At 72.3% G+C, this 113,791-nt stretch carries 102 protein-coding genes (2 of these 102 running past the window's edge); 46 read left to right on the top strand and 56 right to left on the bottom strand.

The annotated features are described in order from the left end of the window. Positions 1–193 carry the beginning of a helix-turn-helix transcriptional regulator gene (locus OG439_RS09615; protein WP_326949022.1) on the bottom strand. 647 nt of this gene lie to the left of the window's left edge, so only the first 193 of its 840 coding nucleotides appear in the window; its start codon is at positions 191–193; the stop codon falls past the left edge of the window. 101 nt (positions 194–294) lie between these two features. Between OG439_RS09615 and OG439_RS09610 the strand changes: the two genes are divergently transcribed. Beyond that, the gene (locus OG439_RS09610; RefSeq protein WP_326949021.1) at positions 295–972 is read left to right on the top strand and encodes an SDR family NAD(P)-dependent oxidoreductase; all 678 of its coding nucleotides are present in this window, start codon (positions 295–297) and stop codon (positions 970–972) included. A gap of 1 nt (position 973) precedes the next feature. On the opposite strand, the gene OG439_RS09605 is transcribed toward OG439_RS09610, so the two are convergent. From OG439_RS09605 to OG439_RS09595, 3 genes are all read right to left on the bottom strand, one after another. Beyond that, positions 974–1,141, bottom strand: a complete 168-nt coding sequence (locus OG439_RS09605; protein WP_326949020.1) for a hypothetical protein — start codon at positions 1,139–1,141, stop codon at positions 974–976. Between the two features lie 255 nt (positions 1,142–1,396). After that, positions 1,397–3,796 (bottom strand): glycoside hydrolase family 32 protein, encoded by a 2,400-nt coding sequence (locus tag OG439_RS09600; RefSeq protein ID WP_326949019.1) that lies wholly within the window; start codon positions 3,794–3,796, stop codon positions 1,397–1,399. A gap of 115 nt (positions 3,797–3,911) precedes the next feature. Next, entirely contained in the window at positions 3,912–4,343 is a 432-nt protein-coding gene (locus OG439_RS09595; protein ID WP_326949018.1) for a DUF6292 family protein, read from the bottom strand. 119 nt (positions 4,344–4,462) lie between these two features. On the opposite strand from OG439_RS09595, the gene OG439_RS09590 reads away from it, so the two are divergent. The 3 genes from OG439_RS09590 (at position 4,463) to OG439_RS09580 (ending at position 6,562) form a co-directional block, all read left to right on the top strand. Further along, positions 4,463–4,918: an SRPBCC family protein gene (locus tag OG439_RS09590; protein WP_247051204.1), complete on the top strand. Its 456-nt coding sequence runs from the start codon at positions 4,463–4,465 to the stop codon at positions 4,916–4,918. Positions 4,919–5,053: 135 nt separating this feature from the next. Next, positions 5,054–5,527 (top strand): SRPBCC family protein, encoded by a 474-nt coding sequence (locus OG439_RS09585; RefSeq protein WP_326949017.1) that lies wholly within the window; start codon positions 5,054–5,056, stop codon positions 5,525–5,527. A 621-nt stretch (positions 5,528–6,148) separates the two neighbouring features. Further along, positions 6,149–6,562, top strand: coding sequence for an ATP-binding protein (locus OG439_RS09580; RefSeq protein ID WP_326949016.1), 414 nt, complete (start codon positions 6,149–6,151; stop codon positions 6,560–6,562). Positions 6,563–6,577: 15 nt separating this feature from the next. Here the strand turns inward: OG439_RS09580 and OG439_RS09575 are convergent, their stop codons facing one another. Then, positions 6,578–7,225, bottom strand: coding sequence for a TetR family transcriptional regulator (locus OG439_RS09575; protein ID WP_326949015.1), 648 nt, complete (start codon positions 7,223–7,225; stop codon positions 6,578–6,580). Between the two features lie 97 nt (positions 7,226–7,322). On the opposite strand from OG439_RS09575, the gene OG439_RS09570 reads away from it, so the two are divergent. Both OG439_RS09570 and OG439_RS09565 read left to right on the top strand, forming a co-directional pair. Next, a complete protein-coding gene (locus tag OG439_RS09570) occupies positions 7,323–8,252 on the top strand; it encodes an SDR family NAD(P)-dependent oxidoreductase (protein WP_326949014.1) in 930 nt (309 codons plus the stop codon). Between the two features lies 1 nt (position 8,253). Continuing rightward, positions 8,254–9,084, top strand: coding sequence for an adenylate/guanylate cyclase domain-containing protein (locus OG439_RS09565; RefSeq protein WP_442792295.1), 831 nt, complete (start codon positions 8,254–8,256; stop codon positions 9,082–9,084). Positions 9,085–9,141: 57 nt separating this feature from the next. Here OG439_RS09565 and OG439_RS09560 read toward each other — a convergent pair whose 3' ends face one another. Continuing rightward, on the bottom strand, positions 9,142–12,831 hold the full coding sequence (locus OG439_RS09560; protein ID WP_442792327.1) for a CARDB domain-containing protein: 3,690 nt from the start codon (positions 12,829–12,831) through the stop codon (positions 9,142–9,144). A gap of 341 nt (positions 12,832–13,172) precedes the next feature. Next, on the bottom strand, positions 13,173–14,945 hold the full coding sequence (locus OG439_RS09555) for a sigma-70 family RNA polymerase sigma factor (protein ID WP_326949011.1): 1,773 nt from the start codon (positions 14,943–14,945) through the stop codon (positions 13,173–13,175). Positions 14,946–15,094: 149 nt separating this feature from the next. Here OG439_RS09555 and OG439_RS09550 point away from each other — a divergent pair, with 149 nt between their 5' ends. Next, positions 15,095–15,631, top strand: a complete 537-nt coding sequence (locus tag OG439_RS09550; protein ID WP_326949010.1) for a GbsR/MarR family transcriptional regulator — start codon at positions 15,095–15,097, stop codon at positions 15,629–15,631. Beyond that, a complete protein-coding gene (locus OG439_RS09545) occupies positions 15,531–16,349 on the top strand; it encodes a class I SAM-dependent methyltransferase (protein WP_326949009.1) in 819 nt (272 codons plus the stop codon). Before OG439_RS09550 ends, OG439_RS09545 begins: the two co-directional genes overlap by 101 nt. Here OG439_RS09545 and OG439_RS09540 read toward each other — a convergent pair. From OG439_RS09540 to OG439_RS09520, 5 genes are all read right to left on the bottom strand, one after another. Beyond that, the gene (locus tag OG439_RS09540) at positions 16,339–19,752 is read right to left on the bottom strand and encodes a glycoside hydrolase family 3 C-terminal domain-containing protein (RefSeq protein ID WP_326949008.1); all 3,414 of its coding nucleotides are present in this window, start codon (positions 19,750–19,752) and stop codon (positions 16,339–16,341) included. The genes OG439_RS09545 and OG439_RS09540 overlap by 11 nt on opposite strands. Then, positions 19,749–23,660: a family 78 glycoside hydrolase catalytic domain gene (locus tag OG439_RS09535; protein ID WP_326949007.1), complete on the bottom strand. Its 3,912-nt coding sequence runs from the start codon at positions 23,658–23,660 to the stop codon at positions 19,749–19,751. Before OG439_RS09535 ends, OG439_RS09540 begins: the two co-directional genes overlap by 4 nt. Positions 23,661–23,806: 146 nt before the next feature. Then, entirely contained in the window at positions 23,807–24,157 is a 351-nt protein-coding gene (locus OG439_RS09530) for a TraR/DksA C4-type zinc finger protein (RefSeq protein WP_247051193.1), read from the bottom strand. After that, on the bottom strand, positions 24,150–24,764 hold the full coding sequence (locus OG439_RS09525; RefSeq protein WP_326949006.1) for a class I SAM-dependent methyltransferase: 615 nt from the start codon (positions 24,762–24,764) through the stop codon (positions 24,150–24,152). The genes OG439_RS09530 and OG439_RS09525 overlap by 8 nt, the downstream gene beginning before the upstream one ends. A gap of 28 nt (positions 24,765–24,792) precedes the next feature. Next, positions 24,793–25,611 carry an SDR family NAD(P)-dependent oxidoreductase gene (locus tag OG439_RS09520; RefSeq protein ID WP_326949005.1) on the bottom strand — a complete coding sequence of 273 codons (819 nt, stop codon included), beginning with the start codon at positions 25,609–25,611 and terminating at the stop codon, positions 24,793–24,795. A gap of 52 nt (positions 25,612–25,663) precedes the next feature. On the opposite strand from OG439_RS09520, the gene OG439_RS09515 reads away from it, so the two are divergent. After that, positions 25,664–26,305, top strand: a complete 642-nt coding sequence (locus OG439_RS09515) for a TetR/AcrR family transcriptional regulator (RefSeq protein WP_326949004.1) — start codon at positions 25,664–25,666, stop codon at positions 26,303–26,305. A gap of 60 nt (positions 26,306–26,365) precedes the next feature. On the opposite strand, the gene OG439_RS09510 is transcribed toward OG439_RS09515, so the two are convergent. Next, positions 26,366–29,749: a TM0106 family RecB-like putative nuclease gene (locus OG439_RS09510; protein WP_326951516.1), complete on the bottom strand. Its 3,384-nt coding sequence runs from the start codon at positions 29,747–29,749 to the stop codon at positions 26,366–26,368. Between the two features lie 169 nt (positions 29,750–29,918). Here OG439_RS09510 and OG439_RS09505 point away from each other — a divergent pair, with 169 nt between their 5' ends. Further along, the gene (locus OG439_RS09505) at positions 29,919–30,569 is read left to right on the top strand and encodes a GOLPH3/VPS74 family protein (RefSeq protein WP_326949003.1); all 651 of its coding nucleotides are present in this window, start codon (positions 29,919–29,921) and stop codon (positions 30,567–30,569) included. Between the two features lie 5 nt (positions 30,570–30,574). Here OG439_RS09505 and surE read toward each other — a convergent pair whose 3' ends face one another. Together surE and OG439_RS09495 are read right to left on the bottom strand one after the other, a co-directional pair. Next, entirely contained in the window at positions 30,575–31,318 is a 744-nt protein-coding gene (gene surE, locus OG439_RS09500; protein WP_326949002.1) for a 5'/3'-nucleotidase SurE, read from the bottom strand. A gap of 23 nt (positions 31,319–31,341) precedes the next feature. Continuing rightward, positions 31,342–31,764 (bottom strand): MarR family winged helix-turn-helix transcriptional regulator, encoded by a 423-nt coding sequence (locus OG439_RS09495; RefSeq protein ID WP_326949001.1) that lies wholly within the window; start codon positions 31,762–31,764, stop codon positions 31,342–31,344. A 94-nt stretch (positions 31,765–31,858) separates the two neighbouring features. On the opposite strand from OG439_RS09495, the gene OG439_RS09490 reads away from it, so the two are divergent. The 4 genes from OG439_RS09490 to OG439_RS09475 all read left to right on the top strand — a co-directional run bounded on the left by OG439_RS09490 (position 31,859) and on the right by OG439_RS09475 (position 35,006). Continuing rightward, complete coding sequence (locus OG439_RS09490; RefSeq protein ID WP_326949000.1) at positions 31,859–32,644, top strand: alpha/beta fold hydrolase; 786 nt, start codon at positions 31,859–31,861, stop codon at positions 32,642–32,644. Positions 32,645–32,660: 16 nt separating this feature from the next. Then, the gene (locus OG439_RS09485; RefSeq protein WP_326948999.1) at positions 32,661–33,416 is read left to right on the top strand and encodes an MBL fold metallo-hydrolase; all 756 of its coding nucleotides are present in this window, start codon (positions 32,661–32,663) and stop codon (positions 33,414–33,416) included. After that, positions 33,413–33,769, top strand: a complete 357-nt coding sequence (locus tag OG439_RS09480) for a putative quinol monooxygenase (protein WP_326948998.1) — start codon at positions 33,413–33,415, stop codon at positions 33,767–33,769. The genes OG439_RS09485 and OG439_RS09480 overlap by 4 nt, the downstream gene beginning before the upstream one ends. Before the next feature lie 73 nt (positions 33,770–33,842). After that, positions 33,843–35,006: a serine hydrolase domain-containing protein gene (locus OG439_RS09475; protein WP_326948997.1), complete on the top strand. Its 1,164-nt coding sequence runs from the start codon at positions 33,843–33,845 to the stop codon at positions 35,004–35,006. Here OG439_RS09475 and OG439_RS09470 read toward each other — a convergent pair whose 3' ends face one another. Further along, the gene (locus OG439_RS09470) at positions 35,007–35,624 is read right to left on the bottom strand and encodes a YdcF family protein (RefSeq protein ID WP_326948996.1); all 618 of its coding nucleotides are present in this window, start codon (positions 35,622–35,624) and stop codon (positions 35,007–35,009) included. Between the two features lie 9 nt (positions 35,625–35,633). Continuing rightward, complete coding sequence (locus tag OG439_RS09465; RefSeq protein WP_326948995.1) at positions 35,634–36,104, bottom strand: YdeI/OmpD-associated family protein; 471 nt, start codon at positions 36,102–36,104, stop codon at positions 35,634–35,636. 145 nt (positions 36,105–36,249) lie between these two features. Here OG439_RS09465 and OG439_RS09460 point away from each other — a divergent pair, with 145 nt between their 5' ends. Then, positions 36,250–37,500 carry a helix-turn-helix domain-containing protein gene (locus tag OG439_RS09460; RefSeq protein ID WP_326948994.1) on the top strand — a complete coding sequence of 417 codons (1,251 nt, stop codon included), beginning with the start codon at positions 36,250–36,252 and terminating at the stop codon, positions 37,498–37,500. A 54-nt stretch (positions 37,501–37,554) separates the two neighbouring features. Here OG439_RS09460 and OG439_RS09455 read toward each other — a convergent pair whose 3' ends face one another. The 11 genes from OG439_RS09455 to OG439_RS09405 all read right to left on the bottom strand — a co-directional run bounded on the left by OG439_RS09455 (position 37,555) and on the right by OG439_RS09405 (position 56,853). Then, positions 37,555–38,181 carry a cyclase gene (locus OG439_RS09455; RefSeq protein WP_326948993.1) on the bottom strand — a complete coding sequence of 209 codons (627 nt, stop codon included), beginning with the start codon at positions 38,179–38,181 and terminating at the stop codon, positions 37,555–37,557. A 32-nt stretch (positions 38,182–38,213) separates the two neighbouring features. Further along, on the bottom strand, positions 38,214–38,561 hold the full coding sequence (locus tag OG439_RS09450) for a helix-turn-helix domain-containing protein (protein ID WP_326948992.1): 348 nt from the start codon (positions 38,559–38,561) through the stop codon (positions 38,214–38,216). A gap of 36 nt (positions 38,562–38,597) precedes the next feature. Next, the gene (locus OG439_RS09445) at positions 38,598–39,830 is read right to left on the bottom strand and encodes a lipase family protein (RefSeq protein ID WP_326948991.1); all 1,233 of its coding nucleotides are present in this window, start codon (positions 39,828–39,830) and stop codon (positions 38,598–38,600) included. A gap of 14 nt (positions 39,831–39,844) precedes the next feature. After that, the gene (locus OG439_RS09440) at positions 39,845–40,849 is read right to left on the bottom strand and encodes an alpha/beta hydrolase (protein ID WP_442792294.1); all 1,005 of its coding nucleotides are present in this window, start codon (positions 40,847–40,849) and stop codon (positions 39,845–39,847) included. A gap of 13 nt (positions 40,850–40,862) precedes the next feature. After that, positions 40,863–42,458 carry an acyl-CoA carboxylase subunit beta gene (locus OG439_RS09435; RefSeq protein ID WP_442792293.1) on the bottom strand — a complete coding sequence of 532 codons (1,596 nt, stop codon included), beginning with the start codon at positions 42,456–42,458 and terminating at the stop codon, positions 40,863–40,865. Then, positions 42,455–48,877 (bottom strand): polyketide synthase, encoded by a 6,423-nt coding sequence (locus OG439_RS09430; protein ID WP_326948989.1) that lies wholly within the window; start codon positions 48,875–48,877, stop codon positions 42,455–42,457. The genes OG439_RS09435 and OG439_RS09430 overlap by 4 nt, the downstream gene beginning before the upstream one ends. Beyond that, positions 48,874–50,568: a fatty acyl-AMP ligase gene (locus OG439_RS09425; protein ID WP_326948988.1), complete on the bottom strand. Its 1,695-nt coding sequence runs from the start codon at positions 50,566–50,568 to the stop codon at positions 48,874–48,876. The genes OG439_RS09430 and OG439_RS09425 overlap by 4 nt, the downstream gene beginning before the upstream one ends. A gap of 98 nt (positions 50,569–50,666) precedes the next feature. After that, a complete protein-coding gene (locus OG439_RS09420; protein ID WP_326948987.1) occupies positions 50,667–52,115 on the bottom strand; it encodes an MFS transporter in 1,449 nt (482 codons plus the stop codon). A 148-nt stretch (positions 52,116–52,263) separates the two neighbouring features. Then, the gene (locus OG439_RS09415) at positions 52,264–53,214 is read right to left on the bottom strand and encodes a R2-like ligand-binding oxidase (protein ID WP_326948986.1); all 951 of its coding nucleotides are present in this window, start codon (positions 53,212–53,214) and stop codon (positions 52,264–52,266) included. Continuing rightward, a complete protein-coding gene (locus OG439_RS09410; RefSeq protein ID WP_326948985.1) occupies positions 53,211–54,791 on the bottom strand; it encodes a CocE/NonD family hydrolase in 1,581 nt (526 codons plus the stop codon). The genes OG439_RS09415 and OG439_RS09410 overlap by 4 nt, the downstream gene beginning before the upstream one ends. A gap of 58 nt (positions 54,792–54,849) precedes the next feature. Beyond that, positions 54,850–56,853: an MMPL family transporter gene (locus OG439_RS09405; protein WP_326948984.1), complete on the bottom strand. Its 2,004-nt coding sequence runs from the start codon at positions 56,851–56,853 to the stop codon at positions 54,850–54,852. A 368-nt stretch (positions 56,854–57,221) separates the two neighbouring features. On the opposite strand from OG439_RS09405, the gene OG439_RS09400 reads away from it, so the two are divergent. After that, a complete protein-coding gene (locus tag OG439_RS09400; RefSeq protein ID WP_326951514.1) occupies positions 57,222–58,478 on the top strand; it encodes a helix-turn-helix domain-containing protein in 1,257 nt (418 codons plus the stop codon). A 30-nt stretch (positions 58,479–58,508) separates the two neighbouring features. Here the strand turns inward: OG439_RS09400 and OG439_RS09395 are convergent, their stop codons facing one another. After that, the gene (locus OG439_RS09395) at positions 58,509–60,491 is read right to left on the bottom strand and encodes an amino acid transporter (RefSeq protein ID WP_326948983.1); all 1,983 of its coding nucleotides are present in this window, start codon (positions 60,489–60,491) and stop codon (positions 58,509–58,511) included. 109 nt (positions 60,492–60,600) lie between these two features. After that, a complete protein-coding gene (locus tag OG439_RS09390) occupies positions 60,601–61,227 on the bottom strand; it encodes a hypothetical protein (RefSeq protein WP_326948982.1) in 627 nt (208 codons plus the stop codon). A 171-nt stretch (positions 61,228–61,398) separates the two neighbouring features. Here OG439_RS09390 and OG439_RS09385 point away from each other — a divergent pair, with 171 nt between their 5' ends. Then, on the top strand, positions 61,399–62,148 hold the full coding sequence (locus OG439_RS09385; RefSeq protein ID WP_326948981.1) for a short-chain dehydrogenase/reductase: 750 nt from the start codon (positions 61,399–61,401) through the stop codon (positions 62,146–62,148). Here OG439_RS09385 and OG439_RS09380 read toward each other — a convergent pair. Beyond that, positions 62,094–62,495 (bottom strand): hypothetical protein, encoded by a 402-nt coding sequence (locus OG439_RS09380; protein ID WP_326948980.1) that lies wholly within the window; start codon positions 62,493–62,495, stop codon positions 62,094–62,096. The genes OG439_RS09385 and OG439_RS09380 overlap by 55 nt on opposite strands. A gap of 4 nt (positions 62,496–62,499) precedes the next feature. Then, a complete protein-coding gene (locus OG439_RS09375; RefSeq protein ID WP_326948979.1) occupies positions 62,500–63,099 on the bottom strand; it encodes a TetR/AcrR family transcriptional regulator in 600 nt (199 codons plus the stop codon). Between the two features lie 94 nt (positions 63,100–63,193). Here OG439_RS09375 and OG439_RS09370 point away from each other — a divergent pair, with 94 nt between their 5' ends. Next, the gene (locus tag OG439_RS09370; RefSeq protein ID WP_326948978.1) at positions 63,194–63,610 is read left to right on the top strand and encodes a VOC family protein; all 417 of its coding nucleotides are present in this window, start codon (positions 63,194–63,196) and stop codon (positions 63,608–63,610) included. A gap of 4 nt (positions 63,611–63,614) precedes the next feature. Here OG439_RS09370 and OG439_RS09365 read toward each other — a convergent pair whose 3' ends face one another. Both OG439_RS09365 and OG439_RS09360 read right to left on the bottom strand, forming a co-directional pair. After that, positions 63,615–63,998, bottom strand: coding sequence for a VOC family protein (locus tag OG439_RS09365; protein WP_326948977.1), 384 nt, complete (start codon positions 63,996–63,998; stop codon positions 63,615–63,617). A gap of 20 nt (positions 63,999–64,018) precedes the next feature. After that, complete coding sequence (locus tag OG439_RS09360) at positions 64,019–64,579, bottom strand: TetR/AcrR family transcriptional regulator (RefSeq protein ID WP_326948976.1); 561 nt, start codon at positions 64,577–64,579, stop codon at positions 64,019–64,021. Between the two features lie 94 nt (positions 64,580–64,673). Between OG439_RS09360 and OG439_RS09355 the strand changes: the two genes are divergently transcribed. Together OG439_RS09355 and OG439_RS09350 are read left to right on the top strand one after the other, a co-directional pair. Beyond that, positions 64,674–66,233: an FAD-dependent oxidoreductase gene (locus OG439_RS09355; protein WP_326948975.1), complete on the top strand. Its 1,560-nt coding sequence runs from the start codon at positions 64,674–64,676 to the stop codon at positions 66,231–66,233. Then, positions 66,230–66,583 carry a putative quinol monooxygenase gene (locus OG439_RS09350; RefSeq protein WP_326948974.1) on the top strand — a complete coding sequence of 118 codons (354 nt, stop codon included), beginning with the start codon at positions 66,230–66,232 and terminating at the stop codon, positions 66,581–66,583. The genes OG439_RS09355 and OG439_RS09350 overlap by 4 nt, the downstream gene beginning before the upstream one ends. On the opposite strand, the gene OG439_RS09345 is transcribed toward OG439_RS09350, so the two are convergent. Continuing rightward, complete coding sequence (locus OG439_RS09345) at positions 66,561–67,163, bottom strand: TetR/AcrR family transcriptional regulator (protein ID WP_326948973.1); 603 nt, start codon at positions 67,161–67,163, stop codon at positions 66,561–66,563. The genes OG439_RS09350 and OG439_RS09345 overlap by 23 nt on opposite strands. Before the next feature lie 113 nt (positions 67,164–67,276). Between OG439_RS09345 and OG439_RS09340 the strand changes: the two genes are divergently transcribed. Next, a complete protein-coding gene (locus tag OG439_RS09340) occupies positions 67,277–68,038 on the top strand; it encodes a class I SAM-dependent methyltransferase (protein ID WP_326951513.1) in 762 nt (253 codons plus the stop codon). Position 68,039: 1 nt separating this feature from the next. Here the strand turns inward: OG439_RS09340 and OG439_RS09335 are convergent, their stop codons facing one another. Further along, the gene (locus OG439_RS09335; protein WP_326948972.1) at positions 68,040–68,777 is read right to left on the bottom strand and encodes an ABC transporter permease; all 738 of its coding nucleotides are present in this window, start codon (positions 68,775–68,777) and stop codon (positions 68,040–68,042) included. Then, positions 68,770–69,594 (bottom strand): ABC transporter ATP-binding protein, encoded by an 825-nt coding sequence (locus OG439_RS09330; protein WP_326948971.1) that lies wholly within the window; start codon positions 69,592–69,594, stop codon positions 68,770–68,772. The genes OG439_RS09335 and OG439_RS09330 overlap by 8 nt, the downstream gene beginning before the upstream one ends. A gap of 63 nt (positions 69,595–69,657) precedes the next feature. Here OG439_RS09330 and OG439_RS09325 point away from each other — a divergent pair, with 63 nt between their 5' ends. Beyond that, complete coding sequence (locus OG439_RS09325; RefSeq protein ID WP_326951512.1) at positions 69,658–70,281, top strand: TetR/AcrR family transcriptional regulator; 624 nt, start codon at positions 69,658–69,660, stop codon at positions 70,279–70,281. A 3-nt stretch (positions 70,282–70,284) separates the two neighbouring features. On the opposite strand, the gene OG439_RS09320 is transcribed toward OG439_RS09325, so the two are convergent. From OG439_RS09320 to OG439_RS09295, 6 genes are read right to left on the bottom strand one after another with little or no spacing between them, the layout of a single operon-like run. Then, positions 70,285–70,719 (bottom strand): VOC family protein, encoded by a 435-nt coding sequence (locus tag OG439_RS09320; RefSeq protein ID WP_326948970.1) that lies wholly within the window; start codon positions 70,717–70,719, stop codon positions 70,285–70,287. A gap of 41 nt (positions 70,720–70,760) precedes the next feature. After that, positions 70,761–71,438: a haloacid dehalogenase type II gene (locus OG439_RS09315; RefSeq protein ID WP_326948969.1), complete on the bottom strand. Its 678-nt coding sequence runs from the start codon at positions 71,436–71,438 to the stop codon at positions 70,761–70,763. Positions 71,439–71,472: 34 nt separating this feature from the next. Continuing rightward, entirely contained in the window at positions 71,473–72,420 is a 948-nt protein-coding gene (locus tag OG439_RS09310) for an NAD(P)-dependent alcohol dehydrogenase (protein ID WP_326948968.1), read from the bottom strand. 60 nt (positions 72,421–72,480) lie between these two features. Continuing rightward, complete coding sequence (locus OG439_RS09305; protein WP_326948967.1) at positions 72,481–72,861, bottom strand: VOC family protein; 381 nt, start codon at positions 72,859–72,861, stop codon at positions 72,481–72,483. Next, positions 72,858–73,229, bottom strand: a complete 372-nt coding sequence (locus OG439_RS09300) for an SgcJ/EcaC family oxidoreductase (RefSeq protein ID WP_326948966.1) — start codon at positions 73,227–73,229, stop codon at positions 72,858–72,860. Before OG439_RS09300 ends, OG439_RS09305 begins: the two co-directional genes overlap by 4 nt. Beyond that, entirely contained in the window at positions 73,226–73,834 is a 609-nt protein-coding gene (locus OG439_RS09295; protein WP_326948965.1) for a hypothetical protein, read from the bottom strand. Before OG439_RS09295 ends, OG439_RS09300 begins: the two co-directional genes overlap by 4 nt. An 85-nt stretch (positions 73,835–73,919) precedes the next feature. Between OG439_RS09295 and OG439_RS09290 the strand changes: the two genes are divergently transcribed. The 3 genes from OG439_RS09290 to OG439_RS09280 all read left to right on the top strand — a co-directional run bounded on the left by OG439_RS09290 (position 73,920) and on the right by OG439_RS09280 (position 76,207). Beyond that, positions 73,920–74,882: a LysR family transcriptional regulator gene (locus OG439_RS09290; RefSeq protein ID WP_326948964.1), complete on the top strand. Its 963-nt coding sequence runs from the start codon at positions 73,920–73,922 to the stop codon at positions 74,880–74,882. Positions 74,883–74,984: 102 nt separating this feature from the next. After that, entirely contained in the window at positions 74,985–75,116 is a 132-nt protein-coding gene (locus tag OG439_RS09285; RefSeq protein WP_326948963.1) for a hypothetical protein, read from the top strand. Then, positions 75,113–76,207 carry a YeiH family protein gene (locus tag OG439_RS09280; protein ID WP_326948962.1) on the top strand — a complete coding sequence of 365 codons (1,095 nt, stop codon included), beginning with the start codon at positions 75,113–75,115 and terminating at the stop codon, positions 76,205–76,207. The genes OG439_RS09285 and OG439_RS09280 overlap by 4 nt, the downstream gene beginning before the upstream one ends. A gap of 42 nt (positions 76,208–76,249) precedes the next feature. On the opposite strand, the gene OG439_RS50050 is transcribed toward OG439_RS09280, so the two are convergent. After that, entirely contained in the window at positions 76,250–77,614 is a 1,365-nt protein-coding gene (locus tag OG439_RS50050; protein ID WP_442792292.1) for a beta-1,3-glucanase family protein, read from the bottom strand. Between the two features lie 240 nt (positions 77,615–77,854). Next, positions 77,855–78,046: a hypothetical protein gene (locus OG439_RS09265; protein ID WP_326948961.1), complete on the bottom strand. Its 192-nt coding sequence runs from the start codon at positions 78,044–78,046 to the stop codon at positions 77,855–77,857. A gap of 302 nt (positions 78,047–78,348) precedes the next feature. Between OG439_RS09265 and OG439_RS09260 the strand changes: the two genes are divergently transcribed. Beyond that, the gene (locus tag OG439_RS09260; protein WP_326948960.1) at positions 78,349–80,172 is read left to right on the top strand and encodes an arabinofuranosidase catalytic domain-containing protein; all 1,824 of its coding nucleotides are present in this window, start codon (positions 78,349–78,351) and stop codon (positions 80,170–80,172) included. A 226-nt stretch (positions 80,173–80,398) separates the two neighbouring features. After that, positions 80,399–81,196 carry a hypothetical protein gene (locus tag OG439_RS09255; protein WP_326948959.1) on the top strand — a complete coding sequence of 266 codons (798 nt, stop codon included), beginning with the start codon at positions 80,399–80,401 and terminating at the stop codon, positions 81,194–81,196. 25 nt (positions 81,197–81,221) lie between these two features. Here OG439_RS09255 and OG439_RS09250 read toward each other — a convergent pair whose 3' ends face one another. After that, positions 81,222–82,067: a hypothetical protein gene (locus tag OG439_RS09250; protein ID WP_326948958.1), complete on the bottom strand. Its 846-nt coding sequence runs from the start codon at positions 82,065–82,067 to the stop codon at positions 81,222–81,224. Between the two features lie 167 nt (positions 82,068–82,234). Between OG439_RS09250 and OG439_RS09245 the strand changes: the two genes are divergently transcribed. Together OG439_RS09245 and OG439_RS09240 are read left to right on the top strand one after the other, a co-directional pair. Then, positions 82,235–82,948, top strand: a complete 714-nt coding sequence (locus OG439_RS09245) for a TetR/AcrR family transcriptional regulator (RefSeq protein WP_326948957.1) — start codon at positions 82,235–82,237, stop codon at positions 82,946–82,948. Then, positions 82,945–84,084 carry an FAD-dependent oxidoreductase gene (locus OG439_RS09240; protein ID WP_326948956.1) on the top strand — a complete coding sequence of 380 codons (1,140 nt, stop codon included), beginning with the start codon at positions 82,945–82,947 and terminating at the stop codon, positions 84,082–84,084. The genes OG439_RS09245 and OG439_RS09240 overlap by 4 nt, the downstream gene beginning before the upstream one ends. Before the next feature lie 4 nt (positions 84,085–84,088). Here OG439_RS09240 and OG439_RS09235 read toward each other — a convergent pair whose 3' ends face one another. Beyond that, a complete protein-coding gene (locus tag OG439_RS09235) occupies positions 84,089–84,907 on the bottom strand; it encodes an NAD(P)H-binding protein (RefSeq protein ID WP_326948955.1) in 819 nt (272 codons plus the stop codon). 82 nt (positions 84,908–84,989) lie between these two features. On the opposite strand from OG439_RS09235, the gene OG439_RS09230 reads away from it, so the two are divergent. After that, complete coding sequence (locus OG439_RS09230) at positions 84,990–85,928, top strand: AraC family transcriptional regulator (RefSeq protein ID WP_326948954.1); 939 nt, start codon at positions 84,990–84,992, stop codon at positions 85,926–85,928. Here OG439_RS09230 and OG439_RS09225 read toward each other — a convergent pair. Then, positions 85,915–86,439 carry a winged helix-turn-helix transcriptional regulator gene (locus OG439_RS09225; protein ID WP_326948953.1) on the bottom strand — a complete coding sequence of 175 codons (525 nt, stop codon included), beginning with the start codon at positions 86,437–86,439 and terminating at the stop codon, positions 85,915–85,917. The two genes, OG439_RS09230 and OG439_RS09225, sit on opposite strands and share 14 nt — an antisense overlap. A 93-nt stretch (positions 86,440–86,532) precedes the next feature. Here OG439_RS09225 and OG439_RS09220 point away from each other — a divergent pair, with 93 nt between their 5' ends. From OG439_RS09220 to OG439_RS09205, 4 genes are all read left to right on the top strand, one after another. Then, entirely contained in the window at positions 86,533–86,841 is a 309-nt protein-coding gene (locus OG439_RS09220) for a putative quinol monooxygenase (protein ID WP_326948952.1), read from the top strand. 76 nt (positions 86,842–86,917) lie between these two features. Continuing rightward, on the top strand, positions 86,918–87,826 hold the full coding sequence (locus tag OG439_RS09215) for an NmrA family NAD(P)-binding protein (protein WP_326948951.1): 909 nt from the start codon (positions 86,918–86,920) through the stop codon (positions 87,824–87,826). Positions 87,827–87,837: 11 nt separating this feature from the next. Beyond that, on the top strand, positions 87,838–88,605 hold the full coding sequence (locus OG439_RS09210; protein ID WP_326948950.1) for an SDR family oxidoreductase: 768 nt from the start codon (positions 87,838–87,840) through the stop codon (positions 88,603–88,605). Positions 88,606–88,628: 23 nt separating this feature from the next. Continuing rightward, on the top strand, positions 88,629–89,237 hold the full coding sequence (locus tag OG439_RS09205) for a GNAT family N-acetyltransferase (RefSeq protein ID WP_326948949.1): 609 nt from the start codon (positions 88,629–88,631) through the stop codon (positions 89,235–89,237). A 36-nt stretch (positions 89,238–89,273) separates the two neighbouring features. Here OG439_RS09205 and OG439_RS09200 read toward each other — a convergent pair whose 3' ends face one another. Further along, positions 89,274–92,558: a trypsin-like serine protease gene (locus tag OG439_RS09200; protein ID WP_326948948.1), complete on the bottom strand. Its 3,285-nt coding sequence runs from the start codon at positions 92,556–92,558 to the stop codon at positions 89,274–89,276. A 339-nt stretch (positions 92,559–92,897) separates the two neighbouring features. Here OG439_RS09200 and OG439_RS09195 point away from each other — a divergent pair, with 339 nt between their 5' ends. The 6 genes from OG439_RS09195 to OG439_RS09170 all read left to right on the top strand — a co-directional run bounded on the left by OG439_RS09195 (position 92,898) and on the right by OG439_RS09170 (position 99,074). Then, a complete protein-coding gene (locus OG439_RS09195; protein WP_326948947.1) occupies positions 92,898–93,833 on the top strand; it encodes an XRE family transcriptional regulator in 936 nt (311 codons plus the stop codon). A gap of 10 nt (positions 93,834–93,843) precedes the next feature. Beyond that, positions 93,844–94,740 (top strand): XRE family transcriptional regulator, encoded by an 897-nt coding sequence (locus OG439_RS09190; RefSeq protein ID WP_326948946.1) that lies wholly within the window; start codon positions 93,844–93,846, stop codon positions 94,738–94,740. A gap of 175 nt (positions 94,741–94,915) precedes the next feature. After that, a complete protein-coding gene (locus OG439_RS09185) occupies positions 94,916–95,455 on the top strand; it encodes a CHAP domain-containing protein (protein ID WP_326948945.1) in 540 nt (179 codons plus the stop codon). A gap of 159 nt (positions 95,456–95,614) precedes the next feature. Beyond that, complete coding sequence (locus OG439_RS09180) at positions 95,615–96,991, top strand: lamin tail domain-containing protein (RefSeq protein WP_326948944.1); 1,377 nt, start codon at positions 95,615–95,617, stop codon at positions 96,989–96,991. A 141-nt stretch (positions 96,992–97,132) separates the two neighbouring features. Then, the gene (locus OG439_RS09175; RefSeq protein ID WP_326948943.1) at positions 97,133–98,797 is read left to right on the top strand and encodes a discoidin domain-containing protein; all 1,665 of its coding nucleotides are present in this window, start codon (positions 97,133–97,135) and stop codon (positions 98,795–98,797) included. Between the two features lie 130 nt (positions 98,798–98,927). After that, positions 98,928–99,074: a hypothetical protein gene (locus OG439_RS09170; RefSeq protein WP_326948942.1), complete on the top strand. Its 147-nt coding sequence runs from the start codon at positions 98,928–98,930 to the stop codon at positions 99,072–99,074. Positions 99,075–99,095: 21 nt separating this feature from the next. On the opposite strand, the gene OG439_RS09165 is transcribed toward OG439_RS09170, so the two are convergent. Next, positions 99,096–99,860 carry an AfsR/SARP family transcriptional regulator gene (locus OG439_RS09165; RefSeq protein ID WP_326948941.1) on the bottom strand — a complete coding sequence of 255 codons (765 nt, stop codon included), beginning with the start codon at positions 99,858–99,860 and terminating at the stop codon, positions 99,096–99,098. 357 nt (positions 99,861–100,217) lie between these two features. Between OG439_RS09165 and OG439_RS09160 the strand changes: the two genes are divergently transcribed. Both OG439_RS09160 and OG439_RS09155 read left to right on the top strand, forming a co-directional pair. Further along, on the top strand, positions 100,218–101,156 hold the full coding sequence (locus tag OG439_RS09160; protein ID WP_326948940.1) for a hypothetical protein: 939 nt from the start codon (positions 100,218–100,220) through the stop codon (positions 101,154–101,156). Between the two features lie 90 nt (positions 101,157–101,246). Next, a complete protein-coding gene (locus OG439_RS09155; RefSeq protein ID WP_326951511.1) occupies positions 101,247–102,569 on the top strand; it encodes a cytochrome P450 in 1,323 nt (440 codons plus the stop codon). A 350-nt stretch (positions 102,570–102,919) separates the two neighbouring features. On the opposite strand, the gene OG439_RS09150 is transcribed toward OG439_RS09155, so the two are convergent. The 3 genes from OG439_RS09150 to OG439_RS09140 form a co-directional block, all read right to left on the bottom strand. Further along, a complete protein-coding gene (locus tag OG439_RS09150) occupies positions 102,920–103,957 on the bottom strand; it encodes an ion channel (RefSeq protein WP_326948939.1) in 1,038 nt (345 codons plus the stop codon). A 465-nt stretch (positions 103,958–104,422) separates the two neighbouring features. After that, complete coding sequence (locus OG439_RS09145) at positions 104,423–105,751, bottom strand: LLM class flavin-dependent oxidoreductase (RefSeq protein ID WP_326948938.1); 1,329 nt, start codon at positions 105,749–105,751, stop codon at positions 104,423–104,425. Between the two features lie 27 nt (positions 105,752–105,778). Continuing rightward, positions 105,779–106,702, bottom strand: coding sequence for an ABC transporter substrate-binding protein (locus OG439_RS09140; protein WP_326948937.1), 924 nt, complete (start codon positions 106,700–106,702; stop codon positions 105,779–105,781). A gap of 261 nt (positions 106,703–106,963) precedes the next feature. Here OG439_RS09140 and OG439_RS09135 point away from each other — a divergent pair, with 261 nt between their 5' ends. Genes OG439_RS09135 through OG439_RS09125 form a run of 3 tightly spaced genes read left to right on the top strand, consistent with a single transcriptional unit; the run spans position 106,964 to position 110,560 of the window. After that, entirely contained in the window at positions 106,964–108,388 is a 1,425-nt protein-coding gene (locus OG439_RS09135) for a PLP-dependent cysteine synthase family protein (protein WP_326948936.1), read from the top strand. Next, positions 108,385–109,446: an LLM class flavin-dependent oxidoreductase gene (locus tag OG439_RS09130; protein WP_247051127.1), complete on the top strand. Its 1,062-nt coding sequence runs from the start codon at positions 108,385–108,387 to the stop codon at positions 109,444–109,446. Before OG439_RS09135 ends, OG439_RS09130 begins: the two co-directional genes overlap by 4 nt. Continuing rightward, complete coding sequence (locus OG439_RS09125; RefSeq protein WP_326948935.1) at positions 109,439–110,560, top strand: LLM class flavin-dependent oxidoreductase; 1,122 nt, start codon at positions 109,439–109,441, stop codon at positions 110,558–110,560. Before OG439_RS09130 ends, OG439_RS09125 begins: the two co-directional genes overlap by 8 nt. A 10-nt stretch (positions 110,561–110,570) precedes the next feature. On the opposite strand, the gene OG439_RS09120 is transcribed toward OG439_RS09125, so the two are convergent. Beyond that, a complete protein-coding gene (locus OG439_RS09120; protein WP_326948933.1) occupies positions 110,571–111,695 on the bottom strand; it encodes an FAD-dependent oxidoreductase in 1,125 nt (374 codons plus the stop codon). Between the two features lie 88 nt (positions 111,696–111,783). On the opposite strand from OG439_RS09120, the gene OG439_RS09115 reads away from it, so the two are divergent. After that, positions 111,784–112,473, top strand: coding sequence for a TetR/AcrR family transcriptional regulator (locus OG439_RS09115; protein WP_326948932.1), 690 nt, complete (start codon positions 111,784–111,786; stop codon positions 112,471–112,473). A gap of 24 nt (positions 112,474–112,497) precedes the next feature. Here the strand turns inward: OG439_RS09115 and OG439_RS09110 are convergent, their stop codons facing one another. Further along, a complete protein-coding gene (locus OG439_RS09110) occupies positions 112,498–113,625 on the bottom strand; it encodes a mandelate racemase/muconate lactonizing enzyme family protein (protein ID WP_326948931.1) in 1,128 nt (375 codons plus the stop codon). Further along, positions 113,622–113,791, bottom strand: the final stretch of a protein-coding gene (locus OG439_RS09105) for a creatininase family protein (protein WP_326948930.1). The gene runs 574 nt beyond the window's last position; the window shows 170 of its 744 coding nt (coding positions 575–744); its start codon lies off the right edge, out of view; its stop codon occupies positions 113,622–113,624. Before OG439_RS09105 ends, OG439_RS09110 begins: the two co-directional genes overlap by 4 nt.

Genomic DNA, 113,791 nt, shown 5'->3' with positions numbered 1-113,791 from the left:
GCACCGACGGCGACGTCGCGCGCCCCTGTTCGAGCCGGGTCAGGTAGTCGGCGGAGATCCCCGCGAGGCCGGCGAGCTCTTCGCGGCGCAGCCCGGTCGCCCGGCGGCGGCGGCCCACCGGCACCCCGGCCGTCTCGGGCGCGACGCGGTCGCGACAGCGGCGCACCATCCGGCCGAACTCCCACGTCTCCACGCCTCCAGTGTGCGCGACCGCGGCGGCCTTGTCCTGGCCCTGGCAGTCCTACGAAAACGGCACGACTGCCTATCTCGCTGTCGGCGTCGCAAGCTCGGTTCATGACCACGACACTGATCACCGGGGCCAACCGGGGCCTCGGCAAGGAAGCCGCCCGCCAGCTCGTCGCCGCCGGGCACACCGTCTACCTCGGCGCCCGTGACGCCGCTCACGGCCGCGCGGCCGCCGACGAGGTCGGCGCCCGGTTCGTCCGGCTGGACGTCACCGACGACGCGTCCGTCGCCGCGGCCTTCGACCAGCTCGAGGGCGGGCTCGACGTGCTCGTCAACAACGCCGGCATCGCCCTGCTCGCCCTCAACGGCCCGGAGGCGCTGGCGGTGTTCGACACGAACGCGGTCGGGATCGTCCGCGTCACCGAGGCGGCGCTGCCGCTGCTGCGGAAGTCGGCCAACCCGGTCGTCGTCAACATCTCCAGCGCGCTGGGCTCGTTCACGGCCAACCACGACCCCGCGCGGCCCGCGTCGCAGGTGTCGGCGATCGTCTACGGCGCGAGCAAGGCGGCGGTCTCGATGCTCACGGTCCAGTACGCGCGGGCGGTGCCGGAGGTCAAGTTCAACGCCGTCGAGCCGGGCTACACGGCAACCAAGCTCGGCGGCATCGAGAACCCCCACGGCCGCCCGGTCGAGGTCAGCGCCCGGACGATCGTCCGGATGGCCGTCATCGGCGAGGACGGCCCGACGGGCACCTTCCAGGAGGACGACGCCGAACTCGGCTGGTGAGTCAGGTGATCGCCAGGTGCTGCACGAGCGTGTTGCCCGCGTAACCGTTCACCCCGAACCTCCCGGCGGCGTACGCAGTGTCCGTGGCGTCGATGATCGGGGTGGTGCCGTGGTCGAGCCAGACCTGGATGCGGGTGCCCGCTCGCGCGACCGCCATCGGCGAGGACACCCCACACGCACCCTCCAGAAAGGCGATTCCGAGCTCAGCTCACGTAACCACGAGGTGCTGCGCGAGCGTGTTCCCCGCATCGCCCGTCGACGCCGAACCTCCCGGCGGCGTACGCGGTGTCCGTCGCGTCGATGATCGGGGTGGCGCTGTGGTCGAGCCAAACGCGGATGCAGGCGCCGTTGTCCGCGCGGCCGGCGTCAGCGAAAACGGACCACGGGCACCTCCAAGAAGACCACGCCGAACTCGGCTGGTGACTCAGGTGATCGCCAGGTGCTGCGCGAGCGTGTTGCCCGCGTAACCGTTCACGCCGAACCTCCCGGCGGCGTAGGCGGTGTCCGTCGCGTCGATGATCGGGGTGGTGCCGTGGTCGAGCCAGACCTGGATGCGGGTGCCCGTCGTCCGCACCGTCAGGTGGTACGTGCGGCCCTCGGTGATCGGCGTCGCGTACGTCGCGATGTCGCGGCCCGGCCGCCAGAGCTTGACCACTCCGCTGCTGTCGACGTTCGCGGTGTAGCCGGTGCCGTCGGCGGCCGCGCGGAACGTCAGGCCGGCCGCGGTGCCGTTGGTGACCGAGACGTCGCCGTCGTAGGTGAAGTCCGTTCCGGTGCGGTCGCTCAGGTAGAAGCCGTTGTCGGGCGAGCGGCCGCGCAGGCCGTCCGGGGTGGTGGTCCAGGTGCCGCCCCGGGCGGTCCAGGCGCCGGACGTGAACGCGTCGAGGCCACCGGGGCCGGTGTTCAGGTTCTGCACGGTCGCCGTGCCGTGGTAGGCGTTCGCGCCGAAGCGGCCCGACGCGTAGACGTCGTCGGTCGCGTCGATGACCGGTGTGGTGCCGTGGTCGAGCAGGACCTGGATGCGGGCGCCCGTCGTGCGCACCTCCAGGTGGTGGGTGCTGCCGGCCGCGATGGGCGTGGCGTACGTCGCGATGTCGCGGCCGGGACGCCACAGCTTGACCACCCCGCTCGTGTCGATGTTCGCGGTGTAGCCGGCGCCGTCGTTGGCCGCCCGGAACGTCAGTCCGGCCGCCTGCGCGCTGTCCAGCCGGACGTCGCCCTGGTAGACGGCGTCGGCCGCGATGCTCGCGCTGAGGTAGAAGGCGTCGCCGCCGGCCTGGGCCTGCTTGCCGCCGCTGGTGTCGGTCCACGAGCCGCCGGCCGCGTGCCACGGGCCCGCCAGGGTGCTCTCCAACGTCGACTGCGCGGTGCCCCAGCTCGTGCTCAGCCGGGTGAACTTCGCGCTCTTCAGCCGCACCTGTCCCCCGGTCGCGAACAGCCGGATGCCCTGGCTGACCGCGGCGGAGTCGAAGTTCACGTTGTCGGCGACGGAGAACCGTCCGTCGCCGCCGAAGACCTCGAGCTGGCCGCGATCCACGAGCAGCCGCATGGTGACCTCGCCGTTGGTGGGCGCCAGCGGCTTCCCGTAGAGCGTGCCCGCCGCGCGGTCGTAGGCCACGGTCCGGTCGGCGCTGCCGTCGGAGCGGCTGTGCAGCGCGAAGCCGAACTGTGCGGCGGTCGCGCTCGCGACGTCGAAGGTCGCGGTGATCTCGTAGGTGTCGGCGAGGATCCCGCCGAACAGGTTGGTCCCGGGGCTCACCGTCCGGTTCTGCCAGCTCCGGCTGTCGGCGCGCAGCGAGTCCAGCTCGGCGACCGGCGTCCGCGTGATCTGCGGGCCGTCGGGCGAGCCGACGAGCCTCAGCTCCGCCGGGAAGGTGGCGTCGCCGGTCCAGGTGCTGCCGCGGTTTCCGCCCTGCCACGCCATCTGCACGACGCGGCCGTCCGGGGCGTTCGAGAACGTCTCGGCGGCGTAGAACGTGCCGCCGGCGAACGTGGTGCCCTGGTTCATCTTCTTCGGCTGCGGCCGGTCGGTGCGGAACGTCGTGCCGTCGAACGAGCCGACGACGTACTCGCTCGTCCCCGACGTCAGCACCCACTGCTGCACGCCGTCGAGCGTCATCGGGAACAGGTCCGGGCACTCGAAGAGCCAGTCCGCCGCGTACCGGCTGGCGAAACTCCAGTGCAGCAGGTCGGGCGAGGTGTAGAGGTCGACGCCGTAGCCGCCCCGGTTCGACCAGACGACCATGGCCCACCGGTGGCGGGCGGCGTCCCAGACCACCTTCGGGTCCCGGCTCTCCGCCGGGATCTCGATCTGCTTGCGCCCCTGGTCGTACGGCTGGAAGCTGCGGCCGTTGTCGTTGCTGTAGTAGACGCTGACGCCGTCGGTGTTGGTGAACACGACGATCGGGTCGAGCGCGCCGGTCTTCAGCCCCGAGGTGTTGTCCCGGTCGACGACCCCGCCGCCGGAGAACAGGGTGCCGGGGTGCACGCCGGGTTCCAGCGCGATCGGTTTCTGCGTCCAGTGCACCAGGTCCGGGCTGGTGGCGTGGCCCCAGTGCATGGTGTCCCACTCGAGCCCGTGCGGGTTGTGCTGGTAGAAGAAGTGGTAGAGGCCGTTGGCGTAGACCAGCCCGTTGGGGTCGTTCATCCACCCGGCCTGCGAGCTGAAGTGGAACTGCCCCCGGAACGGCTCCTGGTAGGTGGTCGCCGGGTAGGGGAACTCCGGGTAGTCGGCCACGGTGCCCGCGCTCGCGGGAGCCACGGGCACGAAGACCGCCAAGGCGGCGAGCAGGACGACGAGCGACACGCGGGCGATGCGAACCACGAGCCTCACCCTTCGGAGACAACGTTGTCAGCATCGACGGTGGCACAGGCGTGACGCCGGCCACAACGGCGGATCGGGGGGTTTCGCGAGACTTGAGCGGACAGAAATCCCGGGGCTACACCTGGTCGGACTGCAACGGGACGTACTCGTCGAGGCGCTCGGCCAGGGTCCGGCGGGTGACGGGGACCGCCGTGACGCGGTCCTTGCCGGCACTGCGGCCCGCGGCGGCGTCGTCGACGAAGCGCGCCACTTCTTCCGGCGGCGGGACGAGCTCGTCACCCGGCCAGCGCGCGAGCACGACCGGGTCCTCGATGGGCGCGGTCTCCACCGCGACCGTCCAGCCGCGGCGTTCGCTCCACACCAGCATCACGTCGTGCCGCGGGCGGCCCGGCCAGGGGCGTGACAGCCCGAGGTAGGCCGTGGCCGTGTCGCTGATCTCCACCGTCGTGCCCTCCGCGGGGACTCCGATCGCGGCGGCGACGGCCTGGACGTACGCACCGAGCCCGCGCTCCAGCGCCCGGATCAGGTCCGGTTCCGAGGACTCCATGGGCGTCACGGTAGCCGCCGGTCTCCGATCGTGCCGATCGGGTTTCCCGGACGCGGCCGCGTGGGACGGCCCGGTACGGGGTACCCGGCCGGCTTCGCGCAGAACGAACGGAGAGCCCCATGACCGAGGTCAGCCGGGTGGTCGACGCACCACCGCAGACCGTTTTCGCCGTACTCGCCGACGGCTGGTCCTACGGCGGGTGGGTGGTGGGCAGCTCCCACATCCGGGCCGTCGACGCGGGCTGGCCCGCCGTCGGCAGCCGGATCCACCACAGCGTCGGTTCCTGGCCGTTGCAACTGCAGGACGAGACCACGGTCGTCGCGGTGGAGACCGGCGTCTCGCTGTCGCTGGAGGCGAAGGCGTGGCCGACCGGGGCCGCCGCGGTCGGCCTCACGCTCGTCCCGCACGACGGCGGCACGCGGACGCTCGTCCGGATGACCGAGCACGTCGTGCGCGGGCCGGCCAAGGTGCTGCCGGAGGCCGTCCAGGGACTGCTGCTGCGGCCGCGCAACGCCGAGTCGCTGGCGCGGCTGGGCGACCTCGCCGTCGGCCGGCGGGCGCGCGTCCAGCCGTGACCGAGTCCACAGTAGACGGACAAGTGCGATGCATCGAATCTGGATCGGTTTGGGCTCCCGCCGAGCGGGTAGCCGTGGGGTGGCCGTGCACTGCAGGTGCGGTACCCGGAACCACGAGAAGGAGCTGACCGCGGCATGAGCACGATCACCAAGTCCGTCGACGTCGAAGCCGATGTGAGCACCGTCTACAACCAGTGGACGCAGTTCACCGACTTCCCCCGGTTCATGGACGGTGTCGACCGCATCGACCAGGTGGACGACACCCACACCCACTGGACCATCAGCGTCGCCGGCGTCACCAAGCAGTTCGACGCCACGATCACCGAGCAGAACCGCGACGAGCGGGTCGCCTGGAAGTCCGACACCGGCCCGAACCACGCCGGCGTCGTGACCGTGCACCGCCTCGACGACACCCACACCCGGGTCACCGTCCAGATGGACATCGACCCCGAGGGCTTCGTCGAGAACGTCGCCGACAAGACCGGCATCCTCGACCACCGCGTCCAGGGTGACCTCGACCGCTTCAAGAAGTTCATCGAAACCCGCGACGGTCACGAGACCGGCGCCTGGCGCGGCGACGTCGACCGCCCGGGTCAGCACACGAAGTAGGTCCGAAAGCCGCGTAGCAGGACGCGAACCGACCGCGATGGGTCCTGCCGAGGAGCCCATCGCGTCACCGGACGGCCGGCTCCCCACCGTGAGATGTACCCGGGGGCCGGCCGTTCGGGCCCGACGGCTGTAACGCTCATGCAGCGAATCGCGTCTTCTTCAGCAGACGGAGACCACAGGCGCGGTCGTCGTCGACCACCGGTGCCGGTGTCCGCGGCCCGGGACGGCTTCCCCCCGACCGTCCCGGGCCTCGCGGGCACCGGCATCGGCGTGCCGGAAGGCCACCGTCCATTCAGGACACAAGACGCAACGGTCAGAGATCCGCGGCGGGCAGGGGGACTTCGACTCGCGGTCGGGCCGATCTGGCGGTTCACCGGAATGCCAGGTTTCGCACCACGTCCGGTGCGGGAATTCCTTGAGTGCGACCCGCTCGGCTTTCTCCCCTCGCGAGCGGGCCGAGGTCCCGGGTTCCGTCGCGTTCACTCCCCCCTCGACGCGGCGGCACCGGGACCGCACACCGGGTCGTGGGTGCGCCAGTCGCACCCACGGCCCGGCGCCGGACCGGCCGAGGGACGAGCCCCCGCCAGGCGCGGAACGGTGATACAGGAGGACAAGGCCGCGATGCAGCCGACACGCACCCACGACGACCTGCGAGTGGTCGCGCTGGAGGTCGCCGACGACTTCGGCGAGCTGCCCGCGGTCCGGGCGTGGGCCCACCGCGTGCTGCGGGACCTGCCCGAGCACCAGCGCCTCAATGTCGTCCTGGTGCTCGACGAGCTGACCTCGAACGCCCTCCGGCACGGCGAACCCCCGCGTCAGGTCCGGTTGCTGCGCAAACGCGGCTGGATCTGCCTCGAGGTCGACGACGCCTGCCTGGACCCCGCGTGCCGCCGCACCCCGTCGGACAGCGGCGGCCACGGCCTCGAAGTCGTCGACGCGATCACGGTCTCCTGGGGCCAGCGGCAGCGCAGCACGGGCAAGACCGTGTGGGCCGAGATCAACCTCACCCGCCCCGCCAAGGACGACGACGACTGACCGCCGGCCGGTTGATCAGCGGAGCCCGCGCACGACCGCGGTGAGCAGGCCGGTGAGCTGCGCCCGGAACCTGAGCGCGTCGTGCGCCCACCGCGGCTCCTGCGCGTAAAGCTCGCGCAGGGTCGCGGACGGGCGGGACAGCTGGAACAGGTACGCGCCCATGCTCATCGCGGCGGTCAGCAGCGCCCGGGCGGCGTCGTGGTCGAGGCCGGAACCGGTGTCGACCACGGCCTGGGTCATCGCGTCGTAGTCCTCGGTGGCCGAGAGCTTGTAGGCGCGCGCGCGTTCGAGCCGCACGGCGCCTTCCAGGCTGAGCACGACGTGGGTCAGCAGGTCGCAGAAGAGCGGGAGTTCCTCGAGCGAGGCCGCGACGGCGTCGGCGAGCTCGTCCGGCGTCAGGTCGCGCGCGTCCGCGAGCCGGGCCACCAGGTGCGCCCGCCAGTCGGACCAGCCCCGCTCGGCCAGCTCCAGCAGCAGTTCCTCGCGCGATTCGAAGTAGCGGCGGACGGCCGAGGCGTGCAGCCCGACCCGGGCCGTCACCTCGGCGAGCGTCACTTCGCGCGCTCCGCGCTCGACCGCGAGGTCCCGGGCGGCGTCGAGCAGCGCGGTCCGGCGCAGCTCCTTGTCGAGCGGCGATCGGGCGCGTTGCTTGGGCCGGGTCACCCCATCACGTTAACGCACGCGGCTTGACTTAACTCGCCGGCGCGCCTACGTTCGAGTTAACGCAAGGACATTGCGTTAACTGACGGAGTGAGGGTTCATGAGTTCAGTGTTCTTCGTGACGGGATCATCGCGCGGGCTCGGCCGGCGGATCGTCGAGCAGGCGCTCGCCGACGGGCACCGCGTGGTCGCCACCGCCCGCGACCCGCGCACGCTCGACGACCTCGTCGAGCGCTACGGCGACCGCGTCCACCTCGAACCGCTCGACGTCACCGACCCGGCCGCGGCCGAGGCCGCGGTGGCCGGCGGGGTGGCCGCGTTCGGCCGGCTCGACGTCGTCGTCAACAACGCCGGTCAGGGCGACCGGGTCGCCCTCGAGGACACGTCGCTGGAGGTGTTCCGGCGGCAGCTGGAGACCAACTTCTTCGGCACGGTCCACGTCACCAAGGCGGCGGTCCCGGTCCTGCGCCGGCAGGGCGGCGGCCGGATCATCCAGATCTCGTCGGTCGGCGGGCGCATCGGCAGCCCCGGGATGACCGCCTACCAGTCGGCGAAGTGGGCGGTCGGCGGCTTCAGCGAGGCGCTCGCCGCCGAGGTGGCGCCGCTCGGCATCAAGGTGACGGTCGTGGAGCCGGGCGGGATGCGCACCGACTGGGCCGGATCGTCGATGACGACGCCACCGATCAGCGAGCCGTACGCGGCGACGGTCGGCGCGTCCGCCGAAGCCATGGCGGGCTTCGAGAACGTCGCGAACGGCGACCCGGAGAAGGTTGCCCGCCTGGTGCTGACGGTGGCCGGGCTGGCCGAGCCGCCGCTGCGCCTGCTCGCCGGCAGCGACGCCTACGAGTTCGGCCGCGAGACGTGGACCCGCCGCACCGAGATCGACGCGGAGTGGGAACAACTCAGCCGCTCCGCCGACCACGACGAAGCCGGCGACGCCTGGCAGCGGCAGCGACGCGCGCTTTCCCGACATCCGCGCCTGAGCGGAGCCCGTCACGTTCCGGCCGCCGGGGAGGCTACCTCCCGGTAGCATGCGGCTGGTGACGGACAGCCACGACGGACAGCCGGACCGGACGCGGAAAGTCGCCCGGTTCGTCGACCTGCTGCGGGCGGCCGACCGGCGGCCGGGCCTGGTGCGATCCGCCCGCGTCGTGCGGCGGCTGGTGCCCGGCGACCGCGACCTCGGCGACGCGCTGTCGACGACCGCGGGCCACCCGTCCGACCGGGTGGCGCGGCTGCTGGCCGAGGCGAAAGCCGAGCAGCCCAGCGCGATGCGGGAGCTCGGGCTCGCGGCGGTGCAGGTGTGGCAGGCCGTCGCCCAGGGCCGCGAAAGCGACACCGGCGAGACGACGATCGTGTTCACCGACCTGGTCGGCTTCTCCAGCTGGGCCCTCGACGCCGGTGACGCGCGGGCCCTCGAACTCCTGCGCGCGGTGTCGACCGCGAGCGAGGCGACGATCGCCCGTCACCGCGGCCGCGTCGTGAAGGGCCTCGGCGACGGGCTGATGGCCGCCTTCGCCGACCCCGCGGCCGCGGTCGAAGCGGCGTACGAGACGTGCGGCGCGGTCAGCGCGATCGACCTCGACGGCTACCGCCCCCAGCTGCGCGCGGGCCTGCACACCGGCCGCCCGCGCCGCGTCGGCCGCGACTACTTCGGCGTCGACGTCAACATCGCCGCCCGGATCATGGACGCGGCCGGCGGCGGCGAAGTCCTCATCACCGGCGACGTCCTGGCGAATCTCGACCGCGACCGGTTCACCGTCCGCCGTCGCCGCAAGTTCCGCGCGAAGGGTGCGCCCACCGACCTCGAGGTGTTCGCGGTGGTCCCCCGCTACGGCTCCGAAAGCCCGCCCTGGTCGTGAGTGGTTAGGGCGGTTAGAACCGCCCTAACCACTCACGACCAGCTGCGGCAGACCCGGCTACCGCGTCTCGCGGCGGCCTGAAGAGACCACTGCCGGGATCGGCGCGCCGTTGATCACGAACTGCGAACCCGGCTCGACGACGACGTTGCCCGTCGACGAGTTCGTGATCGCCACGTTCGTCAGCGTCGCGCTGCCGCGGGCGCCGCTCATCGCGAGGATGCCCGCGCCGTTGTTCGACTTGTCGATCTTGACGTTCGTGACGGCCGCGGTCACCACGCCGCCGCCCGTCTTGAACTGGATGCCGTCGTAGGTCGAGTCGTGGATCTCGGTGTCCCGCAACGTCACCCCCGGGATGTCCTTGCTCTGCGCGAAGAACGTGATCGCGCCGAACTTCTGCTGCTCGCCCCAGAACACGCCGCCGCAGCGGTAGAGGGCGTTGTTGGCGATCGTCGTCTGCCCGGAGAACGGCAGCGGGTCGTGGTCGGTCGCCAGCATGATGCCCGGGTAGTTCATCGTGTCGTAGACGAGGTTGTTCTCGATCTTGTTGCCGTACCCGCCGTAGATCGCGATCCCGTTGGCACGCCACGGAAGCTGGATCGTGTTGTTGGTGAACACGTTGTCGTGCCCGATGTCCACCGACGGGTCCTTCACGTACTGGCTCGCCCACACCGCGAGCGAGTCGTCACCGGTGGTGCGGAACGACGAGTTGAACACCCGCGAGTTCCGGCTGCCGTTCGTGAGGTTGATGCCGTCGGCGTAGGTGTCGCGAATCCGCATGCCGCTGAACTCGAGGCCGTCGGCCGGCCCCCACAGCGCCGGGATGTTGCCGTAGTCCCGGCCGACCCACACGCCCACGTTCGCGTGCTCGATCCAGACGTTCGCGATCTTCGTGCCGGTGCCGAACCGGCCGTTGAGGCCGACGCCGCCCTCGGCGTTGCCGTCACCGCCGCGGATCCGGCCGGACCCGAAGATGGCGATGTCGGAGAGCTGGACGTTCTTGTCGATGTCGAACCCGAAGTTGCCCTCGTGCGGGTGGTTGATGGTGCCCGCGTCCTGCGGCTGGATCAGCGAGTACAGCTGCGAGCGCCACATGCCGGCACCCTTGATCGTCACGTTGGAGATGCCGATCTGGTTGTACTGGCCGCCGCCGTTGGGCACGTTCGGGTCGTCGGTCAGGATCTTCTTCTCCTGCCGCCACTGCCCTTCGGGGATCCACACGCACGCGATGACGCCGTTCTGGTCGTCGGTCACCGCGCGCTGGATCGCCGTCGAGTCGTCGACGCCGTCGTTCGGCACCGCGCCGTACTCGGTGATCGACGTGCACTCGGCCGGCTTCGCCGTCGCCGGGGCGACCTGCTCCAGGTCGACCAGGTCGAGGACGTAGAACGCCGCGTTGTCGCCGCTGTCCCGCTGCAGCTTGAACTTCGTGCCCGGCGGGTACGACTGCGCGAGCAGCGCGTGGGACTCGTCGAACAGGCGCCGCGCGTCTCCCCCGGGCCGGTTGGTGAGGCCCTCGGGATCGTCGGTGGTGCCGTAGAGCCAGCTGTGCGTCGAGGAGAGCGTCAGCTTCTGGGCGAACGCGCCGTTGACGTACAGGCTGAGCGTGTAGTCCTGCCCGCCGCCGGCCGCGGCGTCGGGCACCGAGTTGCGCACGACGATCGAGTTCGACTGGTTCGTCGACGTGACCTCGACGTACTGGCCCTGGCTCGCCAGCCGCACGGACTGGCGGCCCGAGGACTCGGTCGCGAAGTTCGTGTGCCCGAACGTGCGCAGCGGGTCGGCCGTCAGCAGTTCTCCTTGGTACTGCGCGGCTTCCGCCTCGTACTCGGTGTAGGGCACCGCCGCGCCGCGGCCCACGACGATCGCCCGCGAGAGCGCGTTGTTGGACTCGCTGGTCTCGGCGACGGTGTTCGTCGCGTCGGCGGTCGCCGTCAGGGTGGCGCCGCCGTTGGTGGCGGTCCAGGTGCCCGGCACCGCGACGTTCGCCGTGGCACCGGCCGCGATCGCGGCGGTGGTGGCGTCGAGTGTGGTGCTGCCGACGGTCACCCGGGTGACGGACGCGCCCGCGCTGCTCGTGCCGCGGTTGTGCACCGCGACGGTGAACGACACCGCCGCGCCGACCGCCGGGTTCGGCGGGTTCGACGTGATGCCGGTGACCTCGAGGTCCGGCCCCGGCGCCTGCGCGATGACGAGCTGTGTCGGGGACGTGTAAGTGTTGTTGGTGTCGTTCTGCTCGACGACGGTGTTGGCCGGGTCGACGGTCGCGGACACGCTGTAGGTGCCCTGCGGCCGGGTGCCCGCGTTCACCGTCACCGTGGTGGACGCGCCCGCGGCGAGCGCGGCGACGGCCGCGTTGCCGACGACGGTGCCGCCGAGGCTGACGTTCACGGTGGTCGCGGCCGCGTTCGCGGTCCCCGCGTTCTTCACCGTCGCCGACACCGCGACCTGGCTGGTCTCGGTCGGGTTCGCCGGCGTCCAGGACGTGCCGGTGACGACGAGGTCCGGGTTCGGCGCCGGGGTGCCGAGCACCTGGAACTCGGCGACCTGGCCGCCGGGCGCGCCGGAGTTGGCGGAGAACTGCAGCCGGACGTCCGCGGCCCGCCCGCTGACCGGGATGGTCACCGAGTTCTGGTTGCCGGCCGGGTCGAAGCGGTAGTCGGCGCGGGCCTTCAGCGACGTGAACGCGGTCGCGCCCTGGTCACGGCCGAGGACCTCGAAGTTCTGCGTCCGCGCGCCCCAGGCCGCGTCCGGGTTGAGCTTCACGACGACCGAGTCGAGGTCGGCGTTGGCGCCGAGCTTCACCGTCAGCGTGTTCGGGTAGCCCGCGGCGGACTCCCAGTACGTGGCGGTGTTGCCGTCGTTGGCGTTGGTGGCGACGAAGTCGTTGACCGTCGACGACGCCTCGATCGGCTTTCCGACGGCGAGGTTCTGGCCGGCCTGGGTGCCTTGGCGCACCACGTGGTTGCTGTCGGCGGACTCGTTGCCGGCGGCGTCCTTGGCCCGCACGAAGTACTCGACGCGCGTACCCGCGGGGCGCGTCTCGCCGAACGTGGTGCCGGTGACCGTCGTGACGGGCGCGTTGTCCCGGTAGACGGTGTAGCCGGTGACGCCGACGTTGTCGGTCGAGGCCGACCAGCTCAGCCCGATCTGGCCGGAGCCGGGCTCGGTCAGCGCGAGGTTCGCGGGCGCGGTCGGCGCCTGCGTGTCACCGGTGTCCGCGCCGTAGAGCTCGAACTCCGAGAGCTGCGCGGCGGGCCACTGCGTGTTGGCGGTGATGTTCAGCCGCACGTACCGGGCCGACGCCGTCACCGGGATCGTCACGGTGTTGCCGCCGGGGGTGAACGCGTACCCCTTGGCCGCGACGAGGTCGGTGAACGAGGTGCCGTCGGCGCTGCCGCGCACGGCGAGGGTCTGGGTGCGGGACTCCCAGGCCGCGGGCAGTTTCAGCACAACTCGCGAGAGCGACTTGGCCGACCCGAGGTCGGCTTGGAGCCACTGCGGGAAGGCGTTGTTCGCGGACTCCCAGTAGGTGTCCTGGTTGCCGTCGACGGTGTTGGCGACGGGATAGCCGGGCAGCGCACTACTGGCCGACACGGTGCGGGTCAGCGGCACGTCCGCAAGCGCGGCCGGCCGGACTTGGGCGGTATCCGAGGGTGGTGACGGTGGTGGCGCACCGGCCGCGGAGGCGAGCCCGGTGAGGGTGAGCCCCGCGGCGAGGAGACCTGCGACGAGCCGGGACAGGCGCATACGAGTCATGGCGTCTTCTCTTCTTCGAGACAGCAGGAGGGGAGCCAGAGTCGTACGAGCATGCAACAACCGGGAGACAACATGCAAGAACTTGACATCGATGAGTAAATTTACGACTAAGCTGCGTTGCTCCATCAGGAGGACGCCGTTCGGTCGCGCGCGCTTGCCGGTCTACAAAGGACGGCAGGCGGGGCTTGGCCGGTCGGGTTCGGGTCGCCGGGTCTCCGCGTCGCTGGGTCTCCGCGTCACTGGGTCCGAGTCGCCGGATCGCCGTGTCGTCGGGTCTCGGCTGGCCGAGTTCGCCAGGTTCACCGGACGTCGCCTGTCCGACGGCGCCCGCGTCAGCCGCCGGCGAAGTCCTGGGTCAGCCAGACCGAGCCGCGGGAGTCGCGGGTGACCACGATGCCGATGCGGGTGAACGAGGTGCTCAGGATGTTGCGGCGGTGGCCGTCATTGGGGGGCTTCTCGTCGATCATGCTCTGGGTCAGGCCGAGGGCCATCCGGGCGATCGGGTCGGTCGCGTCGGCGACGGGGCCGCCGGTGCCGATGTTCTCACCGGCCGAGGTCCACTGCGCGCCCGCCGCGTGCTCGCGGTCGCCGAGCGGGGCCTCGCCGGGGCACTGGTGCGACAGTCCGCATCCGCCGGCCATCACCCGGTTGTGCGCCGCGGCGCCGGTGACCAGTGCGGGATCCATCCGCAGCGCGGGCAGCCCCGCGGCGGCGCGCTGGTCGTTGATCAGCGCGAGGACCCGTTCCTCGGGCGTCAGGACACGAGGCTTCGCCGAACTCGGCGGCGGAGGCGCGGCGGCCGTCGGCGTCGAACTCGCTTGCGTGGACGCCGGCGCCGAGGTGCTCGCCACCGGCACGGAGCTCGAGGCGGCGGTCGTGCCGGGTTCGGTCACGGGCGCCGGAGCGGGCTCGGATGTGCCCCCGGACAACGCGGCCGGCGGCTGGACCGGCTGGCCGTGCGGGGAGAGAACCACGGCCCCGGCCACGCCGAGAGCACAGACGATGGCCGCACCGGCGGCCGCGAGGAAGGGTTTCGTGGCAAGGAATCGGGCGAGCGCACCCGCCGCCACGGCACTGCCCGCCGTGGCAGCACCGGCACCCGCCGCCACGCCAGTCCCGGCTGCGGCACTCGCGGCACTCCCGGCGCCGGCACCCGCAGCCACGCCGCTCCCGGCGGCGGCGCCACTAACGGCACCGCCGCCGGCCGCACTACCTCCAGCGGCACCGCCGCCGGCAGCACTACCTCCAGCGGCACCTCCGCCGGCCGCGATTGGGCCGCCTGCCGCCGGTCCCGACACCACGTCCCACAGGTTCGCCAGTAGTTGTGGCAAGTACCCGGCCGGGAGCACCAGCAGGGCCGCGCCCGTGAGGATCCGGTCCACCGGGACCGCGTCGTCCGTCTCGCGGCGGCAACGCGCGCACTCCTCCACGTGGCGCAGGAACCGCTTGCGCCACAACGGTCCCGGGCGGCCCGACCAGCCCGATGATGCCTGGTCCAGGCGGGCGCAGCGCGGCTCGGCCGTCAGGGCGCGCACCAACGGGCGGATCGTCTCCAGGCGGGTCTTCAGCCTGCTCACCCGGACCGTCACCAGGTGGGCGTCCAGGCGCAGGGCCTCCGCCACCTCCGTGCGGGTCAGGTGCCCGGCGCGCTCGAGGGTCCACAGGGCCAGCAGTTCGCGGTCCGCCGGGTCCAGCCAGCGGGCCGCCTCGTCGACCTCGCGGCGTTGCTCCGCTATGTGCAGCCGGGCCAGCGCGATCTCGGCGAACTCGGCGCCGGGATCTGGGCGCTCGTCGTACTCGGCCAGTGGGTCCGGGGCCGCGCTTCGGCGGCGGTGGTGTTCGCGGATCTGGTTGATCGTGACGGCGACCAGCCATGACCGGAACCTGGCCGGCTCGCGCAGGGTCTCGATGCCCCGCAGGACACGCAGCATCGTCTCCTGCACGACGTCGTCGACGTCGGCGTCCGACGAGAGTGCGCGGCCGGCGATGCTGTAGACCAGCGGCAGGTACGCCGCGACCAGCGCGTCGAGTGCCGTGCTGTCCCCGGCTCGCGCGGCGACCACCTGCGACACGTCCACCTGCTCGAGCCGCTTCTGACCGATCACGTCCACACCCTCACTCCGCCGACGAATTCCCGTACGACCAGGAGACCGGGCCCGACCATCCTGGATCACAGAAACTTCGTCCGCGAGTGAGCCGGGTCACATTCGACGCATGTTACAGTCATGACTGTAATGACTGGAGGGAGACGCGGGTGAACGAGGAAGCCTGGATCGAGCAGGTCTCGGCCTTCTTCGCGCGCCAGGAAGGGCTGCCGCCGATCACCGGGCGCATCCTCGGCTGGCTGATGATCTGCGAGCCCGCCGAACAGTCCGCGGCCGACATCGCCGCCGGGATCAAGGCGAGCCGCGCGTCGATGACGGCGAACATCCGCTCCCTGACCGCCACCGGGCTCGTCCGCCGCTACACGCGCGCCGGTGACCGCACCGCCTACTACCGGCTCGACGACCAGGGCTGGGAAACCGCCGTCCGCCGGCGCATCGAAGGCATGAGCGCCTTCGAGGACGTCCTCCACCAGGGCCTCGACCTCGTCGGCCGCGACGCCGAACGCGCGTCCCGGCTGCGCGCCGCGCAATCCGTCTACCACTGGGTCGGCTCGCTCCTGCGGCCGCCGGAGAACGGAGACCCCGATGACCGAACAGGTCCGCTTGAGCCAGGAGAAGGAAACCCTGCTGATGGCGCTGTACCTGCGCGCCCTCGACAACCGCCGCACGACGCCGATCCTCGGTGACCCGTTCGCGCAGGACGTCGTCGACCGGATCGACTACGACTTCGGCCGGCTCGGCAACCTCAAGGGCAACGCGCCCCTGATCGCCACCCGCGCCCGCCAGTTCGACGCCTGGACCCGCGACTTCCTCGCCGGCCACCCCGACGGCCTGGTGCTGCACCTGGCGTGCGGCCTGGACAGCCGCCCGCTGCGCATCGACCGCCCGGCGACCGTGCAATGGATCGACGTCGACTACCCCGACGTCATCGAACTGCGGGAACGCCTCTACGGACCGATCGACGGCGTCCGCACGGTGGGTTCGTCGGTCACCGAAGCCGCGTGGTGGGACGAGATCCCGACCGATCGGCCCGCGCTGGTGCTGGCCGAAGGGCTGCTGATGTACCTCGCCCCGGACGACGTGGACCGGCTGGTCGACCGGGCGCTGCGGCACTTCCCCCGCGGCCGTCTCGTGTTCGACGGCGTCGCGCCGTGGGTCAAGACGGTCGCGGGCCTGCAGCCCTCGATGCGCCGGGCCGACACCGGCTTCCGCTGGGCGATGCCCGCGCCGGACGCCTTCGCCACCGAGCACCCGCCGCTGCGGCTGCTCGACGAGCGGTCCGCCGTCGACCTGATCGGCGGGCACCAGACCGGCGCCGCGGCCCGGACGGTCACGCGGGCGTTCGCCCACGTGCCGCCGGTCCGCGACGCCATGCGGTTCCTGCGCTACGGCTTCACGCGGTGAACGCCGTCGCGAAGACGTGCAGCTGCTTGTTCGACGGCAGCGTCACGTACGCGACCTGCTTCGACGCCGTCAGCGGCACGGAAGCCGCGTAGAGACTCACCTTCTGGTCGTGCGGGTAGGTGCTGCCCGCGGGGCGGTTCCAGTACGGCGTCGTCGCCACGAGCACGCAGCCGGCCACGGCCTGGTTGGCGTACCAGTCCGCGACGGTCAGCGTCGAGGTGGACGTCGTGCCGTCGGTGTAGGTCACGGTGACCGGGCCGCTCTGCGTGCCGTTCGTGCCGGTGGTCAGCAGGTTCAGCGCCGTCCCCGAGCCGGTGAGGCTGACGCTCTGGCCCGCCGTCGTGACCGTGTCCCGCTGCCCCGCCGGGACGTCCGGCCAGGTGAACGTCGCCGCGCCGCTCGTCACCGAGCCGCCGGGGTGGACGCCCACCGAGTCCAGGGCCTGGGCGGAGAAGCTGAAGCCCGCGCCGTCGAGGTTGCCCGGCGCCGGATCCGCGTCGTCGGTGACGCCGACGTCCGTGTACGCCGCCGCCAGGTTCGGGTAGGCGACCTGCGTGGACGCCGTTCCCCGGACGACGCCACCGGAGTACCGGGTGGTGGCGGACAACGAGACCGGGCCGGGCGCCGCCGACGCGCCGGCCGTCACCGCCCACGTCGTCGGCACCGACTCCCCCGGCCGGACCGTCCGGACGACCGCCGGGGTGCGCGGCGTCGCCTTCCAGCCCGCCGGGACGGCCAGCGTCGTCACGGCGTCGTGCACGGCTTCGGTGGCGCCGTTGGTGAAGGTGGTCGTCACCGCGAGGGACTTGCCGGGCGCCGCGATCGCGGGCGCGGCCACCTTCGTGAACCGCGGCCCGGTGGTGTGGTCGACGCGGAAGCCACCCGACAGCGGGAGGTTCCGGGACGAGTCGCCGACGCGGACGGTGTACCGGCCGACGCCGAGTTCCCACGCGTGCGCGTCGGTGCTCCAGTACGACGCGTCCTGCGCGGTCAGCTCGAACCGGACCCGTTGCGTCTGGCGCGGCTGGAGATCCACCTTCTGGAAGCCCTTGAGCTGGTTGACCGGCTCCCCGGTGGACGCCGGATCGCTCAGGTACAGCTGGGCGACCTCGGCGCCGCGCCGCGCGCCCGTGTTGGTGACGTCGGCGCTGACCGAGAGCCGGCCGTTCTCGCGCAGTGTGTCGCCGTCCACCTTCAGGTTCGAGAAGCGGAAGTTCGTGTACGAGAGCCCGAACCCGAAGGGGTACAACGGAGTCAGGTTCTTGCGGTCGTACCAGCGGTAGCCGACGTCGAGGCCCTCGGAGTACCGGACCTTGCCGTCGACACCCGGCCACTGCTCCGCCGTCGACGCGGGCACCTGGCCGAGTGACGTCGGGAACGTCACCGGCAGCTTGCCGGACGGCGCGACGTCGCCGAAGAGCAGCGACGCGATCGCGTGGCCCGCCTCCTGGCCCGGGTACCACGCCTCGAAGACGCCCTTGACCTTCGCCAGCCACGGCATCGTCACGGCGGAGCCGGTGTTGAGCACGACGACGGTGTTCGGGTTGGCCGCCGCGACGGCGTCGATCAGCTTGTTCTGGTCGGCGGGCAGGTCGATGTCGTCGAGGTCGCCGCCTTCGGACTCGTAGTCGTTGGCGTAGACGACCGCGACGTCGGACTTCGCGGCGAGCGCGGCCGCCTGACCGACGAGGTCCTCCCCCGGCGGCAGCCAGCCGAGGCTGACCGAGGCGTCGCCGCCGCCCTGGTAGTAGTCGACCTCGACCTGCACCGGCTGGCCCGCGGTGAGCGGGACCTGCGCGGTCTTGGTCTGCGCGCCGTGGTCACCCCAGTTGTCGATCACCTGCTGCCCGCCGATGAGCAGGCGGCTGCCGTCGTCGCTGGTCAGGCCGAGGGTGTACGTGCCGGTCGCGGGCGCGGTGAGGGTGCCGGTCCATTTGGCCGAGAAGTTCGTCGCGGGCACACCCGGCGCGGGCGCCCCGCTGAAGGTGAACGCCACCTGCGGGTCGGTGCGGGTCACCACCGGCGTCCCGGACGAGTCGGTGTTCGCGTAGTAGTCCCCCTGAAGCCCGCTGCCGGTGCCCGACGGCGGCTTGAGCGCACTGCTCTCGATCGGGGGCAGCGCGCTGCCCGCGCCGAGGTTGCCCTGCGCGTACTCGACGTCGATGCCGGCGCCGGCGCGCGCCTTGATGCCGTCGAACGGCGTGACCGTGCCGGTGCCGGCGATGTGCGCGCTGCCGCCGCCGGAGCTGAGCGTGTTCTTGCCCGCGCCGTCGCCGATCACCGCGACCGAGTGCAGCTTGCGCGCGTCCAGGGGCAGCAAGCCGTCGTTCTTGAGCAGGACCGTGCCGTCTTCGGCGGCCTTCTTGGCCACCGCGAGGTGCGCGGCGGTCGACGCGGCCGCGTCGAGCGTGTCGGGCGACGGGTGGTCGAACAGCCCGAAGCGGAACTCCTCGCGCAGGATGCGGGTGACCATGTCGTCCAGCCGGGACTGCGGCACCTGTCCACTTTGGACGGCCGTCTTCAGCGTGGTGCCGAAGAAGTCCTGGCCGGGCATCTCCATGTCCATCCCGGCGTTCGCCGACGGGGCCGCGCTGTGCGTGGCACCCCAGTCGGACGTGATGAAGCCGTCGAACCCGAAGTCCTGCTTCAGGATGTCGTTGAGGTAAGGGTTTTCGCAGGCGTAGGTGCCGTTGATCGAGGAGTACGAGCACATCGCCGACGACGGCTTGGCCTTCGCGACGACGTTCCCGAACGCGCTGGCGTAGATCTCGTGCACGGTCCGGTCGTCGATCACCGCGTTGTCGGCGGTGGTGTTGCGGTTCTCCTCCTGGTTGTAGACGGCCCAGTGCTTCACCTGCGCCATCACGCCCTGGGACTGGACGCCGTCGATGTCGGCCGCGCCCATCTGCCCGGCCAGGTACGGATCTTCGCTGTAGGACTCGAAAGCGCGGCCCCAGCGCGGGTCACGCACGATGTTGATGGTCGGGCCGAGGTCGACGTCGACGCCCTTCGTCTTGTCCTCGGCGCCGATCACCGACCCGTAGGTCTTCGCCAGCCCCGCGTCGAACGACGCGGCGACGGCGGACGCGGCGGGCAGCTGGGTGGTGTTGCCCAGGTTCACCCCCAGCGGGCCGTCCTCCATCTTCAGCGACGGGATGCACAGCCGGTCGTCGCCCGCGACGCGGCCGGTGTAGCCGCCGGCGGCGGTGCCGTGCACCATCGTGATCTTCTCGTCCAGGGTCATCTGTCCGAGCACCTGCGCGACCCGCTTGTCCACGGGCACGTGGGACCCCACCCAGGGACAAGCTGCGTTAGGCGAAGCGGGCGCGGCCTCGGCGGCCGCGGGGACGGTCGTGCCGGTGATCAGCACGGCCGCGATCAGGGCTGCTCCACGCCGTATCACGGCGTCACCTCCGCGATCCTCGAGAAACTGCTCTGTGCGGCCGCGACGGCGATCCGCACCTGGGTCGTGGTCACCGGCGCCGGGAACGGGATCCACCGGTAGACTGCGGTGTTGCCGGTCACGTGGACCTGGTCGGCCCACTGGGCGCCGTCCCAGGTCTGCACGGTGAAGTCGGTCGGCACACCGTCCGGGTTGGACGCGAAGCCGACGCCGGTCAGCGTGGTCGCGGCGGGCGCCGTGACGGTGAGGGTGTCCGGGTACCGGCTGTCGGTGTCGTCGTTCCAGAAGGTCGCGAGGTCGTGGTCGATGGCGTTCGACGCCAGGTAGGTGCGGGTGGCGCCGTTGACGACGTTCGGCGCGTGCTCACTCGACGCCGACGCCGTCGTGCCGCTCGCCCAGCTACCGAACACGGGCACGTTCACGGTCGTCTTCACCGTCTCGCCGCGTGGCGGCTTCACGGTCAGCGTCACCGGGTACAGCCCGCTCTTGACCCCGGCGGGCACGGTGATCCGCACACTACCCGGCGTCTCGGACGTGGCCGGGGTCAACGGGATCCCGGCCGGGGTGGCCGTCACGGTCCAGCCCGCGGGCACCTGCGCGCCGAGGGTCGCCTGACCGGCCACAGTGGACCGTCCCTCGACGACGACCGGGACGTCACCGCTGCCGCCCGCGGTGATCGCGGCGGGTGCGCCCGCGGTGAGCGCGAGCCGGGTGAACGGCGTGCGCGGCGGCGTCACGGTGAATGTGTAGTCGCCCGAACCGGCGGTCAGGGTGAGCGTCTCGTCGTCGGCCCGGCCGACCGTCAGGCCGGGGTCGGACTGGGCGGCGTGGCCGTCGGCGAAGATCGTCCGGCCGTTCTCCCGCACCGACGACTGCCTGCCGCCGAGCAGCGGCAGCCGGATCGTCGCCTTCGCGCCGACCGGAATCGTGGCGTGGTAGGTGAGCGTGCTGCCGTCACGCTGCCACGCACTCACCACGGTCCCCCGGACGGTCTGCTGCTGCGCCGTCACGTGGGTGAGGTTCCCGGCGACGGCCGGGGCCAGGGTGAACTCGCGCCAGCCGGGGGTGCCGGGCTGGATCCCGGCGAGCTGCTGCTGGAACCACTGGCCGATCGCGCCGCCGAGCCCGATGTGGTCCTTCGACGACGTGCCGTCCGGCGCCGAGGAGTTGTCCCACTTCTCCCAGATCGTGCCCGGGCCCTGGTTCACCATGTAGCCGAAGCTCGGGTAGTCGGTGCGCTGGGCGATCGCGAGCGCGACGTCGTTGCGCTGGTACTTGCCCAGCGCCTGGAACACCAGCGTGGTGCCGACGAACCCGGTCGTGACGTGGTTCTGGTGCGCGGCGACGTCGGCGACCAGTCGGTCCACTGTGGACTGCTCGCGGCCGGCCGGGACGAGCCCGAACACCAGCGGCAGGGCGTAGGACAGCTGCGTCCCGGTGCCGAAGACGCCGGTGTCGGCGGAGTAGAAGCGCTTCAGGAAGCCCGTGGCGATCTGCCCGGCGAGGGCGTTGTACTTGGTGGCGTCGGCCCGGTTTCCCAATGCTGCGGCCATCTTCGCGAGCAGCTGCGCGTCGAGGTAGGAGAAGCCGGTCTGGAAGTAGCCGTGCGGGGTGCTGACCGTCGAGAGCCAGTCGTCACCCCAGGACGTCGGCGGGTTGACGACGACGTGGTCGGCGTCGCTGATGGTGCCGAGGTAGTCGACCCACGCCTTGACGTGGTCGTAGTGCGTGGCGAGCAGCTGCGCGTTGCCGTACTGGGTGTAGGAGTCCCAGATGATCTGCGGGTACGCGGTGCCCCACGCCGGGTCGGTGAGCCAGTCGGTGCGGCCGTTGACCGGCGCGACCGACGGCAGGCTGCCGTCGGCGCCGGCGCTGGTGACCATGTCGCCGAGCCACTTCGTGTAGAACGCCTGCATGTCGAAGTTGGCCATCGCCTCCTGGTCGGAGTCGGCGGCGTCGCCGAGCCAGCCGTGGCGTTCGCGGGTCGGGCAGTCCATCTGGATCGACTCGAGGTTGTTCAGCTGGGTCTGCGTGACGGCGGCCTGGATCTGGTCGAGCCCCGGGTCCGAGGTGTCGAACCGGCCCGTCGCGGCGACATCGGTATGGATCTCCTGCGCGGTCACGGTGACGGCGGCGTCGTCGGGCACGCCGGTCAGCTCGGCGTAGCGGAAGCCCGCGTAGTTGAAGTGCGGCAGGTACGTCTCGGTGCCGGTGCCGCTGAACGTGTAGTGGTCGGTCTGGCGCGGCGGCTCGGAGCCGTTGAAGCTGATGTTCGCGGTCGAGACGCGGCCGGTCGCGTCGAGGATCTCGCCCTTCTTCAGCGACGCCGTCGTCCCGGCGGGCTGCGCGGCCTTCAGCGTCGCCTGGCCGGTGCGGTTCTGGCCGAAGTCGTAGACGCGCACGCCCGGCGCGGGCCGGGTTTCCTTGACCGGGTCGTGGTTCGCGACGATCCGGGTCGGCGGGGTGATGTCGGCCTGCAGCTGGGTGACGCCGCTGCCGACGACGGCGGGATTCGGGCCGTAGACGCCGATTTCGGCCAGCCGGAAGGTGCAGCTCGTGCCAACACAGGCGAGTTTCGTCGCGGTCACCCGGACGTACCGGCCGGTGACGTTCGTGGGCAGGGTGACGGCCGCGGTGCCGGGGTTGGCCTGATCGGCGTCGGTGCGGTCGGCGACGGTCGTCGCGGTGGCGAACGCGGGGTCGTCGCTGACCTGGACGCGGTAGCGCACCGGGAAGCCGGCGCCGACGACGTCACCCGAGGTGTCGTTGGTCGGACGCGCCGGGAACAGCGTCACCGAACCGAGCTTCTGGGCCGAGCCGAGGTCGGCCTGGGCCCACTTCGTGTTGTCGGCACTGGATTCGATGGCGGAGTGGTAGCCCTCCGACGCGTCGATCGAGCCGTCGATGCCGTCGGTCGCGGCCGCCGGGGACCAGCCGCAGCAGGTCGTCGTGTCCGAGGCCGTCACCGGCTTGCCCTGCGCGAGGCTCCGGCGGTGGGACGCGGGGGCGACGGCGTGCGCGGCGGGCCAGGCGCCGGCGTCGAACGCGGCGGTGTCCCAGCCCGCGATCTCCTTGCGGGCGTCGTAGGTTTCGCCGTAGTAGAAGTCGTCACCGGTCACCGGGCCGGCGTGGGCCTTCCAGTCGGTGCCGGTGCCGAACCGCGCGGTCGAGCCGTCGGTATAGGTGACGTCGACCTGGGCGACGAGCGCGGGCCGGCCGGTGTACTGACCCTTGCCGGCCATGAACGCGAGCGCGTTGTGGCCCGGTTTGAGCAGCTTCGTGACGTCGAGGTCGCGGTAGAGCACGCGGGTGGCGTAGTCGGTGACGGCGGAGTCGAGCACCTGCTGGGGCTGGACGCGGGCGCCGTTGAGGTGCGGCTCGGCGACGCCCTGCGCGCCGAAGTACAGCCGGGCGCGGGCGACGGGCTTGGTGACGTCGAAGCCGCCGCGGACGAGCGCGCCGTCGTCGACCTGCAGCCACCAGGCGGACCAGTCGGCCGGCTGCAGCAGGCCGGTGTCGAAGCGGGCGGGCGCCGACCACGGCGACTGCCGGCCTTCGCTGTTCCAGGTGCGCACCGACCATTCGTAGGTGCGGTCGCTGTCGAGAGCCGGTCCGGTATAGACGACATCGACCGAGTTGCCCGAAACCACCCGGCCGGAGTCCCAGTGGGACCGCGGGCCGTCGACGCGGATCTCGTACGCCGTCTGGGTTTCCGCGCGACCGGCGTCGTTGACCGTCCACGCCAGCGTCGGCCGGGGACTGCCGGCCAGGACGTTCGCCGCCTGGCCGTCGGCCCGCAGCGCGGTCGGTGGCAGCGGGCCGCCGTGCGCCGGTTCCGCACTCGCGGTCGTGGCGGGCACGACCGCCGCGGCGAGTGCGAGCGCGACGACGACGGCCCGTCTCTTCATCGAGGTTCCCGACCGGCGCATGAACGTCTCCTGACGCCATAAAAACGTTTCAATCAGCCGAGGGACTGTCTACAACCATCCTGGCGGCGAAACAAGAAACGGCGTCATTCCTGTCCGGATGATGTCGAAGAAGACACTCGATCAGCTCAGCGCTTCTTGTTCGCGCAGGCGATGCAGATCCGCGTCGCCGGCAGGGCGGCGAGGCGCTCTTCGGCGATCGGGCCGCCGCAGCGTTCGCAGGTCTCGTACGTGCCGGCGCGCACCCGCTCGGCGGCCCGGCCGAGGTCCGCGAGGTCGTCATGCGCCTGCCGCAGCATCGCCTGGACCTGCGCCCGTTCGAACGCGATCGTGGCGCCTTCCGGGTCGTGCTCGTCGTCGTTGCTGGTGAACTCCGACGCCTCGACGATGCCGTCGCGCTGCCGCGCGAGCGAGGCGGCCAGCCGCTCGGTCTCGGCACGGGCCCGGGCGATCAGCTCCGTCGCGACGCGCTCATCCATGACGGGCGACCAGCCGCTCGACGAGTCCCGCCTTGAACCGCTCCCGCCGTTCGACGACCAGCCCGAGCGCCTCGACGTCCTTCAGCGGCCGGCGCCGGAAGTGCTCGCCGGCCAGGGGCACGCTGGCCAGCTCGACCAGCCACTGCATCCCCCGCACCGGCCACACCGAACTCGCGACGTGGTCGACCAGGATCAGCCGGCCGGCGGGCCGCAGGACCCGCGCCATCTCCCCCACCGCGGCCGGGTGGTCCGGGATCGCGCAGAGGCCGAAGGTGCAGACGACGGTGTCGAAGGACGCGTCGGCGAACGGCAGTTCCTGCGCACTGCCCTGCTGGAGCGTGATCGCGCGGCCGAGCTTCTCCGCACGGACCCGGGCGAGGTCCAGCATCCCGGCGCTGAGGTCGAGGCCGGTCAGCCGGACGTCGGCGGGGTAGTTCGGCAGGTTCAACCCGGTCCCGACGGCGACCTCGAGCACGTCACCCGACGCCTGCCCGCACACCCACGCCCGCGAGTCGCCGAAGAGGCGGCGGTCCCAGACGTCCATCTCCGCGTCGTAGGTCGCGGACTTGCGGTCCCAGTACCGCCGCCACCGCTCCGCCTTCGTCATACCCCCAGCGAACCACGAACCCGGCGGTTCAGCCGAATGCCGCTTGGGCGAGGGGTTCCCACTCGCGCCAGGTTTCCAGGCGCTCGCGGTACTCCTCTTCGACCGCGGCGAGGGACTTGCCGAAGAACACCCGCTTCGGCGGCTTCTCGGTGTCGGCCAGTTGCAGCAGCGGCCCGCGGGTCGCCCGGGGATCGCCCAGGTCCCACTCGATCCGGCCCACCTCGCGGACGGCGTCGTAGTCCGGGTTCGGGGCGCTGGTCCGGACGCTGGCGCCACCGAAGTCCGTCCGGTACGGGCCGGGCTCCAGGCAGATGACGTCGATCCCGAACGCCGCGACCTCCTGCCGCAGGGACTCCGAAAGCCCTTCCACCGCCCACTTCGACGCGTGGTAGGCCCCGATGCCGGGGAACGCGCGGACGCCGCCCTCGCTGGTGACCTGGATGATCCGGCCGCGGCCCTGCCGGCGCATGACCGGCAGCGCCGCCTGGGTCAGCCAGAGCGTGCCGAAGAAGTTCGTGTCGAGTTCCGCGCGGATCTCCGCCTCGGTGAGCTCCTCGACCATGCCGAAGTGCCCGTAGCCGGCGTTGTTCACCAGGACGTCCAGGGTCCCGAACTTCGCCACCGTCGCCTCGACGGCCGCGACCGCCGCCGCGCGGTCGGTGATGTCCAGCCGCAGCGGCAGCACGGCGTCGCCGAAGCGCTCGACGAGCGGGCGCAGGCTCTCGACGTCGCGCGCGGTGGCCGCGACCCGATCACCCCGTTCGAGTGCCGCTTCGGCCCATTCTCGGCCGAAGCCCTTCGACGTTCCCGTGATCAACCAGCTCTTTGTCTCAGTTCGCTGCGTCATGACGTAACAGTAGCACAGACTGCATTAATACGCCGAGTGGTAGTGTTCGGGCATGATCGCCGGAGACAGCCGCCGTGAGCGCAAGAAGGCCCTGACCCGCGCCCGCATCCAGGAAGCGGCCTTGGAGCTCTTCGCGAGCCAGGGCTACCGGGACACGACGATCGCGCAGATCGCGGCGAGCGCCGACGTCGCGACCCGCACGGTCACGCTCCACTTCCCCGCCAAGGACGACCTGCTGTTCGCCGACGACCCGTTCGACCCCGAGTCCCTCGGCCGGCACCTGCGCGAGCGGCCGGCCGGCACGCTCGAGGCGCTGCGCGACTGGATGCACGCGACCATGCGCGCCCTCGACGCGAGCGACCTCGAGCAGGAGGCCGACCCCGCGCAGGTGTGGCGCCGCCGGGCCCTGCGCGCCCGCCTGCTGATGGAGGACGACGACCTGCGCGGCCGCGCCCGCGCCGGCTACCGCGACCTGGAACTCCTGGTGGCCACGGGAATCGGCGAGGACATCGGCCGGCCGGCGGACGCGCTGCTCCCCCGCCTCGCCGCCGCCACGGTCGTCACCGGCCTGCGCGAAATCTACGTGACGCGGGAAGGCCAGGCGAAGGCCCAGTCCGCGGCGAGCGAGCTGTCCGGCCTGGTCGACGAGGTGGTCGCCTTCGCCGAAGCCGGCCTCCGCAACGCCACCCGGTGATCAGCCCGCCGAAGTCCGTGAATGCCACATCGAGGGACTAAGTGTCCCTCGATGTGGCATTCACGGACTTGACGGCGGTGGCGTGACCGGCCAGGGGCCCGCGCCGGTCATCAGGCCGATCATGCCCGCTACCAGCCGCATCTGGTCCACCGTCCGGATGTCGGCCTCGACCAGCCTCGGTGAGCACACCAGGATCGCCAGCGCCTGGGCCCGCGACAGGGCGACGTTGAGGCGGTTGCGGGAGAGCAGGAAGTCCAGCCCGCGCGGCAGGTCGACTGCCGACGACGACGTCATCGTGGTGATCACCACCGGTGCTTCCTGGCCCTGGAACCGGTCGACCGTGCCGACCCGGACGCCGGGGAACCCGGCTTCCTCCAAGGCCCGCGTCACCGTGCGCGCCTGCAGGTTGTACGGCGCGACGACGACGATGTCCGCGTCACCCAGCGGCCGGGGTGTCCCGTGGTCCGTCCACATGCGACCGTGGAGGCCGGCGACGATCGCCGTGACGGCCGCGGCTTCCTCCACCGAGCGGGTCGTGTTGCCGTGGTGGTCGACCTCGGCCAGGTACAGGCCCGCGTCGACGCCCTCGATGGCGCGCTCGGCGGCCGAGGGGTGGGCGTGGAGGCGCCCGGCGTAGGACAGGTTCGACACCGGCTCGCACACGGCCGGGTGCATCCGGCGGGTCTCGTCGAGGAAGTAGCCCAGCGCCGGCGGCATGATGTCGGCCTCGCCGATCAGGTGCCCCAGCGCCGACGCCTCCGCGCCCGCCGGGTGCGTGCCCTGCACGACCTGCGGCAGCTGCTGCGGATCGCCCAGCAGCAGGACGTTCTTGGCGCACATCGACACGGCGAGCGCGTCGGCGAGGGCGAACTGGCCGGCCTCGTCGATGATCAGCAGGTCGAACGGTTCCTCGCGGATCGCGGCGTTGGCGAACGTCCACGCCGTCCCGCCGACCAGGTGCCCGTTGTCGTGCTCCAGGCGCCAGTTCACCAGCGCCGGGTTGCTCTTCGGCTGCTCCCACGGCGCGGCCGGGTCCGGCGTCCGCTTCGCGCGCTTGGCGCACGGCAGCTCGGGCGCGCTCTTCATCGCCGCGCTCAGCACGTTTTCCACGGCCTTGTGGCTGTTGGACGTCACCGCGACGGTCCGCCCGGCGCGCACGAGGTGGGCGATCAGCCGCCCGGCGAGGTACGTCTTGCCCGCGCCCGGCGGCCCCTGCACGGCGAGCGCCGAACCGTCCAGCTCGTCCACGGCCTCGATCACCGTGCGGACCAGGTCGTCGCCCGGCTCCGGCAACGCGGCGCCGCCGAGCAGCCGCGGCGGTGTCCGGCGGAGCAGGTCGACGCCGGGGTGGCGTGGCAGCACCGGAAGCGCGTCGACGACGAGGCGGGCGAGATCGGCGACGGCCTCGTCCTTCGGCGACGGGCGCACCGGGCTGCCGGGCAGGACGGCGGTCGGCCGGTCGCCGGTGGTGGCGTCGGGCGGGCAGCTCTCTTCGAGGGTCAGCTCCACGGCCGTCGCGGCGACGACCTTGGCGTCGCGGGCGGTGGCGCCGTAGCGCAGCCGGACGTCGTCGCCCGGCGCGAACGGGTGCGGCCGGTCCGGGTCGCAGGTGAGCAGCAGCGTCCGCTTCGCGTTGCGGACGCGCCCGGCCGGCGGGACCCACTCCCCCGCGTCCAGCGCCACCGGCACCGCGCAGGCGGTGTCGACCTCGAGGTCGCCGAGCGGCGCGGCCAGCTGGCGGAAGTACTCCCACCACGCCGGGTTGGTCTCGCGGCGGTGGTAGCCGACCGACGCCGCCAGCAGCGCGCGGGCGCGTTCGTCGGGGGTGAAAGCGCCCGGGTCGTCGGGCAGGCCGTCGAGCAGCGGGTCGACCAGCGCGGCCAGCTGCGCGGCCCGTTCGGCGCGCCGCTCGGCGGCGACGTCCTCCTCGGTCTGCCGGATCAGCGCGTCCTCGGCGGACTCTTCGACCGGCTCCGGCAGGTCGATCCCGGCGTCGGCCCGGATCTGGTGGAGGAACTCGAACAACCGCAGCGTCGAGACGCAGTCGTACTCGGTGGTGTCGGCGATGCCGCGCAGGATCTCCCCGGCGCGTTCCGGTTCCCCGGCCAGCGCCAGGTACTCCTCGTACGCCTCGACGTCCGACACGGCGGTCTTCCCAGTGCCCTCGCGCGCGCCGGGCATGTAGAGCGCTTCGAGGTAGCGGATCGAGTAGGACCGCTGGGAGACGCGCAACGCCTTGCGCACCACGGCGTGCAGGTCCACGACCGCGCCGCCGCGCAGCAGCTGGTCGACGGCTTCCTCGCGGGTGCCGTGCACCGCCGCGAGCCGCTTGATCGCGGTGACCTCGTAGGGCGCATAGTGGTAGACGTGCGAGCCGGGGTGCTCGGCGACGCGCGCCTCGGCGAAGTCGACGAACTCCTCGAACGCCCGCTTCTCCTGGGCGCGGCTGTGCGCCCAGAACGGCGTGAACGCCTGGCCGTCTTCCGTGGTGACCGCGCCGAAGAGGTACTCCAGGCCCTCGCCCGACAGCGCGTGCGGATCGCCCGCGAGGTCGAGGAAGACGTCGCCCGGCGCGGGGGCCGGCAGCTCGGCCAGCACCCCGGGCTCGACGATCTCGTAGGAGACGTCGCCGGTCTTGTCCTGCCGGACCTGCAGCGCGGCCTGGGCGCGCAGGGCCGCGAACGCCGTGACGGACAGGTCGCGCGGCCGGTCGGCCGGCCCGGCCGCGGCCAGCGCGTCGATCGAGCCGAGCCCGGCGGCGACGAGCTTGCGGCGCTGGTCGCCGCGCATCCCGGCGACGAGCGAGAGGTCGCGGTCGGCCTCCCGGGCCGACGTGCAGTGCTGGGCGAACCCGCAGCTCGCGCAGGCCGGGCGGTCGTCGGCCCACAGCTGCGCGGGCAGGCTCGGTGCGCGGTCGCGCAGCCGGGTCCGCAGGCGGTCGACCAGGGGCCGGAAGTCGTCGACGCGCAGGGTGCGGGTGCCGCCGTCGGCCTGGCGCAGGTGCAGGTGGGGCCCGGCCGGCCGGCCGGCCCGGGTCAGCGCGTCGGCGAACGCCGTCAGCTGCACCACCGCGGCGGGCTTCGCCTGGCGAGCCGGCTTCGCGTCGTAGACCTCGTAGTGGCCTTCGCCGTCCTGGACCAGGAAGTCCGCGCGACCCGAGAAGTCACCGTCGTGCAGGACGGCCCGGTGGATCACCGGGACGCCGTCCCGCAACGCCGCTTCGGTCGCCTTCGCGGCGGCGGCCAGGTCGCGGACGTCGATCTCGGCCACCGCGCGGCCGTCGGCGCGGAACCCGGCGAGCATGGTCTCCGCCGCGCCACGGCCCTGCTCGTCGGGCGTGGGACCGGGCCGTGGCGCGCCCAGCAGGCCCGCGGCCAGCGCCTGGTTCAGGACGCTGCGGTGTTCGCATTCGAGCAGGTCGGCGAGATCGGCTGGGGTGTACATCGCCGCGAAGTCTGACACGGCGATACACCCGGTCGGACCACACCGGCCCCGACACGCCGACCCCGGGGCCGCGCATTCCGGTGACGAATGGCCTCGACGCGGTCGGAAACGTGGCCGCCGGGGTATTCCTGTTCGGCCGAGGTGTCCGCGCCGACCCGCGAGGAGCGTCATGAAACAGCCCCTGCCCCAGCGGATGTACCTGTTGTGCTGGGACGGAGACAAGAACCGGCTCGACCCGGCCAGCGTGCTGGCCCGCGGGCCGCTGCTGCGGGCGGCCGCGGTGGCCGAGCTGACCCTCGGCGGGCTCCTCCAGGACCTCGACGGCAAGGCCGGCCGCACACCGCAGGCCGCGCGCACCCCGGACGACCCCTTTCTCGCCCAGGTCCTCGACGGCGTCCCGCAGGACCGGCCGCGGCGCTGGGCGAGCGTCCTGGACCGCGACTGGCACCAGGCCGAAGCCGCCGTCCGCGACCAGCTCGAATCGGCCGGCGCCCTCGCGGTCGAGCGCCGCCGGGCGCTGGGCCTGTTCCCGGTCCGCCGCGTCACGGTGACCGATCCCGACCGGGCCCGGACGCTGCGCGAGCGCGTGCGGAACGCCGTGCTGGGCGGGCACGACCCGGCCGGGGTCGCCATCGAGGACACGAGCCTGGCGTTGTTCGCCGCCAACGGCGACGTCCACACCGTCTTCACGCCCAAGGAGCGGCGCGCGCACCGGAAGGCGTTCCGGGCGATCGCCGACCACGTCGACACGGTGCTGCCGGGGCTGCGGAAGGGCTTGATCTGGTCGGTGGCGGCCCGCCGCTCGGCGGCGGCCGCCTGAGAGCGTCACCAGACGAGGTCGGGGTCCTCCGCGACCGAGCGCAGCGCGGTGATCGTCGCGTGGCCTTCGGCCAGCAGCGCGGCGTCGCTGCCCGGCGTCAGATCGTCCTCGGCCAGTTCGGCCGACAGCGCGATCGTGCCGTCGCCGGTGTCCTCGACGTGGACTCGTACGGTGCCGGACTCGGCCAGGCCGGCTCGCCGCGGCGGGCCGGACTCCGCGTGGTCCGGCACGTTGAGGTTCAGCACCGATCCCGGCGGCAGGGCCGCGAGCCGGTCGAACAAGCCCGCCGCGACCGTGACGGCGGTGTCCCAGTGCGGGTCGGTTTCGTCGTCCGGGGCCACGTCGAGCGACACGGCCAGCGCGCGGGCGCCGTGCAATGACGCCGTCAGCGCCGCGCCGACCGTGCCCGAGTGCAGGACCGCGCGGCCGGTGTTCGCGCCGAGGTTGATCCCGGACAGCACGACCTCCGGCGGCTCGCCGAACGCGCCCTGTGCCGCCAGCAGGGCGATGAGCCCCGGGTGCGCGGCGACGGCGTACACCGGAACACCGGCCAGGCCCGGCACCTCCCGGCGCTCGACCGCGACCCGCCGGGTGTCCCCCGCGGCGGCGGTCAACCCCGCGCCGGTGCCGCTCGCCTCCTCGGCGGGCGCCGCGACGACGACGTCCCAGCCGTGGTCCCGCGCGCCGCGGGCCAGGGCGTGCAGCCCCGGCGACTCGACGCCGTCGTCGTTGGTGACCAAGACCTTCACGTGTCCTCCTGCTCGGGCGCCGGTCACGCGGTCGGGTCGGGGCCGAGGGCGCGGTCCAGGAGCCCGCCCAGCTGGTCGAGCTGGGCGGCCGACAGGTCCCCGAAGGAGGACCCGACGACGCCGTCCGCGAGGTGCTGGCCTTCCGCGCGCAGGCGCTCGCCTTCCTCGGTGAGCCGGTGCCGCACGGCCCGGCCGGGTCCGGGGACGCGCTCGATCAGGCCGCGGTCCGCCATCCGCGCGGCCAGTGACCCGAAGGACTGGTCGGTCTGGAAGGTCAGCACGGCGAGGTCGTGCAGCGACGCCTCCGGCTCGCGGTGCAGGTGGCGCAAGGTGTCCCACTGCACGAGGGAAAGCCCCAGCGGCGCCAGTGCCCGGCTCAGCGCGCGGTGGTGACGGTATTGCAGGCGCTTCACGGCCAGTGCGACCTCTGCCGGGAGATACGTCATGCCTTCACCCTAACTCATCGTGGACAGCTTGCTTATCTAAGGAAGCTGATCTAAGGTTCCTTAGATAAGCCCCACCGAGACCGAAGAAGGCACCATGACCACGCTCTCCCCGGCCGGTTCGCTCCGGCCCATCCGCACCGGGACCCACACGTTCGGCACCGCCGAAGTGACGCTCCAGGACCGCGACCGCACCCGGCCGTTCCTGCTGCTGCACGGTGGTGGGGGCGTCGCGACGATGGCCGGCTTCGCCGACCTGCTCGCCGAGCGCACCCACTCCCGGGTGCTGCTGCCCACCCACCCCGGCTTCGGCGGCACCCCGAAGGCCGACGGCCTGACCACCGTCGCCGAGCTGGCCAAGCTCTACGTCACGATGCTCGAGGAGCTCGACCTCACCGACGTCACCGTGCTCGGCAACTCCTTCGGCGGCTGGCTGGCCGCCGAGATCGCCCTGCTCGAGAGCCCGCGCGTCAGCGGCGCGGTGATCGTCGACGGCGTCGGCGTCGAGGTCGACGGCCACCCGGTGACCGACGTCCGGGGCCTGACCCCGGAAGAGCTGCGGGCCCTGTCATGGCACGACCCGAGCCGGGCGCCGGTGCCGCCCGCCGGGGCCACCGGCCCGAGCCCGGACGTCGTCGCCCTGCTCGGTTACACCGGTGCGGCGATGGCCGACCCGACGCTGGCCAAGCGGCTCGGCGGCCTCGACATCCCGGTCCACGTGATCTGGGGCGAGAGCGACGGCATCGTCACCCCGGACTACGGCCGCGCCTTCGCCGCCGCGATCCCGATGGCGAAGTTCACCCTGCTCCCCCGCAGCGGCCACCTCCCCCAGCTCGAGACGCCCGAAGAGCTGCTCGGCGCCCTGCTCGACCTCGGCAACTGACGCAAGGAGAAACCGCATGAGCACCTCGTTGAGCGTGACCCGGATCGGGCACGCCTGCCAGCTGATCGACATCGGCGGGCTCCGCGTCCTCACGGACCCGTGGTTCACCCAGACCGCTACCTACTACCAGGGCGAACCGGTCTTCTCCCGCGTCGAAGACCTCGGCCGGCTCGACGCGGTCGTCGTCACCCACGAGCACTACGACCACTGCGACCTCGACGCGCTCGTCGCCGGCGGCTTCGACCTCGACACCCCGCTGATCGGGCCGGGCACGGTCGCGACCATCGCGCGGGACAAGGGTTTCCGCGACGTCCGCGTCGTCGAGGCGTGGGAAGCGACCACGGTCGGCGACCTGACCGTGACCGCGGCGCCGGGCAAGCACGGCGTCCACGAAGTCACCTTCGTGATCCAGGCGGGCGGCCGCACGGTGTTCTTCGGCGGCGACTCGCTGCGCGTCCCCGAGCTCGACACCATCCCGGAGCGCTTCGGGCACGTCGACCTGGCCATCCTGCCGACCAACGGCCTGTGCATCCGGCCGCTGAACCTCCAGCAGGTCGTGATGGACGCCGAAGAGGCCGCCGGGCTGACGGCCGCGCTGAAGCCGACGCTGGCCGTGCCGCACCACTACGCGTTCCACAGTGGACAGCTGGGCGACCGGATGATCACCAAGGGCGACCAGGATCCGCGGCACTACGCCGACGCCGTCGCGCGGCTCGCGCCGGAGATCGAGGTCCGGCTGGTCCTGCCCGGCACCCCGGTGCTGGTCCCGTGAGGGAGTTCATGCCCGAGGTCGGCGCGGACCTCCCGCCCGGCGAACGGCCGATGGTCGCCGTCGTCCGGGCGGTCCCCGGTCACGAAGAGCAGCTCGCCGCCGCCATAGCGACGCTCACCACCGCGGTGCGAACCGAGCCGGGCTGCCGAGAGTTCCGGCCGTTCCGGGACATCGCGAACCCCGGCGTCTTCTACCTCTACGAGATCTACGACGACACCGAAGCGTTCCGCGTGCACCTGGCCACCGGGCACGTCGCGCACTTCTTCACCGAACTGGCCCAGCACAGCACTTCCGACGCCGGGGCGCTCGTGCAGCTCGTCGAGGTAGCGCCTGCACTACCCGGGGTCCGGTAGGCAGCGCTACTGATCTTCGTGCCGGATTCGACCAGCATTGGGCCATCGAATCCGGTTCGGCGAAGGAGAGCTGATGCAGACGACGATGCGCAAGGGCGTAGTGGTGCTGACCGTGGCGGGGGCACTCGGGGCCGCCCTGACGACGGCGGCCGCGGCGGGCCCGCCCCCGAAGGCGGCGGTCCAGCCCCCGGATTCGGCGGTCCAGCAGAGCCTGGACTCGCTGGTGAGCCAGGAGAAGTTCCCCGCCGCGCTCGCCTCCGTGACCAAGGACGGCCGGACGACGTCGCTGGTCTCCGGCTCCGCCCGGCTCGGCGGCCAGGTCCCGGTGCCGCGTGACGGCGAGGTCCGGGCGGGCAGCAACACGAAGACGTTCACCGCGACCGTGGTCCTGCAGCTGGTGGCCGAGGGCAAGGTCGAGCTGGACGCGCCCATCGAGAGGTACCTGCCCGGCGTGGTGCGCGGCGACGGCATCGACGGCACGAAGATCACCGTCCGGCAGCTGCTGCAGCACACCAGCGGGCTGCCGAACTACACCGAGTACATCGGACTGGAGGACTTCGGGAAGATCCAGCACAAGTTCTTCCAGCCCCACGACCTGCTCGCCGCGGCCCTCGCCCACCCGGCGAAGTTCGCGCCCGGCACGCAGTGGGAGTACAGCAACACCAACTACCTCCTGGCGGGTTTGCTCATCGAGCGCGTGACCGAACGCCCGGTGCAGGAGCAGATCACCGAGCGCGTCATCAAGAAGGCGGGGCTGCGCCACACCTACTGGCCGCAGCCCGGGGACCAGACCATCCACGGACCCCACCCGCAGGGTTACGCGACCCGCACGTTCACCGATCCCACGATCGTCGACGCCACCGAGATGGACCCGTCCTGGGGCGGCGCGGCCGGCCAGCTGATCTCGACGCCGAGCGACCTCGCGCAGGTCTCGCGCGCGCTGCTCGACGGCCGGCTGCTCCCGCCCGCGCAGCTGGCCGAGATGCGCAAGACGGTCGACGCGCCGCTGCTGCCCGGGTGGCGCTACGGCCTCGGGCTGTTCCGCGTCCCGCTCAGCTGCGGCGGCGCGTACTGGGGCCACGGCGGCGACATCGAGGGGTACGAAACCCGGGGCGGCACCACGGACGACGGCCGGTCGGTCGGGCTCGCGGTGACGGCGTTGCCGGGCACCTTCGGCGACGCGGACCAGGCGGCGAAGGCCGTCGTGGCCACTGTGGACACCGCGTTCTGCCGGTGATCACCCAGGGCGCCCGGGCCGGGTTTCCGGCCCGGGCGCGACCTTCCGTTCGCCGGCCGTGAGCCTGCGGAGCGTCCACAACCCGTAGAGCGCCAGCAGGGGTTTGCCGAGCAGCCACTCGCCGAGGCGGTAGTCGTCCGCCCGCACGAGCCGCTCGGCGAGATCCGGGCGCTGCCGCCGCAAGTACGCGCGGGCCTTGAGCGCGTGCGCCGGCTGGGAGACGATCTTGATGCGGTCGACGTCCTCGAGGAGCGGGAGCACGTTCGTGATGTTCTCCCAGGTCGTCGCGCTCCGGTCTTCGAGGAGCACGGTGCCGTCGAACTCGAGCACCGCCTTCGCGTAGTCGGCCATCAACCGGGCCTCCGCGGCTCCGTTGCCGGTGGGGCCACCGCTGAAGATCACGCGGGTGTCAGCGGCCGCGGACCGGATTCCGGCGCGCACCCGCCAGCGGTTGACGACGTTCGCCGTCGGCCGCGGGTTCCGGTAGCCCAGTACGACCACGGCTTCGGACGCGCCCGCACCGCGTCCGACGAGCGCGTGAGACCAGCGCCAGTTCAGCCACTCGCCCCAGGCCAGGACCGCGGCTGCGGCCAGCGCCAGTCCGGTCCTTCGTCGCATGCGGCGACTCTACGGCCGTGGGCGCTCCTTGACGCCGTCGGCGAGCAGGCCGACCACCTCGGCGATCCGGGCCGCGCGGACGTCCGGCTTGCCCTTGGTCCCGTCGATCCAGCGCAGGTACGCCTTGCGGTAGAACTGCGCCAGCGTGTCGAAGAAGGCGGCCGCCTTCGGGTCGGCGGCCAGCGCCGCGGCGAGGTCTTCGGCGAGGTCACCGCGTTGCAGCCCCTCCGGGGCGAGTTCGACGGTCACCTCGTCGCCGATCGCGACGGCGGTGTCGCGCAGCCACAACGGCGTCACGGTCAGTGCCCATCCGCTGTCGCCGGGAGCCAGCCTGCCGCGGACGCGGCGGTCGCCGATCGTGCCACCGACCGGGTGGTCGGCCTTCGCACCCCACGTCTCGTCCGGGTCGAACGGCACCTCGATGACGCCGGCACCCCGGCTGCCTGCGGCGATGACGGCGCGGAACCGCTGAGCACCCATGCCCCGATCGTCGCGTCTTTAGCAGCCGCGCACAACCGCGGCCCCCGGATTCATCACCCCGGCTCAGCCGGTCCGGGCCGTTTTGCGTCCGCGCCCGGCGCGTGAGTGCATGGCAAACGGGGCAGTGGAGCGAAGGAGCTTCGACATGAACGAGCCGGCGGAGCGCGGACGCCCGGCGCCGGAGACGGGCAGCCAGGCCCGGACGCTGTGGGTGTCCCTGCCCGGCGAGGTCGCGCGGCGGTTCCGGCCGCACACGGACAACCTGGGCAAGAAGATCCTCGAAGCGATCCAGCGCGAGGTGCCCGAGTACGCCAAGCCCCTGGAAGGCGGCTTCGGCTCGGTCATCATCAAGGCCATCGAGGAAGCCGTCATCGGCTCGATCGACAGCATCGGCGGCCGGCCGTCCACTCAGGACAAGTGGGGGGCGATGTTCCGCGAGGTGGGCCGCGGCGTCCACAAGGGCGGCGGCAGCCTGGACTCGCTGCAGGCCTCCTACCGGGTCGGCGGCCAGGCCGCGTGGCGCTATATCGCGGCGTGGGGCCAGCGGACCGGAATGCCCACGCCGCTGCTGTGCGTCTGCGCCGAAGCGATCTTCGCCGTGATCGAGGAGATCTCGTCGTACTCGGTCGAGGGGTACACGGTGGCCCAGACGAAGGCCGCGGGCACGCTCGAGCGGCGCCGGCGGCGGCTGCTGGAACTGATCCTGGCCACGCCGCCGTCGTCCCCGCAGAGCATCGCCGCCACCGCGAAGGCGGCCGAGTGGAAGCTCCCGGAGCACGTCAACGCCGTGGCGCTGGAATCCCCCGACGACCAGCACGGTGACCTGCAGGGCCTGCCGCTGCACGCGGACGTCCTGGTCGACCTGGAGAGCACCCAGCCGTGCCTGGTGTCGGCCAACCTGGAGCGCGACCTGCGGCTGCTCCAGCCCGCGTTGAAGGGGTGGCTCCTTGCGGTCGGGCCGCGGGTGCCGCTCGCCGACGCGGCGACGTCGTTGAGCTGGGCGTGCCGGACGCTGCAGCTGATGCGGCAGCGGGTGATCGCCCCGAGGCCGGTCGTGCACAGCACGGACCACTTGAGCACGGTCTGGCTGATGCACGACGACTTCCTGCTCACCGAGCTGAGCCGCAAGGTCCTCGGCCCGCTCGTCGGCCTGACCGCGAAGCAGCAGGAGCGCCTCGGCGAGACGCTGATGGCGTGGCTGGAGTCGCGGGGCAGCACGCCGGAGATCGCGGAGGTGCTGAAGATCCACCCGCAGACGGTGCGGTACCGGCTGAACCAGCTGACGGAACTGTTCGGCGACCGCCTGAACGACCCGGCCCAGCGGCTGGACATGCAGCTCGCGCTCCACGCCCACCGGTTGCGCGGCACCCGGCCCGTCGACGTCGCCCAGGGGTGAACGGGCCGTGGCGGCCGGGGTTGGTCACCCGGCCGCCACGGCCCCGTACTTGGGTCAGGCGATCGTTGTCGTGGTGAAGATGGGGCTCGGGTTGGGGAAGCAGGCCGTCGGGGCGGAGATGTCGAAGATCTGGTTGACCACCGACGTGAACGTGAGGCCCGGGTTGCTGTAGCTCGTGCCGGCCAGCTGGGTCTTGATCGTGCCCGACGTGCCGGCCTTCAGGTGGAACGTGATGGTCGGCAGCTCGAACGCCGCGCCGCCGGCGATCGGGCCGGGGAAGCTCAGCGTGGCCACGCCGCCGGAGACCGCGATCGTCGGGGCGCCCGAGCCCAGGCCGGAGCCGCCCGAGAGGGCCGAACCGACGTACGTCGAGTTCGCCGGGACCGGCAGCTTCAGCGCGAAGTTCTTGACCTGCTTGAGCTTGAAGCCCGCGACCGTGGCCGGCACGGTGTTCGGCGCCGGGTCGACGATGATGTCGAACGCCGCGCCCGGCGCGACCGTGGCCGGGGCCGTGACGTCGGTGCCCTGGACCAGGTTCGCCTGCTGCGGGCCGACGATCGGCGCGTTGGCCTGGCAGTCCAGGTTGACCGGGACGACCGCCGCGGACGCCGGGGCCGCGAGGGCCACCGCGGCCGCGCCGGCCACCGCCAGCACGCCGAGGGGACGGATGCCGTGGGACATGGGAACCACTCCTTTGTGGATGGTGACGGAACCTAACGAACGGTGAAACGGTGGGCTGTACGCGCGATTTCGAGCAGTTCGGCGTACTCGACGAGCCGGGTGCGGTCCGCCGCGGCGAGGCACTGGTAGAGCCGCAGCAGGCGCGCCGGTTCGGACGGGTGGCCGGCGGCCTCCTCCAGGAAGAAGCCGACCGGCCGCTGGTAGAGCCCGGCGAGGGCCTTGAGCTCCAGGCTGTCGACCTTGCGCGTGCCCGCTTCGATCCCGGAGACCGCCGACCGCGGCACGCCGAGCCGGTCGGCGACCGCCCGCTGGGTCAGCCCGAGGCGTTCCCGGCACGCGCGCAGCCGCGCGGCCAGGCACTCCTGCTCGTCAATGTTCAAGCGGTCGTTCAAGCGGTCGTTCACGCGCCTCGCCGATCAGCAGTTGGACGGCGCCTGGTCACCGGCGAACCGCTTGACGATCCACTGGTGCGCGTCCCCGTTGCCGGCGAAGATCCCGGACAGGTGGTCGGAGACGTAGGTGTTCCACTGCTCGCGGACCCCGGCGGCGCAGTAGGTCTTGTGCAGCGCGTCGGCCTGCGGCGTGTTCACGATCTCGTCGGTGCTCGCGTGGTACTGGAACACCGGCACGCGCGGCGGGTTCGCGCCGAGCTTGTTCTGCGCGAGCCGCGCTTTCCACTGCGGGGTGTCCAGCGGGTTGGACGTCGTGTAGTCGCTGATCTTCTTGAACGGGTAGTTGGTCAGCAGTTCGACGACGCAGGCGTTCTGCTTGGCGTCGTCGAGCTGCTGGCGGCCGGTGGCGTTGAGGTAGGAGTCCAGCTTCAGGTCCGGGTACGCGGCGTCGAGCCCGACCGCGGCGAAGGCGAGGAAGCCGAAGCCGATGTAGCCGTCGAGGCCCTTGGCGACCGCGGTCAGGTCGGCCGGGACCCCGCCCGCCGCGACGCCGACCAGGTTCAGCTCCGGTGCGTAGGTGGGCTGCTTCTCCCCCGCCCACATGGCTCCGCCGCCGCCCTGGGAGTAGCCCTGGAAGATCACCTTGGCGGCCTTCGAGAGCTTGGCCGGGGAGAACCGCTGCGCCGCGCGGACCGAGTCGATCACGGCCGGGCCCATCGACTGGCCGGTGATGTAGGTCGGCACGGTCGTCGGCGAATAGCCCTCGTAGTCGGTGACCGCGACGGCGTACCCGCTGGAGAGCGAGTCGTTGATGGCCGGCTGGTCGTAGAGCGTGCCGCGCTCGATCGCCTTGGACGGCGTGCACTTGAACGCCGGGCCCTGCGTGCCGACGCCGTAGCCGATGATCGGCGCCTTCGCCGGGTCGACGCCCTTCGGGACGAGGATCGTGCCGGTCACCGCGTCCGGCTTGCCCAGCCCGTTGGTCGAGAGGTACATGACCTCCCAGGCGTCGGCGTTGGCGGCGTTCATCAGCGGCACCGACGGCCGCCAGCGGAGGACGTCGCCGGGCTGCCCGGCCGGCAGCGGCGCCGGGGCCTTGTAGAAGGAGTCGTCGAACGGACCGGGCAGGCCCACGGCCGCCGTGGCCGCGGGTACGGGCGCGGCGGCCGCCGGGGAGCTGACGACGGCCACTCCCGCCGCCAGCGTCGACAAGCTCAGCAGTGCGAGCAGGACTTTGCGTTTCACCGGAACCTCCATCGGGGAAAGGACTTTCACACGGGCAGGCCGAGCGCGTTCGCGAGGATCGGCCACGAGTTGTGCAGGGCGCGCTGCCAGTACGGCCAGCTGTGGGTGCCGGGGCCGTAGTAGTCGACGGTCGCCGGGATCCCCTGCGACTTCAGCTTGTCCGTGAAGCTCTGGGACGTCAGCAGCGCCGACGGCTCCAGCGGGTCGGACTGCCCCGGCGGGTCGAGCGGGCCGGTCTGGCCGTTGCCGCAGGAGAGGTAGAGCGCGGTGCCGCGCAGGGCGTCGGTGTGGTCGTAGGGGTTGTGCGCCGACCAGATCGGCCAGGTCGCCACCTCGTCGCCCCAGAGGTCGAAGAAGTTGTAGAACCCCGCGCGCGCCAGGATGCCCTTGATGACGCCGGCGGTGCCCGGGAAGAGCGTGTTGGGCACCCCGCTGTAGGAGGCGGCCGCGCCGAACATCCCCTTGTGCTGGAAGGCGTACGCGAGCGCGCCGTACCCGCCGATCGACACGCCGGCGACCGCGCGGCGGGTGCCGCCGTGGTAGCCGCGCTCGACGATCTGGCGGACCTCGGCGGTGTGGAAGGTGTCCCAGTCGGGGGTGTTCTTCAGGCCGAAGTTCCACCACTTGCTGTACATTCCGGCCGCGCCGTCGGTCGGCATCACCAGGATCGCGTCCTTGGTCGCGGTGAACGCCTTGACGTCGGTGAACTGGTCCCAGGACTTGTAGTCCACCGGCTCGCAGCAGCCGTGGAGCAGGTACAGCGTCGGCCAGGTGCGCGTCGGCTGTGCCTGCCAGCCGGCCGGCACGATCAGCCGGACCATCCCGGTGGTGCCGAGGGCGGGCGAGCTGATCTTGAGGTCGACGGTGCGTGCGTCCAGCCAGGTCTCCTGGGTCACCTTCGCGCCGTCGTCGGCGGTCACCGGGGTCACCGCGGCGACCGGAGCAGCCCCCGTGCCGAGGAGCACCGCCGCGAAGAGCATTGCCAGTCCTACCCGGCGACGACGCCGGCGCCCGGCCCGCTCGAGGTTCATCTGTTCTCCGTTCTCACAGCGGGATGTTCCCGTGCTTCTTGGCCGGCAGGGTCTGCCGCTTGGTCCGCAGCGTGCGCAGCGCGCGGGCCACCTGGAGGCGGGTCTGCGACGGGGCGACGACCTGGTCGACGTAGCCGCGCTCGGCGGCCAGGTACGGGCTCGCGTGGCGCTCGCGGTACTCCTCGGTGAGCCGGCGCCGGGCGGTGGCCCGCTCCGCCTCGGGCAGCCCGGCGAGCTCACGCCGGTGCAGCACCTGCACCGCGCCCTCGGCGCCCATCACCGCGATCTCGGCCGTCGGCCAGGCCAGGTTGACGTCGGCGCCGAGGTGCTTGGAGCCCATCACCGCGTAGCCGCCGCCGTAGGCCTTGCGCGTCACCACGGTCACCTTCGGCACGGTCGCCTCGGCGTAGGCGTAGATCAGCTTGGCGCCGCGGCGGATGATGCCGCCGCGTTCCTGGTCCACGCCGGGCAGGTAGCCGGGGACGTCGGCGAGGGTGAGGATCGGGATGCCGAACGCGTCGCAGAACCGGACGAAGCGCGCGGCCTTCTCGGAGGCGTCGATGTCGATCACGCCGGCCTGGTGCCGCGGCTGGTTGGCCACGACGCCGACCGAGCGGCCCTCGATCCGGGCGAACGCGCAGATCATGTTGGGCGCGAAGGCGCTGTGGATCTCGGTGAACTCGCCGTCGTCGACGAGCCGCGCGAGCACCTCGGTCATGTCGTAGGCCTGGTTCAGCGAGTCCGGCACCAGCCGGTCGAGCTCCAGGTCCGCCGCCGTGAGCTCGGGAGCGGTGTCGTCGGCGTACTCCGGGGCGAGGTCGAGGTTGTTCGAGGGCAGGTAGCCGAGCAGGGTCTGCACCCACTCGATCGCGTCTTCCTCGTCGATCGCCCGGTGGTGGGCGTTGCCGGCGACCTCGCTGTTGGTGCCCGCGCCGCCGAGCTGCTGCGCGGTCACCCGCTCGCCGGTCACGGCGTGCACGACGTCCGGGCCGGTGACGAACATGTGCGACGTCTCGTCGACCATCACGGTGAAGTCGGTGATCGCGGGCGAGTAGACCGCGCCGCCCGCGCACGGGCCCATGATCATCGAGATCTGCGGGATCACGCCGGACGCGTGGGCGTTGCGACGCCCCAGCTCCGCGTAGTAGGCCAGCGAGACGACGCCTTCCTGGATCCGCGCGCCGCCGGAGTCGTTGATGCCGACGACCGGGCAGCCGAGCGTCATGGCCAGGTCCATCACCTTGAGGACCTTCTCGCCGAAGACCTCCCCCATGCTGCCGCCGAAGACGCTGAAGTCCTGCGAGAACAGGCAGATCTGGCGACCGTCCACAGTGGCGTGACCGGTCACGACGCCGTCGCCGTAGGGCCGGTTGGCGTCCATCCCGAACTCGGTGCAGCGGTGCCGGGCGAACTGGTCGAGCTCGACGAACGAGCCCGGGTCGACCAGCAGGTCGATCCGTTCGCGGGCGGTGAGCTTGCCCTTGGCGTGCTGCCGGTCGATCGCGCGCTTCTCGGCGATCCGGACGACCTCGTCCTGGCGGGAGGCCAGGTCGGCGATCCGGAACGACGTCGTCGGCGTGAAGGAGAGGTCTTCGAGTGTCATCGTCATCCCTTTCCTGCGTGCTGACCGGCGAGGCGGGCGGACAGGGCGGCCGCGATCACCGCCACGTGCGGCGGGTCGATCATCGAAAGGTGGTCACCGGGCACCCGGACGATCTCCAGGTCGGCGCAGTGCGCGTCCCAGCCGAGGGGGTCGTCGGTGCGCAGGTACCGCGGGTCGAGCGTGGTCGTGAGCGGGTGCGGGTCCTGGGCCCGCAGCAGCAGCACCTTCCCGGCGTACGGCTCGGGGACGTACCGTTCGGCGACCCGGGCGTCCAGGTAGGACGTGTACTGGTGGTGCAGGACGCCCTGGCCCATCCCGGGGACCTGGGCGGCCAGCCGGCTCATCACGAGCCGGATCTGGTCGTGCTCGCCGAGCTGCCGGAGCTCGGCCCGCGGGATCTTCAGGGGCACGCCGTAGGTCAGTTCGATGTGCTCGGCGAACCGGTCGAAGCGTTCGAGGAGCAGGTCCTGCACGGGGGTGTCCGGCGCGGGCAGCGGCAGGATCGTGTCGATCATGAAGACGACGCCGACGCTCTCCCCCGCGTCGGTCAGCCGCTTGGCCGTCTCGTAGGCGAGGCAGCCGCCGAAGGACCAGCCGCCCAGCCGGTAGGGCCCGTGCGGCTGGATCTCGCGGATCAGCTCGACGTAACACGCCGCCTTGCCCTCGACGGTGTCCTCTTCGTCGATCCGCTCCAGCCCGTAGGCCGGTTGTCCTTCGGGCAGCAGGCGGACGAGCTCCTGGTAGACGCTCGTCGGGCCGCCGGCCGGGTGGAACAGGAAGACGGGATCGGCCGCGACGCCGTCGCGCAGCAGCCGCACCGGGCCGCCGCCGAAGCCCTCGACCTCGGCGCGCAGCAGGTCGGCCAGCGCGGCGATCGTGGGCGTGGCGAACAGCAGGTCCGCTTCGGGCACCTCGTCGAGGTCCTCGGTGAACGCGGCCCGCAGCCGCCGGGCGGCGGCCTGGTCGCCGCCGCCGACGGCGAAGAAGTCGTCGTAGACGCCCGGTTCCGGCCCGCCGAGGACGGCCTGCCAGTGCCGGGCGACCCAGCGTTCGGCGGGGTCGCGCGGCCCGAGCACGGCGTGGCTCGGCTCGACCGGCGCACCCGCGCCGAACCCGGCCTGCTCGGCGAGGTGCCCGGCGATCTCGGCGAGGCTCGCGCCGCGCAGCAGCAGGGGCACCGGCAGCGGCAGGCCGAAGTCGCGTTCCACGGCGCCGCGGGCCCGCATCGCCATCAGCGAGTCCAGCCCGAGGCTCGTCAGCGGCGCGTTCCGGTCGACGTCACCGGCGGCGAAGCCCATCAGCCCGGCGACGAGGGCCGCGAGGTGGTCGGCCATTGCCTTCCGTGCCCGCGCCGGTTCTTCCGCTCGCAGTGCGGCCATGCCGTCCCATGTGGACGGTTCGGTGCCGCCGGGTGCTTCGGCCGGGACGAACAGCTCGAAGAACGGCCGTGCGGCCAGCCGCGGGAAGAGCGCCAGCACGGTTTCGCTGTCGACGCGAGCGACGCCGGTCGCTTCTCGATCGCTGGCAAGGACGGTTTCGAGCGCGTCGAGGGCTTCCGCGGTACCGAGCGGGTCCAGCACCGGGTTCCGGCTGCCGGTGACGGCGCCGGCTTCGCCCCAGGCACCCCAGTTGATCGTCGCGGCGGGCAGTCCACGGCCGCGCCGCCAGGCGACGAGCGCGTCGGCCCAGGCGTTCGCGGTGGCGTAGGCGGCCTGGCCCGGGGAGCCGAACAGCGCGGCGGCCGAGGAGTAGACGAGCCACCAGTCGAGGTCGTGGCCCGCGGTCGCTTCGTGGAGCCGCCAGGCGCCGAGGGCCTTGGGCCGCCAGACGGTCTCGACGGCTTCCGGGGTGAGGGCGATCGCGGCTCCGTCGGCGAGGGCACCCGCGGCGTGCAGGACGCCGCGCAGGGGCAGGTCCCCGGCGGCCGCGACGAGCCGTTCGGCGGTGCCGGGTGCGGCGACGTCCCCGGTGACGACCCGGACGTCGACGCCGAGGTCCCGCAGGAAGGTGTCGGTCTCGGAAGTGGGGCCGCGACGGCCGGAGAGGATCAGCCGGGTCGCGCCGCGCTCGGCGAGCCACTTCGCGGCGACCAGGCCGAGCCCACCCAAGCCACCGGTGATGAGGTAGGCACCGTCACGAACGACGGGCGGGCGGTCGCCGCCACGACCGCTTGAGTCTCGCGGCGGGGCGAGGTCCGGGCGCACCAGGCGGCGGGTGTGGCGGATGCCCTCCCGCCAGGCGATCTCGTCGTCTGGGCCGTCTGCGCGGATCTCGTCCTGCAGCTCCGTCACCCACAGGCGCGCGGGGTCGGGCTCGGCGTCGAAGTCCAGTTGGCTCACCCGCAGCTCCGGGTGCTCGAACGCCAGCACGCGCACCAGCCCCCGCAGCGCCGCCAGTTCCGGGTGGCCCGTCTCGCCCGGCTCGACCGCCGCCGCGCCTGCGCTGACCAGCCACAACCTCGGCGGGTCCGGGACAGCGGCCAGCTCGGCGACCACCCCCGACAGCGTCAGCACCAGGTCACCGGAGCGCGCCGGATCCGGGGTGCCCAGCTCGGCCGCGCAGCCGACCATCGCCAGCACGCCGGTCACCTCGCGGGTGCGCAGCACCTTCGCGAGGCCTTCGTGGTCGCCCAGCGGGACCGTGCAGAAGGAGCCGCCGAGGCTCGCGAGCCACGGTGTGGATTCCGGCGCCGCGTCCAGGAGCACGACCCAGCTGTGCGTCTCCTCCGCGGGCGCCGGCGGCAGCTCGGCCTGCTGCCACCCGGCCTCGAAGACCAGGCTCGACAGCGGCACCGGCAGCGCCGAACGCTGGAACCGCCGGCAGTAGACGTCCCGGAACTGGACCAGGACCGCCCCTTCGGCGTCGACGAGCTGGACGCTGCCGAGCAGTCCGTCACCCGACTCGTCGACGGAGTCGAGGACGGCGTCGACCCGGACGCCGTGGCGGGGGTCGCCGGCGAGCGTGACCTCGCCGATCGTCAGGGGCAGGTACAGACCGGCGGTCTCGCCCAGGGCCTCGCCGGTCGCGGCGGCCAGTGCGTGCAGGCAGGCGTCGGCGAGCGCCGGGTGCAGCCGGTACGCCGGGTGGTCGCGGGCCTCCGGCGGCAGCGCGATCGACGCCGACGCCCGGCCCGGCGCGGCCACGACCCGGCGCAGGCCGCGGAACGCCGGGCCGTAGTGCTGACCCAGGTCCTCCAGGGCCCGGTAGAGGTCGACGGCGTCGCCGGTGACGGGGCCGAAGGGCGTCGGCGGCGGCGCATCGGTCAGCACTCGCGCGGTGGCGTGGCGGACCCAGCCGTGCGCGGACTTGGCGTGGACGCTGATCTCCGTGCCCGCCAGGCTCGTCGTCACCTCGGTGTGCTCGGCCAGCGGCAGCACCTGGTGCAGTTCGAGGTCCCCGATCCGGTCGCCCGCGCCGAGCGCGAGTTCGAGGAACCCGGTCGCCGGGAACAGCGGGACGCCCATCGCGGCGTGGTCGGCGAGCCACGGCAGCCGCGCCGTGCCGACGTCGCCGCGCCACAGGTGCAGGTCGCCGCCGGGCTGTTCGATGTGGACGCCGAGCAGCGGGTGCGCCCCGGTGTCCGGCCGGTGCGCCGGGCGCTGCGGCCAGAACCGCTCGTGCCGCCAGACCGGGCCGGGCAGCTCGACCGGCGCCGTGCGCGGGCCGTGGTCCAGGACGCCGGGCCGGCCGAGGACGTGCAGCCGAGCGAGGCTGGTCAGGAACGCGACGCGCTCGTCGCTCTTGCGGCTGCCGGTGGGCAGGCCGAGCGCGGTACCGCCGGTGGTCTGCTCGATCGCGGCCAGCGCGACCGGGTGCGGCGAGATCTCGACGAACACGCTGTGCCCGTCGGCGGTCGCGGCCGCCAGGGCCTGGGTGAACCGCACCGGACGGCGCAGGTTCGCCGCCCAGTACTCGACGTCGAACGCCGGTGTCTCCCGTGGATCGTCGAGAACGCTGCTGTAGCACGGAATCTCGGCCTGGCCGGGCTTCAGCGACGCCAGCTCGGCGCGGAAGCGGTCGAGCACGGCGTCGACGGCGGCCGAGTGTCCCGCCCCGCGGACCGGGAGACGGCGGGCGAGCCGGCCCAGCTGCTCGACGTGGGCGACGAGCGCGTCGACCTGGTCGGCGTCGCCGCTGATCGTGCACTGGGTCGGGGACGCGTAGACCGCGACGGTGACGTCGGGGAACTCCGCCAGCTCGGCCGGCGACAGCTCGACGACGGCCATCGCGCCGGTGCCCCCGGCGTCGACCTCCGCGAGCAGCCGCGCGCGGGTCGCCATCACGCGCAGCCCGTCGGTGACGTCGAGCGCCCCCGCGACGACGGCCGCGGCGACCTCGCCCATCGAGTGCCCCAGCACGGCGGCGGGGACGACCCCGTACGCGCGCCACAGCCCGGCCAACGCCGTCTGCATGCCGAACAACGCCAGCTGCGTCGCGCCGAGGTCGGGCAGTTCCTGTTCTCCCGCAAGGACTTCGCGCAGGGAGAACCCGGCTTCGGCGCGGAACGCCGGATCCAGGGCGTCGATCTCGGCGCGGAAAGCGGGTTCGGTGCGCAGCAGCTGCCGGGCCATCTCGGGCCACTGCGAGCCGTAGCCGGAGAACACGAACACGACGTCGACGCGTCCCCGGGCTTCCCCGGGCGTGACGTTGCGCAACGCGTCCACGAGAGCGCCACGCTCTTCGGCGACGACGGCCGCGCGGACGGGCAGGTGCTCGCGCCGCGTCGCCAGCGTCGAGGCGACGGCGCTCAGCGGGACGGCGCGTCCGGCGGGTGAGTCCAGCCAGTCGGCCAGCTCGGTCGCGCGGGTGTGCAGGACATCGGCCGACCGCGCCGAGAGCGCGAAGATCCGCAGGCCGTCGGCGCCGGCCCGAACCGGGAACGACGCGGCTGGCCACTCCTCCAGCACCAAGTGGGCGTTCGTCCCGCCGAAACCGAAGGCCGAGACGCCGGCGCGGGCGGTGCCCGGGTAACGCGGCCAGTCCGTGCCGGCCGCGACCACGCGCAGGCCGAGGCCGTCGAAGTCGATGTGCGGGTTGGGCGTGCGGTAGTGCAGGCTCGGCGGCAGCCGGCGGTGCACCAGGGCCAGGACCACCTTGATCAGCCCGGCGATGCCGGCCGCGCCTTCGAGGTGGCCGAGGTTGCTCTTGACCGAGCCGACGAGCAGCGGGCGGCCGGGTTCGCGCCCGGCGCCGAGGATCGCGCCCAGCGCACCGGCTTCGATCGGGTCGCCGAGCAGCGTGCCGGTACCGTGCGCCTCGACGTAGTCCACAGAGGACGGATCGACGCCGGCGACGGCGTAGGCGTCCCGCAGCAGCGCCGCTTGGGCGTCCGGGTTGGGGGCCATCATGCCGTTGGAGCGGCCGTCGGAGTTGACGGCGCTGCCGCGGATCACCGCCAGCACGCGGTCGCCGGCGGTGCGGGCGGCCTTCAGCGGCTTGAGCACGACCACACCGCACCCTTCGCCGCGGGCGATCCCGTCGGCTCCGGCGTCGAACGGCTTGCAGGACCCGTCGGGCGCGAGCACCCCGGCGCGGTGGAAGTTCGCGGTGATGCCCGGCGACAGCAGCAGGTTCACGCCCGCGACCAGCGCGGTCTCGCTCTCGCCGCGGCGCAGGCTCTGCACCGCCTGGTGCACGGCGACCAGCGACGACGAGCAGGCCGTGTCGAGGGTGAGGCTCGGGCCGCGCAGGTCGAGCAGGTACGACAGCCGGTTCGCGGCGATGCTCGCCGCAGCGCCGGTGCCGGACCAGGCGTCGATGCCGGGGACGTCGGTCATCGTGAGGTAGCCGTACTCGCTGGCCGACAGCCCGACGAACACGCCGGTCCGGGTGCCGCGCAGCGAGCCGGGCGGGATGCCCGCGTGTTCCAGGGCCGCCCAGGTCACCTCCAGGAGCGTGCGCTGCTGCGGGTCCATCGCCTCGGCTTCGCGGGGCGTGATGCCGAAGAACGCGGCGTCGAACCCGGCGACGTCGCCCAGGAAGCCGCCGCGGCGCGGCAGCCCGGCGAGGGCGTCGGCCGGGGCGAAGGACTCCCAGCGGCCCTCGGGGACCTCGCCGATCCCGTCGGCGCCCGCGTCGAGGAACCGCCAGAACTGCGCGGGCGACTCGACCCCGCCGGGCAGGCGGCAGCCGACGCCGACGATCGCGATCGGCTCCCCCGCCGCCATCGGCACCGGCGCGGCCCGGACAACGTCCACTGTGGACAAAGACGTGACGAGCGCGGTGATGCTCGGGTGCTGCCACACCAGGGTCGCGTCGAGGGGCCGGCCGAGGAGCCGGCCCAGGTCCCCGGTCAGGCTCATCGCGTCCCTTGAGGACAGTCCGGCTTCCTGCAGCGGGCGGTCGACGTCGACCTCGGCGGCCGGGAGCCCGGTGATCGCGGCGACCTGCTCGACGAGCCACGCCCGGATGGCGTCCGGAGTCATCGCGGCCACCGTCCGTCCAGGTAGGACGTCCGGCACAGCGCCCGGCTGATCTTGCCGCTGGAGGTGCGCGGCACCTCACCGGGCGACAGGACGACGACGTCGTGCAGCCGCAGGCCGTGTTCGGCCGACACCGCCGCGCGCAGTTCGCCGACGGCGACCTCGGCGTCGGAGTTCTTGGCCTGTTCCAGCACGACGACGGCGACTTCGCCCTCGTCGTGCGGGATCGCGAAGGCCGCGGCGGAGTGCAACCGGACGGCGGCGTGGGCTTCGATCGTCTGCTCGATGTCCTGCGGGTAGTGGTTGCGGCCGTCGACGATCACGAGGTCCTTCAAGCGGCCGGTCATGTACAACTCACCTTCGAACCACACACCCAGGTCGCCGGTGGCCAGCCAGCCGTCGCCGAACGTCGCCGCGGACGCGCCGGGACGCCGCCAGTAGCCCTGGCCGACGTTCGGCCCGCTCACCCGGATCTCGCCGACTTCGCCGTCCGCGACCGGTTCGCCGTTGGTGTCGGCGATCCGGATCCGCTGGTCCACCGGCCGGCCGCAGGCGACGAGCGTCGTGCCGGTGGCGGCCGGCACCGCAAACCCCTCGGCGAGGCGGTCCCGGTCGAAGGTGACCTGGCGCGACGGTGTGCCCGCGTCGGTCACCGAGACGAGCACCGTCGCCTCGGCCAGCCCGTAGGACGCCCGCTGGACCTCCGGCCGCAGCCCGCACTCGCCGAACGCGGCCTGGAACTTCGCGATGGTGGCGGGCAGGACGGGCTCACTGCCGTTGATCAGCGAGACGACCCGGCTCAGCTCGAGGTAGCTCTTCTCGTCGTCGGTCACGCGGGAAGCGCTGTAGGCGTAGGCGAAGTTGGGGGCCGCGCTGATGGCGCCGGGGCTGGCCGACAGCGCCCGCAGCCAGCGGCCGGGCCGCTCGAGGAAAGCGAGCGGGTCCATCAGCACCGCGGTCAGGCCGCCGAACATCGGCGCGCCGATGCCCAGGATCAGGCCCATGTCGTGGAAGAGCGGCAGCCAGCTGATCGTCGACGTCGTGCCGGACTCGGCGCCGTAGGCGGTGCAGCACTGCCGGGCGTTGGTGAGGACGTTGTGGTGGGTCAGCATGACCCCGGCCGGCGAGCGCGTGGAACCGGACGTGTACTGCAGGTACGCGAGTTCGTCCGGGGCCGGGCGGTGCCACTCGTGCTCGCCGGTGACCGGCGGCAGGGTGTCCACGGCCACGACGGCCGCGGCGACGTCGAGGGTCCCGAGGAAGCCGGTGACCTCGCCGGTCAGGTCGGCGGTGGTGAGCACGACCTGCGGCGCGCAGTCGGTGAGCGTCGCGGCGAGGCGGCCCGCGTGCCCGGGCAGGTTCGGCGCGAACAGCGGGACGGCGACCAGCCCGGCCCGGATGGCGCCGAGGAAGGCGACGACGTAGTCGGCGGACTGCGCGGCCAGCACCGCCGCCCGCGCCCCCGGCGCGGCGAGGGTGCCCAGGTGCGCGGCGACGGCGCTGACCCGGTCGTCCAGCTCGCGCCAGGTGAGGCTCACCGCGCGGCCGTCGACGCTCGTGCGGTGGTCCAGGAAGGTCACGGCGACCTCGTCGCCGAGGCTCCGGGCCCACCGGCCGAGCAGGGTGGCGAAGGAATCGCCGTCGAATGCGTCGTGGCCGGGCAGCGCGAAGGCCGTCTGAGAAATGGTTTCCATAGCCCCTCGCCAATAGCGTCGGAGTAATTAAGGGGATGCGCCGAAAAGGCGCCGATCCTCACCTTCGAAGAAACTGTATTTCGGTCGAACTGCAAGTGTCAATCACGGGAAACGCCGTACTCATCGGGAAGCGGAGAACCCACGGGCGCGGTTGTCACCGCGGGAAGGATTTTCCGCGCCCGGAATACCGTCAGGGCCACGACCGCCCCGGCGAGTTCGAGACCGGCCGCGACCAGCAGCCCGGCCGTGTAGCCGCCGGCCAGCGCCGGGCCGGCCGCGACGCCCGTGTCGAGCCGGGCCGCGCGCACGGCCGTCAGCACCGCGCCGACGAGCGCGACCCCGAGGGCGCTGGACAGCTCCCGGGACGCCGTGAGCAGGCCGGACGCGGTCCCGGCGTGCCGTTCGGCCACGACTTCCAGCGCGTGCGAGGTCAACGGCGTGGTCAGGGCCGAGCCGGCGCCGATCAGCAGCAACCCGGGCGCGCGGGGCAGCACTTCGGGGATGTGGTTGACCAGCGCGACGGCGAGCAGCCCGAGGGCGACGACGACGAGCCCGGCAGCGACCGTCCGGTGCGGCCCGAACCGCGTCACGGCCCACGGCACAGCCGGTGTGGCGGCCATGATCGCGACCGCCACCAGGATCAGCGGGAGCCCGGCCTGGACCGGGCTCAGCCCGAGGGACTCCTGGTGCAGCAACGGGGTGAAGAAGAAGACGCCCGAGACGCCCAGGCCCCACAGCAGCTGCACGGCGAGCGCGCCGACGAACACGCGCTGCCCGGTCAGGTCCGGCGAGACCAGGCGTTCGCGGGCGCGCCGCTCGCGGACGGCGAACCAGCCGAGGAACCCGAGCCCGCCCGCGGCGAGCACCGACGGGAGCACGTCGCCGGTGCGCGTGTCGTCACCGAACTCGACCAGGGCCACGGTCAGCAGCACGAGCCCGGCCGTCACCAGCGTCATCGATCCGATCGCCGGACGGCCGCCGCCCGGGCCGCGGCGGGGGCCGGCCGTCACCGGCAGCAGGGCCAGCATCACCGCGACGAACGGCAGGTTGACGAAGAAGATCCAGCCCCAGCCGAGGTATTCGCTGAGCAGGCCGCCCAGCGTCGGGCCGAGCGCCAGCGCGATCGCCAGGCTGGCCGTCCAGATCGTGGCGCCGACGGCCCGCCCGCGCGCGTCCAGGTTGGTCCGGAGCAGGCTCAGCAGGCCGGGCACCAGGAACGCGGCCGCCAGGCCCTGCAGCACCCGCGCGCCGACGAGCACCCACGCGGACCCGGCCAGGCCGCCGATCGCCGCGCCGAGCCCGAACGCGAGCAGCCCGGCGGACAGCGTCAGCCGCTGGCCCCAGCGGTCGACAAGCGTGCCCGCGACCAGCAGCAGGCTCGCGAACGGGAGCATGTAACCGATGCTGACCCACTGCAGGGCCGAAAGGTCCAGCGCCAGGTCGCGCGCGATGGACGGCACCCCGGCCGCGACGATGTTGTTGTCCAGGGTGGTGACGAACGCGCCGAGCGCCACCACGACCAGCGTCGGCGCCTTCCGGCCGCCCACGACGACCACCTCCAGATCTGTCGGGGAACGTCGACGGGGCTGCCGCGGCTGGTCGTGAGTGGTAATGCGGGTTCTAACCCTCATTACCACTCACGACCAGCTGCGGCAGGGCACCCGCTGGAACCCGGCGAGGTTGCCGGGCGCCGTGCTAGGCGGATTCGCTTGCCGTGTCCTCGTCGAGGAAGTCCTCCTCGAGCTGTTCCGGGCTGTAGTCGAGGTCGATGGACGCGACCGGCGTCCCGCGCGCGGCTTCGATCGCGCGCAGGCGGCGCATCGCGTGGTCGGCGGCGTACTCCATGACGCCGTCCATGCGCAGGTCGAACGGGTCGCCGTCGAGCCGGGCGGTGGTCCACTCGATCTGCGCGATGGCGTGCGGCAGCAGGGCCTGCATCTCGTCCTGCGCGATCTGCCAGTTGCGGTCGTCGGCCGCGACGTGGCGGCGGCAGGTGAACGTGCCCCACGCCATGTGCCGGCGTTCGTCGTCGCCGATGCGACGGATCAGCTCCTGCATGCCGGGCAGGATCCCGTGCGTGCGGCAGGCCCGGTTCCAGACGAAGTACCCGGTCAGCGCGAGCACGCCTTCGACGACGTGGTTGTAGACCACCGACGCGCGGATCTGGTTGGCGGGACTGGGATCCTCGCGCAGCCGGCCGAGCGCGGTGGGCAGCGCGTCGTAGAAGATCGCGCGGTAGCCCGGGTTGTCCTCGACGTGCTCGTGCAGGTTGCCGGTCACACCCACGGCGTCCAGCCAGAGCCGGAACACCTGCGTGTGCTTGGCTTCCTCGAAGCAGAACTGCGTCAGGTACATCTCGTCGGCGAAGCGGCCCTCGGCACCCATCGCGGCGAGGAACGGCTGGATGTCGTGGGTGACGGCCTCCTCGCCGCCGGCGAACTGCGCGCACAGCATGGTCGCGGCGAAGCGCTGCTCGTCCGACAGCGCCGCCCAGTCGACGGCGTCCTGGGTGAAGTCCAGGTCGGCGGGGTTCCAGAACTTCGCGTTGCCCTTGGCGAACAGCCGCAACGGCAGGACGTCCCAGTTGAGCCCGCCCGCGCGCAGGGCCGTGAACTCCTCGCGGGTGCCGGGCACGGTTCCGGTCACGGCGTCACTCCAGTCTTCCGCACGGGTACGTCCAGCCACGACGGGTCGGCCGTCGTCGAGACGAAGCCCAGCCGGCCGTCGCCGGTGTTCCAGTCGAGGAACAGCGGGTCCTTCGAGTCGACGACCAGGGCGAGGTGGTGGCCGGCGGCGAGGGTGTAGGCCGTCGGCGAGAAGGCCAGGTCGACGGGCTGTGGCCGCCCTGACGTCGCGTGTTTCCAGCTGTAGGGCAGGTAGTTGACGAGGCTACCGGTGCCGAGCGGGTCGACGTCGTAGACGTAGGCGACGACGGTCCCGACGGTGGCCGGCGGCACGACCGTGAGGTGCGCGCGCAACGATCCACGCAGTTGGGTGACGGCCTTGACCGGCGGCTGGCTCCAGACCGCGCCGCTGCCCCGGTCGACCTGCCAGAGGAACGCCGTCGGCGGGTTCCCGCTCAGCGCTTCGAGGCTGTAGGTGGCCAGCGGGATGCCGCCGTTGGCGACGGTGTCGCGGTTCGCGGCGATGCTGCCGGTCCAGGCGGCGGGCGTGGCCTGCAGCGTGTCGCGGCCGAGGTAGGACCGCGTCGGCGGGGCGAGGACGCTCGGCCAGTCCGCGTGGTACTCCGGGCGCTGCGTCCCGGGGCGAGCCCGGGTGACGACCGGCGGCTCGGTCTCGATCGACGTGTCGGTGCCGGCGACGTACGCGTCGAACCAGCGGTAGACCGACGTCCACGTGTCGCTGGGCAGGCCGAGCAGGCCGCCGGACTCGGAGGCGGCGTGGTCGCCCGGGACGAACTCGGCCCGCTTCGGCCCGGTGAGCCGCTGGTAGAAGTCGGCCATCTGGCCGGGCTGGAAGACCGTCTCGCTCCAGGTCTGGATGGCCAGCACGGCCGGGTGGTTCGCGTTGATCCGGTCCACGTAGGACGACGGCGAGCGCGGCCGGGACCAGTCGATCACGGCCTGGGAGTCGGCGTCGGAGATCGCCGGCTCCAGGAACTTCGTCAGCATGGTGTCGGTCTCGGGGCTGAGTGTGCCGTTGGCCTTGCCCGACAGGTAGAGCACGAGCCCGGCGAGGCCGTGGCGGGTGTCGTTCTGGGTCAGCGACGCGACCAGGTCGGCCCAGCCGCTCAGCGAGGCGACGGCCTTGATCCGCGCGTCGAACCCGGCGGCGATCAGGCCGATCCCGGCTCCGTAGGACACCCCGCCGACGCCGATCCGGGCCGGGTCGGCGGCCGTGTGGGCCAGCGTCCAGTCGATGACCGTGGAGACGTCGGTGATGTCGTCGGGCCCGGCGACCTCGACCGCGCCCCCGGATTCGCCGAACCCGCGGGCGCCGTAGGAGATCACCACGTAACCGCGGTTGGCCAGGTCACGCGCGGGGATGACGTTCTGCGTGCGGCCGCCGCCCCAGGCGCCGATGAGCACGGCGAGCGGGTGCGGCCCGGGCGACGACGGCTGCATCACCATGGCGCCGAGGGTGATGCCCCCGGCCGCGGGCACGTCGGCGAAACTGGTGGCGAATCCCTCGGTCGTCGCGACGCCCGGAAAAACGGCGGCGGTCACGGCGATGACCATGGCGGCCGCACCGGCGCGAATCATTTCGGCGGTCTCCTTTCACCGGGTTGTTTCCGGAAACTAACAACGCGCCGGAATGGAATCAACGGTCGGTGGGTGTCAAGACTTCGCGGTTGTCATCCGGCACCGGAATTGCAGCGGAACGGTGCTCACGCGGACGCAACCGGCGCGGGAACCACCAGTTCGCGGCCCCGAGCCGGACCATCACCGCGGGGACCAGCAGGCAGCGGATCAGCACGGCGTCCAGCAGCACGGCGGCCGTCAGCCCGACACCCGCTTCGCGCACCACCCGCGCGTCCACGAAGGCGAACGAGACGAACACCAGCGCCATGATCAGTGCGGCCGCGGTGATGGTCCGCCCGGTCGAGACGAGCCCCTCGACGATCGCGGTCCGCGTGTCCGCACCGCGGCGCCACTCCTCCTGGATCCGCGCGATGAGGAAGACCTCGTAGTCCATCGACAGCCCGAACAGGCCCGCGAAGAGGAACACCGGCAGGTACGGCTCGATGGGCGCGCCGAACACCCAGACCACCACGCCGGTCGTCGCCGCGGCGGTGAGCAGGTTCATCACCGCGGCGGTCAGCGGGATGAGCACGCTGCGGAACACCCAGGCGAGCACCAGCACCGAGATGCCCACGACGCTGAGCAGGAACAGCGGCAGCCGCCCGGTGATCGCGGCGGAGAAGTCGGCCTGGGTGGCCACGACGCCGCCGAGGTGGACGTCCGGGCCGCCGGCCGTGCGGATCCACGCGAGCAGGTCGGTGGTGGCCGGGTCGTCGGGCGCGGTCCGCGGCACCACCGTCAACACCGCGACCGGTCCGGGCAGGTAGTCGGGCGGGCCGACGTCGGCGCGGGTCAGCAGGGTGTCGCGCAAGGTCGTGACGGCCGCTCGATCGGTGTCCGTGGTGACGTGGCGGACGACCAGCACGGGTCCGTTGGCGCCGGGCCCGAAGCCGTCCTCCAGGAGTTCCGCGGCGACCTTCGTGACGCTGCCTGGCGGGTCCAGCCCGGCGCCCGGGACGCCCAGCCGCAGGCCCGTCATCGGGAGCGAGAGCACGGCGATGACCAGCACCGCCGCCACCGCGTACGGCGCCGGACGCGACGTCACCGAGCGCGCCGCCCGCGGCCACAGCCCGCCCGCGCCGGCCGGGCGGACGCGCATCCGGCGGCCGAGCAGACGCAGCAACGCGGGGAACAACGTCACCGCGGCGGCCATCGTCAGGAGCACGGAAACCGTTGCGGCGACAGCGATCCCGTCGAGGAACGCCAGCCCGACGGTGAACATGCCGGACAGGGACACGCACACGGTCACCCCGGCGAAGACCACGCTCCGGCACGACGTCGCCGCGGCGGCCGCGAGGGCTTGTTCGGCGGCCAGGCCGTCCTGGATCCCTTGCCGGTAACGGGTGAGCACGAACAGCGCGTAGTCCACGCCGACGCCGAGCCCGAGCAGCGCGGCGATCTCGGTGCTGATCTTCGGCACGGTCATGACGTGCGACAGCAGCGCGACGACCGCGAGCGCGCAGCCGACCGACGCCGACGCCGTCAGGACCGGGAGCAGCACGCACGTCAGCGAGCCGAAAGCCAGCAGCAGCACCAGTGCGGCCGCGACCAGCCCGATCCCGGCGTTGCCGAGGTCGGGCGCGGCGGCGGTCATCGAGGCCAGTTGACCGGACGCCCCGGCGGTCACACCCGCGCCGCGCACGACGTCGGCGAAGTCGTCGGCCACCGCCTGCCCCAGCGTCTCGGCGTCGGCGTCGAACCGGACGTCCAGCACGGCGACGCGGTGATCGGCCGACACCGGGCCGGGATCGACCGAGACGACGTGCGGCAGGCTCCGCAGCCGGCCCGCGAGCGCGTCGACCCGGGCGCTGTCGGCCGTTTGCATCACCACGCGTTCCCGGTCGCCGCCCGCGCCGCGCAGGAGGTCCGCCGCCACGGAGCTGTCCGCCGCGGGCAGGGCGACGGTGTCGCGGTAGGCGACGCCGGTGTGCTGCGCGGCGAACAGCAGCCCGCCGAGGGCGAGCAGCCAGCAGGCGAGCACCCACGGCGCCCGCCGGAAGCACCACGCCACGAGCGCCGTCATCCTGTCCTCCCCGGTCGTGAGCAGCGGAAACAGCTGATCACGTTAACAACCGCGGCGCGGGCGAAGATACGGTCCGGCTTCACAAATCGGCTCGGGAAACCCCGTCCGGGCGTGAGTGTTCGCCGCCCCGCGGCGTTGTCGGACGTTGACAAGTTCTCCGTGCCGGTTGTTCGCGATGCGACAGAACGTCACCCGCACGCAAGATCAACGGTTGCCAAATCGGACCCCGTATGAGTACATGGCGTGCGCGGTTGATGTCGGAGCGTCAGCCGCGACGTGAGTGCACGCGGCAGATCGCGGACTTCACCGGGGAAGTCGCAGCCGTCGTGCGGCAAGGGGTGGCAGTGACGCGGACGACCGGAGACCGGGTGGTCTCGAACGACGTGACACACCTGGTCCCGTCACCTCGGAGCGCGGGCCAGGCCCGCCGGCTCTGGTGCTCGCTGCCGACCGAGATCGCGCGGCGGTTCCGGCCGCATGCCGATCCCGTCGCGCGGCGGATCCTCGAAGAGATCCAGCGGGCCGTGCCCGAGTACGCGAAACCGCTCGAAGGCGAGTTCGGCAAGGTGATCGTCCAGGCGATCGAGCAGGCCGTCGTCAGCTGCATCGACAGCATCGAGGACCAGGGCGCCGCCCAGGACGACTGGGCGAAGCTGTTCACCGAGGTCGGCAAGCGCGTCCACCACGACGGCGGCAGCCTGAACTCGCTGCAGGCCGCCTACCGCGCGGGCGGCCGGGCCGCCTGGCGCTACATCTCGCAGTTCGGCCAGGTCCACCGCCTCCCCGCGTCGATCCTCTGCGTCGGCGCGGAGGCCATCTTCGCTTACGTGGACGAGATTTCGTCCTACTCGGTCGAGGGGTACACCCTGGCCCAGGCGCGGGCGACCGGGACGCTGGAGCGCCGCCGGAGACGGTTGCTGGACCTGCTCCTGGCCAGCCCGGCCTCGGCATCGGCCACGGTGGCGACGATGGCCAAGGCCGCGAAGTGGGAGATCCCGGAGTGGATCACCGTCATCGCGCTCGAACCGCGGGACGAGCACCAGCTGCCACCGACCCCCCAGGTGCCGGACGACGTGCTGCTCGACCTCGAAGGCAGCGAACCCTGCCTGCTGACCCCGAACCCGGACCGCGACCTGCGCGCCCTCGAAGCCCGGCTGCCCGGCTGGCGGGCCGCGGTCGGCCCCCGCGTCCGGCCGCCCGATGCAGCGACGTCGCGGCACTGGGCCCGCAGGACCCTCGAACTCGTCCGGGAGGGGCTCGTCGAAGACCGGGCCGTGACCCACTGCGGGGACCACCTCTCGACGCTTTGGCTGCTGCTGGACCGCTTCCTGCTCGACCGGCTGTCGGACAAGGTGCTCGCCCCGTTCGCGGGCCTCACGGTCAAGCAGCAGCTCCGGCTGGCCGAGACGTTGCTGAGCTGGCTGGAGCACAACGGGAACACCCCGGACATCGCCCAGGCGCTCGGCATCCACCCGCAGACCGTGCGCTACCGCGTCGGCCAGCTGACGGGCCTGTTCGGCGACCGGCTCGCGGACCCGCTGCACCGGCTGGAGCTGCAGATGGCGCTGCGGGCCCACCAGCTCCTCGGCACCCGGCCGCCGGAGGCGTCCGCCGACGACGAGTGACCGGTCCGTCGCAAGTGGACGGTGGCGGCTTCAGCCGCCGACGTGGATGCCGGGCCGGCGGGCGGGATCGGCCTCGCTGGTCCGCAGGATCTCCCGGACGACCGGGGCGGTGTCGCCGCGGCCGAGGATCAGGTAGCGGAACAGGTGCCCGAGCGGGTTGCCCTCCGACCACTCGAAGTGGCACTGCGGCCGCACGCCCGTCGCGTCCTGCAGCGCCAGCAGCACCGCGGCGATCGCGTTGGGCGCCGCCGGGCTGTCCGCGCGCAGGACCCGGTAGCCGTCGACCTCCACGCCCCGCACCTGCAGCACGTTGCTGAACTCCGACGGGTCGACGACGTCGATCTCGAGGAAGAGCGCGGCCGCCGTGCCGGGCAACGGGTTCATGCTGCGCTGCTCGGCTTCCTTCGCGGAGTACTCGGCGAGATCACCGCCCTGGCGGTGGTTGGCGATGATGTGCAGCGCGCCGTCGTCGGCCAGCGACTCGGTGACGAACCGGCGGGCCGGCTCGTCGAACTCGATGCGCTCGGCCCGCAGCTCGGTCGTGCGCGACACCCGCGAAATCAGGGACACCACGATGATGCCGAGGATGAACAACGCCGAGATGGCCAGGCCGTCCGGCTTCTCGATGACGTTCTCGACCAGCGCGTAGAGCAATACGAGCGTCAGCACCGCGAAACCGACGGTGCCGGCGTGCTGCTTGCGGCGGATCGAGGAGATAGTCACCGCGACCGCGCCGGACACCATCATGGCGAGGATCCCGGTGGCGTAGGCGCCGGCCTGGGCGTTGACGTCGGCGCCGAACGCGACGGTGATCAGGACGCTGATCACGGTGTAGACGAGCACGACGGGCCGGACCGCGCGACCCCACTCCGGCGCCATGCCGTAGGAGGGCAGGTACCGCGGCACGATGTTGATCAGGCCGGCCATCGCCGACGCCCCGGCGAACCACAGGATCAGCACGCTGCTGACGTCGTAGACGGTGCCGAACGCCTCACCGAGCTCCTGGTGCGCGAGGTAGGCCATGGCGCGGCCGTTGGCTTCCCCGCCTTCCTTGAACTTGTCCGCCGGGATCAGGACGGTGGTGATGAAGCTCGTGGCGATCAGGTAGACCGACATGATCAGCGCCGCGACCGTGAGCAGCTTGCGGGTGTTGCGGATGCGCGACTCGAGCCGCTGCTCGTCGGTCTTCCCCTCGGCCGCGACCAGCGGCATCATGCTGACCCCGGTCTCGAAGCCGGACATCCCGAGCACGAGCAGCGGGAACGCGACGACGGCCGGCCCCACGATGCCGCCGAACCCGCCGCCGCCCGAGGTGAGCGCGTCCGACCACCGCGACAACGCGGCCGCGTCCGAGAACAGGTCGACGCCGGCCACGACCACGACGACGGCGTTGAGCAGCAGGAAGACGGCCACGAGCGGAATGGCCACGCCGACCGCCTCGCTGAAGCCCAGGAGGAAGACGCCGCCGAGGATGAGCAGCAGGACGACCGTGATCAGCACGGCGTGGCCGTGCAGGAACCCGGGCAGGTACGGGTTTTCGAGCAGGTGGACCGACGCGTCCGCCGAGGACAGGGTGATCGTGATGATCCACGACGTCGCCACGAACCCCAGCAGCACCAGCACGAAGACCTTGCCGCGCCAGAACGGCAGCAGGTCCTCCAGCATCGCCACCGAACCCTGCCCGCGCGGGCTTTCGCGGGCGACGCGCCGGTACATCGGCAGCATCCCCAGCAGCGTCAGCGCGACGATGAGCAACGTCGCGAGCGGCGACAGCGCGCCGGCGGCGAGCGCGGCGATGCCCGGCAGGTAGGACAGGGTGGAGAAGTAGTCGACGCCGGTGAGGCACATGACCTTCCACCACGCCTGCGGCGTCGCGTGGTCCTCGGCCGCCTCCGGGCCCGCCGGCGCGACCCGGTGCTCCAGGAGCCACCGCACGGTCCGCCCGGACGGCGGTTTCGCCGTCACGGGGCTTTCGACGACGGCCGGGACCACGAACTCTGGTGCGGTGCTCAAGCTAGGGCTCCCCGATCGGCGGCGTGCACTCCCGGGCGCAACAATGCCGGACCGGCGTGGGGACGCGCTGCCCGGCCCCTCCCGCACCGATCACCCGCGGCCGGCCGGATCAGCGCGGCGGGTACCCCGCGGCGCCCGGCGTGGGGCGGCCGCACCAGACCGCCGTCGGCTTGACGATCGCGAGGGTCAGCGTCGCGGCCGCCGGGATCAGGACCAGTGGCAGCCCGACGATCGCGCCGCCGAGGTACGCGCCGCCGATACCGGCGCTGAATTGCCACAGACCGACCACGTCCAGCACTACCGACACCAGCGTCACCAGGACGGCGAGCCCGCTGCCGATGATCGTGAGCAGCCGGCCGATCGGCTTGCGCGCGAACAGGAGGATGCCGCCGGGCAGCAGCGTCCCCACGAGCAGCAGCTCCTGGACCAGGTAGAGGTAGTACGTCCAGTGCACGGACACCGCGCCCGTCAGCTGGACCACGCCGACGATCAGGCCGACGAGGTTCTGCAGGCCGCCGAGCACCGCGAGCACGCCCGCGATGATCGCCGTGGCGCCGTTCGGCTTCGGGGGCGGCATCCCGTAGGGCGACTGCGGGTACGGCGGCGGGTAGCCCGGCTGACCGGGGTACTGCTGGGCGGGGTAGGGCTGCTGTCCGGGGTACGGCGGCTGTCCCGGGTACGGCTGCTGTCCGGGGTAGGGCCCCTGCGGCGGGCCGGGGTGCTGCGGGTAGGTCATGGCGTCCTCGGTCTCGGCTGACCGCCCCCCAACGGTGCGCCACCTCGCTGCGGCGGCTACGGCCGAGGTCAGCCTCTCACGCGCGCCTTCGCCGCGGCGGCGGAACCGGGAGACTCCGCGGCGCTTCCCGTACGTTCGGCACCGGTGGTTCCCCACGACTGAGGACGGCACATGGACCTGGATCTTCGCGGCAGGCGCGCGCTGGTGACCGGCGCGTCGAAGGGCATCGGGGCGGCGATCGCCGAGGCGCTGGCCGGCGAGGGCTGCCACCTGCACCTGGCGGCCCGGAGCGCGGACGCGCTGGAGGCCCGCGCGCACGACCTGCGCGAGGCGTACGGCGTCGAGGTCACGGTGCACGTCGTGGACCTGCGCGTGACCGCCGACCTCGAGCGGCTCGCCGCGGCCACGACCGACGCCGGCATCCTGGTGAACAACGCGGGCGACATCCCCGCCGGCTCGCTCGACCAGGTCGGCCCCGAGCAGTGGCGGCACGCCTGGGACCTCAAGGTCTTCGGCTACGTCGACCTCACCCGGCTCGTCTACGCGCGGCTGCGCGAGGCCGGTCACGGCGTGATCGTCAACGTGATCGGCACCGGCGGGGAGCGTCCGACGGCCGGCTACATCGCGGGCGGCGCGGGCAACGCCGCGTTGATGGCCTTCACGCGAGCCCTGGGCGGCGTCGGCCCGCGCGACGGCGTCCGCGTGGTCGGCGTGAACCCGGGCCCGGTCGCCACCGAGCGGATCACCGCGATGCGCGCGGCCAACGCGGACGTCGACGCCAGCTTCGCGGCACTCCCCTCGGGCCGGGTCGCCGAACCGCGGGAGGTCGCGGACCTGGTGACGTTCCTGGCGTCCGACCGCGCCGGCTACATCAGCGGCACCATCGTCACCATCGACGGCGGCCGCGCGGCCGCCGGCTGACCGTCACTCCGGCCGGACCGCGGGCCGCGATCGTCGGTCAGCTCGATCCCGGGAACGACACCCGTGGGGTCGAACACCGTCCGCTCCACCTCGTCCTGGTCCTCGTGCGGGGCGAGCAGGCGCAGGGTCCCGGCGGTCACCGTCTCGCGGCCGGCCGGCCGGCGCGCGCTCACGTCGTCGGTCGGATCCTCGGGCGCGCCCAGCGTGAAGACCAGGCTCCACGAGTAGCGGAACGCCCGCCGCGTGCCGTCGGGGGCGACGAAGAAGTAGGCGTGCAGGCCGTTGAACCGCGTCGTCGCGAAGCCGGCCGGTGGCTTGAGGCCCTGCCCCCGCGATGACCGATGCACCAGTTCACCGCCGCGGCGACAGCCCCCGCACGAGGCTGTGCACGGTCCCGGTCACGACGGCGTCCGGCGACCGGTCCGCGATCATGCCGCCGGTGATGATCGACGCGAGCCCCTGCAGCGTGGCGAGCACGGCCATGGCGACCCGGTCGGGGTCGTCGCCGACGATCTCGCCGCGGTCCCGCGCGCCGTCGATGAGGGCGACGGGTGCCGCGAAGGTCCGGTCGTTGGCCGCCTGCAGCTCCGGACGCGCCGGATCGTCCTTGTGCGCGAACACGAGCGCGAGCAGGGCCGGGCACCGGGTGGCGAACCCGACGTAGACCCGCGCGAACGTGGTCAGGCGCTGTTCGAAGCCGCCGCTCGCCCGGCCGAGCCCATCGTCCAGCTCGGTGCCGAGGCGTTCCAGGCCCCGCAGCACGAGCGCGTCCAGCAGGGCCTTCTTGTCGGCGAAGTGCTGCCGCGGCGCACTGTGGCTGACGCCGAGCTCGCGCGCGAGGCCGCGCAGCGACAACCCGGCCACGCCGGCCTCCTCGAGGGTGCGTTCGGCCAGGTCCAGCAGCTCGGAACGCAGGTTGCCGTGGTGGTACGGCGGCGCGGTGTCGGCCATGCCGGGAGTGTAGTCAACGCCCACAATGTTGTCGTTGACAACATTGTGGGCACTGCCTACATTGGCTGGAAAGCCTCGAATTCCGGGAGTCGCCATGACCATCCGCTTCCACCACGTCAGCGTCTCCGTCGCCGACCTCGACGCGCAGCGGCGCTGGTACGCCGGCGCACTGGGCTTCACCGAGGTCGTCGAGGAGTTCGAGGTACCCGAAGCCGGTGTCCGCACGGCCGTCCTGCAGACCCCGGGCGGCGTCCGGATCGAGCTGATCGCGCGCGCGGGCTCCGCGCGTGCGGAGACGTTCACCGACCCGATGGACGTCCTGCGCGCCCAGGGTTACGGCCATTGGGCCCTCGAAGTCGACGACCTCGACGACGCGTTCGCCGGTTTGACGAGCGCGGGCGCGGAACCGGTGTGGCCGCCGGCCGACGCGGTCCGGCCCGGTGCCCGGTTCGGCTACGTCAAGGACCCGGAAGGCAACCTGATCGAGCTGATCCAGCCGGCCGCGTCCTGAGTCGTCAGTCGCGGTAGTTGCTCAGCTCGACGAGGTTCCCGTCCGGATCCCGCAGGTACACGCTGGTGATCGGGCCGGTCGCGCCGGTCCGCTCGACCGGACCCTCCTCGATCGCGATCCCGGCGGCGGTCAGCTGCGCGACGACGTCGGCCACCGGGTCGTCCACGATGAGGCAGATGTCGGCACTGCCCGGAACGGCCCGGAGCGCCTTGGGCTCGAATTCGTGGCCCGCCTCGTGCAGGTTGATCTTGCTGCCGCCGAACGCGAGCGCAGTGCGGCCGTCGCCGAAGGTGACGACCTCCATGCCGAGGTGGGCGCCGTAGAACTCCACCGTCGCGTCGATGTCGGCCACCGTCAGCACGAAGTGATCGAGCCGGTTGACGTGCATGAAGTGTTCCTCTCGTCAGGTCAGTCCGGGGCCGGGCCGGTGAGGATCCGGCTGATCACCGGGGCGGCCCAGGCGGTGAGCCGGGCGGGTGACATGGCCGTCCCCGGTGTCTCCAGGACGTAGCGCGTGGTGGCGATCCCCAGCAGGAACGAGCCCAGCAGCGCGGCCCGCTCGCCCGCGTGGTCCGGGGCGGCCTTGGCGAACGCCGGCGCGACCTGCGCGCTGAACAGCTCCCGCAGCTTATCGGCGGCTTCGGGACTGGTCATCGCCGCGCGCAGCAGCGCGAGGAACGTGCTGTCGTGGTCCCAGACGGCCAGGAACCGGGGCAGGATCTCGGCGCCCAGGTCGGCCGGCGCGACGCCGGCGAGGTCCGGCAGGTCGAGCGTGAAGTCGGCGGCGGCGGTGAACAGGCCCTGCTTGCTGCCGAAGTAGCGGAGCACCATGGCCGGGTCGACGCCGACATCGGCCGCGACCGTCCGCAGCGTCGTGCGCTCGTAGCCGTCCGCCGCGAACCGTTCCCGCGCGGCCGACAGGATCTCGGCCCGGGTGGCCTGGGCGTTGCGGCTTCGCGAGGGTGCCATGGGACGAGGATAAGTCACCCACCGTTGACTTGCTCGCCCGGACCGGCTTACCCTCGATAAGTCAACGCTCGGTGACTTGAGAGGCAGTGGTGACATGGACCAGGAACGTCCCGTGCTCGTCGTCGGCGCCGGGCCGACCGGGCTGACCGCCGCGATGGAGCTGGCGCGCCTCGGCGTGCGCGTCCGGATCGTCGACCGGGCGCCCGCGCCGTCGACGACGTCGAAAGCACTGGCCATCCAGGCCCGGACCCTCGAACTGCTGCGGCCCCGCGGCGTCGGCGAGGAGATGCTCCGCCGGGGGCAGCGGGCTTCGGGGACCGCGATCTACGGGCGCGGCCGGAAGCTGGCGACCGTCGAGCTGGACCGGATTCCCGGGCGCTACAACCACATCCTGCTGCTCCCCCAGGCCGAGACCGAAGAGCTGCTGGCCGAGCGGGTCCGCGCGCACGGTGTGGAGATCGAGCGTGGCGTCGAGCTGCTCTCCTTCGAGCACGACGCCCACGGCATCCGCGCGGTGCTGAAGGACGGCGACGGCGGCCACGAGACGGTGCACGCCGCGTACCTGATCGGCGCGGACGGCGCGGACGGCGCGCACAGCGCCGTCCGGCACGCCCTCGACCTGCCGTTCAAGGGCCGCGCGATGGCGCAGCGGTACCTGCTGGCCGACCTGTACCTCGACGGCGACGTCCCGGAGGACCAGCTCTCGATCTTCCTCGCCCGGGACGGTTTCGTCGCGGTCTTCCCGATGGCCGGGCACCGGTTCCGGTTCATCGCCACCGATCCCGGGTCCGGCGCCGACGACGACGTCCCGGAACTGCCCGCGTTGCAGGACATCTGGGACCACGTCGCGCCGCTGCCGGCCCGGCTGCGCGACCCGAACTGGCTCTCCCGCTTCCGGATCAACAGCCGGCACGTGCCCGCGTTGCGCGCCGGCCGGGTGTTCCTCGGCGGCGACGCCGCGCACGTGCACAGCCCCGCGGGCGGGCAGGGGATGAACACCGGGATCCAGGACATGATCAACCTGTCGTGGAAGCTGGCCCTGGTGCACCGGGGCCTGGCCGCGCCGGCGCTGCTCGACACCTACCAGACCGACCGCGTCCCGGTGATCGCCAAGCTGGTCCGCGCGACCGAGACGGCGACGAAGGTGTGGAACTCCACCAATCCCCTGGTGCACCGGATGGTCACGACGATGGCCCCGATCACGCTGAGCCGGGATTTCGTGCAGGACAAGGCGACCGCGATCCTCGGGGAAACCACGGCGAGCTACCGCAAGAGCCCGATCGCCGCCGGGGCCGGCCGGCTGGGGCCGCTGCGGGCCGGCGACCGGGTGCCCGACGTCGACGTCGTGGCCGAGGGCGGCGTCCGGCGGCTCCACGACTTGCTCGACCTGACCAAGCTCACCGTGCTCACGACCGGACCGGACGTCGAGCTTCTCCATCCCTGGCAACAGGTCTTCACCCTCCACAACGGCCGGATCGCGGCCACGCAGCCCGGCTTGGTCGGCGGCGACGCGCGGGTCGCGGCGGAACTGGCGGCGACGCCCGGCGTCCTGGTGATCCGGCCCGACGGCTACCTCGCCGCCGCCGGTACCGATCCGGCGTCGGTGACTTCGTGGCTGGGCAAGTGGTTCCCCGTGAACGGAGAAGGCCGATGACCGTGCTGCCCGAGCCGGACGCCGATGAGACCGGGCCCTACACCCATCTCGGCTTCGCCACGGCCAAGCCGGGGTGCGCGGACCGGTTCAAGGAGCTGATCCTCGGGCTGGTCGAGCCGTTGCGGGCGGAGGAGGGCGCGCTCGAGTTCCACGTCCACCAGGATCGCGCCGACCGGGACACCTTCGTGATCTACGAGATGTTCCGGTCGAAGGCCGAACTGGACAAGCACCTGGCCCAGCCGTACACGCAGGAGTTCATCCGGGCGATCGGGCCGTACGTCACCGGGCCGTTGCGGCAGCAGTTCCTGCGGATGTCGAGCCCGCTGCCTACAGCAGGCGCCGCTGGATGACGTCCGCGATGACCGTCGCCACCAGCTGGTCGACCTCCCCGGCCGGCGGCGGCCCGCCGCGGCGGCCGGCGAACAGCAGGTGCCCGGCCCCGATCAGCGACAGCGCGACGTTGTCGACGTCGGCGTCCGCGGCGATGCGGCCCAGCGCGCGTTCCTCCGTGAGGTAGGCCGCGAACATCCCGCGGGCCTCGGCGAGCACCGGCACCCCGTGGGGCAGGCCGGAGCGGCGCAGGCGGGTGCGGACCTCGTCGCGGAAGAAGACCAGGCTGACCATGGCCAGCGCGATCGGGTCGAGCAGCTCCGTCAACGCCGCGGCGAGGTTGCCCGCGACCGTGCCCGTGCCGGCCGCGGCGCGCAGCGACCCGGCCTGGTCGTCGACCCGAATGATGCGTTCGTGGACGAGTTCGGCCAGGAACTCGTCGAAGTCGGCGAAGTGCCGGTGCAGTACGCCCTTCGCGCAGTCGGCCTCGGTGGTGACCGATCGGCTGGTCAGCGCGCTCGGCCCGTCCCGGAGCAGGACGCGTTCGGCGGCGTCGAACAGCTGCCGCCGCGCGTCGCGGATGTGCACTCCGGTCGGCACCCGGCCGTCCTCCCTTGCCCGCGTGGGCAAGTGCCCACTATGGTGGGCGCATGCCCACTTCCCCTTCGGAACAGCCCTATTCTGCCGGAACCGCGCCCCATCGGGCCCGGCGGATCGCGGAGTCGTTCGGGGTCGATCCCGGACGTTACGACCGCGCCCGGCCGCCGTACCCCGCCGCGCTGATCGAGCGGATCCTCGCGGCCGGGCCCGGCCGCGACGTCCTGGACGTCGGCTGCGGAACCGGCATCGAGGCCCGGCAGTTCCTGGCGGCCGGCTGCCGCGTGCTCGGCGTCGACCCCGACACGCGGATGGCCGGGTTCGCCCGCGAGACCGGCGTCGACGTCGAGGTCGCGACCTTCGAGGCCTGGGACCCCGCCGGCCGGACGTTCGACGCCGTCGTCGCGGGCCAGGCGTGGCACTGGGTGGACCCGGTCGTAGGCGCCGCAAAGGCCGTGGAAGTGCTGCGGCCGGGCGGCCGGCTGGCCGTCTTCGGGCACGTCTACGACATGCCGCCCGGCGTCGCGGAGGTCTACGCGGCGGCGCTGAAGCGCGTCGCCCCCGACTCCCCCATGAGCGTCGCGGGCCACGACCGCTCCGCGTTGGACATCTACCAAACGATGTTCGCCGCGGCCGCCGACGGCATGCGTCAGGTACCGGGCCTCGGCGAACCGGAACAGTGGCGGTTCGACTGGGAACACCCGTACACACGCGACGAATGGCTCGACCTGCTGCCCACCACCGGCGTGCTGACGCGGCTCCCAGCCGACCAGGTGGCCGACGTCCTGGCCGACGTCGGCGCGGCCGTCGACAAGATCGGCGGCCGGTTCACCTTGCCGTACACGACGCTGGCGGCCGTCGCCCCGCGCGCCGGCTGAGTCACCCCCGCAGCCGGCTCAGGCCGCGCTCCAGCCGCACCACGGCAACGGCGCCGGCGACGACGGCCAGCCCGCCGAGGACCGCGGCCGCGCGGAAGACGTCACCGGAGTGCCCTTCGACGGCGCCGCGCAGCATCGTCATCGCCCAGTAGCCGGGCGAGATCGGCGCGATCGTGTGTGCCCAGCCCGGCAGCATCGTGGCGGGGATCAACGCGCCGCCGAGCGAGGAGACGACCAGCGAGCCGACGTCGCAGACCGCCGACAGCTCGCCGTGGCTGCGCACGAGCGTCGCCACCGCGGTGCCGACGGCCAGCAGCGTCAGGCTCCAGACGAGCACCGCGAACCCGAGCAGCACCGGCGACGCGGGCGCGGGCATGCCCACGACGTAGTGCCCGAACACCAGCAGCACGGCCTGCTGCACCACCAGGACGGTGAACACCGGCACCGCCTTGCCCGCCAGCAGTTCCGCCGCCGTCGCCGGGGTGGCGCGCAGCCGGTCCCACGTCTGCCACGTCCGTTCCGACAGCAGCGCGGTGCCCACAATGGACAGTGCGAGGACGGTGAACATCACCAGCAGGCCGAGCACGGCCTGGGTGGCGCCGTCGGCGATCGACGCGGCGAAGAGCGGCTTGAACACCAGCATCAGCACCATCGGCATCACCGCGTAACTGATCAGGTGACCGGGATCGCGCAGCCGCAGCACCGCGTTGTGGTGCACCAGCACCGAAAACCTACTCATGCGCCACCGCCCGGTAGAGGTCGTCGAGGGTCGGCCGGCGCAGCTCGACGTCGCGGACGTGCGCGGACGTCGTCGCCAGCACACCCGCCAGCGCCGCCCCGGGATCGGTGGCGGCGACGCGGATCTCGCCGTCGTCGGTGCTGAGCAGGATCTCGCCGGGCAGGCCGCCGAGCAGGTCCGCGGCGGTGCCGCGGGCGATCACCCGGCCGCCCTTGGCGACCGCGAGGGTCGCGCCCAGTTCGGTGAGCTCGGGCAGGTAGTGGGTGGTGTAGACGACCGCCGCGCCGTCCGCGGCCGCGGCGCGGACGGCGGCGAGCAGGGCGGCCCGGGTCTGCGGGTCGACGCCCGCGGTGGGTTCGTCGAGCAGCAGCAGGCGGGGCCGGTGCAGCATCGCCGTCGCCGCCTGCGTCCGCCTTTGCTGACCACCCGACAGCACGCCGACCCGCCGGTGCAGGAACGCCGTGAGCAGCAACGCGTCGGCGATCCGGTCGATGGCCTCGGCCAGCGCGCGGCGGCGCAGCCCGGCCAGCCCGCCGAAGAGCCGGAGCGTCTCGGCGACGGTGACGTCGGGGTAGAGCGCGGGCTCCTGCGGCGCGAAGCCGAGCAGGGCCCGGGCGGCTTTCGGTGCCCGGCCGCCGATCCGCACCTCACCGGCGTCCGGCGCGGCCAGGCCGGCCACCAGCCGGGCGAACGTCGTCTTGCCGGCGCCGTTGTGGCCGACCAGGCCGACCACCTCGCCGGGCTCGGCGCGCAGCGTGAACCCGGCCAACGCACGGGTCGCGCCGTAGTGCTTCACCAGATCGGTGACTTCGAGCATCCCCCACCTCCAGTCTACGGTGTAGACCGGCAATCTACACCGTAGACTGACCCGGTGCGCAAGATGAAAACCGAGCGGCGCGACGAGATCGTCGACGCGGCGATGGCCCTGGCCCGGGAGAAGGGGCTCGGCGCGGTGTCGATGCGGGCCGTCGCCGGGCGGCTCGAGCTGACGCCGATGGCCCTCTACGGCTACTTCCGCGGCAAGGACGACCTGCTCGACGCGATCGTCGGCCGGCTGCTCGGCCTGCTCCCGGAGCCCGACCCGGCCGCGCCGCCGCTCGAGCGGCTCAGCCTGCTCGCGGGCGGTGTGCGTGTCCTCGCCAAGGAACACCCCGCCGTGGTGACCCTGCTCTTCACGCGGCCGTCTGTCACCGAAGACGCCGTCGTCGCGGTCGACCGGATCTACCAGGCGCTGCTGGACGCGGGCGTCCCCGACGCCCACGTCGCCCGCCTCGAACGGCTGCTGACCACGTTCGTGCTGGGGTTCGTCATCTCCGAGACCCAGGGCCGGTTCTCCGACGGCAACCGGGACATGCGCTCACGCCGCGCGTTGCTCGGCCCGGCGGAACTGCCCGCCCACCACCGCCTCGGCCCGCTGCTCGACCCCCAGGTCGACTGGGACACCGAGTTCGACACCGACCTCGCCGACCTCGTCACGGTGATCGAGCGGGTCGCGGGCCGCTGACGCTCAGTCCAGGCAGAACTCGTTGCCCTCGACGTCCTGCATGGTGATGCACGATTCGTTGAAGCCGTCGGCCAGCAGCACCCGCTCCTGGACCGCGCCGAGCGCGACCAGCCGCGCACTCTCGGCCTGGAGGGCGGCGAGCCGCTCCTCCCCCACGAGCCCGGTGCCGACGCGGACGTCGAGGTGCACCCGGTTCTTGACGGCCTTGCCTTCGGGGACGCGCTGGAAGAACAAACGCGGGCCTTCGCCGGTGGGATCGACGCACGCGAACGCCGAGCCCTGACGCTCGGGCGACAGGGTGCGGTCGAAGTCGTCCCAGGTGTCGAACCCCTTCGGCGGCGGCGGGAGGACGTACCCCAGCACCTCGCACCAGAACCGGGCGACGCGCTCGGGATCCGCGCAGTCGAAGGTGATCTGTACCTGCCTGACCGAACTCATCGGCCCACCCTAACCGGATCGGCATGTCGACACCCGCTGGTTTAGCAGCCCAGCTGGCCGGCGAGGTCCGCGAGTCCCTCGGCGTGGAGGTCGAACCGGTCCGAGGACGCCGGCGGGTCGCCGACGGGCCGGGCGACGTACGCGGTCCGCAGGCCGGCCTGCTGCGCCCCACGCAGATCCCACGCGTGCGCCGCCACCATCAGCAGCCGCTCCGGCGGACTGCCGGACACCTCGACCGCCAGCCGGTACACCGCCGGGTCCGGCTTGCAGGCCCGCGCGTCCTCGGCGGAAAGCGCCTGGTGCCACCGCAAACCCGCGTGGGCGTTGAGCCCCAGCAGCGCCGTGCGACTGGCGTTCGACAGCCCGATCAGCGGGAACCGGCCGGCGAGCCGCGCGAGACCGTCGACGGTGTCCGGCCACGCGGGGAGCCGCCGGGCCGACAAGGCGAGTGCGGCCGGGTCGGCGATCCCCGCGGCCTCGGCGACGACCTGGGCGGCTTCGCGGTCCAGGACGTCGCTGACGACGTACGGCCGCTCGCCGTCGGCGATGCGCCGCTGCTCGGCCTCGATGTGGTCCTGCCAGCGCCGCACGAGGTCGTCGACCACCGGATCCGCGAGGGCGGGCCCGGACTCGCGGATGCCGGCGCGGATCCCGGCGGGTTCGTCGACGAGCGTGCCGAGCACGTCGAACACCACGGCATCGAACTCGAAAGCCGGCATCGTTGTCCTTTCGGCGGGCCAGAGCCAACCTAGCTCAGGACAGGTCGACGACGATCTTGCCGCGCACCCCGCCTCGCTCCAGCGCACCGTGGGCGGCGGCGATGTCGGCCAGCGGGAACACCCGGTCGACCTGCGGGCGGATCGCCCCCGCCTCGACCCAGCGGCCCAGCTCGGCCAGCAGCGGCGTGGTCGGGTTGCCGCTGAAGAAGCGGACCCACCGGCGCCGGCGCAGCGCGTTCGCCGCGATGTAGCCCAGGGAGCGGACCGGGCGCCCGGGCTCGAAGGCGATCGTGACCATCCGGCCCCGCGGCGTCAGCAAGCGGCGGAAGGCGGGCAGCTCGGTGCCGACCGTGTCGAGGACGACGTCGAAGCGGCCCAGCTTTCCGGGCGCGCGGTAGTCGATCGCTTCGTCGGCGCCCAGCTCCCGCGCCAGGTCCAGGTTGCCCGCGCTCGCCAGGCCGGTGACGTGCGCGCCCATCGCTTTGCCGAGCTGGACGGCGATGTAGCCGACGCCGCCGGTCGCGCCGCGGACGAGCAACCGCTCGCCGGGCGCGAGGGCGGCCAGGTCGCGCAACGCCGTGATCGCCGTGGTCCCGACGGCGAGCGCGACCGCCTGCACCACGTCAAGTCCTGACGGGACGTGGTCCAGCCGGTCGGCCGGCAGGGCGACGTACTCCGCGGCCGATCCCAGCCGCCGGCCCAGCACGCCCCAGACCAGGTCGCCCGCCGCGAACCGGCTGGTCCCCGGCTCGACGACCTCGCCGGCCAGGTCGACCCCGACGCCCTTCGGGAACTTCGTGCCGGTGAACGGCCGCAGTTTCCCCGCGCGCACGGTGGATTCGCCGCCGTTGACCGACACCGCGCGCACCCGGACCAGGACCTCGCCGGGACGCGGCCGGGGCAGCGGCGCCGTGGTCACGGACAGGACCTCAGGCGGTCCGTAGCGGTCGTAGGTCGCGAGCCGCATCGAAGTGGATAGCATTCTCCACTTCTAACACGGGAACCGGCCGCAGCGCGCGAAGTGAGAAGAGCGCCGGTGGGATCACCCCGCTTCGACGCCAGGCGGCAGGAACCCGTGCTCGGACAGGTCGAACCAGTTCCCCTCCGGATCGATCGCCCGGTACTCGGCGAACGGCCGGTCGCCGCCGCGCAGGACGGGCCGCGGCACGCCGGCCGCGGCGAGGCGGTCGGCGACCGGCGGGACGTCGGCGACCTGGAAGCCGAAGTGGTTGAAGCCGGTCGCGACGTCGCCGTCCAGCCGCTGCTGGATGAGCGCCAGGTTGAGGTACCCGTCGGTGACGAAGTGGCTGCCGTCGGGGTCGGTGTGGAACAGGTCCATGCCGAACTGCTCGCAGTAGAACGCGGCCATCCGCTCGGCGTCCTGGACGACGAACGCGAGGTGCCGCAGCCGGGGGCGGGTCATCGAGGGGGTCCCTTCGGGATCATGTTGTGGAAGGCGGTGATTTCGGGGGCGCCGGTGTGCCGGACCACGGCTTGGGCGTGCGTCACGACGCCGGCGGGCGCGATCTCCGACGTCGCGTGCACCAGGGACAGATCAGGCGCGAGCCGGCGGATCAGCGTCACCGACGCCGACAACGTCGTCCCGCGATAAACCGTGGCGAAGAGCCGCGCGTGGCCCGATTCGACGGCGTCCCGCCCGGAAAGCGCTTCGCCGCGGACGTTCACGAAGTCGACGTCGGCGGCGAAGACGGAGGCGAACCGCGCGGCGTCACCGCGGGCCCACCCGGCCGTCATGGTGTGCCACAACGCGCGGATCTCCTCGTCCGTCACGCGGTCACCCCCGCCGACGCGAGCACGCGCAACGAGACGGGTGCGCAGTCGCCGTCCCACGCGGCCAGCGAGTAGTAGAACCCGCCGTGCTGACGTTCCAGGTAGCAGACGACGTTCAGCGGCCAGCCCGCGCCGCGGAAGACGTACTCGTCCATCGGGGTCGGCCGGTCGCTCAGCGGGCGGTCGCGTTCGCACTCCGGGCCGAGCCGGTGCCAGTCCGGGTGCAGGTGGATCGAGCCGAGGAGGTCGAGGCCGCGGTCGTCGCCGTCGCGGGAGATGCGGAGCAGGTCGACGGGCGCGACCCACCACGCGCGCACGGCGTTCTCGTACGCCGAGCCGAACCGCGGGACGATCGTCGTCGCGAACTCCGCCCGCGCGCTGGGATCGGTGGTACGGGCGTTGCGGGCGAAGGCGATGTCCGACACCAGCAGCGCGTCCTCGGCGACCGTGCCCAGCAGCACGCCGAAGCAGGGTCTCGGCGTGTCGGGGGTGATGCAGGCGTACTCGGCGGCCGCCGCATCCAGGAACCGGCGGACGACGTCGTCCGAGACCAGGGCGGGGAGCGCCGTCTTTCCGCTCAGCGGAACACAAGCCAGTGCTGTCACGCGGAGGAACGTAACCGGGCCGCGGCGGGGGCGGCCATGATCGTCACGGGATCGGCCCTATTGCACCAGGCGATAATGTTTCGGGATGCGTCTGGAGATCCGGCACCTGGAACTCGTCGTCGAGGTGGCGGAAGCCGGCAGCCTCCGACGCGCCGCCGCGCGGCTGCACCTGAGCCAGCCGGCCGTGACGACGCAGCTCAAACGCATCGAGCAGTTCGTCGGCGGCGCGTTGTTCCTCCGCTCCCCCGAAGGCGTGGTGCCGACGCACACCGGCGCGGAACTGATCCGGGACGCGCGCAACCTGCTGCGCCAGTTCGACGCGCTGCAGCGCACCGCCCGCGTGAACGCCGCGAGCGAGTCCGGCGCGCCGGTGAAGGTGGGCGGGATCCCGGCGCAGCAGTTCAGCCTGCTGGTCAACGCCCTGACCGCGATGCTGCCACGCCGCGAGGTGACCAGCCGCACGATCCGCGAAACCGGGACGCTCACGGCGTTGCTGCGTTCCGGCGAGCTGGATGTCGCGGTGCTGCGCCAGTTTTCGGGGTTCCCGGTGAGCCCGCCCGACGGCGTCGAACACCGGTTGCTGGTGCGGGAGCCGTTCTTCATCGGCGTCTCGCGGCGGCACCCGCTCGCCGAGCGCGGCGAGATCGAGCTGGCCGACCTCGCCGACGAGAAGTGGGTCATGCCCGACCCGGACGACAGCGGGATGAACGAGTACTTCGCCCGGGTCTGCGCGGCGGCCGGGTTCGAGCAGCGCATCGCGCACCTCACCACCGAGGCGCACGTCGCGTTCGCGCTCACCGCCGAGAACCGGGGCATCTGCCTGCTCTACCCGATCGGCACGGCACGCGATGGGCTCGCGACGCTGTCGCTGGCCGGCACGCCGCTCTCGCGCGACCTGGTTCTCGCGTGGCGCAAGGACTCCCGGCTGGCGTCGCTCGTGGGCGAGGTGTGCGCCAAGATCGAGCACGACTACCTCGCGCTCGTCGAGGCTTCGCGGTTCTACCGGAAGTGGTGGCACGGCGGCGGTTCCGCGTTCGCCCTCCCGTGAGCCGCCGGTCGCCGTCAAGGGCGAACCGGACATCTCCCACCCCTTGGACGCGCGCGCCGCGCGCTGTCCAGTGCGCGTACCGGCGCCTACAGTCCTGCAGTCATGAGTTCCGATTCAGACCGCGAACCGGCGCCGCGCATCAGCGCCGACTGGGCCGCCGTGGCGGTCGCCGCCGTGCTGGTGTTGCTGGCCGCCTTCGGCTTGCTGCCGACGATCACCTTCCTGGTCAAATGACGACGCGGACCGACACCACCACCCGAAGCGGTGGGCTGACGGCGATCCCCGTCCTGCGCTACCTCCCCGGCCTGCTGCTGCTCGTCGCGGTCGGCATCGTGGGAACGCTGGCGCAGAACGGGGTGCGCAGCATCGGCAAGGCGACCGGCACCGCGCTGCCCGACCTCGAGTACGTGCTGTGGGCGATCATCCTCGGGCTGCTCATCCGCAACACGATCGGCGTCCCGGCCGTGTTCCGCCCGGGCGTCGCGACCTACGAGTTCTGGCTGAAGATCGGCATCGTGCTGCTCGGCGCCCGGTTCGTGCTGGGCGACCTGGCCAAGCTCGGCGGCCTGAGCCTCGGCCTGATCCTCGTCGACATGGCCGTCGCCACCACGGTGATCCTCCTGGTGGGCAAGGCGTTCAAGCTCGGCGGGAAGCTCTCGTCGCTGCTGGCCATCGGCACGTCCATCTGCGGCGTCTCGGCGATCATCGCGGGCCGGGGCTCGATCGACGCCGACGACGAGGACTCCGGGTACGCCATCGCCGCGATCCTCGCACTGGGCGCCGTCGCGCTGTTCACCTTCCCGCTGATCGGGCACGCGCTGAACCTGACCGACACGCAGTTCGGGCTGTGGGCGGGCCTGGCCGTGGACAACACCGCGGAGACGACGGCCACCGGCGCGGCCTACTCGCCGCACGCCCAGGACGTCGCCGTCGCGGTGAAGAGCACCCGCAACGCGCTGATCGGCCTGGTCGTGCTCGGGTACGCGGCCTACTGGTCGACCCGGGGCGGCAAGGCCGTCGCGAGTGGACTGAAGGGCCGCGCCGGGTTCGTGTGGCGCACGTTCCCCAAGTTCGTGCTCGGCTTCATCGTGGTGTCCGCGCTGGCCACCGCGCACGTCTTCGCGAAGGCCGACGTCACCAGCCTCGGCAACCTGTCGAAGTGGGCGTTCCTGCTGTGCTTCGCCGGTGTGGGCCTGAACTTCGACTTCCGGGAGATGGCCCGCAGCGGCTTCCGGCCGCTCGTCGTCGCGGCGCTGGGCCTGGTCGTCGTGGCCGCGTGCTCGCTCGGGCTCGTGCTGCTGACGTCCCAGTGGTTCACGCTCTAGCCGGGTGACGGCCCCGGGGATCGCCCGGGGCCGTCCCACCGGTCACCAGCCGACAGCGACCTCCAGCCACTGCGGGTCGCCGTGCGAGACGAACGAGGACTGGCCGGCCACGTCGTCGTACGGGAAGCCGTACGCGAGGTGGTTGATGCCGTGGTCGTGCCAGTACTTCGCGTAGTAGTTCGCCGGCGCGGCCTTGTAGTAGTTCGCCGGGTCCTGCTGCTGCGACGCCGGCAGCTGCGCGGTGTGCCGGTTCAGCGCCGCGCACATGTTCGGGTTCCCGGCCAGCGAGCCGGCGCACCCGGTGATGTTCGACGTCGGCTCGTTGACCCCGACCGACTGGGCGTAGGCGGTGAAGTAGTTCGCGTACTGCCCGCCCGCGCGGAAGTCGGGGGCGCTGCCCGGCGCCGGGATCCGGTACGGCGCGTTCACCGTGGCCAGGCCCTTGAACTCGGTCGGCACCTCGGCCTGGAACCGGGCGAACGTGGCCGCGCGGTCCTCCTGGAAGGTGCCGTAGTCGTCGCCGACCTGCACGTCGTAGCCGTCGTGGGCGTGCAGCCGCATGGCCAGCTTCAGCGCGAACGCGTCCACCCGGGTGGTGTTGCCGTTGAAGACGTCCGGGCCGACGGTGAACTCGATGAAGTCGGCGTACTGGCCGTTCGGGGTGCCGAGGTAGAAGTACATCCGCCCGGCCGAGTTGGCCGGCATGTCGATGTAGGGCTGCTCGGCGATCGAGTGGGTCTGGCCGCCGAAGTTCCAGAACACCTGGCTGTCCGGGTACTTGCCGTTGGTCCGGTTGAGGACCTTCACGGTGAGCACGTTCCGCGCGGCCGGGATGCTGGCGGTGTCACCCCAGAAGGAGTCGGGCGGGACGCCGGAGCCGGGCGGCGGGGTGGTCGTGCCGCCGCCGGTGCCGAACACCTGGAACTCGAACAGCGAGACGCCGTAGGGCGTGGCGCGCGCGGTGGTGTAGAGCCGCACGTACCGGCCGGAGCCGGTCACGTTCAGCGTCTGCACACCGCCGGTGCCGGTGGTCGTCTGGTACACAGTGGACCAGCTGGACCCGTTGGCGGACAACTGGATCTGGAACGCCGTGGCGTACGCGGCCTCCCAGCGCAGCACGACCTGGCTGACGGTCGCCGCCCCGCCGAGGTCGACCTGGATCCACTGTGGATCGCTGAACTGCGACGACCAGCGGGTGCCGGTGTTGCCGTCCACCGCGGCGGTGGCGGGCGTGCCGGCGTTCTCCACCGAGGACGCCGTGACGGCTTTCCCTTGGGAGATCAGCGGATCCGCCGCGTGCGCCGCGGGTGCGGTGAAGCCGAGCGCGGCGACGGCGAGCGCCGCCGCCAGCGTCGTCAACCGGGTACCGGGTCCGCGGCGGCGCCGCGGACGGGCAATCGTGGGCATGGTTCCTCCCTGGCCGGGAAAGTGGGGCGGACCCGCCGCCGGTCAGGGGACGGCGTCGTCCGGCTCGCCCCCTGACCACCGGGAAGGTGCATCCGTGACCGGCCGGGGACGCTCGGTGAAAAGGTTCATACCACTGCCCCCGGCCTGTCAAGCCTTGACAGATCGGGGCCCGCGGGCGATATTCGGAACCGATTCACCTCACCTCCTGCGTGTCGCCGCCACCCGCTCAGGGGCCTCTGCTCACCTGGAGTCAGTCATGCCCAGCGGCGTCTTCCACCCCGTCCGGGGTCCGCGCGTCAGGCCGAACCCGGCCGGCACCGCCATCGGGGCGACGCCGGACCGCGATTCCCGCACCGTGGGCGTCAGCGCGACCGTCGGCACCAGGCCCGATCGGCCGAAGACGGCCTGGGAGAACAGAAAGCGGCGAGCCACGACCGGACCTTTCCCGAAGTGCGCCGCCCGCCGGGGCCACCAACCGGACGAATCGCGCTGAGCGAGCCGCATCCCCTGGCACGAAACGGATCCCCGCCGGATAGGCCGTCCGGGTGCACCGCCCGGCGAACCGCCGGGGACCGGGCCACCGGCACCTCGTGACCTGTTGACACGATCGAGAACGCCGACCTACTCTCGCCACATCCCCACCGACTTCCCCGCAGCCCCCTTCTCTCCTGGAAATACAACGTTGTAAAAATCCGCCCGGGTCGCTGACCTGCGGGCTTGAGAGTGAGGTCCCCGTGCACCGCGTTTCCGGCCGAAGACTTCTCGCCACGCTCACCACGACGCTGCTCGTCCTCGGGACGATGCTCGGCCTGGCCACCACCTCGCAGGCCGCCGGTTCCCTGCCCTGCGACATCTACGGCGCCGCGGGCACCCAGTGCGTCGCCGCGCACAGCACCACGCGCGCCCTGTATTCGGCCTACGCCGGCAACCTCTACCGCGTGCAGCGCGCCTCCGACCGCGCCGAGACGAACATCGGCCTGCTCGCCACCGGCGGGTACGCCAACGCCGCCGCGCAGGACACCTTCTGCGCCGGGACGACGTGCACCATCACGGTGATCTACGACCAGTCCCCGCGCCACAACGACCTCACCGTCGAAGGCCCGGGCACCGCGGGCGGGCAGGACGTCGCCGCGATCGCGTCCGCGCTGCCGGTCACCGCGGGCGGGCACAAGGTCTACGGCGTCTACGTCTCCCCCGGCACCGGGTACCGGCACTACGTCGGCGCCGGCGTCGCGGTCAACGGCCAGCCCGAAGGCATGTACATGGTCGCCAGCGGCACGCACGTCAACGGCGGCTGCTGCTTCGACTACGGCAACGTCGAGGCGCAGATCGCCGACACCGGCAACGGACACATGGACGCGGTGAACCTCGGCACCACGTGCTACTTCCCGCCGTGCACCGGCATCGGCCCGTGGGTGGCGGGCGACCTGGAGAACGGGCTGTTCCAGGGCAACCGCTCCAACACCGCCAACCGCGGCAACGCCACGCCGTTCGTCACGGCGCTGCTGAAGAACAACGGCCAGACGACGTTCGCGCTCAAGGGCGGCAACTCCCAGAGCGGCGGCCTCACGACCTGGTACAACGGCGCGCTGCCGTCGGGCGGGTACACGCCGATGCACCAGGAGGGCTCGATCGTGCTGGGCACCGGCGGGGACAACAGCAACGCGTCCATCGGCTCGTTCTTCGAGGGCGTGATGACCGCGGGCTACCCGACCGACGCCGCGGACGACGCCGTCCAGTCCAATGTGGTCTCCGTCGGCTACTCGGGATCCACCGGGACACCGCCGTACGCGGCGCCGGTTTCCGGCCCCGGCGGCAAGTGCCTCGACGTCGCCGGCGACGACACCGGCACCAACGGCACCGCGGCGCAGCTGTGGGACTGCCAGGCGAACGCGTCCGACCAGCACTGGGCGCACAACGCGGACTCGTCACTGTCCACTTTGGGCAGATGCCTCGACGTCGTCGGCAACGGGACGGCGAACGGCGCGTTGCTGGAACTGTGGGACTGCAACGGCGTCGGCGGCCAGAAGTGGGTGCAGCAGGCCGACGGCTCGCTGCGCAACCCGCAGTCCGGCCGCTGCGTCGACGCGCCGAACGGCGCCACGGCCAACGGCACCCGGCTGCAGCTCTGGGACTGCAACGGATCGGCGGCGCAGAAGTTCTCGGTCACCGGCGGCGGCCCGATCACCGGCCCCGGCGGCAAGTGCGTCGACGTGGCCGGCGACGACCACGGCGTCAACGGCACCGGTGTGCAGCTGTGGGACTGCCAGTCGTTCGCCGTGGACCAGCACTGGTTCCACCTGTCGAGCGGCGCGCTGCGGACGTTGGGCCGCTGCCTGGACATCGTGGGCAACGGCACGGCCAACGGCGCCCAGGTCGAGCTGTGGGACTGCAACGGCGTCGGCGGCCAGGGCTGGACGCAGCAGGCGGACGGCTCGCTGCGCAACCCGCAGTCCGGCCGCTGCCTGGACTCCCCGAGCGGCGCCACGGGCAACGGCACGCGGCTGCAGATCTGGGACTGCAACGGTTCGGCGGCCCAGAAGTTCACGCTGATCTGACGCCGGAGGTCACACCTGCTGCAGCCGGGTCAGGGAGCGTTCCAGCCGACCCGGCTGCAGCAGGACCAAGTCAGAAGGCCGAGTCCGGCCGCGAAACGCGAGGCCCCGCGCCCACGCGCGCCGTGTCTCCCCCGGAATCCCCTCTCGCCGTCGTGACCTGGCCGGCATGCCCGGAATGTGACCTTGTCCCGCTATCTTCCCCGGAACACGACACCGAGGGGGAACCGTGCGGAAGACCGGTCCGATCATCGCCATGGCCGTTTTCGCGCTCACGGCCTGCGATCCGGGACCCGGCAGCGCGCCGCCACCGGCACCCGCGCTCACGGCGCCGGTCACCGACGTCGCCCAGCTGGTGGCGGCGGCGCGGGCCGGGATCGCGCAGGCGCCGTCCGCGGCGTTCACCACGGACGCCGTCGTGGGCCCCGACACCAAGAGCGTCACCGGTTCGCTCCGCTTCGACGGCTCCACGAGCAGCCTCACGATGCTGCTCGACGGCAGCGAGGTCCGGGTGCTCGGCAAGAAGACCTACACCCGCACGCCGGGCGCGGCGATCCCCGGCAAACCGTGGGTCGGCACCGACCCGGACAGCCCCGACCCGATGGCCCAGGCGGCGGGCGTGGTGGTGCCGACGATCGTGCAGCTGCCCGACCTCGGCCGGGCCCTGGCGGAGATCGAACGGACCGGCCGGATCGTGTCGGCCGACCGGACCGGCCTGGCCAACCACTACCGGCTCGAACTCGACCCCACCAAGGCGCCGGACCTCTTCCCGGAGTTCATCCGGGTGCCACTGGACGGGAAGCCCGCCGCGCCTATCACCGGCAAGCTCCCCGCCGAACTGTGGCTCGACGCGGCGCTGCGGCCCGCGCGGTTCACGGTCGACCTGTCCCCCGGCTTCGAGCAGCCGGGCCCCACGGTCAAGGGCACGACCGAGTACCGCGACTGGGGCGAGCCGGTGACCATCGAGGCCCCGCCCGGCGACCAGGTCGTGGACCTGTCCGAGCTGCTGAAGAAGCTGGGGACCTGACCCGCGGCGCGCCGAAGACGGCCGCTCAGGCCGCCACCGTCGTCACGGCGGTGGCGGAGTTGCCGGACAGGCACGTGCCGGTCGAGGTCGCCGGCGCCGTGACGACCGGGGCGTAGACGACGTAGTCCTGGCCGGTCTGGAGGTTGTGGCAGGCGAGCCGGGCCTGGTAGCGGCCGCTGTCGCACTGGGCGCTGCCCCGGCCGTAGTAGAGCGTGCTGCCCTGGACGATCCACGCGCTCCAGGTCATGCACCCGGCCAGCCCGGTGGCGGCCGGATCGGCGACGGCCTGCACGATCTGCGCGGTGTTCCCGGTGTTGCAGGTGACGGAAACGGCGGCCGGCGCGGTCACCACCTGGGTGCCGTAGAGGATGTAGTAGTCGCCGGTCTGCTCGTTCTTGCACAGCGCCTTGACCCGGTAGCGCCCGGTGTCGCACTGCGCCTGGCCGCGGCCGTAGAACAGGTTGTTGCCGCCTTGGTTGACCCACTCGACCCAGGAGACGCACCCGGGCACCCCGGCGTCGAGCGGATCGGTCACGGCGTAGACGGCCTGCGCCGAGTTCCCGGTGTTGCACAGCACGGTCGCGGTCGCCGGAGCGTTGACGACCTGGGTGCCGTAGTTCACGTACCCGGCGCCGGTCTGGTTGTTGATGCAGACCGCTTTCGCCCGGTAGCGCCCGGAGGTGCACTGCAGGTTGCCGAGGCCGTAGAAGTAGTTGTTGCCCTGCTGCACCCACTGGATGGAGGTCGTGCACCCGGCGGGCGCCACCTGGGCCACTTGCGCCACCTGCACCGCCGCCGACGCGGGCGCGGCCAAGGCGGCGAGACCGAGCACGGCCGCCACCAGGGCCAGGAACCAACGCTTCGCCACCACTTGCGCCTCCGGGGTGTGGATTCGACTGCCGCGGCGGACCGTAACACCGGAAACCGACGGATTTCACGGCCGCGCAAGGGAATGAGCACAAACGCGGAACCCGAGGGTCGACCTGCCGAAGTCAACGACCATGGTCGCTACGACCATGGTCGTGCTACGGTGGCGTCATGCCCCCCGCCGACGACACCCAGGAACCCCGCAGCCGCCGTGAGCGGCCGGCGAAACCCGCCCTGACCAGGCAGGGGATCATCGACACCGCGCTCGGCATCCTGCGCGACGAAGGCCTGGAGAAGGTGACGATGCGCCGCGTCGCCGCCGCGCTCGACTCGGGGCACGCCTCGCTCTACGTCTACGTCCGGAACACCGAAGACCTGCACGCGCAGATCCTCGACGTGCTCTTGGGCGAGCTTCGGCCGTCGGTCACCGGGCCCGGCACCTGGCGCGACCGGGTGAAGGGGCTGCTGTCCGGCTACGGGCAGCTGCTGATGCGCTATCCGGGGATCGCCCGGATGGCACTGTCCACACAACCCAGCGGCCCGAACTACCTGGCACTGGTCGACACCGTTCTCGCGCTGCTCCAGGAAGGCGGCGCACACGACCGGGCCGCGGCCTGGGGTGTCGACCTGCTCCTGCTGTTCCCCACCGCGGTCGCCGTCGAGTTCAGTGCCCCGGCCGCCAAGACCGAGAAAGCCGCCGCGCTGTCGGCGCTCGCCACGAAGATCACCACCGTGGACGCGGCGCGGTACCCGCACATCGCGCCGCTCAGCGCCGCACTCGTCTCCGGCGACGGCGGCTCCCGCGGCGACTGGGCCTTCGACGTCCTGCTCGACGGCATCCTCGCCGCGAACCCCCCTCCCGCACCGGAACAGGACCTCCCATGACCAGCTCTTCCGTCACGATCGTCGGCGCCGGCCTGTCCGGCCTCGTGCTGGCCCGCATCCTCCAGAACCACGGGATTCCCGCCACCGTCCACGAACTCGACGCCACCGCCGGCGCGCGCCGCCAGGGCGGCTCGCTCGACATCCACGAGGACACCGGCCAGCTCGCCCTGCGCGAAGCCGGTCTGTACGACGAGTTCCGCCGTCACACGCACCCGCAGGGCGAACACGTGCGCGTCCTCGACAAGAAAGCGCACGTCTTCGTCGACGCCGGGCCCGACGGCGGCGAAGGCGGCCGGCCGGAGATCGACCGGACCGTGCTGCGCGACCTGCTCGTCGGCTCACTCGACCCCGGCAGCATCGTCTGGGACCACAAGGTCACCGCGGCCCGCACCCTCGGCGACGGCCGGCACGAGCTGACCTTCGCCGACGGCACCACGACCACCACCGGCCTCCTGGTCGGCGCGGACGGCACCTGGTCGAAGGTGCGGCCGCTGCTGTCGGCCGCGACCCCGGAGTACTGCGGGGTCTCCCACGTCGAGATCCGCATCCCGGACGCACCGGCGCGGCACCCGGAACTGGCCGCGCTCATCGGGCCCGGCATGGTCTTCGCGCTGTCCGACAACAAGGGTCTCCTGGGCCACGGCGGAAACGACATCGAGCTCGGCGCCTCCTTCCGCGTCCCCGAGGACTGGCTGTCCGCCGGCGGCGTCGACTGGGCCGATCCGGCCGCGGCCCGCGACGCCCTCCTGGAGGAGTTCGCCGACTGGGCCCCGGAGCTGACCGACCTCATCCGCCACTGCGAGGACACGATCACGCCGCGCCGGATCTTCGGCCTCCCGGCCGGGCACCGCTGGGCCCGTGTCCCGGGCGTGACGCTCGTCGGGGACGCCGCGCACGTGATGTCCCCCTACGCGGGTGAAGGCGCGAACCTCGCCCTGATCGACGGCGCCGACCTCGCCCGCGCGATCATCGAGCACCCGGACGACGTCGAAACCGCCCTGACACAGTACGAAACGGCGATGTTCCCGCGCGCCGAAGAAGCCGCGCACGGGTCCGCGCAAGGACTCGAGTGGTGCTTCACACCGACGGCGCCCCGGGAGATCGCCGAGTTCTTCTCGGGGATGGACCAGGGGTAGGCCGTCAGGTCCACACCCCTGCGGCGGCCGTTTCGGCGACGTAGTCCTCGAACGACCGCGCCGGCCGGCCGAGGGCGCGTTCGACATCGCCGGTCGGCGCGGGCGCCGCGCCGTCGCGGATGGCCACCAGGATCCCGGTGAGCAGCTGGGCGACACCGGGTGGGACACCGTTCGCGACCAGCTGTCCGATGTGGACTTCGGGGGCGACGTCGACGTGGCGGACCACGCGTCCGGTGGCCTGGCCGATCAGGTCGACCGCCTCGCCGAAGCCGAGCGCCCGGGGGCCGGTCAGCTGGTAGGTCCGGCCGTCGTGCCGGCTGCCGGTCAGGGCCGACGCCGCGATTTCGGCGATGTCGCCGGCGTCGACGAACGGCGTGCGGCCGTCGCCGGTGGGCAGGGACAGGGTGCCGGCGAGGATCTCCGGCAGCCACGGGCCCTCGCCGAAGTTCTGCGCGAACCAGTCCGGCCGCAGGATCGTCCACTCGGCACCGGACTCGCGCACGGCCTGTTCGGCGGCCTTCAGCGGATGGCCGTCGCCGGCCTCGCCGACGCCGCCGGCCGACAGCAGCACCAGCCGTCGCACGCCCGCGGAAACCGCCGCGGCCACGAACCTGGGGATGCGGTCGCCGCTCGCCCGCAGGTCGGGTTCCACGACGTAGGCGGCGGTGACGCCGTCGAGCGCGGACGCCCAGGTCGTCGCGTCGCCCAGGTCGAATCCGCCGGTGCGCGACGCCACTTTCGCCGGGTGACCGCCGTCCTTCAGGTACCGGGCGACGCGGCTGCCGGTCTTGCCGGTGCCGCCGAGGATCAGGGTGTTCGTCATGTCCGGAAGCCAACTCTGCAGGACGTGGACGATCCATGGGAGAACGTCGTGGATACCTTTGTGATCGTCTACCGTGAGTCGCGTGGACGTCCTGAGTGATCTGCTGGACCGGGCCCGCGCGAGCCATGCGCTCGTCCGGCAGCTGATCCAGCGGCCGCCGTGGGCGGTGACCTACGCCGACCCGCCGCCGCTCACCATCCTGACCACTCTCGGCGGCCCCGCGTCGATCCGGCTCGACGACGCCGCCCCCGTGCGGCTGGCCGCCGGCGACATCGCGCTCGTCAAGGGACCCGGCCCGCACACGATCGCCGACGACCCGGCGACGCCGGCCCGATTCGTGATCCGGCAAGGGAAGAAGCACTTCCCCGACGGCGGCGAGGCCGAGGACCAGCGGACCCGGGCGCCCCGCACGTACGGCGACGGCCTGCCCGGCGCCACGACCATGCTCCGCGGCGGCTACGAACTCCGCGGCGACGCGGGCGGGCGCCTGCTGGACATGGTGCCACCACTGGCGATCGTGCCCGCCGGACCGCGCACCGGCGGCGCGCTGGCGCTGCTCGCCGCCGAGGCCGGCCGCGACGAGCCGGGCCAGGACGCCGTCCTGGCCCGGTTGCTGGACCTGGTGCTCGTGCTGGCGTTGCGGGCGTGGTGCGCCCGGCCGGGTGCCGCGCCGCCCGCCTGGTACCGGGCGCTCGCCGAACCGGCCGTCGGCGACGCGTTGCGGCTGCTGCACGAGGACCCGGCCCGCCGCTGGACGGTCGCCGCGCTCGCCGCCAAGACCGGCTTGTCCCGCGCCGCGTTCGCCGCGCGCTTCACCGCGCTGGTCGGCGAACCGCCGCTCACCTACCTCACCGGCTGGCGGATGACCGTCGCGGCGGACCTGATCCGCGACAGCGACGTCACGGTCGCCGCCGTCGCCCGGGAGGTCGGGTACGAGGACGCCTTCGCCTTCAGCGTCGCGTTCAAACGCGTCCGCGGCGTCAGCCCCTCGGCCTGGCGGCGCGCCGTCAGAACGCCGTGACCGGTTCGAGCAGCCGGTGCGGCGTGTTGATCGCGGCGGACAGCGGATCGAGGACCACGCCCGACGGCTCGTAACCGGGGCCGGGTTCGACGCGGATGTCCGGCACCGGGACGATCACGCCGCAGTCCGCGCAGCGGCCGTCCTGGTCGAGCAGGCCGCCGTCGGCGTCGTGCCGGACCGTGCGCTTCGCCCCGGCCGGCGAGTAGTGCGCGTCGCCCCAGCCCATCAGGGCGCGCACGATCGGCCACAGCTCGACACCCTTGCCGGTGAGCCGGTATTCGACGACCCCGCCCGCGGCTTCGTCGCGGGTGAGCACACCTTCCTGCACGAGCGCCTTCAGCCGGCTGGTCAGGACGGCGCGCGGAATCCCGAGCCGGGTGGCGAAGTCGCCGAAGCGCCGGACCCCGAAGAACGCGTCGCGGACGATCAGCAACGTCCACCGCTCCCCGACGACTTCCAGGGCCCGCGCCAGGGAGCAGTTGCGGTCCGCGTAGGTGCTGGGAAGAGCCATGCCCCCGAGCGTACACCGGCAGTTCACTCAGTGAACTGGTCTCGTGCTACGGTGGCCTAGTTCAGTGAATGAACTACAGAAAGAGGTCGTCCCGTGTACCAGTTCCTCGTCTCCTTCACCGTCCGGCCGGAGCACCGCGACGACTTCGTCCGGGCGGCCGCCAAGACCGCCCGCGACTCCCTCGCCCACGAACCCGGCTCCCACCGGTTCGAGGTCATCGCCGACGCCGAGAACCCGGCCGTCTTCTACCTCAACGAGGTCTACGCCGACCTCGCCGCGTTCGAAACCCACGCCGCCGGTCCGTACTTCGGCGCGTTCTTCGCCGAGGCGAGCGCGTACGCCGAAGGCCCGACGTGGCTGATGCGCGGCACCCTCGTCGGCGAGAACGCCGCCGCCCGGTGAGCACCGGCCTGCTGTCGCAAGTGGACGGCGACCGCCGTCGACCGAACCGGCGCACCGCCGTTCGAAAGGACTCGAAATGACCCACGACGACAGGCTGTTCCTGATCACCGGCGCCACCGGCAAGACCGGGAGCGTGACGGCCGATCTCCTGTTGCGGCGCGGTCACCGCGTCCGGGCGATGGTCCGGGGGGACGACGACCGGTCCCGTGCGCTCGCCGCGGCCGGTGCCGAAGTGGTCCACGGCGACCTGCTGGACCTCGACAGCGTGACCGCGGCGCTCGACGGCGTCAGCGGTGCCTACTTCGTCTACCCCATCCGCGACGGCCTGCTCGACGCGACGGTCAACTTCGCCCAGGCGGCCACGGAAACCGGCGTCCGGTCCGTCGTCGGCATGTCCCAGATCTCTGCGCGCCGCGAGGCGAAGAGCCACGCGGCGCGGCAGCACTGGCTCGCCGAGCGCCTGCTGGACCGGACTGGCCTGCTCACGACGCACCTGCGGCCTACGTTCTTCGCCGAGTGGCTCACGACGTGGTGGGAGCTGCGCGACGGCGAGGGCCACCTCCGGCTCCCGTTCGGCGAGGGCCGGCACGCGCCGATCGCGGCCGCCGACCAGGGGCGCGTGATCGCCGCGGTGCTCGCCGATCCCGCGCCGCACGACGGCGCCGTCTATCCCCTGCACGGGCCGGTCGAGCTGGACCACCACGAGATCGCCGCGGCCATCGGCACGACGCTCGGGATTCCGGTGCACTACGAGCCGATCGACGTTGACGAGTTCGCGGCATCCATGACGCACCGCGGCTTTCCCGCGCACCTCGTGCAGCACCTGAGCAACGTCGCGATCGACTACCGCGACGGCGTGTTCGCGGGCACGAACGACCACGTCGAGAAGATCGGCGGCCGCACGCCGCAGTCCGTCGGGCAGTTCGTGCTCGAGAACAAAGCCGCCTTCGACACCAGCGGGCCCAACTTCGTCCCGGCTTCCTGAGGAGAACCACCATGTCGTCCGTACTCATCACCGGCGCCTCCCAGGGCATCGGCCGCGCCATCGCCCTCGAACTCGCGAGCCGCGGGCACCGGGTGATCGCCACCGCGCGCCGCCCCGAGACGCTGGCCGAGCTGCCGGTCGCGCAGCGGCTGCGCCTCGACGTCACCGACCAGGACAGCGTCGATCAGGCCCTCCGGGACGCCGGCGAGATCGACGTCCTGGTCAGCAACGCCGGCGCCACCGTGCGCGCGCCGCTGGAGAGCGTCCCGCTCGCGGAGTTCGAACGGCTCTTCCAGCTCAACACCGTCGGCGCGCTGCGGGTCGCCCAGGGCGTCCTCCCGGCGATGCGGGCCCGGGGCGCCGGCCACCTCGTCTTCGTCTCGAGCATCCAGGGCCGGGTGGTGCTGCCCCTGATCGGCCCGTACGGCGCCGGCAAGTGGGCCCTGGAAGCGCTGGCCGAGACGCTCGCCATCGAGGCGGGCCACTTCGGCGTCAAGGTGAGCATCGCGCAGCCCGGCGCCGTGACGACCGGGGGTGCCGAGCGCGCCAAGGTGTTCGTCGACGAGGACGACCCGTACGCTCCGCTGTACCGGCAGCTCGGCACGTTGCGCGGCGAGACGATCACCGCCGAGGACGTCGCCGTCGCGGTGGCCGACACGATCGAGAAGCCCGACCCGCCGCTGCGCGTGCCGGTCGGCACCCCCGCCGAGCGCGTCCTGCGGGCCCGCAAACAGGCCCCGGAAGACGCGCCCTTCCTGGCGGCCGGCATCGACTGGTAGCCGTCCGTGCCATGATCGGTTCCATGGCCGGACCCCGCATCAGGACCTACCACCCGGACGACCGGGCCGCGCTGTTCGACGTGTGCGTCCGGACCGGGCACGACGGCGGTGACGCGCGGGAGGTCTACCCCGACCAGGACCTCCTGCCGACCATCTTCCTGGCGCCCTACCTGGACTTGGAGCCCGACCTGGCCTTCGTCCTGGACCGCGGCGACGGCACGGCCGTGGGGTACCTCGTCGGCACCGCGGACACCCCGGCCTTCGCGGGGCGGCACCGGCGCGACTACCTGCCGGGCGTCACCGGCCGCTACCCGAAGCCGTCCGGTCCGCCCGCCACGCCGACCGAAGAGATGCTCGGCGTGCTGCACGCGCCGGAGGACATGGTGCGCCCGGAGGTCGCCGGTTACCCGGCGCACCTGCACATCGACATCCTGCCGGACCACCAGCGCGGCGGGCACGGCCGCGCGCTGATGACCGCGTACCTGGCCGCGCTGGCCGAGCGCGCGGTGCCGGGCGTGCACCTGGTGATGCCCACGGCCAACCGGCAGGCCCGGGTGTTCTACGACCGGCTCGGTTTTCACGACCTCGGCGTCGAGCACCCGTCGGTCACCTACCTCGCCCGCGCCGTCTGACGGGGGCCGCCGCCATCGGCGACGGCCCCCGGTTCCTCAGTAGACGAGCCAGCTGACCGAGACCCTGCCGGCCGCGCCGGCGCTGTCGGTCGCGGTGACGGGCGAGGTGTAGTTGCCCGTCCTGGTCACGGTGCCGGTGATCAGCCCGGTCCGCGCGTCGAGCGCGAGCCCGGGCGGCAGGCCGGTCGCCGACCACGTGTAGCTGCCCGTGCCACCGGTGGCCCTGAGCTGCAGGTTCACCGCCTGGCCGTGGACGAACTGGTAACCGGGATCGGTCACCTTGACCGGCCCGGAACTACCGGTCTGGACGGTCAGGGTGAAGGTGGCCGTGTGCGTCTTCTGCGCGTTCCGGCCGGTGACGGTGATCGGGTAGGTCCCGGCCGGGGTGGACGCGCTCGTCGTGATCGTCAGGGCCGACGAGCCGCCCGCGTCGATCGAGGACGGGTCGAACGCCGCGGTCGCCCCGGCCGGCAGCCCGGACGCGGTCAACGCGATCCCGCCCGGTGCCGTCGTCCCGTCCAGGTGCGCCTTGATCTCGGCCGCGTAGGTCGTGACCCGGGCGTAGACGCCGTAGGTGTTGCAGGCGTTGGACATCCACGAGAAGAACCCGACGATCCGGTTCCCTTCGAGGAACGGGCTGCCGCTGTCGCCCACGCAGACGCCCTTGTGGCCGTCGGCGTAGCCGGTGCAGAGCATCGAGCCGTCGGACCGGTACTGCGTGGTGTCGACGTGCTGGGCGCAGTCCGAGTCCTTCGCGACCGGGAACTCGGCCGTGCGCAGGACGTCCGAGTAGGTGTTCTGCCCGGTCTTGCCCCAGCCGATGCCGCGGCCCATCGTGCCCGGCGCGTTCACCGAGTCGTCGGTCGCGATGGTCGGGTACGTGATGCCGGCCGGGACCGGGACGTCCTTGTCGAGGGTGATGACGGCGACGTCGTGCCCGGTCTGCCAGCCGGTGTAGTCGGGGTCGGTCCAGGACGTCTTGATGTCGGCCCGGAACCCGGTGTCGTTGAGGTTGGTGGCGCCGTAGACGAACCACTTGGTGCCGGAGTTCTCCAGCAGGCAGTGCGCCGCGCCGACGACGGTGTGCGGGCCGACCAGCGCCATGCTGCACGACTGCTTGCCCGGGAACACACTGCCTTCCCGGCGCATGGAGATCATGAACGGGTACTGGTCCACAGTGGTCGTGTCACCGCCGACGACACTCGGGTGCGCCGCCGCGGTGGCGGTGGCGGTGGCGCTGACCGTCGTCTTCGCCGGCTGGCCGGCCTTGACCGTCGCCGAGGAAGGCGACAGCGCCACGGAGAAGTCGCCCGTGCCGGAACCGTTGACCGTCAAGGAAACCGTCGCGGTGTGGGTGGCGTCGGGGCCCTTGCCGGTCACGGTGACCGACGTGGTGCCCGGCGCCGCCGAAGCCGCCGCGGTGAGGGTCAGCGTCGAGGACTTGCCCGCGGTGACCGTCGCCGGGGCGAAGGACGCCGTCACACCGGCGGGCAGCCCGTCGGCGGTCAGCGCGATGTCCTGGGCACTCCCCTTCGTGACGCTCGTGGTGATGGACGTCTTGACCGACTGGCCCGGGTCCACGCTCACCGACGCCGGTGACGCGGCCACGGAGAAGTCGTTCGCCGGGGCGGGCGCGGTGCCGTTGATCAGCGGGTCGGCCAGGTTGTCGCCCTGCGGCGAACCCCAGCCGGTGCACAGGTCGTAGCCGGTGCCCGCGTTGTAGGTGCCGTTGCCGCCGCTGGTGACGTCGTGGAAGGTCGACGCGTACTGCGCCGAGCCCGCGACCGCGTAGATCGCCGGGTTCATCGCGCCGACCGTGCTCTTGCCCTGGCCCTTGGCCTTCTGGTTGACCATGGCGACGTACCCGGCCCACAGCGGGGACGAGAGGCTGGTGCCGCCGACGTCCTGCCAGCCGCCGTTCATGTACACCGACAGCGCGCCGGCGCCGTAGTCCGCGTCGAGCGCGACGTCGGGCACCGAACGGAACTGGCTGCTGCCCGGCTGCCAGGACGGCTTCGCGTAGATCTGCGAGTAGCCGCCGCCCGAGCGGGTGTTGCCGCTGCCGCCCTGGTTCCAGCACGACTCCGCCTGGTACGTCCCCGCGCTGTCGCTGGTCCGCAGCTGCGTGCCGCCGACGCCGGTGAACAGCGGGTCGCTCGCCGGGAAGTCGGCCTGCACGGTGCTGTTGTCGCCCTGGTAGCCGCAGCCGGTGGCGCCCCAGTCGCCGGACGCGGACAGCATCGTGATGCCCTGCGCGGCCATCTGCGTGTAGGAGTCGTGCGAGGCCTTGATCGGCGACGACTCGCACTTCTCGCCGTTGAGCCAGGAGCCGGACAGGATGGTGATGCTGTTGTCGCTCGCGATCTTGGCCATCTCGTCGACCCACGCGGCGTCGCTGTTGGGGGCTTCGTAGACGGTCTGGGCCGCGCCCGGAGCCGTCGCCGCCACCGCTTCGACGTCGAGGGTGACTTCGAGCTGGTCGCTGCCCGGCTGGGACACCCCGCCGTTGACCGGCACGACCTTCGGCGTCACCGACGGCTGGCCGAAGTTCTTGGTCCAGGCGTCGATGTCGGCCTGCTTGAACGCGTCGAACTCGATGAGCCCGACGTTCTGGCCCGCGCCGGTGTAGGACCCGGACAGCTTCGTCATGCTGTAGGCGGTGCGGAACTGCGCGGGGGTGTAGCCGCCCGCGGGACCGCCGGGCCCGGCCGGCCCCTGCTTGATCTCCGGGGTACTCGCGCGGTGCGCGACCGGGCGGTCGGACAAGCCGAGCACGCTGCGCACGACCCCGCCGAGCGCGGCCGGGATCGACGGCGCCGAGTCGTTGGCGTAGAAGTGCGCGCCGTCCGCGCCGGTGTAGTCGCCGAGCGACGTGCCGAAGGCCGCCTTCACCGCGTCGGCGGTGCCGGTGGCGTCGACGACCTGGCGGTTGCCCGCCACCGACGTCACCCGGAAGCCTTGGGCGCGCAGGAAGTCCGTCACCTGCGCGACGTCGGACGCGGTCGGGGCGAACCGCGCGTTGTACTGCTCACTGGTGAGGTAGTGGCGGTAGCCGGGTGAGCGCGGGTCGCCGACGGCGGCGACGAACCGGTTCAAGCCGGCTTCGTCGTGCGGGCGCAGCGCCACCGCGATCCCGACGCCGCGGTCTCCCGCGACGGCGGCGTCCCGGTGCGCGCCCGCCGGCGCCGCGATGCTGTCCGGCAAGGGGACCCGGGTGTTCTGGGCGTGCGCGACTGGCGGTCCGACGGCCAGCAGCGCCGCAGCGGTGAGGAAGGTGGTCGCCGCGGCGGCCGCTCTCCTGGCGCTGGGGAAGGGGGACATCTGTTTCCTCCGGGAGTGGAGTGGCGACGTTTCCTGCGGCACACCGGATGCAGTCGACGCCGGAGACCGGCCGAACGCTAATCACGGGCCGTCACCCGGAGAATCCCTGCGTGAACGTTCAGTTCCGTTCACAGAGAACCGGTTCGCGCCGGGTTCCGCCGCAGGTCGGCGGCCCGTGCCGTAGCCAGTTGTCCACAGAGGTCCGGACGCGTTCAGTGCGGCCGCGCCCCGGGCGGATTGCCGCTTATGCCCCGGATTCCACCCTTCGGCCCTACCACCGATCGCGATCACCCGCCTACGGTCCGCGAACCCCTCGGAGTGGCGAGCTGTGGAGGTCCGATGGCCGGGAATGCGGTGGGAACGCGGGCCGTGCCGGTGGACCGCGAGCTGCGCCGGCTGCTGCGGCACGGCACCTTCGCGCAGGTCCTCGACCACGCGCTGGCCGTCCGCGGGCTGAGCCTGGAGCAGGTGCAACGGCGGCTGGCCGCTCGCGGTGTGCGGGTCAGCCGCGCCGCGCTGAGCTACTGGCGGCGGGGCCGCAGCCGGCCGGAACGCGAGGAGTCGCTGCGCGCGGTGCGGGCGCTGGAAGACCTGATCGGACTGCCCGGCGAGTCGCTGGTGGTGCTGCTCGGCCCGCCGCGTCCCCGGGGCCGCGGCGCCGAAACCGAACCGGGCGCGGTCGACCGCCGGCGGCTGTGGCCGTCCTGCGGGCCGGCGCTCGCCGCCATCGACGCGCCGCCGGAAGGCCAGGTGCGGTACCTGGACGTCCACGAGCACGTGCTCGTGGACCAGCGCCGCCGCCTGCGCGAGGTCCGGACGCGGCTGGTGCTCGAGGCGACGACCGACCGGACGGACCGGTGCGTCGTCTACGAATGGGCCGAGGAGTCGTCGCGGCCGGTCCTGGGTGAGCTGCGGTACTGCCGGCAGGGCCGGACCCGGCCGCAGCAGGCGAGCACCGCGACGGTGTGCGAACTCCTGCTGGAGCAACGGCTTTCGGCGGGCGACCGCACGGTCGTCGAGTACACCTGGCGCTACCCGGGCGGTTCGGTGCTGACGTCGTTCCACCGGCGCTTCACCCGGCCCGTGCGGCAGTACCTGCTGCAGGTCGAGTTCACCGGCGAGGTGCCGCCGCACTGCGTCCCGTACCGGCAGCCGACCCTCAACAGTCCTCGGCAGCCGGGGAAACCGTTGTGGATCGGCGGGTCCGGGACGGCGCACCTGGCCGTCCCCGACGCCGGCCCGGGGCTGCTCGGCCTGCAGTGGGACTGGAACTGAGGCACGGCCCGTGTCCGTGGAGTTCGAGTCCCCGCACACGGCGTTCTCGCTCGCGCTGGACGCCGCGATCGCCGAGTCCGGCCTGTCGCTGGAGCGGCTGCAGCGCCACCTGGCCGCCCGCGGCGTGACGCTGTCCCGGGCGTCGCTCTCGTACTGGCGCACGGGTCGCTCCCGGCCGGAACGCGAGACCTCTTTGGACGCCGTCACGCACCTGGAAGACGTCCTCAACGTGCGCCCCGGCACGCTCAAGTCGTTGCTGGGCCCGAAAGCACCCCGCGGCCGCTGGCTGGGCGGGCCGCCCGAGCGGCTGGCCCGGCACCGGTTGTGGCCCGCGCTGCACCCCCTCTCCGCGGAGCTGAAGCCGCCGCCGGACGGCCACGTGCGGTTCTGGTCCCTCCACGACACGCTGTTCGTCGACGACCACAGCCGTGAGCGGCACCTGCGGGTGCGCATGGTCGCCGAGGCCGCGCTGGACGGCGTCGACCGGATCATGACGTTCTTCCAGGCCGACGGGCCCGAGCAGGACGATCCCACCTACGAGGACCTGCAGTCCTGCACCCTGGGCCGGGTGCTGACCGACCGGGCCACCGGCCTGACCGCGGGCGAGCTCCTGCTCGACCGGACCCTGGCCGCCGGCGACGTCGCCGCGGTGACCTACACCCTGAGCTTCGGCCGGGGGCACGAGACCGACCACTACCACCACCGGTTCACCCGGCCCGCGCAGCTCTACGTCTGCCAAGTGCAATTCGCTTCCCGCATCCCCCGCCTCGCGCGGGAATTCGAACAACGGCAGCTGGGCGGGCCGCGCACGCAAGGCCGTCCGTTACCCGTGGATTCGGGTCACGCGGTCACTTTCGCCACTCGTGACGTGCACCCGGGCATCCTCGGCGTCAACTGGGAGTGGTAGCCAAATCTGTTTACAGCCGCCGCCACCGGGCCGTTGACCTGGGGTTGTGCGCCGCGCCAAGACGGTGACACGTCAGTTGTTCACTTAGCCTGTCCGCTTCCCGTTGCCGCCTTTACCGTTCTGGCCAGCTCCTTTCTTTGCGGTCTCCCCAGCTCCCCCGGTGAAGGGAATTCCCATGTCCGTCAAGCACACCCTGTTCGCGGTCGCCGCCGCCGCGAGCGTCGCGCTCGCCGGTGCCCCGGCCGCGGTCGCGGCGCCGGCGACCACCACGGTCCACCACACGACCCAGTCGATGGCCTCGCTCTTCGGGACCACCGCCGCGCCGGCCGCACCCGCCACGATCGGCGACACCTACCCCGCGAAGTGGCGCAACATCCCGCAGGACTCGGTGGTCGACGACTGGAACATGTACAACCGCGAGTGCGTCTCGTGGAACGCCTACAACATCGCCAGGCACGGCAAGAGCGCGAACAACTACGGCGACGCCAAGCACTGGGACGACAACGCCCGCAACCACGGCTTCCGCGTCGACAACACGCCGACCACGGGCGCGACCGCGCAGACCGACGCCGGGCAGTACGGCCACGTCGCCATCGTCGACAGCGTCAACGGCAACCAGGTGACCGTCGAGGACTACAACTGGGACGGCACCGGCCACTACCTGCGGCACACGGTGAACAAGAACGACTTCCGCTACATCCACTTCTACGGCTGACCATCGGGCGCCACTCGCGTCCCGATCACCGGAACGCGAGTGGCGCGCCCACGGACGTTCGGCCATCGTTCAGGGGAAACCCACCTTCCGGAGGGCGTTCGTTCGGCCCGCCCCGGAACGCTGAACCGGCTCTGGATCCCGACCCCGAGGACGGACACCGTGACCGAATCCCGTGCCCGCAGGCGCGTCTTCTGCCTCGTCGCCGGTTCGCTGCTGGCCGCGGCCTGCGCGAGCGGCCCGGCGCACGCCGCCGCGGCCCAGGACGTCCACCTCAACGAGGTCGTGACCACCGGCAGCGTGAACGACTCCGTCGAGCTGTACAACTCCGGCACGGCCGCCGTCGACGTCTCGGGCTGGATCATCAAGGACGACCAGGACAGCTCGAAGTACAAGATCGCCGCCGGGACGTCCCTGGCGCCCGGCGCGTTCCGCGCGTTCGACGTCCACAGCGCCTTCGGGCTCGGTTCGTCGGACAAAGCGCGGCTTTACCAGGCAAACGGCACCACGCTGGTCGACAGCGTCAGCTGGAGCGAGCACTCCGACCCGTCGTGGTCGCGCTGCCCGGACGGGACCGGCCCGCTCACCGCGGCCCCGCTGACGCTCGGCGCCGCGAACAGCTGCGGCTCCGGCACCGCGCCGGTGGCGTGGCCCGGCGGCAGCTCGATCACGACGGCCGACGCGTCGAACGTCTTCGGCGAGGACCTCAGCGGCCTGTTCCAGGACGGCGGTGTGCTGTGGGCGGCCCAGAACTCCGGAAAGCTGTGGCGCCTGCTGCCCAACGGCTCCGGCGGCTGGAAACCGGACACCGCGAACGGCTGGTCGTCGGGCAAGACGCTGCGGTTCCCGGGCGGCTCCGGCAATCCGGACAGCGAGGGCGTGACGGTCACCGGTGGCGCGGCGTTCGTCGCCAGTGAGCGCAACGGTTCCGGCAGCAGCCGCACGTCCGTGCTGCGCTACGACGTGAGCGGCACCGGCTCCACGCTGACCGCGACGAAGGAGTGGAACCTGACCGCGGACCTGCCGCCGGTGGGCGCCAACCTCGGCTTCGAGGGCGTCACCTGGGTTCCCGACGCTTCCCTCACCGGCGCCGGGTTCGCCGACGCCGCGACCGGCGCGGCCTACGACCCCGGCCACTACGGCGCGCACAGCGGCGGCGTGTTCTTCGTCGGCGTCGAGGGCACCGGCATGGTCCACGGTTACGTCCTGCAGGATTCGGGCGCGTTCACCCGCGTGGCGTCCTTCGCCAGCGGGATGAGCGGCGTCATGGAGGTGCAGTGGGAGCCGCAGGCCGCGCGCCTGTGGGTGGTGTGCGACGACACCTGCCACGGCCAGCACCGGACGTTCCGCGTGAACTCCTCCGGAGCGTTCGCGACGACCGCGGTCTACAACCGGCCCACCGGCATGCCGGACTACAACAACGAAGGCTTCGCCCTGGCCGGCGCGAGCGAGTGCACCGGCGGCACCAAGCCCGTCTACTGGTCCGACGACAGCGACGACGGCGGGCACGCGCTGCGCAAAGGCACCGTCAGCTGCTGATCGGCCGCCGTCTCCGACAATTCTTGCAGACTTCAGTACGTAAATTTCTGAAATCGGTTCGACTATTGCCAGTTCTTGGCCGGAAGCCTACAGTCGCCTCCCGGAACACGTACTCGTGCAACGGTGCCGAGAGGATCTGCAATGGCGATCTCCCGCAGGACGTTCATCGGCTCGGCCGCGGCGGCATCGGCCTGGGGAGCGCTTTCCCTCGCCGGCGCGCCCGGAGCGTCCGCCGCCAGCGCGCCGGGGGACGTCGTCGGCAAGATCACCGTCGGGTACCAGGGCTGGTTCGCGTGCGCCGGTGACGGCGCGCCGATCAACGGCTGGTGGCACTGGAGCCAGAACTGGGGGCAGACGCCGTCGACGGGCAACAACGTGATCAAGGCCTGGCCGGACATGCGCGAGTACACCCGCACCTACCAGACCGCGTACGCCAACTTCGGGAACGGCCAGCCGGCGACGCTCTTCTCGTCCTACGACCAGCAGACCGTGGACACGCACTTCCTGTGGATGCAGCAGAACGGCTGCGACACCGCCGCGTTGCAGCGCTTCAACCCCAACAGCAGCGAAGGCCCGACGCGCGACGCGATGGCCGCCAAGGTCCGCAGCGCCGCCGAATCGCACGGGCGGAAGTTCTACATCATGTACGACGCCACCGGCTGGGCGAACATGCAGCCGGAGATGAAGGCCGACTGGACGGCGAAGATGTCGGCGCACACGGCGTCGTCCGCCTACGCCCGCCAGAACGGCAAACCGGTCGTCTGCATCTGGGGTTTCGGGTACAACGACGGCAACCACCCGTGGGACGCGAACACGTGCCTCGACGTCGTGAACTGGTTCAAGGGCCAAGGTTGTTACGTCATCGGCGGCGTGCCGAGGGAATGGCGCACCAGCGACGGCGGCTCACGGCCCGGCTTCGGCGACGTCTACCGCTCCTTCAACATGATCTCGCCGTGGATGGTCGGCGCGGTCGGCGACGCGGCGGGCTCGGACTGGATGTACCAGAACCTCACCGTGCCCGACCAGGCCGACTGCAACGCCCACGGCATCGACTACCAGCCGTGCGTGCTGCCCGGCGACGTCTCCGGCCGGCAGCGCGCCCACGGCGACTTCATGTGGCGCCAGTTCTACAACATGGTGCGCGCCGGCGTGCAGGGCATCTACATCTCGATGTTCGACGAATACGGTGAAGGCAACCAGATCGCGAAGACCGCCGAGAACGCATCGATGACGCCCACCGGCTCCGGCCTGCTCGCGTTGGACGAAGACGGAACGGCGTGCTCGTCGGACTACTACCTGCGCCTCACCAACGACGGCGGCCGCATGCTCAAGGGCCAGCTCGCCTTGACGGCGACGAGGCCGACATCACCGACCCTGACCACGGGCGGCTCGACCGACCTGGCCCGCGGCCGCACCACGACCGAAAGCAGCCACACGCAGAACTACGGCGCGGGCAACGCCGTCGACGGAAACGCCGACAGCTACTGGGAAAGCACGAACAACGCGTTCCCCCAGTGGCTTCAGGTCGACCTCGGCGCATCGACCGCGGTGACGCGGATCGTGGTGGCCGTCCCACCGTCGAGCGCGTGGAGCACCCGGACTCAGACGCTGGCACTGTCAGGCTCGTCAGACGGAACCACGTTCGACACCCTCTCCCCCGCGACGGGCTACGTGTTCGATCCCTCACGGGGCAACAGCGTCACCATCACGGTCCCGCGCACCAGCCGCCGCTACCTGCGCTTGACGTGCACCGGCAACACCGGCTGGCCCGCAGGGCAGATCGCCCGTTTCGAGGCCTACAGCTGAGGCCGCCCGGATCCGCAACAGCACCACCATTCCCGCCGCAGCCACCGACCGACTCGCAACCGCGGTCGGCCGAGGCAGATCGCTTCGAGCGAGCACAGCTGCGGCGCCGGGTCACAGCCGCCTCGCCTCGGTGACCAGCTACGTGCTCGATCCCGCGCAGGGCAACAACGTCACCATCACGGTCCCCTGCACCAACCGCCGCTACCTGCGCTTGACGTGCACCGGCAACACCGGCTGGCCCGCCGGGCAGATCGCCCGTTTCGAGGCCTACAGCTGACGGCGCCGTGCCTGCAGCTGATCACAACGTCGGCTGGGAGGCGACCAGCCGCGTCATGTGGTGTGACGGGAGGACACCCAGCTCGCGGTGCAGCAGCGCCCGGTAGTGCTGGTAGTGCCGCAACGCGGAGCCGCCGTTGCCCTGGGCCAGGTGCGCCGCGATCACCGTGCGGTGCGCGCTTTCCCGCACCGGGTCGATGGTGATCGCGGTGAACGCGGCCTCCAGCGCGGCCAGGTGCGCGCCGGCCGAGATGAGGTGCCGGGCGATCGCCTCCAGCGCGTGCAGCCGGACCTGCTCCCACCGCTGACGTTCGGGCACCAGCCAGTCCTCGGCCCAGTCGGGCAGCAGGTCCTGGGCCAGCTCACCGACCAGTCCCGCACCGGATTCCGGCCGCCCGGTCGGGCCGACGACGCGGTGGGCCGCTTCGAGCGTGCGGCAGAAGTCGACCGGTAGCGCCGCCGCCAGGTGCAGCCGGTCGACCGGCGTCTCCACGACCGGCCGGTCCGTGGCCCGGCGCACCTGCCACAACGCCTGCCGCAGGTTGGCCGCCGCGCGCTGGGGACGGCTCTCGGGCCACAGCTGCTCGGCCGTCGCGTGCCGGTCGACCGCGGCGCCGTCGCGGATGGCGAGGAAGGCCAGCAGGCGCTGCGAACCCCGGGGCAGCGCGACGCGTTCGCCGCCGGCCCGCAGCTCGAATCGGCCCAGCAGCACCAAGTCCGCGTCCGATCTGTCGCCTTCGCCCATCGCCGTCCCCTCGTCCGCGCCGTCTTCCCCGGCGCCGTCCACCGGTCCACGAGCATGGCACCGCGAGTGTCTCCGGGCCGTCTTCCGGCCGCCTCCGTACGGCAGCGCGGGCGGCACCGGCCCTCAGTCGTGCGCGGGCTTGACTTCCGGCCCGGCGGTCACCCGGTCGGGAGCGTGGCACGACAGCGCGTCGCCGGACCGCGCGGAAACCGGGCGGCGTGGGTACCGCCAATGGCCCAACAGCACCGTTTCCGCCCGTCCAGCCCATCGTGTGACGCAGGCGGCGCGGAGATCACCCGTGGTGCGCGGCGACGACGTGCGCGCGACGGCGCGTCCGGAGGGTGTGGTCCCAGGGTCGCATCGGCCCGGACACCACGCAGCACGAACGAGGAGCACACCATGCCGGACGGACAGCTCAAGAGCGTCGACATCCAGATCGCCGCCGCCGACCTCGAAACCCTCAAGAACAGCCAGTACCAGCTCTGCTTCGCGAAGAAGGTCAACAACTCCTACAACGTCGTGTGGCAGTCGGCCGCCGACTACCTGTCCGAAAACACGTTCGCGTGGCAGCCGCTGTACGAGCTCTTCGGCAGCAACGACTTCAAGGGCGACGTGACGGTGCACGTCGCGACGAACAAGGTGGCGATCGGCCTCGGTGACGAGGCGACGCTGGACAAGAGCGGGGTGCTCGGGGACGCCTCATCCGGCGGCCCGGCGACCGGCATCACGCTGGTCAACGACTACGGCCCGATCCACCCGGGGCTGAGCGCGTACTCGACCGACATCAGCGGGCGGGGCACGACCACCCCGATCTACGTCGCCGAGAACCAGGTCGTCGCGGGCAACGACGTGCTGACGCCGGTGGAGAGCGTGCAGGTGTGGTTCGAGCAGGACATCGCCACCAGCACGATGTTCAGCACGGCCCGGTCCAACGCCATCGAGATCGACCTGACCGACCACAACACGGCGACCCGGCTCTACAGCGGCGGTGTCTGGTCGACGCCGAAGACCAGCGCGCTGTTCGTCGACCCGAAGGCGGTCCTCACCATCATCGCGGCCCTGGCCGCGGCGGTGGTCGTCCAGGACCTCGCGTCGAAGATCGCCTCGAAGCTGACCGGGGTGTACCGGGACATCAAGGTCGACGTGACCACGATGGGCGGCAACACCGTGAAGATCGAGTACCGGGAGCAGCCGGGCCTCAGCGCGGTCCGGAAGAACCAGAGCCGGTTGCTGCTGCAGAACCAGACGGCCGTCGACCAGCTCGCCGGCTTCGCGCTCGAGTCGTTCGCGCAGCTCGGCGTGGGTTACCTGACGCTGAACGCGACGACGGCGGGCTGACCCGGCGGCCGGCCCCGGAGCCTGCCCGGCTCCGGGGCCGGTGCGGGCTACTCTGGAGTAGACACAGTCGTGCGGCGCAGTGGGGGGAACGTGGCCCGGTTCGGCAAAGCGGTCGTCGAAGGTACTTTGCTGCGGGCGAAGCCCGTGGTCCGGTGGGGGCTCGGGCACGCACTGCCGCGGGCCGTGCTGCTGCGCGGCGCCCGGCGCGGCGACCTGCAGGGCCGGCTGGTCGACGACGCCGCCGCGGGCCGCGACCTGAGCGGGCTGTTCGACGAGATCCGGGCCGCCGGTCCGGTCGCCCGGACGCGCTTCGGCTGGATCACCACGCAGCACGCCGCCGTCCGGGAGGTGCTCTCCAGCGACGACTTCCGCACCGGCGTGCTCGGCTCCGACGGCTCCGCGCTGGGACGGCTGCTGGAGTGGTCGGCCGGCGAGCACCTGCACCCGGTGCGGCCGCCGTCGCTGCTGGCCGTCAACCCGCCCGAGCACACCCGCTACCGCAAGCTCGTCACCGGCGTGTTCACCGCGCGCGCCGTCGAGCAGCTGCGCGGCCGGGTCCAGGCGATCGCGGACGAGGTGCTCGACGCCATCGACCCGACCGGCCCGGTCGACCTCGTCGAGTCGTACTGCGGCCTGCTCCCGGTGACGGTGATCAGCGAGATCCTCGGCGTCCCGGCCACCGAGGTGGGCAAGGTGCTGTCCCTGGGCGCGGCGGCGGCGCCGAGCCTCGACCTCGGCCTGGGCTGGCGCACGTTCCGCGACGTCGAGACGGCGCTGGCGGAGTTCGACACCTGGCTGGGCGAGCACCTGGACCACCTGCGCCGTCACCCCGGCGACGACCTGTTCAGCCGCCTGGTCGCGGCCCGCGACGACGGCGTCGGGCTCACCGAGGCCGAGCTGAAGTCGACGGCGGGCCTGGTCCTCGCGGCCGGCTTCGAGACGACGGTCAACCTGCTGGGCAGTGGCATCGCCCTGCTGACCGCCCACCCGGACCAGCTCACGACCCTGCGCGAGCGGCCGGAGCTGTGGGCCAACGCGGTAGAGGAGGTCCTGCGCCACGACCCACCGGTCCTGCTGACCGGCCGGCTGGCGGTCCGCGCCACGGAGGTCGCCGGCGTCCCCCTGCCACGAGGAGCGCTGGTGACGACGGTACTGGCCGGCGCGAACCACGACCCGCAGGTCTTCGCGGATCCGGAGACGTTCGACGTGACCCGGGCCCGAGCCCGCGACCACGTGGCCTTCGGCGCGGGCCGGCACCACTGCCTGGGAGCGGCACTGGCCCGGATGGAGGGCGAGATCGGCCTGCGAACGATCTTCGACCGCTTCCCCGGCTTGGCCCTGAGCCCGGGAAGCCGCCGCCGAGAGACCCGAATCCTGCGGGGCTACGAGTACCTGCCGGCCACCCTCACCTAGCGGCGACGGCCTCGGCCGCGGCCCCCCGGCGACACGACGCAACAGCTCGTTGGCGCGGCGCGAGCAACCTCCTGGCGCCCCGCCCAGGTGCGGGACACTCCCGCCGAAGCCATCCAAGGGCCCTCGCGGCTCCGGCGGACCGACTTCCTCGCGAGACCACCCGAACGCCCGCCAAGCGCGCGGAGACCTATCGGAGAGGCCACCCGAACGCCCGCCAGACGCGCGAAGACCTCCCGGCGAGCCCACCCGAACGCCCGCCAAGCGCGGAGACCTCCCAGCGAGGCCACCCAGGAGGCGTCGGCTGGCCGGGTGCGGGGCGGCCTCCGGCAGGAGGGCCCGGCGCGGGCGGCTCAGTGGTGTGCGGCGCGCAGGGCTCGTTCGATTTCGTCCTGGCCGAGTGCGCGAGAGCTGACGTAGTACAGCACCGCTCCGGGTGGCAGGTCGCCGTCCCAGGCGGGGTTGACCGTCAGGCCGTTCGCGCCGCGGACGGCCAGTACCGTGGCGCCGAAGGTCCGGCCCAGTGCGGCGCGGCAGCGTTCGACCTGCAGGGCGCCGAGGCGTTCCGGGACGGTGACCGAGTACGTGCCGGCGCCGCCGGCGGTCATCAGTTCGGTGTAGACCTCGGCGATGCCCGGCGAGACCACCTCCTCGACGACCATCCGCGGGGTGTGCCACTGGACGCAGGTGATCCGCGGGTCGACGTAGCCCATCAGCTCGGCCCGTTCCATGTCGCGCATCGTGACCACCACGTGCGCCGACGTCGAGGCGTGCTCGACGAGGACCGCCACCGCCAGCGCCTCGTTGTCGTCCCGCACGTCCACGAGCACGGTGGCGGCCCGCTCGACCCCCGCCCGCGACAGCACCTCCGGCGCGGTCAGGTCGCCGCGGACGAACTCGACGGGCTGCGCCGGCATCGGGTGCACCGGCACCTCGTCGCCCGCGCACAGCACCAGTCCGGTGATCCCGTCGGCCAGCAGCTGCGCCACGAGCCGCTCGGTGCGGCCGGCGAGGTAACCGACGAGCACGACGTGGCCGCTCAGCTCCACCGGTTCCAACCCCTGCATCCGCCGTCCCTTCGCTTGCTCGAGCAGCGCCGCGAGCCGGGTGAAGACCGTGGTGAGCGTGGCGATCCCGCCGACGATCACGTACACCCCGACAAAGTGCCCGGCCGCCGTCGCCGGCGAGAAGTCGCCGTAGCCGACCGTCGCCGCGGTCACGACGAAGTACCACCAGTAGTTGCCGGGCTGAACGAGGTCGCTGCCGGCCGGCTCGGCCAGCACCATCAGCGGCCAGCTGGTCGCGAACACGAACACGACGACCACCACCGGGAGCGTCCACCCGGCACGCAGGATCCAGCGCGCGAACAGGCGGGAAAGGATGAAAGGCACGCCCTCTCCTCACCGAACGCCACCACCCGGACACGCCACCTTCAGCGTCCCTTGAGGACAGTTCCGGATCACAAGATCACACGCGCGGACCAGGCACAACGGCCTTTACCCGACCGTGACGGCCGCCGCTCGGCGCCGGACCGCGACCGGCACGCCGACGCTCGGCGATCACAGCCGGTGCGGATCGAGGCCGTGGTGGGCCGGTTCTCCCGGCCGCGACCGACCTCGCCGACGCCGACCGCCGGAAAGGCGGAATCCCGATAACCCGCCATCCGCGTGTGGGTAACGGCGCGCGTCGACCGCGCGCCGTGCCTTGCCACATCAGCCACCGGCAAGGCGGAGATCCGCGCCAGTGCCGGCCGCGGGTCAAGAGGTGCTGACTCGGTCAGCGCGCAGCCTGGCAACCTTCCGGCGAAGCCTCTTCGACGCCGGCCGCAGATTCGGCGACCTGCAGTCCGTGTGTGGCTAGCGGTGCGCGTCACCTCCTGCGGGTGGGCGGTTCAGGCCCAGGTGGTCGCGCAGGGTGGGGCCGGTGTACTCCGTGCGGTAGCGGCCCTTGCGTTGCAGGATCGGGACCACGTGGTCGACGAATGCCGTCAGCTCGTACGGCAGCGTTGAGCCCATGATGGTGAACCCGTCGACCGCGCCGGCGTCCTGCCAGGTCATCGTGTGCGTGGCCAGCTGTTCGGGCGTGCCGATGAAGTGGGACTGGCCCGCGCCGCTCTTCAGCTGCAGGGCCAGCTCACGCAACGGTAGCTCCGGCTGTGCACGCTGGAGGGCGAACAGCTCGTTCGCGCGGCTCGAGACGTTCGCCGTTCCGGTCCACAGCTCCGCGGGCAGCGGGGCGTCCGGGTCGAAGCCGTCCGGGTCCAGGCCGGCCGTGTACAGGATGTTCTGCCAGCGGAACTCCGGGCTCGCCAGCTCTTCCAGCCGGCGGGCCTTCTCCTGGGCCTCGGCCTCGGTGCCGCCCAGTGTCACCATCAGTGCCGGGAGGACAAGCACCTGGGCCGGGTCCCGGCCCGCGGCCGCCGCCTGGGCGTGGAGCTCGGTCCGGAACGCGGCCGCGGCCTCCAGTGACGGCGGCCCGGAGAACACCAGCTCGGCGTACCGCGCGGCCAGCGCGATGCCGGCCGGGGACTGTCCCGCTTGGACCAGGACCGGGCGCCCCTGCGGCGAGCGCGGGAACGGCAGGATTCCCTCGACGTCGTAGAAGTCGCCGTGGAAGCGGGGTGCGTGGAGCTTGGCGCGATCCGCCCACACGCCGCGTTCGCGGTCGCCGACGACCGCGTCGTCCTCCCAGCTGTCCCACGCGCGGGTCACCACGTCGACGAACTCGTGAGCCCGCGTGTAGCGGTCGGCGTGGTCGGGGTGGGCGCGCTCGCCGAAGTTCGCCGCGGCCAGCGGGGTGATGGTGGTGACGATGTTCCAGCCCGCGCGGCCACCGCTGAGGTGGTCCAGCGTCGCGAACCGGCGGGCCAGCTCCCACGGCTTGTTGTAGGTCGTGGAGCCGGTCCCGATCAGGCCGATGTGGCTGGTGACCGCGGCCAGGGCCGAGAGCACCGAGATCGGGTCGAACTGCGTCTGCGGCAGGTGCGTGGCCCGGTACTCGGCGATGGCGATGTTGTCGGCCAGGAAGATCGTGTCCATCAGGCCGCGTTCGGCGATGCGCGCGATGTCCGCGTAGTACGGCAGCCCGAGCACGCCGCGGACGTCGTCCTCGACGACGCGCCAAGCGGACTCGTGGTACCCGTTGGGCCAGATGAAAGCGTTGAAGTGCAACTGATCCGCGCTCACGGAACGACTCCTCGTGTTGTGCCGCCGTCAGGCGAGACCCTGCTGCGACAGCCAGTCCTTCGCGACGTCGGCCGCCGGCTCACCGTCGGAGTCGACGCGCTTGTTCAGCTCGCGCATGCCGTCGGTGCCGAGCTTCGCGCTCACGGCGTTGACGACGGTCGCGAAGTCCGCGCCCCGCGCGTCGAGCACCTTCTTGTTCACCGCCGGCACCACGTTCTCCGTCGGCACCATGCTCAGGTCGTCCTTGAGCGCGACGTACTGCGGGTCACCGGCGGACGGGCTCACCGAGTCCACCGGGATCACCGTGACCGCACCGGAATTGAGCTGCTGCACGCGCGGCCCGACCTCCTGCACGGTCTGGAAGGACGCGTTCGTCAGGTGGTAGATGTCGGTCAAGCCCTTGAAGCACGTCAGCCGCTTCTCACACTCCGGACCACCGGCCAGGACGACCTTGTCGAGCTTCTTCAGGTCGCTGATGGTCGCGATGCCCTTCGACTTCGCGAGATCGGCCTTGACGATGTAGGTGTTCTTGTCCTCGGCCGGGGCGTAGTCCAGCAGCGAGACGCCGCTGGGCTCGAACAGCTTCGCCAGCTGGTCATGCTCCCCCTTGGCGTCCTTGACCGGCTCCGCACCGAAGCCCGTGGTGATCGCGGAACCCTGGTACTCCGGGATGAACTGCAACTCACCGGACTTCAGGGACGGGTAGATCAGCTCACGCGAGCCCAGGTTCAGCTTCCGGGTCACCGGGTAGCCCTTGGCCTCCAGCGCCTGCGCGTAGATCTCGGCCAGGATCTGGCTGTCGGTGAAGTTGAAGGACGCCACGACGATCGGCGCCCCGCCCTTGCCCGGCGCGGCGGGCTTGTCAGCACTGTCGCCGCCCCCGCACGCGGTCAGGCCGAAGACGGCCACCGCCACCACCGCGGCCGCTCGAAGGTTCCGGCTCCAGCGCACGTGCCCACACTCCTCGTTCCCATGATCCAGACATCCACGACCCTAACCAGCGGGTACGACAGAAACCACATGCTGGGAACACGGCGACACAGGCTGTGCCCGCCGTAACCCGATCCGGTCAACTAACCCCGCTGATCACTTTTACAGGTTAGGCTGAACCCAGCGAACTTGTCAACCGGCGAGGTCCACATCCTGAACACCCGTGCGGGGACCACCCGCGACGGGATACCTGTGCAGTACCCAGAAGCGAGGTGGTGGGGCATGGCATCCGACGACGTCGAGGCGTTCGACTCCGTGCTCGACGCGATCGGCGGCACCCCGCTGATCCGGCTCGCGCGGATCGCGCCGCCGGCCGGCCCGCGGATCTACGTCAAGGCCGAGTTCCTCAACCCGGGCGGCAGCGTCAAGGACCGCGCCGCGCTCTCGATGGTGCTCGACGCGGAACGCTCGGGTGCGCTGCCTCCCGGCGGGCTGATCGTCGAAGGCACCTCCGGCAACACCGGGATCGGGCTGGCGATCGTGGCGGCCCAGCGCGGCTACCGGCTCACCGTCGTGCTGCCGGACAAGAGCAGCCGGGAGAAGACCGCGATCCTGCGTGCCTACGGAGCCGACGTCGTGGTCACCCCCGGTGCCGTACCGCGCGAAGACCCGGCCCACGTCTCGCAGGTCGCGCGCCGGCTCGCCGAAGAGAACGGCGGCTGGCTCGCCGACCAGTACGACAACCCGGCCAACCCGGCCGCCCACGAAACGACGACCGGGCCGGAGATCTGGCGGCAGACGCGGGGCCGGATCACCCACTTCGTCGCCGGGATCGGCACCGGCGGCACCATCAGCGGCGCCGGTGCCCACCTCAAGCGGGTCAGCGGCGGCCGGGTGCGGGTGATCGGCGCCGATCCCGAGACCTCCGTCTACTCGGGCGGTGACGGCAGCCCTTACGTGGTCGAAAGCATCGGGCACTACCTGCACCCGGACACCGTCGAGGACACCTGGCCCCGCTCCTACCACCGCGATGTCGTCGACCATGTCGAACCGGTCGGCGATCGCGAGTCGCTGCTGACCACGCGACGGCTGGCGCGCGAGGAAGGGTTGCTGCTCGGGGCTTCCGCGGGCACGGCCGTCGCCGCCGCGCTGCGTCTGGGCGCCGGGCTGGGTCCGGCCGACCTGATCGTCGTCGTGGTCCCCGACTCCGGCCGCTCGTACCTGTCCAAGTACTACGACGACGACTGGCTTCGGCACCTCGGCTTCCTCACCGAGCACGCGGGTGAGCAGACCGTGGCCGAGGCCGCCGGCCCGTTCCCGGCGGCCGCACCCGGCCTGGCGGCGACGGCGTCGGTCGGCAGTGCGCTCGCCGTGGCCGACCGCCATCCCGGCGCCGGACCGCTGTGGCCGGTCGGCCCGGACCGGCCCGGCGCCACCGGGCCGCCGTCGGTGGCCGAGGTGACCGGGGCGCTCGACGTCACGGAGCTCCGCTTGCTGACCGCGGCCGGCATGGCCCGCCCGGCCGACCCGATCGCCGGTTACGTCACCGGTCCCCTGCCCGCGGTCGGGATCGGCGAAAGCCGCCGGGCCGCCGCGGATCGGCTCGGCGCGCACGAAACCGCGTGGGTCCTCGTCGACGGGCGCGTCGCCGGATCCGTCCACAAGGGGCAGCTAGAACCAGCCGGAGAAAGGACTGCGGGCACGTGAAGTTCCTGCTCATCACCCTGATCACCCATGTACCCGACCCGGTCACCGGCGTCCTCACCCCGACCGACCAACGGCTGCTGGACGTCGTCGCGAACGCCGAGCTGGCCGAAGAACTCGGCTTCGACGGCTACGGCGTCGGCGAGCGGCACGAGCGGCCGTTCATCTCCTCCTCGCCGCCGGTCGTGCTGAGCCACATCGCCGCCCGGACGTCCCGGATCCGGCTGTTCACCGCCGTCACCACGCTCAGCCTGCTCGACCCGGTCCGCGCGTTCGAGGACTACTCGACCCTGGACAACCTCTCCGGCGGCCGGCTCGAACTGATCATCGGCAAGGGCAACGGCGCCGCCCAGCGCGAGCTGTTCCACGTCACCCCGGACGACCAGTGGGACCGCAACTCCGAAGGCTACGAGCTGTTCCGGAAACTCTGGCGCCAGGACAAGGTCACCTGGTCCGGGCGGTTCCGGCCGTCGCTGACCGAAGCCGAGGTCTGGCCGCGGCCGCTGCAGCAGCCGATCCGCGTCTGGCACGGCAGCGCGACCAGCCGCGAGTCCGTCGACCTCGCCGCGAAGTGGGGTGACCCGCTCTTCTCCGCGAACGTCACCAACCCCGTCGAGCCCTACGCCGAGCTGGTCCGCCACTACCGCGAACGGTGGGCCCACCACGGCCACGACCCCGCGGCCGCCGTCGTCGGCGCCGGGACCGCCGGGTACTACGCCGCCGAGACGTCGCAGGAGGCGCTCGAGGTCTACCGGCCGATCTTCGAGAGCCGGCTGGCCCTGCAGACCCGGCTCGGCCTCGAACCCGTCTTCCCGACGCTCGAGGACTTCGTCGAGCGCAGCTCGGCGCTGATCGGCAGCCCGGCCCAGATCACCGAGAAAGTCCTGCGCTACCACAAGGAACTCGGGCACCAGGTGATGCACCTGCACGCCGACCGCGACGGGCTCACCGCCCGGCAGCACCGCGCCACCCTCGAGCTGTTCCAGTCGGACATCGCGCCCGCGCTGCGGCGGGAGATCCCCGACCCGCCGTGGCCCGCCGGAAAGGACCGTCATGCCTGAAGTCCCGTTGTCGGTGCTGGACCTCGTCCCGATCAGCACCGGGTCCGGCGCCGCCGAGGCCGTGCGCAACACCGTCGACCTCGCGCAGCACGCCGAACGCTTCGGCTACCACCGCTACTGGTTCGCCGAGCACCACCTCAGCCCCGGCGTCGCCGGCGCGTCACCACCCGTGCTGATCGCCCTCGTCGCCGGGGCCACCAAGACGATCCGGCTCGGGTCCGCGGGCGTGCAGCTCGCGCACCGGACGCCGCTGGCCGTCGTCGAGGAGTTCGGGCTCGTCGCGGCACTGCACCCGGGACGGCTGGACCTCGGGCTCGGCCGCAGCGGCAAGCAGCTCGTCCGCGAATACGCCGCTGCCGCAGCCGCGCCACTGCCGGCCACGCAGGCGAGCAACGGCCTGCTCATTCCCGAGAAGCCCGACTTCAGCGCGCTCGCCCGCTCGTCGCGGATCGGCCTGACCTTCGGGCTGCTGCAACAGCCCGGCGCCGAATCACCCGACTACGGCGAACAGGTCGACGACATCCTCGCCTTCCTCGGCGGCACCTACCGTTCCGCCGAAGGGCCCGACGCGCACGCCGTGCCCGGTGAGGGCGCGCAGGTCGAGATCTGGATCCTCGGCAGCAGCGGCGGGCAGAGCGCGTCCGTGGCCGGCCGCAACGCCCTGCGGTTCGCCGCGAACTACCACGTCAGCCCGTCCAGCGTGCTCGACGCCGTCGACGCCTACCGGCAAGCGTTCGTGCCCTCGGAGACCCTGCCGAAACCGTATGTCGCGGTGTCGGCCGACGTCGTCGTCGCCGAAGACGACGCCACCGCGCGGGAACTGGCCAGCGGTTACGCCCTCTGGGTCCGCTCCATCCGCCGTGCGGAGGGGGCGATTCTCTTTCCCACGCCGGAAGAAGCCGCCGCCCACGTCTGGAGCGACGAGGATCGGGCCCTGGTCGCCGACCGCGTCGACACCCAGTTCGTCGGCTCCCCCGCCACGGTCGCGGCCCGGCTGCGGCAGCTCCAGGAGGCGACCGGGGCCGACGAACTCGTCATCACCACCATCACCCACGCGCACGCCGACCGGGTGCGGTCCTACGAACTGCTCGCCGAGCAGTGGAACCGGGGGTGAGGCCAGTGGGCTAAGCCTGCCCGGTCAGCAGCTTGACGAGACTGTGCGGGGTCTCCTCGCCGAAGCAGAGGTCGAAGTCACGCGCGGCTTCGGTGGCGGCTTCGGCGCTGCGCGGGAACAGCGCCTGCTCGTAGACGGCGAGCGCGGCTTCGACGTCGCCGGGGTGCGCGGCGATCGCCTTGCCGAGCTCGGCGGCGTCGAACATGGCCAGGTTGGCGCCTTCGCCGTTCGGGACGCAGAGGTGGGCGGCGTCGCCGAGCAGGGTCACCCCCGGCACCCGGTCCCACCGGTGCCCGGTCGGCAGGGTGTTGATCGGGCGCAGCACCGGCGGGGTCTCGCCGTCGGTGATCAGCGCGGTGAGCTCCGGGGCCCAGCCGTCGAACTCCGCCGCGATCCGGGTGGTGGACGCCGCAGCGTCGGTGAAGTCGATGCCGGCGAACCACTCCTGCGGCTTCGACAGCACCACGTAGGTGTGGAGGTTCCCGCCGCTCTCGCGGTGCGCCTGGATCCCCTTGCCCGGTTCGAGCGAGAACAGGGCCCCGCCGCCGACCGCCTTCGCGCTGTCCGGGTGCCGGGTGTCGCTGTCGAAGAGGTACGTCTCGACGAACGACGTGCCGACGTACTCGGGTGTGGCGTCCGAGAGCAGCGATCGGACCCGGGACCACGCGCCGTCCGCGCCGACCAGCAGGCTCGTGGCGACGCTGTCGCCGTTGGCGAAGGTCACTTCGTGGCGGCCGTCACCGAGGGTGCGGACGCCGCTGACCTTGTGGCCCCACCGGACGGTGCCCTCGGGGAGGGAGTCGAGCAGGACCTGGCGCAGCTCGCCGCGTTGCACTTCGGGGCGGGCGCCGGTGCCGTCGTCGGGTTCGTCGAGCAGCACGGTTCCGTCCCGCTCGAGGATCCGCGTCGCTTCGCGGCCCTCCAGGATCAGGTTGCGGAATTCCTCGGTGAGGCCGGCGGCCTCGAGGGCGAGCTGGCCGTTGTAGTCGTGGATGTCGAGCATGCCGCCCTGCGTGCGCGCGGCCGGCGACGCCTCGGCCTCGTAGACCGTGGCCGGGATGCCGTGGACGTGCAGGACGCGGGCGAGGGTGAGGCCGCCGAGACCGGCGCCGATGATCGTGACCTGGGTGTTCATGGTGTCTCCTCCGGGTTCGAGGCCGTCCGGCCTCACTGGAACGTCATTCCATCTTGGAACACCATTCCAGATGTGTCAAACTGGAGGCATGGCTACACGCACGCGCCGGGCCCCGCGGCGCACAGAGGCGCTCTCCCGCGAGCGCATCGTCGAGACCGCCGTCGAAGTGCTCGACGCGGCCGGCGAAGGCGGGCTGACGTTCCGGGTGCTGACCGAGCGCCTCGCCACCGGCGCCGGCGCGATCTACTGGCACGTGGCGAACAAGGGCGAGCTGCTGGCCGCCGCGACCGACGCCGTCGTCGCGCGGGCCATGACGCCCGGGAACGGCGAGGGCACCCCCCAGGACGAGGTGCGCGCCGTCGCGCTCGGCCTGTTCGAGGCGATCGACGACCACCCGTGGCTCGCCACGCAGCTCACGGCGCAGTTCGCCCGCAGTCCCTGGGGCTCGGTGACCCCGCGGATCTTCGAAAGCCTCGGCCGGCAGGTCCGCGCGCTGGGCGTGCCCGAAGGCAGCTGGTTCACGGCGACCTCGGCGCTGGTGCACTACATCCTCGGCGCCGCCGGCCAGAACGCCGCGAACTCCGCGAGCGGGCGCGCGCTCGAGCCCGGCGTCGACCGCTCCCAGTTCCTCGACGCCGTGTCGACGGCCTGGGAAGAACTCGACCCCGACGAGTACCCGTTCACCCGGGCCGTCGCGGCGCAGCTGCGCGAGCACGACGACCGCGAGCAGTTCCTCGCCGGGGTCGATCTGATCCTGGCCGGCATCACCCACCGGTGAGCCGTGTAGGGCGTTATACGGTTCTCAGCCGGTGAGGTCGCCTTCCTCCTCGTTGCGGCCGGCGTAGAAGGCCAGCTTGTCCTCGTCCACCGTCACGCCGAGGCCGGGGCCGGCCGGGACGCGCAGGCGGCCGTCGGTCAGTTCCAGTGGTGCGACGATGTCGTCCGCGTGCAGGTAGTACATGCTGTCGATGGCCCGTGACAGGACCGGGGTGCTCGCGACCACGGCGAGGTGCGCGGCGGTCGCGATGCCCAGCTCGCCGCCGCTGTGGAGGTTCATCCCGAGGCCGAACGTTTCGCAGTGGGCGGCCAAAGCCTTCGTCGCCGCGATCCCGCCCCACTTGTAGACGTCGCCGTGGATCACGTCGACCGCGCCGAGCCGGACCGCCGGGGCGAACTCCTCGAAGCGGACCACGCACATGTTGGTGCACAACGGGATCCGCACCTTCGCCCGCACCTGGGCCATGCCCTCGATGCCGACGCACGGGTCCTCCAGGTACTCCAGGTCCAGCTCCTCCAGCGCCAGCCCGGCGCGGATCGAGTCGGGCACGGACCACGCCGCGTTCGGATCGACGCGCAGCTCGACGTCCGGCAGCGCCCGGCGCAGCTCGCGCATGATCGCGATGTCGCCGCGGACGTCCTTGGTGCCCTTGAGTTTCACGGCCGTGAAGCCGCCTTCGGCGACCACCTTCGCCGCGTACTCCCCCAGCCCCTGGGCCAGTTCGCGGCCGGTCGCGCCGGGCGCGTCGGCGCGGGTGATCAGCGCGGTGATCGGCACCTCGTCGCGCACCGGGCCGCCGAGCAGGTCGGTCACGGACTGGCCGGTGGCCTTGCCCATCAGGTCCCAGCAGGCGACGTCGAGCGCGGCCAGCGCCGCGTACCCGAGGTAGCCGTGGAAGAACGGCACCATGTGGTGCCGCCGGTGGAACGCCTCCAGCGCGAACGGGCTCGTGCCCACCAGCTCGGCGCCGAGCTTGCGCACCAGCTCCGCGACCGGGCGGCCCCACATGGTCTCGCCCCAGCCCTCGACGCCGGTGTCGGTGCGCAGCCGCACGACGGTGCGGGTCTCGCCCGTCTTCGTCTCGAACGAGCTGGTGAACGGGTTGGTCAACGGCAGGTTCACGACCCGCACGTCGACGTCGGTGATCTTCATGCCTCCCCTTCGGCGTGGGTTTCGCGGGTGGCCGCGTCGAACGCGCGGATCGCGTCCGCCAGCGCGGTCACCCGGTCTTCGAGCAGGTCCGCGCCGCCCTCGGCGGTCGCGGTGGTCGCGTCGTCGGTGCTGCCGCCCGCGCGGGCCCATTCGCCGTGGCGCTCCA

The organism is Amycolatopsis sp. NBC_01307, from assembly GCF_035975215.1.
GTDB lineage: Bacteria > Actinomycetota > Actinomycetes > Mycobacteriales > Pseudonocardiaceae > Amycolatopsis.
Note: the sequence above shows the minus strand (reverse complement) of the source record. Positions and strands in the feature narration are given on the sequence as shown.

Excerpts from the sequence above, each read along its gene's own strand:
- OG439_RS09610 (WP_326949021.1), top strand. The coding sequence starts at position 295 with ATGACCACGACACTGATCACCGGGGCCAACCGGGGCCTCGGCAAGGAA.
- OG439_RS09595 (WP_326949018.1), bottom strand. The coding sequence starts at position 4,343 with ATGGAGTCCTCGGAACCGGACCTGATCCGGGCGCTGGAGCGCGGGCTC.
- OG439_RS09590 (WP_247051204.1), top strand. The coding sequence starts at position 4,463 with ATGACCGAGGTCAGCCGGGTGGTCGACGCACCACCGCAGACCGTTTTC.
- OG439_RS09585 (WP_326949017.1), top strand. The coding sequence starts at position 5,054 with ATGAGCACGATCACCAAGTCCGTCGACGTCGAAGCCGATGTGAGCACC.
- OG439_RS09580 (WP_326949016.1), top strand. The coding sequence starts at position 6,149 with ATGCAGCCGACACGCACCCACGACGACCTGCGAGTGGTCGCGCTGGAG.
- OG439_RS09570 (WP_326949014.1), top strand. The coding sequence starts at position 7,323 with ATGAGTTCAGTGTTCTTCGTGACGGGATCATCGCGCGGGCTCGGCCGG.
- OG439_RS09565 (WP_442792295.1), top strand. The coding sequence starts at position 8,254 with ATGCGGCTGGTGACGGACAGCCACGACGGACAGCCGGACCGGACGCGG.
- OG439_RS09560 (WP_442792327.1), bottom strand. The coding sequence starts at position 12,831 with ATGCGCCTGTCCCGGCTCGTCGCAGGTCTCCTCGCCGCGGGGCTCACC.
- OG439_RS09545 (WP_326949009.1), top strand. The coding sequence starts at position 15,531 with ATGACCGAACAGGTCCGCTTGAGCCAGGAGAAGGAAACCCTGCTGATG.
- OG439_RS09535 (WP_326949007.1), bottom strand. The coding sequence starts at position 23,660 with ATGAAGAGACGGGCCGTCGTCGTCGCGCTCGCACTCGCCGCGGCGGTC.
- OG439_RS09530 (WP_247051193.1), bottom strand. The coding sequence starts at position 24,157 with ATGGATGAGCGCGTCGCGACGGAGCTGATCGCCCGGGCCCGTGCCGAG.
- OG439_RS09525 (WP_326949006.1), bottom strand. The coding sequence starts at position 24,764 with ATGACGAAGGCGGAGCGGTGGCGGCGGTACTGGGACCGCAAGTCCGCG.
- OG439_RS09520 (WP_326949005.1), bottom strand. The coding sequence starts at position 25,611 with ATGACGCAGCGAACTGAGACAAAGAGCTGGTTGATCACGGGAACGTCG.
- OG439_RS09515 (WP_326949004.1), top strand. The coding sequence starts at position 25,664 with ATGATCGCCGGAGACAGCCGCCGTGAGCGCAAGAAGGCCCTGACCCGC.
- OG439_RS09510 (WP_326951516.1), bottom strand. The coding sequence starts at position 29,749 with ATGTACACCCCAGCCGATCTCGCCGACCTGCTCGAATGCGAACACCGC.
- OG439_RS09505 (WP_326949003.1), top strand. The coding sequence starts at position 29,919 with ATGAAACAGCCCCTGCCCCAGCGGATGTACCTGTTGTGCTGGGACGGA.
- OG439_RS09495 (WP_326949001.1), bottom strand. The coding sequence starts at position 31,764 with ATGACGTATCTCCCGGCAGAGGTCGCACTGGCCGTGAAGCGCCTGCAA.
- OG439_RS09490 (WP_326949000.1), top strand. The coding sequence starts at position 31,859 with ATGACCACGCTCTCCCCGGCCGGTTCGCTCCGGCCCATCCGCACCGGG.
- OG439_RS09485 (WP_326948999.1), top strand. The coding sequence starts at position 32,661 with ATGAGCACCTCGTTGAGCGTGACCCGGATCGGGCACGCCTGCCAGCTG.
- OG439_RS09475 (WP_326948997.1), top strand. The coding sequence starts at position 33,843 with ATGCAGACGACGATGCGCAAGGGCGTAGTGGTGCTGACCGTGGCGGGG.
- OG439_RS09470 (WP_326948996.1), bottom strand. The coding sequence starts at position 35,624 with ATGCGACGAAGGACCGGACTGGCGCTGGCCGCAGCCGCGGTCCTGGCC.
- OG439_RS09465 (WP_326948995.1), bottom strand. The coding sequence starts at position 36,104 with ATGGGTGCTCAGCGGTTCCGCGCCGTCATCGCCGCAGGCAGCCGGGGT.
- OG439_RS09460 (WP_326948994.1), top strand. The coding sequence starts at position 36,250 with ATGAACGAGCCGGCGGAGCGCGGACGCCCGGCGCCGGAGACGGGCAGC.
- OG439_RS09455 (WP_326948993.1), bottom strand. The coding sequence starts at position 38,181 with ATGTCCCACGGCATCCGTCCCCTCGGCGTGCTGGCGGTGGCCGGCGCG.
- OG439_RS09445 (WP_326948991.1), bottom strand. The coding sequence starts at position 39,830 with ATGGAGGTTCCGGTGAAACGCAAAGTCCTGCTCGCACTGCTGAGCTTG.
- OG439_RS09440 (WP_442792294.1), bottom strand. The coding sequence starts at position 40,849 with ATGAACCTCGAGCGGGCCGGGCGCCGGCGTCGTCGCCGGGTAGGACTG.
- OG439_RS09435 (WP_442792293.1), bottom strand. The coding sequence starts at position 42,458 with ATGACGATGACACTCGAAGACCTCTCCTTCACGCCGACGACGTCGTTC.
- OG439_RS09430 (WP_326948989.1), bottom strand. The coding sequence starts at position 48,877 with ATGACTCCGGACGCCATCCGGGCGTGGCTCGTCGAGCAGGTCGCCGCG.
- OG439_RS09425 (WP_326948988.1), bottom strand. The coding sequence starts at position 50,568 with ATGGAAACCATTTCTCAGACGGCCTTCGCGCTGCCCGGCCACGACGCA.
- OG439_RS09410 (WP_326948985.1), bottom strand. The coding sequence starts at position 54,791 with ATGATTCGCGCCGGTGCGGCCGCCATGGTCATCGCCGTGACCGCCGCC.
- OG439_RS09405 (WP_326948984.1), bottom strand. The coding sequence starts at position 56,853 with ATGACGGCGCTCGTGGCGTGGTGCTTCCGGCGGGCGCCGTGGGTGCTC.
- OG439_RS09390 (WP_326948982.1), bottom strand. The coding sequence starts at position 61,227 with ATGACCTACCCGCAGCACCCCGGCCCGCCGCAGGGGCCCTACCCCGGA.
- OG439_RS09385 (WP_326948981.1), top strand. The coding sequence starts at position 61,399 with ATGGACCTGGATCTTCGCGGCAGGCGCGCGCTGGTGACCGGCGCGTCG.
- OG439_RS09375 (WP_326948979.1), bottom strand. The coding sequence starts at position 63,099 with ATGGCCGACACCGCGCCGCCGTACCACCACGGCAACCTGCGTTCCGAG.
- OG439_RS09370 (WP_326948978.1), top strand. The coding sequence starts at position 63,194 with ATGACCATCCGCTTCCACCACGTCAGCGTCTCCGTCGCCGACCTCGAC.
- OG439_RS09365 (WP_326948977.1), bottom strand. The coding sequence starts at position 63,998 with ATGCACGTCAACCGGCTCGATCACTTCGTGCTGACGGTGGCCGACATC.
- OG439_RS09360 (WP_326948976.1), bottom strand. The coding sequence starts at position 64,579 with ATGGCACCCTCGCGAAGCCGCAACGCCCAGGCCACCCGGGCCGAGATC.
- OG439_RS09355 (WP_326948975.1), top strand. The coding sequence starts at position 64,674 with ATGGACCAGGAACGTCCCGTGCTCGTCGTCGGCGCCGGGCCGACCGGG.
- OG439_RS09350 (WP_326948974.1), top strand. The coding sequence starts at position 66,230 with ATGACCGTGCTGCCCGAGCCGGACGCCGATGAGACCGGGCCCTACACC.
- OG439_RS09335 (WP_326948972.1), bottom strand. The coding sequence starts at position 68,777 with ATGAGTAGGTTTTCGGTGCTGGTGCACCACAACGCGGTGCTGCGGCTG.
- OG439_RS09330 (WP_326948971.1), bottom strand. The coding sequence starts at position 69,594 with ATGCTCGAAGTCACCGATCTGGTGAAGCACTACGGCGCGACCCGTGCG.
- OG439_RS09325 (WP_326951512.1), top strand. The coding sequence starts at position 69,658 with ATGAAAACCGAGCGGCGCGACGAGATCGTCGACGCGGCGATGGCCCTG.
- OG439_RS09320 (WP_326948970.1), bottom strand. The coding sequence starts at position 70,719 with ATGAGTTCGGTCAGGCAGGTACAGATCACCTTCGACTGCGCGGATCCC.
- OG439_RS09315 (WP_326948969.1), bottom strand. The coding sequence starts at position 71,438 with ATGCCGGCTTTCGAGTTCGATGCCGTGGTGTTCGACGTGCTCGGCACG.
- OG439_RS09310 (WP_326948968.1), bottom strand. The coding sequence starts at position 72,420 with ATGCTATCCACTTCGATGCGGCTCGCGACCTACGACCGCTACGGACCG.
- OG439_RS09305 (WP_326948967.1), bottom strand. The coding sequence starts at position 72,861 with ATGACCCGCCCCCGGCTGCGGCACCTCGCGTTCGTCGTCCAGGACGCC.
- OG439_RS09290 (WP_326948964.1), top strand. The coding sequence starts at position 73,920 with ATGCGTCTGGAGATCCGGCACCTGGAACTCGTCGTCGAGGTGGCGGAA.
- OG439_RS09285 (WP_326948963.1), top strand. The coding sequence starts at position 74,985 with ATGAGTTCCGATTCAGACCGCGAACCGGCGCCGCGCATCAGCGCCGAC.
- OG439_RS09280 (WP_326948962.1), top strand. The coding sequence starts at position 75,113 with ATGACGACGCGGACCGACACCACCACCCGAAGCGGTGGGCTGACGGCG.
- OG439_RS50050 (WP_442792292.1), bottom strand. The coding sequence starts at position 77,614 with ATGCCCACGATTGCCCGTCCGCGGCGCCGCCGCGGACCCGGTACCCGG.
- OG439_RS09245 (WP_326948957.1), top strand. The coding sequence starts at position 82,235 with ATGCCCCCCGCCGACGACACCCAGGAACCCCGCAGCCGCCGTGAGCGG.
- OG439_RS09240 (WP_326948956.1), top strand. The coding sequence starts at position 82,945 with ATGACCAGCTCTTCCGTCACGATCGTCGGCGCCGGCCTGTCCGGCCTC.
- OG439_RS09235 (WP_326948955.1), bottom strand. The coding sequence starts at position 84,907 with ATGACGAACACCCTGATCCTCGGCGGCACCGGCAAGACCGGCAGCCGC.
- OG439_RS09225 (WP_326948953.1), bottom strand. The coding sequence starts at position 86,439 with ATGGCTCTTCCCAGCACCTACGCGGACCGCAACTGCTCCCTGGCGCGG.
- OG439_RS09215 (WP_326948951.1), top strand. The coding sequence starts at position 86,918 with ATGACCCACGACGACAGGCTGTTCCTGATCACCGGCGCCACCGGCAAG.
- OG439_RS09210 (WP_326948950.1), top strand. The coding sequence starts at position 87,838 with ATGTCGTCCGTACTCATCACCGGCGCCTCCCAGGGCATCGGCCGCGCC.
- OG439_RS09205 (WP_326948949.1), top strand. The coding sequence starts at position 88,629 with ATGGCCGGACCCCGCATCAGGACCTACCACCCGGACGACCGGGCCGCG.
- OG439_RS09200 (WP_326948948.1), bottom strand. The coding sequence starts at position 92,558 with ATGTCCCCCTTCCCCAGCGCCAGGAGAGCGGCCGCCGCGGCGACCACC.
- OG439_RS09195 (WP_326948947.1), top strand. The coding sequence starts at position 92,898 with ATGGCCGGGAATGCGGTGGGAACGCGGGCCGTGCCGGTGGACCGCGAG.
- OG439_RS09185 (WP_326948945.1), top strand. The coding sequence starts at position 94,916 with ATGTCCGTCAAGCACACCCTGTTCGCGGTCGCCGCCGCCGCGAGCGTC.
- OG439_RS09175 (WP_326948943.1), top strand. The coding sequence starts at position 97,133 with ATGGCGATCTCCCGCAGGACGTTCATCGGCTCGGCCGCGGCGGCATCG.
- OG439_RS09160 (WP_326948940.1), top strand. The coding sequence starts at position 100,218 with ATGCCGGACGGACAGCTCAAGAGCGTCGACATCCAGATCGCCGCCGCC.
- OG439_RS09135 (WP_326948936.1), top strand. The coding sequence starts at position 106,964 with ATGGCATCCGACGACGTCGAGGCGTTCGACTCCGTGCTCGACGCGATC.
- OG439_RS09125 (WP_326948935.1), top strand. The coding sequence starts at position 109,439 with ATGCCTGAAGTCCCGTTGTCGGTGCTGGACCTCGTCCCGATCAGCACC.
- OG439_RS09120 (WP_326948933.1), bottom strand. The coding sequence starts at position 111,695 with ATGAACACCCAGGTCACGATCATCGGCGCCGGTCTCGGCGGCCTCACC.
- OG439_RS09115 (WP_326948932.1), top strand. The coding sequence starts at position 111,784 with ATGGCTACACGCACGCGCCGGGCCCCGCGGCGCACAGAGGCGCTCTCC.
- OG439_RS09110 (WP_326948931.1), bottom strand. The coding sequence starts at position 113,625 with ATGAAGATCACCGACGTCGACGTGCGGGTCGTGAACCTGCCGTTGACC.